This is a genomic window from Streptomyces sp. NPDC029169, from assembly GCF_055563935.1.
The window spans coordinates 168,292-283,634 of the sequence record NZ_JBVHXA010000010.1; the positions used below are offsets into that span (position 1 = coordinate 168,292).

General features: G+C 71.4%; 93 protein-coding genes, 2 pseudogenes and 1 riboswitch (2 of these 96 only partly in view). Of the genes and pseudogenes, 38 read left to right on the plus strand and 57 right to left on the minus strand.

What is annotated here, in order from left to right:
• Window positions 1–801 carry the 5' portion of an ArsR/SmtB family transcription factor gene (locus ACZ4VI_RS20510; RefSeq protein ID WP_468000999.1) on the minus strand. Its footprint begins 198 nt before the window's first position, so the window shows 801 of its 999 coding nt (coding positions 1–801); the start codon lies at window positions 799–801; its stop codon lies beyond the left edge, outside the window.
• Window positions 802–931: 130 nt separating this feature from the next.
• Here ACZ4VI_RS20510 and ACZ4VI_RS20515 point away from each other — a divergent pair, with 130 nt between their 5' ends.
• The 3 genes from ACZ4VI_RS20515 (at window position 932) to ACZ4VI_RS20525 (ending at window position 5,259) form a co-directional block, all read left to right on the plus strand.
• Window positions 932–1,837 (plus strand): hypothetical protein, encoded by a 906-nt coding sequence (locus ACZ4VI_RS20515; RefSeq protein ID WP_468001001.1) that lies wholly within the window; start codon window positions 932–934, stop codon window positions 1,835–1,837.
• 86 nt (window positions 1,838–1,923) lie between these two features.
• On the plus strand, window positions 1,924–2,388 hold the full coding sequence (locus ACZ4VI_RS20520) for a peptidase inhibitor family I36 protein (RefSeq protein WP_468001003.1): 465 nt from the start codon (window positions 1,924–1,926) through the stop codon (window positions 2,386–2,388).
• Between the two features lie 132 nt (window positions 2,389–2,520).
• Window positions 2,521–5,259, plus strand: coding sequence for a tetratricopeptide repeat protein (locus tag ACZ4VI_RS20525; protein WP_468001005.1), 2,739 nt, complete (start codon window positions 2,521–2,523; stop codon window positions 5,257–5,259).
• 195 nt (window positions 5,260–5,454) lie between these two features.
• Here ACZ4VI_RS20525 and gatB read toward each other — a convergent pair whose 3' ends face one another.
• The 10 genes and pseudogenes from gatB to mnmA form a co-directional block, all read right to left on the minus strand.
• The gene (gatB, locus tag ACZ4VI_RS20530) at window positions 5,455–6,963 is read right to left on the minus strand and encodes an Asp-tRNA(Asn)/Glu-tRNA(Gln) amidotransferase subunit GatB (protein WP_468001006.1); all 1,509 of its coding nucleotides are present in this window, start codon (window positions 6,961–6,963) and stop codon (window positions 5,455–5,457) included.
• Between the two features lie 16 nt (window positions 6,964–6,979).
• Window positions 6,980–7,213, minus strand: a complete 234-nt coding sequence (locus tag ACZ4VI_RS20535; protein ID WP_468001164.1) for a hypothetical protein — start codon at window positions 7,211–7,213, stop codon at window positions 6,980–6,982.
• Window positions 7,214–7,218: 5 nt separating this feature from the next.
• Window positions 7,219–8,718, minus strand: a complete 1,500-nt coding sequence (gatA, locus tag ACZ4VI_RS20540; protein ID WP_468001007.1) for an Asp-tRNA(Asn)/Glu-tRNA(Gln) amidotransferase subunit GatA — start codon at window positions 8,716–8,718, stop codon at window positions 7,219–7,221.
• Between the two features lie 4 nt (window positions 8,719–8,722).
• Window positions 8,723–9,019 carry an Asp-tRNA(Asn)/Glu-tRNA(Gln) amidotransferase subunit GatC gene (gene gatC, locus ACZ4VI_RS20545; RefSeq protein ID WP_015036350.1) on the minus strand — a complete coding sequence of 99 codons (297 nt, stop codon included), beginning with the start codon at window positions 9,017–9,019 and terminating at the stop codon, window positions 8,723–8,725.
• 107 nt (window positions 9,020–9,126) lie between these two features.
• Window positions 9,127–11,278 (minus strand): annotated as a pseudogene (locus ACZ4VI_RS20550) (putative bifunctional diguanylate cyclase/phosphodiesterase).
• 219 nt (window positions 11,279–11,497) lie between these two features.
• Complete coding sequence (ligA, locus tag ACZ4VI_RS20555; RefSeq protein ID WP_468001009.1) at window positions 11,498–13,678, minus strand: NAD-dependent DNA ligase LigA; 2,181 nt, start codon at window positions 13,676–13,678, stop codon at window positions 11,498–11,500.
• Window positions 13,679–13,710: 32 nt separating this feature from the next.
• Entirely contained in the window at window positions 13,711–14,730 is a 1,020-nt protein-coding gene (locus ACZ4VI_RS20560) for a methionine synthase (protein ID WP_468001011.1), read from the minus strand.
• Window positions 14,731–14,734: 4 nt separating this feature from the next.
• Window positions 14,735–15,433 carry an SDR family oxidoreductase gene (locus tag ACZ4VI_RS20565; RefSeq protein ID WP_468001013.1) on the minus strand — a complete coding sequence of 233 codons (699 nt, stop codon included), beginning with the start codon at window positions 15,431–15,433 and terminating at the stop codon, window positions 14,735–14,737.
• Window positions 15,434–15,440: 7 nt separating this feature from the next.
• Window positions 15,441–15,980, minus strand: coding sequence for an LOG family protein (locus ACZ4VI_RS20570; RefSeq protein WP_468001015.1), 540 nt, complete (start codon window positions 15,978–15,980; stop codon window positions 15,441–15,443).
• 126 nt (window positions 15,981–16,106) lie between these two features.
• On the minus strand, window positions 16,107–17,240 hold the full coding sequence (gene mnmA, locus ACZ4VI_RS20575; protein ID WP_468001016.1) for a tRNA 2-thiouridine(34) synthase MnmA: 1,134 nt from the start codon (window positions 17,238–17,240) through the stop codon (window positions 16,107–16,109).
• Between the two features lie 61 nt (window positions 17,241–17,301).
• Between mnmA and ACZ4VI_RS20580 the strand changes: the two genes are divergently transcribed.
• On the plus strand, window positions 17,302–17,952 hold the full coding sequence (locus ACZ4VI_RS20580; RefSeq protein WP_468001017.1) for an N-acetylmuramoyl-L-alanine amidase: 651 nt from the start codon (window positions 17,302–17,304) through the stop codon (window positions 17,950–17,952).
• Between the two features lie 38 nt (window positions 17,953–17,990).
• Here the strand turns inward: ACZ4VI_RS20580 and ACZ4VI_RS20585 are convergent, their stop codons facing one another.
• The 11 genes from ACZ4VI_RS20585 to ACZ4VI_RS20635 form a co-directional block, all read right to left on the minus strand.
• The gene (locus ACZ4VI_RS20585) at window positions 17,991–19,160 is read right to left on the minus strand and encodes a cysteine desulfurase family protein (protein ID WP_468001018.1); all 1,170 of its coding nucleotides are present in this window, start codon (window positions 19,158–19,160) and stop codon (window positions 17,991–17,993) included.
• 285 nt (window positions 19,161–19,445) lie between these two features.
• The gene (locus tag ACZ4VI_RS20590) at window positions 19,446–20,303 is read right to left on the minus strand and encodes a thioesterase family protein (protein WP_468001019.1); all 858 of its coding nucleotides are present in this window, start codon (window positions 20,301–20,303) and stop codon (window positions 19,446–19,448) included.
• A gap of 23 nt (window positions 20,304–20,326) precedes the next feature.
• Complete coding sequence (locus ACZ4VI_RS20595) at window positions 20,327–21,004, minus strand: trimeric intracellular cation channel family protein (protein WP_468001020.1); 678 nt, start codon at window positions 21,002–21,004, stop codon at window positions 20,327–20,329.
• 533 nt (window positions 21,005–21,537) lie between these two features.
• On the minus strand, window positions 21,538–22,791 hold the full coding sequence (locus ACZ4VI_RS20600; protein ID WP_468001021.1) for an ABC transporter ATP-binding protein: 1,254 nt from the start codon (window positions 22,789–22,791) through the stop codon (window positions 21,538–21,540).
• Window positions 22,788–23,891 (minus strand): ABC transporter ATP-binding protein, encoded by a 1,104-nt coding sequence (locus tag ACZ4VI_RS20605; protein WP_468001022.1) that lies wholly within the window; start codon window positions 23,889–23,891, stop codon window positions 22,788–22,790. Before ACZ4VI_RS20605 ends, ACZ4VI_RS20600 begins: the two co-directional genes overlap by 4 nt.
• Window positions 23,888–24,886 (minus strand): ABC transporter permease, encoded by a 999-nt coding sequence (locus tag ACZ4VI_RS20610; protein WP_468001023.1) that lies wholly within the window; start codon window positions 24,884–24,886, stop codon window positions 23,888–23,890. Before ACZ4VI_RS20610 ends, ACZ4VI_RS20605 begins: the two co-directional genes overlap by 4 nt.
• A gap of 125 nt (window positions 24,887–25,011) precedes the next feature.
• On the minus strand, window positions 25,012–26,778 hold the full coding sequence (locus ACZ4VI_RS20615) for an ABC transporter substrate-binding protein (RefSeq protein ID WP_468001025.1): 1,767 nt from the start codon (window positions 26,776–26,778) through the stop codon (window positions 25,012–25,014).
• A 119-nt stretch (window positions 26,779–26,897) separates the two neighbouring features.
• Window positions 26,898–27,902, minus strand: coding sequence for an ABC transporter permease (locus ACZ4VI_RS20620; protein WP_468001027.1), 1,005 nt, complete (start codon window positions 27,900–27,902; stop codon window positions 26,898–26,900).
• Between the two features lie 310 nt (window positions 27,903–28,212).
• Window positions 28,213–29,019, minus strand: coding sequence for an enhanced serine sensitivity protein SseB C-terminal domain-containing protein (locus ACZ4VI_RS20625; RefSeq protein WP_468001029.1), 807 nt, complete (start codon window positions 29,017–29,019; stop codon window positions 28,213–28,215).
• Between the two features lie 40 nt (window positions 29,020–29,059).
• A complete protein-coding gene (locus ACZ4VI_RS20630; protein WP_468001031.1) occupies window positions 29,060–29,800 on the minus strand; it encodes an enhanced serine sensitivity protein SseB in 741 nt (246 codons plus the stop codon).
• 415 nt (window positions 29,801–30,215) lie between these two features.
• On the minus strand, window positions 30,216–30,887 hold the full coding sequence (locus ACZ4VI_RS20635) for an AAA family ATPase (RefSeq protein WP_468001033.1): 672 nt from the start codon (window positions 30,885–30,887) through the stop codon (window positions 30,216–30,218).
• Window positions 30,888–31,028: 141 nt separating this feature from the next.
• A riboswitch (glycine riboswitch) is annotated at window positions 31,029–31,131 on the plus strand.
• A 161-nt stretch (window positions 31,132–31,292) separates the two neighbouring features.
• Between ACZ4VI_RS20635 and gcvT the strand changes: the two genes are divergently transcribed.
• The 5 genes from gcvT (at window position 31,293) to ACZ4VI_RS20660 (ending at window position 35,928) form a co-directional block, all read left to right on the plus strand.
• The gene (gcvT, locus tag ACZ4VI_RS20640; RefSeq protein WP_468001034.1) at window positions 31,293–32,432 is read left to right on the plus strand and encodes a glycine cleavage system aminomethyltransferase GcvT; all 1,140 of its coding nucleotides are present in this window, start codon (window positions 31,293–31,295) and stop codon (window positions 32,430–32,432) included.
• A gap of 83 nt (window positions 32,433–32,515) precedes the next feature.
• Window positions 32,516–32,893, plus strand: a complete 378-nt coding sequence (gene gcvH / locus ACZ4VI_RS20645) for a glycine cleavage system protein GcvH (protein ID WP_468001036.1) — start codon at window positions 32,516–32,518, stop codon at window positions 32,891–32,893.
• A gap of 24 nt (window positions 32,894–32,917) precedes the next feature.
• Window positions 32,918–34,177, plus strand: coding sequence for a serine hydroxymethyltransferase (locus tag ACZ4VI_RS20650; RefSeq protein WP_468001038.1), 1,260 nt, complete (start codon window positions 32,918–32,920; stop codon window positions 34,175–34,177).
• 147 nt (window positions 34,178–34,324) lie between these two features.
• A complete protein-coding gene (locus ACZ4VI_RS20655) occupies window positions 34,325–35,695 on the plus strand; it encodes an L-serine ammonia-lyase (RefSeq protein ID WP_468001040.1) in 1,371 nt (456 codons plus the stop codon).
• 77 nt (window positions 35,696–35,772) lie between these two features.
• Complete coding sequence (locus ACZ4VI_RS20660) at window positions 35,773–35,928, plus strand: hydrophobic protein (RefSeq protein WP_468001166.1); 156 nt, start codon at window positions 35,773–35,775, stop codon at window positions 35,926–35,928.
• A gap of 10 nt (window positions 35,929–35,938) precedes the next feature.
• Here the strand turns inward: ACZ4VI_RS20660 and ACZ4VI_RS20665 are convergent, their stop codons facing one another.
• Both ACZ4VI_RS20665 and ACZ4VI_RS20670 read right to left on the minus strand, forming a co-directional pair.
• Window positions 35,939–36,865, minus strand: coding sequence for a CopD family protein (locus ACZ4VI_RS20665; protein WP_468001042.1), 927 nt, complete (start codon window positions 36,863–36,865; stop codon window positions 35,939–35,941).
• 85 nt (window positions 36,866–36,950) lie between these two features.
• Window positions 36,951–37,166 (minus strand): EF-hand domain-containing protein, encoded by a 216-nt coding sequence (locus ACZ4VI_RS20670; protein ID WP_468001044.1) that lies wholly within the window; start codon window positions 37,164–37,166, stop codon window positions 36,951–36,953.
• 73 nt (window positions 37,167–37,239) lie between these two features.
• On the opposite strand from ACZ4VI_RS20670, the gene ACZ4VI_RS20675 reads away from it, so the two are divergent.
• Window positions 37,240–37,878, plus strand: a complete 639-nt coding sequence (locus ACZ4VI_RS20675) for a GNAT family N-acetyltransferase (protein WP_468001045.1) — start codon at window positions 37,240–37,242, stop codon at window positions 37,876–37,878.
• Window position 37,879: 1 nt separating this feature from the next.
• On the opposite strand, the gene ACZ4VI_RS20680 is transcribed toward ACZ4VI_RS20675, so the two are convergent.
• The 6 genes from ACZ4VI_RS20680 to ACZ4VI_RS20705 all read right to left on the minus strand — a co-directional run bounded on the left by ACZ4VI_RS20680 (window position 37,880) and on the right by ACZ4VI_RS20705 (window position 44,381).
• On the minus strand, window positions 37,880–39,079 hold the full coding sequence (locus ACZ4VI_RS20680; RefSeq protein ID WP_468001046.1) for a YncE family protein: 1,200 nt from the start codon (window positions 39,077–39,079) through the stop codon (window positions 37,880–37,882).
• Complete coding sequence (locus tag ACZ4VI_RS20685) at window positions 39,079–39,861, minus strand: polysaccharide deacetylase family protein (protein WP_468001048.1); 783 nt, start codon at window positions 39,859–39,861, stop codon at window positions 39,079–39,081. Before ACZ4VI_RS20685 ends, ACZ4VI_RS20680 begins: the two co-directional genes overlap by 1 nt.
• 390 nt (window positions 39,862–40,251) lie before the next feature.
• Entirely contained in the window at window positions 40,252–40,755 is a 504-nt protein-coding gene (locus ACZ4VI_RS20690; protein ID WP_468001050.1) for an ATP-binding protein, read from the minus strand.
• Between the two features lie 133 nt (window positions 40,756–40,888).
• On the minus strand, window positions 40,889–41,656 hold the full coding sequence (locus ACZ4VI_RS20695) for an enoyl-CoA hydratase/isomerase family protein (protein WP_468001051.1): 768 nt from the start codon (window positions 41,654–41,656) through the stop codon (window positions 40,889–40,891).
• Window positions 41,657–41,734: 78 nt separating this feature from the next.
• A complete protein-coding gene (locus ACZ4VI_RS20700) occupies window positions 41,735–42,985 on the minus strand; it encodes a L,D-transpeptidase (RefSeq protein WP_468001053.1) in 1,251 nt (416 codons plus the stop codon).
• 175 nt (window positions 42,986–43,160) lie between these two features.
• Window positions 43,161–44,381: a L,D-transpeptidase gene (locus tag ACZ4VI_RS20705; protein ID WP_468001055.1), complete on the minus strand. Its 1,221-nt coding sequence runs from the start codon at window positions 44,379–44,381 to the stop codon at window positions 43,161–43,163.
• A gap of 157 nt (window positions 44,382–44,538) precedes the next feature.
• Between ACZ4VI_RS20705 and glgX the strand changes: the two genes are divergently transcribed.
• The 3 genes from glgX to ACZ4VI_RS20720 all read left to right on the plus strand — a co-directional run bounded on the left by glgX (window position 44,539) and on the right by ACZ4VI_RS20720 (window position 50,495).
• On the plus strand, window positions 44,539–46,800 hold the full coding sequence (gene glgX, locus ACZ4VI_RS20710; RefSeq protein ID WP_468001057.1) for a glycogen debranching protein GlgX: 2,262 nt from the start codon (window positions 44,539–44,541) through the stop codon (window positions 46,798–46,800).
• Between the two features lie 87 nt (window positions 46,801–46,887).
• Window positions 46,888–48,666, plus strand: coding sequence for an ABC transporter ATP-binding protein (locus ACZ4VI_RS20715; protein WP_468001059.1), 1,779 nt, complete (start codon window positions 46,888–46,890; stop codon window positions 48,664–48,666).
• Complete coding sequence (locus ACZ4VI_RS20720; RefSeq protein WP_468001061.1) at window positions 48,663–50,495, plus strand: ABC transporter ATP-binding protein; 1,833 nt, start codon at window positions 48,663–48,665, stop codon at window positions 50,493–50,495. The genes ACZ4VI_RS20715 and ACZ4VI_RS20720 overlap by 4 nt, the downstream gene beginning before the upstream one ends.
• A 75-nt stretch (window positions 50,496–50,570) precedes the next feature.
• Here the strand turns inward: ACZ4VI_RS20720 and ACZ4VI_RS20725 are convergent, their stop codons facing one another.
• Complete coding sequence (locus ACZ4VI_RS20725) at window positions 50,571–51,812, minus strand: MFS transporter (RefSeq protein WP_468001063.1); 1,242 nt, start codon at window positions 51,810–51,812, stop codon at window positions 50,571–50,573.
• On the opposite strand from ACZ4VI_RS20725, the gene ACZ4VI_RS20730 reads away from it, so the two are divergent.
• Window positions 51,749–52,216 (plus strand): TetR/AcrR family transcriptional regulator C-terminal domain-containing protein, encoded by a 468-nt coding sequence (locus tag ACZ4VI_RS20730; RefSeq protein WP_468001065.1) that lies wholly within the window; start codon window positions 51,749–51,751, stop codon window positions 52,214–52,216. The two genes, ACZ4VI_RS20725 and ACZ4VI_RS20730, sit on opposite strands and share 64 nt — an antisense overlap.
• Before the next feature lie 183 nt (window positions 52,217–52,399).
• Window positions 52,400–54,436 (plus strand): M4 family metallopeptidase, encoded by a 2,037-nt coding sequence (locus ACZ4VI_RS20735; protein WP_468001067.1) that lies wholly within the window; start codon window positions 52,400–52,402, stop codon window positions 54,434–54,436.
• An 83-nt stretch (window positions 54,437–54,519) separates the two neighbouring features.
• On the opposite strand, the gene ACZ4VI_RS20740 is transcribed toward ACZ4VI_RS20735, so the two are convergent.
• The 7 genes from ACZ4VI_RS20740 to ACZ4VI_RS20770 all read right to left on the minus strand — a co-directional run bounded on the left by ACZ4VI_RS20740 (window position 54,520) and on the right by ACZ4VI_RS20770 (window position 65,522).
• Window positions 54,520–55,725 (minus strand): alginate lyase family protein, encoded by a 1,206-nt coding sequence (locus ACZ4VI_RS20740; protein WP_468001069.1) that lies wholly within the window; start codon window positions 55,723–55,725, stop codon window positions 54,520–54,522.
• Between the two features lie 115 nt (window positions 55,726–55,840).
• Entirely contained in the window at window positions 55,841–58,426 is a 2,586-nt protein-coding gene (gene glgP / locus ACZ4VI_RS20745; RefSeq protein WP_468001071.1) for an alpha-glucan family phosphorylase, read from the minus strand.
• A gap of 178 nt (window positions 58,427–58,604) precedes the next feature.
• Window positions 58,605–59,990 (minus strand): FAD-dependent monooxygenase, encoded by a 1,386-nt coding sequence (locus ACZ4VI_RS20750; protein ID WP_468001073.1) that lies wholly within the window; start codon window positions 59,988–59,990, stop codon window positions 58,605–58,607.
• Window positions 59,987–61,186 (minus strand): monodechloroaminopyrrolnitrin synthase PrnB family protein, encoded by a 1,200-nt coding sequence (locus ACZ4VI_RS20755; protein WP_468001075.1) that lies wholly within the window; start codon window positions 61,184–61,186, stop codon window positions 59,987–59,989. Before ACZ4VI_RS20755 ends, ACZ4VI_RS20750 begins: the two co-directional genes overlap by 4 nt.
• A gap of 176 nt (window positions 61,187–61,362) precedes the next feature.
• The gene (locus ACZ4VI_RS20760) at window positions 61,363–62,775 is read right to left on the minus strand and encodes an MFS transporter (protein WP_468001077.1); all 1,413 of its coding nucleotides are present in this window, start codon (window positions 62,773–62,775) and stop codon (window positions 61,363–61,365) included.
• Window positions 62,772–64,184, minus strand: coding sequence for a 4-hydroxyphenylacetate 3-hydroxylase family protein (locus ACZ4VI_RS20765; protein ID WP_468001079.1), 1,413 nt, complete (start codon window positions 64,182–64,184; stop codon window positions 62,772–62,774). Before ACZ4VI_RS20765 ends, ACZ4VI_RS20760 begins: the two co-directional genes overlap by 4 nt.
• 357 nt (window positions 64,185–64,541) lie before the next feature.
• On the minus strand, window positions 64,542–65,522 hold the full coding sequence (locus ACZ4VI_RS20770) for an AraC family transcriptional regulator (RefSeq protein WP_468001080.1): 981 nt from the start codon (window positions 65,520–65,522) through the stop codon (window positions 64,542–64,544).
• A gap of 115 nt (window positions 65,523–65,637) precedes the next feature.
• On the opposite strand from ACZ4VI_RS20770, the gene ACZ4VI_RS20775 reads away from it, so the two are divergent.
• The 5 genes from ACZ4VI_RS20775 (at window position 65,638) to glgB (ending at window position 74,786) form a co-directional block, all read left to right on the plus strand.
• Complete coding sequence (locus tag ACZ4VI_RS20775) at window positions 65,638–66,579, plus strand: SDR family oxidoreductase (RefSeq protein ID WP_468001082.1); 942 nt, start codon at window positions 65,638–65,640, stop codon at window positions 66,577–66,579.
• Between the two features lie 424 nt (window positions 66,580–67,003).
• A complete protein-coding gene (locus ACZ4VI_RS20780; RefSeq protein ID WP_468001084.1) occupies window positions 67,004–68,989 on the plus strand; it encodes an alpha-1,4-glucan--maltose-1-phosphate maltosyltransferase in 1,986 nt (661 codons plus the stop codon).
• Entirely contained in the window at window positions 68,986–70,695 is a 1,710-nt protein-coding gene (gene treS, locus ACZ4VI_RS20785) for a maltose alpha-D-glucosyltransferase (RefSeq protein ID WP_468001086.1), read from the plus strand. Before ACZ4VI_RS20780 ends, treS begins: the two co-directional genes overlap by 4 nt.
• Window positions 70,696–70,969: 274 nt before the next feature.
• Window positions 70,970–72,319, plus strand: a complete 1,350-nt coding sequence (locus tag ACZ4VI_RS20790) for a maltokinase N-terminal cap-like domain-containing protein (protein ID WP_468001088.1) — start codon at window positions 70,970–70,972, stop codon at window positions 72,317–72,319.
• Between the two features lie 190 nt (window positions 72,320–72,509).
• Window positions 72,510–74,786, plus strand: coding sequence for a 1,4-alpha-glucan branching enzyme (gene glgB, locus ACZ4VI_RS20795; RefSeq protein ID WP_468001090.1), 2,277 nt, complete (start codon window positions 72,510–72,512; stop codon window positions 74,784–74,786).
• Between the two features lie 63 nt (window positions 74,787–74,849).
• Here glgB and ACZ4VI_RS20800 read toward each other — a convergent pair whose 3' ends face one another.
• From ACZ4VI_RS20800 to ACZ4VI_RS20815, 4 genes are all read right to left on the minus strand, one after another.
• A complete protein-coding gene (locus ACZ4VI_RS20800; protein WP_468001092.1) occupies window positions 74,850–77,081 on the minus strand; it encodes a HelD family protein in 2,232 nt (743 codons plus the stop codon).
• Window positions 77,082–77,242: 161 nt separating this feature from the next.
• Window positions 77,243–77,569, minus strand: a complete 327-nt coding sequence (gene trxA, locus ACZ4VI_RS20805) for a thioredoxin (RefSeq protein ID WP_468001094.1) — start codon at window positions 77,567–77,569, stop codon at window positions 77,243–77,245.
• A gap of 4 nt (window positions 77,570–77,573) precedes the next feature.
• Complete coding sequence (locus ACZ4VI_RS20810) at window positions 77,574–77,966, minus strand: MerR family transcriptional regulator (protein ID WP_215066265.1); 393 nt, start codon at window positions 77,964–77,966, stop codon at window positions 77,574–77,576.
• Window positions 77,967–78,008: 42 nt separating this feature from the next.
• On the minus strand, window positions 78,009–78,560 hold the full coding sequence (locus ACZ4VI_RS20815) for a GNAT family N-acetyltransferase (RefSeq protein ID WP_468001096.1): 552 nt from the start codon (window positions 78,558–78,560) through the stop codon (window positions 78,009–78,011).
• A 52-nt stretch (window positions 78,561–78,612) separates the two neighbouring features.
• On the opposite strand from ACZ4VI_RS20815, the gene ACZ4VI_RS20820 reads away from it, so the two are divergent.
• Window positions 78,613–79,197: a TetR/AcrR family transcriptional regulator gene (locus tag ACZ4VI_RS20820; protein ID WP_468001097.1), complete on the plus strand. Its 585-nt coding sequence runs from the start codon at window positions 78,613–78,615 to the stop codon at window positions 79,195–79,197.
• Between the two features lie 46 nt (window positions 79,198–79,243).
• On the opposite strand, the gene ACZ4VI_RS20825 is transcribed toward ACZ4VI_RS20820, so the two are convergent.
• Window positions 79,244–79,777: an Lrp/AsnC family transcriptional regulator gene (locus tag ACZ4VI_RS20825; RefSeq protein WP_468001099.1), complete on the minus strand. Its 534-nt coding sequence runs from the start codon at window positions 79,775–79,777 to the stop codon at window positions 79,244–79,246.
• Between the two features lie 44 nt (window positions 79,778–79,821).
• On the opposite strand from ACZ4VI_RS20825, the pseudogene ACZ4VI_RS20830 reads away from it, so the two are divergent.
• The 3 genes and pseudogenes from ACZ4VI_RS20830 to ACZ4VI_RS20840 form a co-directional block, all read left to right on the plus strand.
• Window positions 79,822–80,703 (plus strand): annotated as a pseudogene (locus ACZ4VI_RS20830) (NAD-dependent epimerase/dehydratase family protein); the annotation flags it as partial.
• 33 nt (window positions 80,704–80,736) lie between these two features.
• Window positions 80,737–81,624, plus strand: a complete 888-nt coding sequence (locus ACZ4VI_RS20835) for an aldo/keto reductase (protein WP_468001168.1) — start codon at window positions 80,737–80,739, stop codon at window positions 81,622–81,624.
• 109 nt (window positions 81,625–81,733) lie between these two features.
• A complete protein-coding gene (locus ACZ4VI_RS20840; protein WP_468001100.1) occupies window positions 81,734–83,191 on the plus strand; it encodes a glycoside hydrolase family 16 protein in 1,458 nt (485 codons plus the stop codon).
• Between the two features lie 269 nt (window positions 83,192–83,460).
• On the opposite strand, the gene ACZ4VI_RS20845 is transcribed toward ACZ4VI_RS20840, so the two are convergent.
• Entirely contained in the window at window positions 83,461–84,837 is a 1,377-nt protein-coding gene (locus tag ACZ4VI_RS20845) for a cation:dicarboxylate symporter family transporter (protein WP_468001102.1), read from the minus strand.
• A gap of 93 nt (window positions 84,838–84,930) precedes the next feature.
• Here ACZ4VI_RS20845 and ACZ4VI_RS20850 point away from each other — a divergent pair, with 93 nt between their 5' ends.
• The 4 genes from ACZ4VI_RS20850 (at window position 84,931) to ACZ4VI_RS20865 (ending at window position 89,054) form a co-directional block, all read left to right on the plus strand.
• Window positions 84,931–86,664, plus strand: a complete 1,734-nt coding sequence (locus tag ACZ4VI_RS20850; protein WP_468001104.1) for a sensor histidine kinase — start codon at window positions 84,931–84,933, stop codon at window positions 86,662–86,664.
• Entirely contained in the window at window positions 86,661–87,347 is a 687-nt protein-coding gene (locus ACZ4VI_RS20855; RefSeq protein ID WP_468001106.1) for a response regulator, read from the plus strand. Before ACZ4VI_RS20850 ends, ACZ4VI_RS20855 begins: the two co-directional genes overlap by 4 nt.
• 217 nt (window positions 87,348–87,564) lie before the next feature.
• A complete protein-coding gene (locus tag ACZ4VI_RS20860; RefSeq protein WP_468001170.1) occupies window positions 87,565–88,173 on the plus strand; it encodes a helix-turn-helix domain-containing protein in 609 nt (202 codons plus the stop codon).
• A gap of 83 nt (window positions 88,174–88,256) precedes the next feature.
• Complete coding sequence (locus ACZ4VI_RS20865; RefSeq protein ID WP_468001171.1) at window positions 88,257–89,054, plus strand: inositol monophosphatase family protein; 798 nt, start codon at window positions 88,257–88,259, stop codon at window positions 89,052–89,054.
• Window positions 89,055–89,070: 16 nt separating this feature from the next.
• Here ACZ4VI_RS20865 and ACZ4VI_RS20870 read toward each other — a convergent pair whose 3' ends face one another.
• Complete coding sequence (locus ACZ4VI_RS20870; protein WP_468001108.1) at window positions 89,071–90,132, minus strand: helix-turn-helix domain-containing protein; 1,062 nt, start codon at window positions 90,130–90,132, stop codon at window positions 89,071–89,073.
• Between the two features lie 178 nt (window positions 90,133–90,310).
• Entirely contained in the window at window positions 90,311–91,336 is a 1,026-nt protein-coding gene (locus ACZ4VI_RS20875) for an ATP-dependent 6-phosphofructokinase (protein WP_468001110.1), read from the minus strand.
• Window positions 91,337–91,606: 270 nt separating this feature from the next.
• Between ACZ4VI_RS20875 and pta the strand changes: the two genes are divergently transcribed.
• The 3 genes from pta to pyk all read left to right on the plus strand — a co-directional run bounded on the left by pta (window position 91,607) and on the right by pyk (window position 96,424).
• A complete protein-coding gene (gene pta, locus ACZ4VI_RS20880) occupies window positions 91,607–93,691 on the plus strand; it encodes a phosphate acetyltransferase (RefSeq protein WP_468001112.1) in 2,085 nt (694 codons plus the stop codon).
• The gene (locus tag ACZ4VI_RS20885; RefSeq protein WP_468001114.1) at window positions 93,688–94,920 is read left to right on the plus strand and encodes an acetate kinase; all 1,233 of its coding nucleotides are present in this window, start codon (window positions 93,688–93,690) and stop codon (window positions 94,918–94,920) included. Before pta ends, ACZ4VI_RS20885 begins: the two co-directional genes overlap by 4 nt.
• A 73-nt stretch (window positions 94,921–94,993) precedes the next feature.
• Window positions 94,994–96,424: a pyruvate kinase gene (gene pyk, locus ACZ4VI_RS20890; RefSeq protein WP_468001116.1), complete on the plus strand. Its 1,431-nt coding sequence runs from the start codon at window positions 94,994–94,996 to the stop codon at window positions 96,422–96,424.
• An 89-nt stretch (window positions 96,425–96,513) separates the two neighbouring features.
• On the opposite strand, the gene ACZ4VI_RS20895 is transcribed toward pyk, so the two are convergent.
• The 4 genes from ACZ4VI_RS20895 to ACZ4VI_RS20910 form a co-directional block, all read right to left on the minus strand.
• Window positions 96,514–97,803: a hypothetical protein gene (locus tag ACZ4VI_RS20895; RefSeq protein ID WP_468001118.1), complete on the minus strand. Its 1,290-nt coding sequence runs from the start codon at window positions 97,801–97,803 to the stop codon at window positions 96,514–96,516.
• Entirely contained in the window at window positions 97,793–98,398 is a 606-nt protein-coding gene (locus tag ACZ4VI_RS20900) for a DUF6114 domain-containing protein (RefSeq protein WP_468001119.1), read from the minus strand. Before ACZ4VI_RS20900 ends, ACZ4VI_RS20895 begins: the two co-directional genes overlap by 11 nt.
• A 106-nt stretch (window positions 98,399–98,504) precedes the next feature.
• Window positions 98,505–99,158, minus strand: coding sequence for a DUF6230 family protein (locus ACZ4VI_RS20905; protein WP_468001121.1), 654 nt, complete (start codon window positions 99,156–99,158; stop codon window positions 98,505–98,507).
• 579 nt (window positions 99,159–99,737) lie between these two features.
• Window positions 99,738–100,712, minus strand: a complete 975-nt coding sequence (locus ACZ4VI_RS20910; RefSeq protein WP_468001123.1) for a tetratricopeptide repeat protein — start codon at window positions 100,710–100,712, stop codon at window positions 99,738–99,740.
• A gap of 252 nt (window positions 100,713–100,964) precedes the next feature.
• On the opposite strand from ACZ4VI_RS20910, the gene ACZ4VI_RS20915 reads away from it, so the two are divergent.
• The gene (locus tag ACZ4VI_RS20915; RefSeq protein WP_468001125.1) at window positions 100,965–101,606 is read left to right on the plus strand and encodes a TetR/AcrR family transcriptional regulator; all 642 of its coding nucleotides are present in this window, start codon (window positions 100,965–100,967) and stop codon (window positions 101,604–101,606) included.
• Window positions 101,607–101,679: 73 nt separating this feature from the next.
• Here ACZ4VI_RS20915 and ACZ4VI_RS20920 read toward each other — a convergent pair whose 3' ends face one another.
• The 4 genes from ACZ4VI_RS20920 to ACZ4VI_RS20935 form a co-directional block, all read right to left on the minus strand.
• The gene (locus ACZ4VI_RS20920) at window positions 101,680–103,380 is read right to left on the minus strand and encodes an acyl-CoA mutase large subunit family protein (protein ID WP_468001127.1); all 1,701 of its coding nucleotides are present in this window, start codon (window positions 103,378–103,380) and stop codon (window positions 101,680–101,682) included.
• Window positions 103,381–103,464: 84 nt separating this feature from the next.
• Entirely contained in the window at window positions 103,465–103,797 is a 333-nt protein-coding gene (locus ACZ4VI_RS20925) for a DUF3817 domain-containing protein (protein WP_468001129.1), read from the minus strand.
• A 43-nt stretch (window positions 103,798–103,840) separates the two neighbouring features.
• The gene (locus tag ACZ4VI_RS20930; protein ID WP_468001130.1) at window positions 103,841–104,350 is read right to left on the minus strand and encodes a MarR family winged helix-turn-helix transcriptional regulator; all 510 of its coding nucleotides are present in this window, start codon (window positions 104,348–104,350) and stop codon (window positions 103,841–103,843) included.
• A gap of 9 nt (window positions 104,351–104,359) precedes the next feature.
• The gene (locus tag ACZ4VI_RS20935; protein WP_468001173.1) at window positions 104,360–105,547 is read right to left on the minus strand and encodes an MFS transporter; all 1,188 of its coding nucleotides are present in this window, start codon (window positions 105,545–105,547) and stop codon (window positions 104,360–104,362) included.
• Between the two features lie 796 nt (window positions 105,548–106,343).
• On the opposite strand from ACZ4VI_RS20935, the gene ACZ4VI_RS20940 reads away from it, so the two are divergent.
• Window positions 106,344–107,351 (plus strand): ArsR/SmtB family transcription factor, encoded by a 1,008-nt coding sequence (locus ACZ4VI_RS20940; RefSeq protein ID WP_468001132.1) that lies wholly within the window; start codon window positions 106,344–106,346, stop codon window positions 107,349–107,351.
• 21 nt (window positions 107,352–107,372) lie between these two features.
• Complete coding sequence (locus tag ACZ4VI_RS20945; RefSeq protein WP_468001134.1) at window positions 107,373–108,401, plus strand: glycoside hydrolase family 6 protein; 1,029 nt, start codon at window positions 107,373–107,375, stop codon at window positions 108,399–108,401.
• Window positions 108,402–108,404: 3 nt separating this feature from the next.
• Here ACZ4VI_RS20945 and glxA read toward each other — a convergent pair whose 3' ends face one another.
• The 3 genes from glxA to ACZ4VI_RS20960 form a co-directional block, all read right to left on the minus strand.
• Window positions 108,405–110,360 (minus strand): radical copper oxidase GlxA, encoded by a 1,956-nt coding sequence (glxA, locus tag ACZ4VI_RS20950; protein ID WP_468001136.1) that lies wholly within the window; start codon window positions 110,358–110,360, stop codon window positions 108,405–108,407.
• 3 nt (window positions 110,361–110,363) lie between these two features.
• Entirely contained in the window at window positions 110,364–112,199 is a 1,836-nt protein-coding gene (locus tag ACZ4VI_RS20955) for a glycosyltransferase family 2 protein (protein ID WP_468001138.1), read from the minus strand.
• 290 nt (window positions 112,200–112,489) lie between these two features.
• On the minus strand, window positions 112,490–112,840 hold the full coding sequence (locus tag ACZ4VI_RS20960) for a DUF3817 domain-containing protein (RefSeq protein WP_468001139.1): 351 nt from the start codon (window positions 112,838–112,840) through the stop codon (window positions 112,490–112,492).
• A 112-nt stretch (window positions 112,841–112,952) separates the two neighbouring features.
• Here ACZ4VI_RS20960 and ACZ4VI_RS20965 point away from each other — a divergent pair, with 112 nt between their 5' ends.
• The 4 genes from ACZ4VI_RS20965 to ACZ4VI_RS20980 form a co-directional block, all read left to right on the plus strand.
• Window positions 112,953–113,591, plus strand: a complete 639-nt coding sequence (locus ACZ4VI_RS20965; protein WP_468001141.1) for an AIM24 family protein — start codon at window positions 112,953–112,955, stop codon at window positions 113,589–113,591.
• On the plus strand, window positions 113,591–114,241 hold the full coding sequence (locus ACZ4VI_RS20970; protein ID WP_468001143.1) for an AIM24 family protein: 651 nt from the start codon (window positions 113,591–113,593) through the stop codon (window positions 114,239–114,241). The genes ACZ4VI_RS20965 and ACZ4VI_RS20970 overlap by 1 nt, the downstream gene beginning before the upstream one ends.
• Window positions 114,238–115,026 carry an AIM24 family protein gene (locus tag ACZ4VI_RS20975; protein ID WP_468001145.1) on the plus strand — a complete coding sequence of 263 codons (789 nt, stop codon included), beginning with the start codon at window positions 114,238–114,240 and terminating at the stop codon, window positions 115,024–115,026. Before ACZ4VI_RS20970 ends, ACZ4VI_RS20975 begins: the two co-directional genes overlap by 4 nt.
• Window positions 115,027–115,146: 120 nt before the next feature.
• Window positions 115,147–115,343 carry the beginning of a MarR family winged helix-turn-helix transcriptional regulator gene (locus ACZ4VI_RS20980; protein WP_468001147.1) on the plus strand. Its footprint extends 280 nt past the window's final position, so only the first 197 of its 477 coding nucleotides appear in the window; the start codon lies at window positions 115,147–115,149; its stop codon lies beyond the right edge, outside the window.

Sequence of the window (115,343 nt, forward strand, 5' to 3'; positions counted from 1 at the left end):
CGCGGACAGCAGGTTGGCCCTGGTCGGGCCGATGAGGGCCGCGAGCGCCCGCCCCTCCGCCGGATTCACCGCTGGGTTGGCCCAGTTGACGTCGTGTTCGATGGGGCAGACGAGGATCGGCGGCAGTGTCGGGTCCCCGAGCGGTGTCGGGGCGTAGCGGCGGAAGAACGACGGCTGGAGCAGCAGACCACGCCCGGCGAGGTGGAGGTCGAGGTCGACACCGCAGCAATCGATCCTGAGCACCGGATACTCCCAGCGCACCGACGGATGGAGCGTGCTCAAGACCGCGTCCCAGCCGCCCTCCGCGAGCACGATGGAGCGGCGCGACCGGTCGCGGTTCACCTGCGCCCGTATGCGTTCCCAGAACGGACCGAGCACGGCGTCGACGTACTCGTGCGCCGCGTCGGCCAGCCGGCCGATCCCCGCGGACCCTCCCTCCACGAGGTCACGGGACCAGGGCGGCAGCCGCCGCGTGGTGTTCTGCCGTGCGAACTCCCGTAAATCCGCAAGGACTCGATGCGTGGGCGTGGAGCGCAGCGCGTCCACCTGAGCGGCGAGGCCGCCACCGACCGCAGGCGTCAGGAAATCCACCGCGTACCCGACGGGCGGCACGAGCGCCGTCAACATCGCTGTGGCCGCGGGTACTCGGGGCAGCGATTCCCGCAGCCACGGGCCGAGGAGCACGCCCGCGTCCCGTCCGCGCAGCCGCCGCAGGCTGAGCAGCATCTCCCACATCGGGTCGGGCTCGGTCGCGATCCGGATCCGCGCGAGGTCTTCCCCCGTGAAGTGGATACGCAGCACCTCAACCCCTCCCACCAGGACAATTACGCTCCAGCGCACACATGTTCACGGAACTCCCCCCGTACTCGCAGAATCTGACCCGTCCGGTGCTCGAACAGCACACCTCACCAACAGGACGGTGGACCGTAAAATGCCCGAGCCCCTGCCGAGCGCATGGGTCGCCGCGGTGACCTGCCTGGCCCTCGCCGCCGGTACAGGTTGCTCCGGTACGACCGAGGCACCGCCCGCCGCCACCGCCCCGGCGCAGGCCGCGGAGCCGGCTCAGCTGACCGCACTGCACCTGCTGCCGCCTGTCACCGGCCTCCTCTTCACCCCACACCTGCGCGGCACCGAGGCGCAGCAGAAGCTCGCCATCGCGTGCATGGCTGGGCGGGGATTCCGGTACGCCCCCGTCCCCCCGCCCCAGAGCCCGGACGGCACCGACGAGCGCCCGCAGCCGTTCGGCCTCGAGTCCACGGATCCGCGCCGCACGGCCACCCCCACGGTCTCCCCCGAGGCACCGCCCAAGCCCGGCAGCCCGGAGAGCACCGACGCCTACGCGCGGGCGCTCTTCGGTGACGAGGCCAAGCGGGTCACCGCCAAGGGTCTGCGGCTGAGCGTCTCCCGGCCGGGCGACGGGTGTCTCGCCGAGGCGGAGACACGCATGTTCGCCGACGGGCGGATGCGCTGGCTCCAGGTACGGATCAGGCTCTTCGAGGCGCAGGAGGACGCCCGCCGGGACGTGGAGAAGGACCCGGCCTTCCGTGCGGCGACGACACGCTGGCAGCAGTGCATGGACCGGGCCAAGGTCAAGGCCCAGGACCCCGTACAGGTGCAGCGTTCGCTGCGCTCGGAGGAGGAGCGGCGGACCGGTCCCGTCGCCGCGGCGGATCTGCGCTGCAAGGCGGAGACGGGGTATCTGGACACCGCGTACCGCCGGCTCGCCGCCGCGCAGCAGCGCCGGCTGGACGAGCACCCGGACATCGGCCGGGACTGGAAGAAGCTGTCGGCCCGCCAGGACAAGGCGGCCGGCGAGGTGCTGGGCACCCAGGGCTGAGCCCCCTCCGATCCACTCCACACCACAGGTTTCCGCTGCTGACCCCAGGAGCGGATGTTTCCCCACAGACGAAAGGGAGATCGACCATGTCCACGACCCATCCGAAGTCCGGCCTCCGCCTCCGCAGCAAGCTCGCGGCCGTCGCCGGCGCCACCGCGCTCCTCGTGGGCGGCGGCATCGCGACCGCGAGCTCCGCGGCGGCCGGCCCCAACTGCGCGTCGGGCTACCACTGCCTCTTCGAGGGCAGCATCGGCTCCCAGGTGCACGCGTACTACAACAGCGACACCGACTTCCGCAACGACGTGTTCACCAGCGGGCACACCGTGAACGACAACTCGTGGTCGGCCAGCAACTCCAGCAACAGCGGCTACGAGAGCCACTACTACTACGACCCCGGCTACGGTGGCGGCCTCGTCTTCTGCGTCAACCCGGGCAGCTACGTGACGCACGACCGGCTGTCCGACGACTTCTATGACGGCAACCACGTCGGCCAGCGGGACGAGGCCAGCTCCCTGTTGCTGCGGCCCACGACGACCGTCTCCTGCTTCTGACCGGCGAGCCACCCTTCCTACGGGCCCCCGCGCTCCACGAGCGCGGGGGCCCTCCCTCAGCTGAAGTATGGAATGCTGCACACATGTTGGGAACATCGTGATCCGCCAGAGCCCCGAGCCCCGTCCGGGCGCGTGAGCGTCGAGCAGCACGTCACCGCGCTCTCCGGATTCGCGTACGGGGTCATCGGGGCGGACATCCACGTGTTCGGCGACGGGTCGCCGGTCTACCTCCTCCAGAACTGGCGTCCCGCGCCCGAGCCCGACCCGGAGTGGCTGCGGGAGTTACCGAGCCGGATGCTCAACTCCCGCTTCGAGGTGGTGCCGTTCACCGGGCGGGAGGCCGAGCTGGCCGACCTGCGCGCGTGGCGTGACCAGGGGCCCCGGCTCGCCGTCCGCTGGATGCACGCGCCCGGTGGGCAGGGCAAGACCCGCCTGGCTGCTCAATTCGCGGACGAGACCCGGCAGGAGGGCTGGCGCGTCGTCGCCGCCACGAACGGTCCCGGGCCCGTCCAGCCACCGCCCGGCAGCCAGGACCTGACCGTCGACGGGCGCCCGGGCGTCCTCTTGGTCGTCGACTACGCGGACCGCTGGCCCCTCACCCACCTCACCTGGCTCTTCCGCAACGCCCTGCTCCACCATGACGGTCTGCCGACGAGGATCCTGCTGCTCGCCCGTACCGCCGACGCCTGGCCCGCCGTCCGCGCCTCGCTCGCCGACATCCAGGCCGCCACCTCCAGCCATCTCCTCAGCGAACCGCCCGACGGCTCCGCCATGTACCGGGCCGCCCGGGACGCCTTCGCCGTACGGTACGGAGTCACGGCCGCGCCCGGTCCCCCTCCCCCGTACGGGCTGACCCTCGCCCTGCACATGGCCGCCCTCGTCGCCGTCGACGCCCACGCGCACGGGCGCCGCCCGCCCACCGATCTCGCCGGGCTCACCGTCTACCTCCTCGACCGCGAGCACCTGCACTGGGCGACGCTGCACGCCCGGGGCGGGCGATATGCCACCCCTCCCCCGGTCATGAACCGGGTCGTCTTCGCCGCCGCGCTCACCGGGACCCTCGACCGGCCCAAGGGGTCGGCCATCGTGGCGGAACTCGAGACCGGCCACGCGCCCGGCCGGGTCCTCGACGACCACGCGTACTGCTACCCGGCCGCCGAGCCGGAGCTCGGCACCGTCCTGGAGCCGCTCTACCCCGACCAGCTCGCCGAGGACTTCCTCGCCCTCACCCTCCCCGGGCACAACGCCGACTACCCGGCCATGGACTGGGCCGTGCCCGTCACCGCGCGCCTGGCCGGTCGGCACGCCGAGCGCACGGTCACCTTTCTGGCCGCCGCCGCGCAGCGCTGGCCGCACGTCGGGCCCGAGCACCTCTACCCCCTCCTCGCCTGCGATCCCGGCCTGGCGCTCGCCGCCGGAAGCGCCGCCCTGAGCGCGCTCGCCGCCCTGGACGACGTGCCGATCCGGCTGCTCGGCGCCATCGAGGAGCGGTTCCCCGTCGGCCGCAACGTCGAGCTGGACGCCGGGATGGCGGCCCTGACCCGACGGCTCGTCACCGAACTGCTCGCCCTGGACGACGGCCCGGTCGCCCGGGCGACGGGCTACTACCACCTCGGGCCCCGGCTCTCGAACGCCGGCCGTTTCGACGAGGCGCTGGAGGCCGCGCGGCGGGGCGTCGCCGCGTGCGAGGAGCTCGGCGGGGACATACCGGCGCTCGCCACCGCCCTGGCCCAGCTCGGCCAGTGCCTGGCAAAGACCGGACGTCCCGCGGAGGCCGTGCCGGTCACCGAGGAGGCCGTCGCGCTGTTCCGGCGTATGGCCGAGGCCGAGCCCGAAGCGTTCGAGGCCTTTCACGCCGGCAGCCTCGTCGACCTGGCCATCTTCGTCGCGATGACGGGGCGGCTCACGGAGGCCCTGGCCGTGAGCGAGCGGGCGGTGGCGGCCTGGCGCAGGGTCGCCACCGGCAATCCCGCCCATGAGGAGCACCTGGCCGGCGCCCTGTACGGACTCGGCAACCTCCTCTACGACCAGGGCCGCCTGCCCGAAGCCGTCGCGGCGTCGCGGGAGTCGCTGGCCCGCCGGCTGCCGCTTGCCGAACGGGCCCCCGCCGCCCATGAGCCCGAGCTCGCCAAGTCGCTCGTCAGCCTCTCCAACCAGCTGTCTGCGCAGGGGCTGCGAGCGGACGCGCTCCCGTTCTCGCAGGAGGCCGTGACCATGCTGCGCCGACTGGCCGGGATCAACGCCGCGGCGCACGAGGCGGATCTGGCGCAGGCGCTGAACACGCTGGGCGGCGATCTGGCGGGGGTGGGACGGTTCACCGAGGCGGTGGACGCGATGGCCGAAGCCGTCGCTGTCCGCCGCCGCCTCACCCGCGGCAACCCGGCGGCCCACTCGCGCGGCCTGGGGCAGTCGCTGTCGAACCTGTCCAACTGCCTGCTGGGCGCGGGCCGCCCGGCCGACGCCCTCACCGCCGCGCAGGAGGCCGTCGCCCTCCGCGAGCGGCTGTACGCCGAGCAGCCGGACGTCCACCGGGCCGACCTCGCCCAGGCGCTGTCCAATCTCGGAAGGTGCCTGGAGGCTTCCGGACACCGCCCCGAGGGGCTGGCCGCCATGCGGCGGAGCGTCGAGCTGTACCGGGCGGCGGCGGACGGCAACCCCGACGCGTACACCTTCGACCTGGCCCGGACGCTGACCAACCTGGGTCAGTTCCTCGCCCTCGACGCCCGGTGGGAGAAGGCTCTGCGCCCCCTCGGCGAGGCGATCGTCCTGGCCGGGCGTTCCTACCCCGCCAACCCGCACGCTTACGGCGAGCTGCTCGCCCGCCTGCGGCAGACGTCTGCCGACTGTCTCGCGAGGCTGGGACGCGTTTGAGGCGGGGACGCGTTGCCCCGGGGACGCGGCCCCCGCGCCAGCGGGGCGAGGGCGGCGCGGCCTCCGCGCCGGCGGTGCCCGAACGGGGCGAGGGCGGCGTGGCCCCCGCGCCGGCGGTGCCCGAACGGGACGAGGCGGCCCGCACCGGAACACTCCGGTGCGGGCCGCCCTCGTACTCGTAAGCGATCCAGAGGATCAGCCCTCGGAGACGCCCAGGCGCTCCAGGATGAGCTCCTTCACGCGCGCCGCGTCGGCCTGGCCGCGGGTGGCCTTCATGACCGAGCCGACCAAGGCGCCGACCGCCGCGACCTTGCCGCCGCGGATCTTGTCGGCGATGGCCGCGTTGGCCGCGATGGCCTCGTCGACCGCCGTGCCGAGCGCGCCCTCGTCGGAGACGACCGTCAGGCCGCGCTTCTCGACGACCACGTCCGGGCCGCCCTCGCCGGCGAGTACGCCCTCGATGACCTGGCGGGCCAGCTTGTCGGTGAGGTCGCCGGAGGCCACCAGCTCGGTCACCCGGGCGACCTGCGCCGGGGTGATCGGCAGCTCGTCCAGGGTCTTGCCCGACTCGTTGGCGGCACGGGACAGCTCGCCCATCCACCACTTGCGGGCCTGGTCCGCCGGAGCACCGGCCTCCGTGGTCGCGACGATCAGGTCGACCGCGCCCGCGTTGAGGATCGACTGCATGTCGTGCTCCGACACACCCCACTCCTCACGGAGCCGGTTGCGGCGCACGCGCGGCAGCTCGGGCAGTCCGGCGCGCAGTTGCTCGACCCACTCGCGCGAGGGGGCGACGGGGACGAGGTCGGGCTCCGGGAAGTACCGGTAGTCCTCGGCGTTGTCCTTGATCCGGCCGGAGGTGGTGGAGCCGTCGTCCTCGTGGAAGTGACGGGTCTCCTGCACGACCGTGCCGCCGGCCTCCAGGATCGCGGCGTGCCGCTGGATCTCGTAACGGCAGGCTCGCTCCACGGAACGGAGCGAGTTGACGTTCTTCGTCTCGGAGCGCGTGCCGAACTCGGCGCCGTGCCTGCGCAGCGACAGGTTCACGTCGCAGCGCATCTGGCCCTTGTCCATCCGCGCCTCGGAGACCCCGAGGGCACGGATCAGCTCGCGCAGCTCGGTGACGTACGCCTTGGCGACCTCGGGGGCCCGCTCGCCCGCGCCCTCGATCGGCTTGGTGACGATCTCGATGAGCGGGATACCGGCCCGGTTGTAGTCGAGCAGCGAGTGCGAGGCACCCTGGATACGGCCCGTCGCGCCGCCGATGTGCGTCGACTTGCCGGTGTCCTCCTCCATGTGGGCGCGCTCGATCTCCACGCGGAAGATCTCCCCGTCCTCCAGCTGGACGTCCAGATAGCCGTTGTAGGCGATCGGCTCGTCGTACTGCGAGGTCTGGAAGTTCTTCGGCATGTCCGGATAGAAGTAGTTCTTCCGGGCGAAGCGGCACCACTCGGCGATCTCGCAGTTCAGCGCGAGACCGATCTTGATCGCCGACTCGACGCCGATCGCGTTGACGACCGGGAGCGAGCCGGGCAGGCCGAGACAGGTCGGGCAGGTCTGCGAGTTGGCGTCCGCGCCCAGCTCCGTGGAGCAGCCGCAGAACATCTTCGTCTTCGTACCCAGTTCGACATGGACCTCGAGGCCCATGACGGGGTCGTACTCGGCGATCGCCGCCTCGTACGACAGCAGTTCAGTGACGGTCACGGTGAGACTTTCCCTCTCAGCCCAGCAGGACGTCGTCGTCGCCCAGGCGCTTCAGCTCCCGGTAGAGGATCGCCAGGCCGGTAACGATGGCGGCGGCGGACACGGCGGCGTCGATCAGCCGCAGGGTGTCGTTCTCGTTGCGGGCCAGCTTGGCCTGCTTCGCGACACTGATCGCGCCGAATGCGGTGCTGGCCAGCGACATGTAGACGCCGGTCTTCGACTTCTTGAAGTTCTTGGCCTTCTTTGCCATGGCACTCACAGCGACGGAGCCTCCTCAAGGAGCGGGTGACCCCACCTTTCCACGAAGGCGGCCTCGACGGCGGCGCCGACCTTGTACAGCCGGTCGTCCTTCATGGCGGGGGCGATGATCTGCAGCCCGACCGGCAGGCCGTCCTCCGGCGCGAGGCCGCAGGGCAGCGACATGGCGGCGTTGCCGGCCAGGTTGGTCGGAATGGTGCACAGGTCCGCGAGGTACATCGCCATCGGGTCGTCGGCGCGCTCGCCGATCGGGAAGGCGGTGGTCGGGGTCGTCGGGGAGACGATCACGTCCACCTGCTCGAAGGCCTGCTCGAACTCGCGCGTGATGAGGGTCCGGACCTTCTGCGCCGAGCCGTAGTACGCGTCGTAGTAGCCGGAGCTCAGCGCGTACGTACCGAGGATGATGCGGCGCTTGACCTCGTCGCCGAAGCCGGCCTCACGGGTGAGGGCGGTGACGTCCTCGGCCGACCGGGTGCCGTCGTCGCCGACGCGCAGGCCGTAGCGCATGGCGTCGAAGCGCGCGAGGTTGGAGGAGCACTCGGACGGCGCGATCAGGTAGTACGCCGAAAGGGCGAGGTCGAAGGTCGGGCAGTCCAGCTCGACGATCTCGGCGCCCAGCTCCTTGAGGAGCTCGACGGACTCGTCGAAGCGCTGCACGACACCGGCCTGGTAGCCCTCGCCGCGGAACTGCTTGACGACACCGACGCGCATGCCGGCGACGGAGCCGTTGCGGGCCGCCTCGACGACCGGCGGGACCGGGGCGTCGATGGAGGTCGAGTCCAGCGGGTCGTGCCCGGCGATGGCCTCGTGGAGCAGGGCCGCGTCCAGGACCGTACGGGCGCAGGGGCCGCCCTGGTCGAGGGAGGAGGAGAAGGCCACCATGCCGAAGCGGGAGACACCGCCGTAGGTCGGCTTGACGCCGACGGTGCCGGTGACGGCGGCGGGCTGGCGGATCGAACCGCCGGTGTCCGTGCCGATGGCGAGCGGGGCCTCGTACGCGGCGAGTGCGGCGGAGGAGCCACCGCCGGAGCCGCCGGGGATCCGGGTCAGGTCCCAGGGGTTGCCGGTGGGGCCGTACGCGCTGTTCTCGGTGGAGGACCCCATGGCGAACTCGTCCATGTTGGTCTTGCCGAGGATGACGACGTCGGCGGCCTTGAGGTTCTTCACCAGGGTCGCGTCGTACGGCGGGATCCAGCCTTCGAGGATCTTCGAACCGACGGTCGTCGGCACGCCGACGGTGGTGAAGATGTCCTTGAGCGCGAGCGGGACGCCGGCCAGCGGGCCGAGCTTCTCGCCCTTGGCGCGCTTCTCGTCCACGGCGCGGGCCTGGGCGAGGGCGCCCTCGCGGTCGACGTGCAGGAAGGCGTGGACCTTCTCGTCGACCGCCTCGATCCGGGCGAGGTGGGCCTCGGTCACCTCGACGGCGGTGAGCTCGCCGGAGGCGATCTTCGCGGCGATCTCGGCGGCCGTGAGCTTGATGATGTTGCTCTCCGTCATGTGATTAGTCCTCCCCCAGGATCTGCGGCACCTTGAAACGCTGCTGCTCCTGGGCCGGGGCGCCGGAGAGCGCCTGCTCGGGGGTGAGCGACGGACGGACCTCGTCCGCGCGCATGACGTTCGTCAGCGGCAGCGGGTGGGAGGTCGGCGGTACGTCTTGGTCGGCGACCTCGGAGACGCGGGCGACCGCGCCGATGATGTCGTCGAGCTGACCGGCGAAGTGATCGAGCTCTTCGCCCTTCAGCTCCAGACGCGCCAGCCGTGCGAGGTGGGCGACCTCCTCGCGCGTGATGCCAGGCATGCGATCCTCACGGGGTGAGTTTGATGGTGTTGGCCCAATCCTATGGGGCCCGCACCGCTGCCCGTGAAACGGTTTGCCCCGCGCTGGCCGCCGGGCCTGCCCCTGGGCTACTGCACCACGTGCCCTGAGGGCTGGTCGAGGTCCACTGCCGCGGCCGCCTCGGCGGCCTGGAGCGCGGCCTCCTCGGAGGGGCGGCGCCAGCCGTGTTCGCCGCGGGCGCGCAGCCAGGCCGTGGTCTCGCCGGGCGGCATCGCGGCGGCGACCAGCCAGCCCTGGACGGCGTCGCAGCCCAGGTCCCGCAGGCGCTCCCAGGTCTCGTCGTCCTCGACGCCCTCGGCGACCACGAGCAGGCCGAGCGAGTGGGCGAGGTCCAGGGTGCAGCGGACGATCTCGGCGTCCTCGGCGTCGACGGCGAGCCGGGCGACGAAGGAGCGGTCGATCTTCAGCTCGCTCACCGGGAGGCGCCGCAGGTGCACGAGGGAGGAGTAGCCGGTGCCGAAGTCATCCAGGGACATCTTGACGCCGTGGCCGGTCAGGCCGGCCATGGTGTCGGCGGCACGCTGCGGGTCCTCCAGGAGCACGTGCTCGGTTATCTCCAGCTGGAGCGCTCCGGCCGGGACGCCGTGCCGGGCCAGGCGGGCGGCGACCGCTCCGGCGAAGCCGGGGGTGTGGACGTCCCGGGGCGAGACGTTGACGGCCACAGGAACGTTCAACCCTTGCGCGCGCCACCGGGCGACCTGCGCGAGCGCGGTCTCCAGGACGTACTCGGTGAGGTGGGGCATCAGGCCCGACGACTCGGCGATGGCGATGAACTCGTCGGGAGGGACCCGGCCGCGCTCCGGGTGCACCCAGCGCACCAGGGCCTCCAGGCCGGCGACCTGTCCGTCGAAGCGGACCTTGGGCTGGTAGTGGAGCTCGACCTCGCCGGCGTCCAGGGCGCGGCGCAGGTCGCCGAGGAGACCGAGCCGGTCGGGGGTGTTGGAGTCGCGCTTGGATTCGTACACCTCGACGCCCGTACGGTCCCGCTTGGCCTGGTACATCGCGACGTCGGCCCGGCGCAGCAGGCCCTCGGCGTCGAGCGCGTGGTCGGGGAAGACGGCGACGCCGGCGCTGGCCTCCAGGACGAGGGTGAGCCCGTCGAGGTCCAGCGGCGAGGAGAGCTCGGCGACCAGGTGGCGGGCGACCCGCTGGGCGCTGGTCGTGGAGTCGGCGGTGGGGAGCAGGACGGCGAACTCGTCGCCGCCGAGACGCGCGGCCTCCGCCCCGCGCGGCAGGGCGAGCTTGAGCCGCTCGGCGATCTGGAGGAGCAGCCGGTCTCCGGCGAGATGCCCCAGGGTGTCGTTGACCGATCGGAAACGGTCGAGGTCGATCAGGACGAGGGCGGAGCGGGCGCCCTCCCCCTCGGCCTCCTCCAGGGCGCTCCAGGGCGCTCCAGGCCCGCTCCAGGAGCCACTGGCGGTTCGGCAGCCCGGTGAGCGGGTCCTTCAGCTGCTCCTCGGCGCGGGCGCGGGCGATCCAGAGCGTGGAGTCGAGGGCGATGAGCGGGACGGCGAAGAGCGGCAGCAGCAGCGGCTGGGAGACGGCGACGACGCAGATCAGCGGGGCGATGCCGAGGAGTGCGACGGCGACGAGGCCCTGCCGGAGGAGGGCGGTGCGGGCGACGGTGGGCAGCCCGCCGCCCCGGGGCGAGAGGGCATACCACAGGAGGAGCCGGGTCACCACAAGGTAGGTGCCGGCGGCGAGCGCCACTTCCGGTACGTCGGCGATCCCCCAGTCGGGGGGCCGCCAGGGGTTCTCGACGGTCGGTACGTCTCCGAAGGCGGCGAGGAGCAGGGCGGCGGCGCCGACGCCGAGGACGTCCACGGCGCCGTGCAGCAGGCCCTGGCGCCAGCGGTGCCGGCGGGCCGCGCCGACGAGGACGACGACGGCCATGGAGACGAGTCCGGCGGGCACCCAGCCGTAGAGGAGCAGGACGGCGAGGGTGAGGGCGGCGCCGGAGCCGGTGCCGCCCCACCAGCGGTCGCGGCCGAGGGCGACCAGGTGTCCGACGATGAGCCCGGTGAGGACGGCGAGGGACCAGCCCTCGGCGCCGCCGGGGAAGAGTCCGTGGCCGGTGCTCACGGCCTGGTAGAGCCCGGCGACGAGCACGACGGCGGCGACGCCAAGGACGGCTCCGGGCAGCCCGGAGGTGAGGGCCACGCAGGCCGTGCGGCCACGCGGCCGTGAGACCGGGGCGGCGGCACTCTCGGTCGGTTTCATTCCGTCCCTCTCACAGCCGGCGGTGCCGTTGTAACGCGGTGGGCCGTTGTCATGCCGCCACGGCCGGCAGAGCCCTCACGCAGCCGTGCGCGACAGACGCACGGTCTCAACACTAGGCCGCGGAGGGCTCCGACGGGCAGCGCTCTCCATCTCTTGCCCGAATGCGACCAGGCCACCCGTAACGATCTGGTATGCGCCGAACGGGTGACGTTCTGTGGGCTACCCGTCGGTCGGCACAGCCGCCTCGCGAGCGGCGTCGGGACCCTCCGCGAGCAGCACCGCGAAGCCCTCCTCGTTCAGAACCGGAACCTTCAGCTGCATCGCCTTGTCGTACTTGGAACCGGGGTTGTCGCCGACGACCACAAAGTCGGTCTTCTTCGAAACGGAACCGGTCACCTTCGCCCCGAGGTTCTGGAGCGACTCTTTTGCGCCATCCCTCGTGAAGTGCTCCAGAGTGCCCGTGACCACGACCGTCAGCCCCTCCAGCGGACGCGGCCCCTGCTCCTCGCCGGCCCCCTCGTCCTCGAAACGGACTCCGGCCGCACGCCATTTGCGCACGATCTCCCGGTGCCACTCCTCGGAGAACCAGTCCTTCACCGCGGCCGCGATGATCCCGCCGACCCCGTCGACGGCCGCCAGCTCCTCCTCGCTCGCCTGCTCGATCCGCTCCAGGGAACGGAACTCGCGCGCCAGCGCCTGGGCCGCCACCGGCCCCACGTGACGGATCGACAGACCGTTGATGAACCGGGCCAGCGGGCGCGTCTTGGCCGCCTCGATGTTCGCCAGCATCGCAAGCGCGTTCTTCTTCGGCTCGCCCTTCTGGTTGGCGAAGACCGTGACGACCTTCTCCTCGCCCGTCTTCGGGTCCCGCTTGGGCAGCCCGCTGTCCGGGTCGAGGACGTACGCCTTGATGGGCAGCAGTTGCTCGATGGTGAGGTCGAAGAGATCGCCCTCGTCCACGAGCGGCGGCTCGGCAGGCTCCAGCGGGCGGGTCAGGGCCGCGGCGGCCACCGAGCCGAAGTTCTCGATGTCCAGGCACTCGCGGCCGGCCAGATAGAAGAGACGTTCACGCAGCTGGGCGGGGCACGTCCGCGCGTTGGGGCAGCGCAGATCGATGTCGCCCACCTTCATCGCCTTGAGCGGCGTCCCGCACTCAGGGCACTCGGCGGGCATCACGAACTCCCGCTCGGTGCCGTCCCGCAGGTCGGCGACCGGGCCGAGGATCTCCGGGATGACGTCACCGGCCTTGCGCAGCACGACCGTGTCACCGATCAGCACGCCCTTGGCCTTCACCACCTCCTGGTTGTGGAGCGTGGCGAACTCGACCTCGGAACCGGCGACCGTGACCGGCTCCACCTGCGCGTACGGAGTGACCCGGCCCGTCCGGCCGACGCCGACCTTGATGTCGACCAGCTTGGTGTTGACCTCCTCCGGCGCGTACTTCCAGGCGATCGCCCAGCGCGGGGCGCGCGCGGTGGAGCCCAGCCGGCCCTGGAGCGGGATCTCGTCCAGCTTGACGACGACCCCGTCGATCTCGTGCTCCACGGAGTGCCGGTGCTCGCCGAAGTACGCGATGAACTCCCGTACCTCGTCCAGCGAGCCCACCACCCTGTTGTGCTGGGCGGTCGGCAGGCCCCACTCGCGCAGCAGCCCGTAGGCCTGGCTGAGGCGGTCGATGTCGAAGCCCTCACGGGCTCCGATGCCGTGGACCACCATGCGCAGCGGGCGGGTCGCGGTGACCTTGGGATCCTTCTGGCGCAGCGAACCGGCCGCCGCGTTGCGCGGGTTGGCGAAGGGCTTGTCACCCGCCTCGACCAGCCGGGCGTTCAGGCCCTCGAACGCCTCCATCGGGAAGTAGACCTCGCCGCGGATCTCGACGAAGCCCGGGATGCGGTCGCCGCGCAGCCGGTCCGGGATCTCCGCGATCGTCCGCACGTTGGGCGTGATGTCCTCGCCCGCGCGGCCGTCGCCGCGGGTGGCGGCCCGGGTCAGCCTGCCGTGCTCGTACGTGAGGTTCACGGCGAGGCCGTCGACCTTGAGCTCGCAGAGGAAGTGGTAGTCGGAGGAGCCCACGTCACGGGCGACCCGATCGCCCCATGCGGCCAGTTCCAGGTCGTCGAAGGCGTTGTCGAGGGAGAGCATCCGCTCGCGGTGCTCGACGGAGGTGAACTCGGTCTCGTACTGCCCCGCGACCTTCTGCGTCGGCGAGTCCGGCGTGCGCAGCTCGGGGTACTCCTCCTCCAGCGCCTCCAGGGCGCGCAGGAGCCGGTCGAACTCGGCGTCGCTGATGACCGGCTGGTCCTTCACGTAGTACCGGAACCGGTGCTCCTCGACCTGCTCGGCCAGGTCGGCGTGCTTCTCCCGTGCCTCGGCGGGCAGGGCCCCCTGTTCGACTGCCACCGTTACTCGTCCTCCCGTTGCCTCTGACCCCGTCACTCAGGGTTGTCCGCGAGCGATCTCGCCGCCCGGACGCAGTGGGCGAGCGCCGCGCGGGCGTACGCGGGCGAAGCGCCCGCGAGACCGCACGTCGGGGTGACCACGACGGACTCGGCGAGAGTCCCCGGATTCAGCCCCAGCCTGCGCCACAGCGTCCTGACACCCATGACGCTACCGCCCGGGTCTGACAATGCCGTGTCGGTGGACGGCACCACGCCCGCGAACAGCTTTGTGCCCGCCTCCACGGCCTCGCCGATCGGCTCCTCGTCACGTTCGGTGAGGAGACCGAAGTCGAACGAGACCCCGTCGACACCGGCCCGCCGCAGCAGCCCGAACGGCACGTCCGGGGCGCAGGAGTGGACGACGACCGGGCCGTCGTGGACCGCGAACACCTCGCGCAGGGCGCTCTCGACGACCTGCCGGTCGACGGCCCGGTACGTGCGGTAGCCGCTGGCGGTACGGACGTGCCCGCGCAGGACGGCCGTCAGCGAGGGCTCGTCGAGCTGGAGGACGGGCCGGGCGCCGGGGATCCGCTTGCGGAGCTCGTCCAGGTGGGCGCGGAGGCCCTCGGCGAGGGAGCCGACGAGGTCCCGGCAGGCGCCGGGGTCGCCGAGGGCGGCCTCACCGCCGCGCAGCTCCAGGGCGGCGGCGAGCGTCCAGGGGCCGACGGCCTGGACCTTGAGCGGTCCTTCGTACCCCTGGGTGAACTCCTCCAGGGCGTCGAGGTCCTCGCCGAGCCAGGAGCGGGCGCGCCGGGTGTCACGGCCGGGCCGGTCGCTGACCCGCCATCCGCTCGGCTCCACGTGCGCGTACATCTCGACGAGCAGCCCGATGGTCCGGCCGATCATGTCGGCGCCGGGCCCGCGGGCGGGCAGTTCGGCGAGGAAGGGGAAGTCCTCGAAGGATCCGCTGACGGTCCTGGCCGCCTCCCGTGCGTCACCGCCGGGCAGGGAGCCGACGCCGGTGGCGGGCCCCCAGACGAACGTCTGGCTCTCTGTCTTCTGGCTCTCTGTCACGGTCCTACCGCCCCGGCCGGACGGTCACGTCGTTGATCTCCGCGTCGCGCGGCAGATCGATGGCCGTCAGGATCGTCGTCGCGACGGACTCGGGGTCGATCCACTTGGAGGGGTCGTACTCCTTGCCCTCCTGCGCGTGGACCTTCTCCTGCATCGGGCTGGCGGTACGGCCCGGGTAGACCGAGGTCACCCGCACCCCGTTGCCGTGCTCCTCGTGACGCAGGGAGTCGGCGAGCGCCTTCAGCCCGTGCTTGGAGGCGGCGTACGCGCTCCACTCGGCGTGGGCGTTCAGCCCGGCGCCGGAGTTGACGAAGACCACGTGGCCCTGGGAGACCCGCAGCTGGGGCAGGAAGTGCCGGGTCAGCTCGGCAGGGGCGATCAGGTTGACGTTGAGCTGCTGACGCCAGGTCTTGGGGGTGAGCTCACCGACGGGCCCGAGCTCGACCACGCCCGCGATGTGCAGGAGCGTGTCGACCCGCTCGGGCATGCTCTGGTGCGAGAACGCCCAGGAGAGACGGTCGGGGTCGGCGAGATCGCCGACGAGGGTCCTGGCCCCCGGAAACGCCCCGGCAAGCTCCTTGGCACGCCCGGCATCGCGCACATGCAGCACGAGCTCGTCCCCGCGCGCGTGCAGCCGCCGCGCGACCGCCGCGCCGATGCCGGAACCTGCCCCGGTGATCACATGAGTAGCCATGGGCACCATGCTCGCATCACCGCGCGCCGGCGGACGCCTCCAGGTAGGCGAGAGCGGACACACCGTCCTCCGCGAAGAAGACCAGGTCGGTGAGGGGGAGCGGCAGGAAGCCCTCGTCCTCCATGCGGTGGAACTGGGCCTTCAGGCCGTCGTAGAACCCGGCCGTGTTCAGCAGGACCACCGGCTTCGTGTGCTTGCCGTGCTTCCTCAGCTCCAGGACCTCGGTGGCCTCGTCGAGGGTGCCCGTGCCGCCGACCATGACCACGATCGCGTCGGACTTGGCCAGGAGCAGCGCCTTCCGCTCGGCGAGGTCCTTGGCGATGACCATCTCGTCCGCGCCGGGCCGGGCCCTGGCGGCGAGGAAGTCGACGGAGACACCGACGAGCCGGCCGCCCGCCTCCTCCACGCCGTCCGCGACGACCTTCATCAGACCGACGTCGGAGCCTCCCCACACGAGCGTGTGGCCCGCCTTGCCGAGGCGTTCGGCGAAGTCGCGGGCGGGGGCGGTGTAGCGCTCGTCGAGGTCGGCGGCGGAGAGGAAGACGCAGATGTTCATGGGCCACACCGTATCTGTGGCCTCTCCCTGACCTCGGATTTCACGGTTCTTTCGACAAGTTCCGTGTCACGCCGATGAGTTACGGGAGTGGGCCCGGGCCAGACACAAAGCCGCCCCGCCTCCGCGTCAGAGCGCGGGCGCCTCCGCCGTACGTCGTACCGTCGTCGCGATCGTCGCCGAGCCCACCACGCGCGTGCCGTCGTACAGCACGATCGCCTGGCCCGGGGCCACGCCGCGGACCGGCTCGTCGAAGGTGACCGTGAGCTCGCCGTCCTCCAGTGCGGCCGTCACCGCCGTCTCGCCGCCGTGGGCGCGCAGCTGGGCGGTGTAGCGGCCGGAGCCCTCCGGGGCCGTGCCGCACCAGCGGGGCTTGATCGCCGTCAGGCCGGTGACGTCGAGCGCCTCGGCCGGGCCGACCGTGACCGTGTTGTTCACGGGCGAGATGTCCAGGACGTAGCGCGGCTTCCCGTCCGGCGCCGGGTGGCCGATCCGCAGGCCCTTGCGCTGGCCGATGGTGAAGCCGTACGCACCCTCGTGGGTGCCCACCTTCGTACCCGACTCGTCGACGATGTCGCCCTCCGCCCGGCCGAGCCGGGAGGCCAGGAAGCCCTGGGTGTCGCCGTCGGCGATGAAGCAGATGTCGTGCGAGTCGGGCTTCTTGGCGACGGCCAGACCCCGGCGCTCCGCCTCCGCCCGGATCTCGTCCTTGGTGGTGAGCGTGTCGCCCAGCGGGAACATCGCGTGGGCGAGCTGCTTCTCGTCCAGGACACCGAGGACGTACGACTGGTCCTTGGCCATGTCGGAGGCCCGGTGCAGCTCGCGCGAACCGTCCTCGTTCAGCACGACCGTGGCGTAGTGGCCGGTGCAGACCGCGTCGAAGCCGAGCGCGAGCGCCTTGTCGAGCAGCGCCGCGAACTTGATCTTCTCGTTGCAGCGCAGGCACGGGTTGGGGGTGCGGCCCGCCTCGTACTCCGCGACGAAGTCGTCGACGACGTCCTCGCGGAAGCGCTCGGCGAGGTCCCAGACGTAGAAGGGGATGCCGATGACGTCGGCCGCCCGGCGGGCGTCACGCGAGTCCTCGATGGTGCAGCAGCCGCGCGCACCGGTACGGAAGGACTGCGGGTTCGCGGAGAGCGCGAGGTGGACGCCGGTCACGTCGTGCCCGGCTTCGGCGGCGCGGGCGGCGGCGACGGCGGAGTCCACGCCGCCGGACATGGCGGCGAGGACGCGGAGGGGGCGCTGCGGCGGAGTCTGAGTCATAGCCCTACCAGGGTACGGGGCTGCGGGAACCACGGTCGCTCGAGTAAGCGTTGTCTCCGACATGGGGAGCGAGAAGAAGCGGGGGGTGGGGCGGCGAGCCGTCCTGCTCGGCGGCGGCGCGGCCGTCCTGGGTACGGCGGCGCTGGCCCGCGACGAGCTGGCGCGTGCCTGGTGGCGGCTGCCGGGGACCGAGAAGGACCGGGTCGAGGGCGAGCTCGATCACAAGGGTGCCGACTGGACGGCGGCCTCGCGGGCGAACTGGCGGCGGGCCGACCGCCCGGCCGACTTCACGATCGACCGGGTCGTGATCCACGTCGTCCAGGGCAGCTACGCGACCGCCCTGAAGGTCTTCAAGAACCCGGGACACGGCGCCGCCACGCACTACGTCGTCCGGAAGGACGGCCATGTGGCGCAGATGATCCGCGAGCTCGACGTGGCCTTCCACGCCGGGACCCGGGACATGAACGAGCGGAGCGTCGGCATCGAGCACGAGGGCTTCGTCGACCGGCCGCAGGGCTTCACGGCGGCGATGTACGCGTCCTCGGCCCGGCTGACGGCCGGGATCTGTGCCCGGTACGGGATACCCGTCGACCGGGAGCACATCATCGGGCACGTCGAGGTGCCCGGGTCCGACCACACGGACCCGGGTCCGCACTGGGACTGGGACCGGTACATGAAGCTGGTACGGGAGGCATCGAAGAAGCCCGCGTAGGACCTCAGTAGGCCCTCAGTAGGACCTCACCAGGACCCTCACGTGAGGCCTGCGGTCCGCGCCCGTTCCACCGCCGGGCCGATGGCCTCGGCCACCGCGGCCACGTCCTCCTTGGTGGAGGTGTGGCCGAGGGTGAAGCGCAGGGTGCCCCGGGCGAGGTCCGGGTCGGTGCCGGTGGCGAGCAGGACGTGGCTGGGCTGCGCGACGCCCGCGGTGCACGCGGAGCCGGTGGAGCACTGGATGCCCTGGGCGTCGAGGAGCAGGAGCAGGGAGTCGCCCTCGCAGCCGGGGAAGGTGAAGTGGGCGTTTGCGGGGAGCCGGCCGACCGGGTCGCCGCCGAGGATCGCGTCGGGGACGGCCGCGCGGACGGCCGAGACCAGCTCGTCGCGCAGCGCCCCGATCTCGCGGGCGAACCCCTCGCGCCGCTCGTCGGCGAGCCGGCCGGCGACGGCGAACGCGGCGATGGCGGGCACGTCCAGGGTGCCGGAGCGGACATGGCGCTCCTGGCCGCCGCCGTGCAGGACGGGTACCGGGCTGTACTCACGGCCCAGGAGCAGCGCGCCGATGCCGTAGGGGCCGCCGATCTTGTGGCCGGAGACGGTCAGGGCGGCGAGGCCGGAGGCGTCGAAGTCGACCGGGACCTGGCCGAAGGCCTGGACCGCGTCGGCGTGCAGAGGGACGTCGAACTCACGGGCGACGTCGGCGAGTTCGCGTACCGGCATGACGGTGCCGATCTCGTTGTTCGCCCACATGACGGTGGCGAGCGCGACGGACTCCGGCTCGCGGGCGATGGCCTCGCGCAGCGCGTCCGGGTGGACGCGGCCGTACCGGTCGACGGGCAGGTACTCGACGGTGGCGCCTTCGTGCGTGGCCAGCCAGTCGACGGCGTCGAGGACCGCGTGATGCTCGACGGGGCTGGTGAGGACGCGGGTGCGGGTGCCTGTCGGGTCGGCGTCGCGGCGGGCCCAGTACAGGCCCTTGACGGCGAGGTTGTCGGCCTCGGTGCCGCCGGAGGTGAAGACGACCTCGCTGGGCCGCGCGCCCAGGGCGGCGGCCAGGGTCTCGCGCGCCTCCTCGACGGTCCGCCGAGCGCGCCGCCCGGCCGCGTGCAGGGAGGAGGCGTTGCCCGTGGCGGCGAGCTGGGCGGTCATCGCCTCGATCGCCTCGGGGAGCATGGGCGTGGTCGCGGCGTGGTCGAGGTAAGCCATGGTGCCTTGATTCTACGAGCCTCCAGGGGCGTGACCGGTTCGCGCCCCCGGGGCGTGGACGGAGCGGCGAGGGCGCCGGGGCCGTGGGGTGTGCCCGCCCTGCCCCTAGGACTTCGTCCTGGGGGCCTGACCGGGATCTCGGCGGGGCGGGTCTCGACGGGTCGTCGAGCAGTTCGGCCCGGTCGGCCCGGTCGACCCGGTCGACCCGGTCGACCCGGTCGGCGAAACGGCCCGGTCGAGGACGTCCAGGTCCACGGCCGGCCGGGGTGCGGGACTCGTCGGCCGTCAGCTGCGCGGGGCGCGGGCGAGTTGGCGGGACTGGGCCACGAGGCGGTCCGCGCTGTCCCAGACCTCGGCGTCCTCCTCCAGGAAGCCGCCGGCGAGGTTACGGGTGGTGATGGAGACCCGCAGCGGGCCGGGGGCCGGGCGGCAGCGGACGTGGGTCGTCAGCTCGACGGTCGGGGTCCAGCCCTTGAGGCCCAGCTCGAAGGAGGTCGGCGGCAGGGCGTCGACGGTGAGGAGCAGGGAGAGCGCGTCGGGCTCGCGGCCGTCGGCGAGGCCGAACCAGCCGCGCATCTCGCCCTTGCCCGAGGGCGCGCCGATCGCCCAGCCGATGGTGGCCGGGTCGAGCTTGATGTCGAGGCGCTCGGTGATGGCACTGGAGCCGGGGATCGGGGGCCGCGGGCCGTCGGAGGGGCCGAAGCACTGCTCGATCGGCGCGATGGCGGGCGGTGTGGCGGAGGTGCGGACGTCGTCGGGCAGCGCGTCGAGGTCGCCGTAGGAGGCGAGGACGCGGATGCGCTCGACCTCGGTGCCGTCCTCGGCGTACTGGAAGAGGGACGCCTGACCGGTGGAGAGCGTGCGGCCGGTGCGGACGGTCTCCGTACGGATCACGGCGGGGCCGGGCACGGAGGGCGTGAGGTAGTGCGCCGAGATCGTGAACGGGTCCGGGTGCGGGAGGTGGTCGCCGAGGGCGCGGCCGAGCAGGGCGAGGAGGTAGCCGCCGTTGACGGCGCTGATGATCGTCCAGCCGGCGGAGAGGTCGGCGTCGTACACGCCGGGGGCGCGGAGGGTGACGGCGGTGTCGCGGTCGAACTCGCTGGCGTCCGCGCTGACCGTCGTCGTCTCGATGCTCGTGCTCATGGCTCCGACCGTACAACAGGATGCTACTGAGCGGTAGCTTTTTCGGGCTCTTCGCGGGCGGAGGAACGGCGGTTCCAGGCGCGGGGGGCGCGCCAGTGGTAGCGCATCGCGAGGAGACGCAGAACGAAGGCCGTGGTGACGGCCACGCCGCTGGTGTACGCGTTGAGGACGTCGAAGCGGATGCAGAGGACGACCATCGTGGCGCCGACGATGGCGGGCACGGCGTAGAGGTCGCGGTCCCAGCGGAGGAGGGAGGGGACCTCGTTGGCGAGGACGTCGCGCAGGACGCCGCCACCGACGGCGGTCGCGAGACCGAGGGCGGCGGAGGAGGTGAGGCCGAGGCCGTACTCGTACGCCTTGATGGTGCCGGTGACGGCGAAGAGGCCGAGGCCGGCGGCGTCGAAGACGTTGACGGCGGTCTGGGTGCGCTCCACTTCGGGGTGGAGGAAGAAGACGAGGACCGTGGCGACGAGCGGCATGAGGAAGTAGCCGAGGTCGGTGAAGGCGGCGGGGGGTACGGCGCCGATGATCAGGTCGCGGAGGAGGCCGCCGCCGAGGGCGGTGACCTCGGCGAGGACGGCGATGCCGAAGACGTCGAAGTTCTTGCGGACGGCGAGGAGGGCGCCGGAGATGGCGAAGACGAAGATGCCGACGAGGTCGAGGGCGTGTTGTACGGAGGGGGTGAACAGATCGTGGAACACGGCGCCCATTGTGACGGGTCCCTGCGGGGCGGCGGCGAGGGCGGGGCGCCCCCGTTGGCGTGGGGCTCCCACACGTCGGCCCCTGCGCCTCGCGTCGCGGGGGGGGCGGGGGCCTGGGGCTTCGCCCCGAGTACGGGTGCGGCCACGTCGCGCTGTTAGGCGGCGGGGGGATTCCCCCACCCCACCCCTTCCCGAAACCCTGACGGGACCGGGGGCTCCGCCCCGAACCCCCTGCGTTGCGGCAGCTTCGCGCCGCGGGGCAGACGAGGCCTCACCTGCGGACGCGGCGGCGCGGGAAGGGGTGGGGTGGGACTCCCCCACCCCACCCCTTCCCGAAACCTGACGGGACCCGGGGCTCCGCCCCGAACCCCCCGCCGTGCGGCAGCTTCGCGCCGCTGGCCGCCGCGAACCGTTGTGGGCAATCGTTCCGCGGGGCGGAACGGGTGGGCACAACCCACGAGGGCGGTGCCCGTTGGCCGCGCCCCCAGCACGAGGCCCCCATGCCTTACGGCAGCGGGGGCCTCGCGTAGGTGCTACGCCTTGGGCGCGTCGCCCTCGGAGGGGGCGTCCGTCGCCGGGGCCTCCGGCTCGTCGGGCTCGGCGGCGGCCTCCGCCTTCGCGACGGCGTCCTTCGCCGTGGGCTCCGGCTGCTCGGCCGGCGCCTCGGCGCCCTTCGCCGGCGCCTCGGCCGCCTCGGCCGGCGCCCCCGGCTCGTCGGTGGCGTCCCGCTTCGTGATCGACACCTCCACCGACTCCCGCGCCGACGGCACCGTCACGCCCTCCGCGTTCTCCGGGTGGTGGCAGGCCACCCGCTGGCCCGGGCGGAGTTCCAGCAGAGGAGGTTCCTGCGTCTTGCAGACCTCCGTCGCCTTCCAGCAGCGGGTGTGGAAGCGGCAGCCCGGGGGTGGGGCGATCGGGGAGGGGACGTCGCCCTTGAGGAGGATGCGCTCGCTCTTCGCGCCCTTGCGGCGGGGGTCCGGGATCGGGACCGCCGACATCAGGGCGCGGGTGTACGGGTGCATCGGGGACTCGTACAGGGACTTGCGGTCCGCGAGCTCCACGATCTTGCCGAGGTACATCACCGCGATCCGGTCCGAGACGTGCCGGATCACCGACAGGTCGTGGGCGATGATCACGTACGTGAGGCCCAGCTCCTCCTGGAGGTCGTCCAGGAGGTTCACCACCTGCGCCTGGATCGAGACGTCGAGCGCCGAGACCGGCTCGTCGGCCACGACCAGCTTCGGCTTCAGGGCGAGCGCCCGCGCGATGCCGATGCGCTGGCGCTGACCGCCCGAGAACTCGTGCGGGTAGCGGTTGTAGTGCTCCGGGTTCAGGCCGACCAGGCCCAGGAGGCGCTGGACTTCCTTCTTGACGCCGCCTTCCGGCTCCACGCCCTGGAGGCGGAACGGGGCCGAGATGATCGAGCCCACCGTGTGGCGCGGGTTCAGCGAGCCGTACGGGTCCTGGAAGATCATCTGGATGTCGCGGCGCAGCGGACGCATCTTGGCCACACCGAGGTGCGAGACGTCCACCCCCTCGAACTCGACCGTGCCGCCCGTCGGTTCGAGCAGCCGCGTGATCAGCCGGCCCATCGTCGACTTGCCGCAGCCCGACTCGCCGACCACGCCCAGCGTCTCGCCCGGAAGCACCTCGAAGTCGATGCCGTCGACCGCCTTGACCGCCCCGACCTGGCGCTGCAGCAGCCCCTTCTTGATCGGGAAGTGCTTCACCAGGCCGTTGACCTTGAGAAGAGGTTCAGTGCTCTTGAGGCTCTTGTTGTCGCTCACAGCTTCGGCGCAATCTCTTCGGTCCAGATCCGGGTCCGCTCCTCCTGCGACATGTGGCACGCGGAGTGGTGGCGGCTCCCCGCCTCACGCAGCTCGGGGCGCTCCGTGCGCGTGATGCCGCCCTTGGGCACGTCCGCGTACGGGCATCGCGGGTTGAACGCACAACCGCTGGGCACGTTGATCAGGCTGGGCGGGTTGCCCTTCACCGGGATGAGCCGCTCGGTCTGCTCCCGGTCGATCCGCGGCATCGAGCCGAGCAGGCCCCAGGTGTAGGGGTGCTGGGGCTCGTAGAAGACCGCCTCGGCCGGTCCGCGCTCCACGCACCGCCCGCCGTACATCACGAGGATGTCGTCGGCGACCTCGGCGACGACGCCGAGGTCGTGCGTGATGATGACGACCGCGGAGCCGAACTCCTTCTGCAGGTCCCGGATCAGGTCGAGGATCTGCGCCTGCACGGTCACGTCGAGCGCAGTGGTCGGCTCGTCCGCGATGAGCAGTTCGGGGTTGTTGACCAGCGCCATCGCGATCATCGCGCGCTGGCGCATACCGCCGGAGAACTCGTGCGGGTAGTTGTCGAAGCGCTTGGCCGGCTCGGGGATGCCGACCCGGTCGAGGAGTTCGACGGCCCGCTTCTTGGCGGTCTTCTTGTCGACCGGGTGATGGACCCGGTACGCCTCCACGATCTGCGCGCCGACCGTGTAGTACGGGTGCATCGCGGACAGCGGGTCCTGGAAGATCATCGCCATGTCGCGGCCGCGCAGCCGGCGCACCTCTTCGGGGTCGGCCGAGAGCAGCTCACGGCCGTTCAGCCAGATCTCGCCGGAGATCCGCGCCTTCTGCCGGCCGTACTGGCCGACCGTGTGCAGGCCCATGATGCCGAGCGAGGTCACCGACTTGCCCGAGCCGGACTCGCCCACGATGCCGAGGGTCTTGCCCTTCTCCAGCTGGAAGCTGAGCCCGTCGACGGACTTGACCAGGCCGTCGTCGGTCGGGAAGTGGATCTTCAGGTCGCGGACGTCGAGGAAGGCGTCGGACGGGGCGTTCCCGGACGCGACCGGTTCTCCCAGGGCCGCGCCGGTCTTGGTCAGCTTGTCCGTCATGCGAGCCTCACTCGGGGGTCGATCACCGCGTACAGAAGGTCCACCACGAGGTTGGCGATGACGACACAGGTCGCTGTGATGAGCGTGACCGCCAGGATCAGCGGCAGGTCGCGCTCGGTCACTCCCTTGATGGCCATCCAGCCGAGGCCCTGGAGGTTGAACGTGCTCTCGGTCAGGATCGCGCCGCCGACGAGGGCGCCGAGGTCCATGCCGAAGATGGTCAGGATGGGGGTCATCGTGGAGCGCATGGCGTGCTTGCCGAGCACGACCCGCTCCGGCAGGCCCTTGGCCCGTGCCGTACGGATGTAGTCCTCGCCGAGGACCTCCAGCATGGTGGCGCGGGTGAGCCGCGCGTACATCGCCGCGTACAGGAAGGCGAGGGTGACCCAGGGCAGCAGCAGTCCGCCGAACCAGCTGCCGAAGGACTCGCTGATCGGCACGTACGAGGCGTTGAGCCAGCCCAGTTGGGTGCGGAAGACGAACATCGACAGCATGCCGGTGAAGAAGATGGGGAGCGAGACACCGGCGAGCGCGGTGAACATCGCGGCCCGGTCCACGGCCGTGCCCCGCTTGAGCGCGGAGACCACACCGGTGGTGACGCCCATGAGCAGCCACAGCGCGGCGGCGCCGATGACCATGGAGAGGGTGATGGGGAAGGCGTCCACCAGCATCGTGGAGACGTCCTGCTCGGTACGGAACGAGTAGCCGAAGCAGGGTGCCGCGCAGTGGATGGTGCTGCCTCCGCCGACGTAGTCGCGGCCGACGAAGATTCCGGAGACGAAGTGCCAGAACTGCACCAGGATCGGCTCGTCCAGGCCCAGCTTCTGCCGGACAGCTTCGATGGAAGCCGGATCCGCCTGCTTGCCGACGAACATCGCGGCAGGGTCGCTGCCGGTCATCTTGGGGATGAGGAAGAAGATGCTGAGCGTCACCAGGGTGACGACCATCAGCATCACTACGACGGCGAAAAGCCGTCGGACGATATATGCAAGCATGCGGTCGGCCGACCGGCGGCCGGGGATCCCGATCAGGTTCCCCGGCCGCCGTGCGCGGCCATCACCTGCCCTTCGGACCTAGCGGCGGGTGGTGCGCCGTTGGAGCGGGTGGATGGAGACGGGACTTACTTCATGACGCCGAGCGACGCGTAGTCGTAGCGGCCGTTGTAGGCGTCGGCCGTGTAGACGTTGGTCAGTCGCGAGGAGCGCCAGATGATGTTCTTCTCGTGGGTGAAGGGCAGGTAGACCGCGGCGTCGGAGACCTTGGTGTTGATCTGCTTGTAGAGCTCGCCGGCCTTGACCGGGTCCGTCTCCTTCAGCGCCTGGTCGAACAGGCCGTTGATGGCCGGGTCGTTCAGCTCAGAGAAGTTGTTGTTACCGCTCTGCAGGATGAAGCGGCCGTCGACGAGCGGCTGCAGGAAGCCCTGGCCGGTCGGGAAGTCGGCGCCCCAGCCCATGATGATGATGCCGTAGCCCTTGTCCTTGACCACCTTCGGCGAACCGATGATGCCGGAGGTCTGGGCGCCGTCGAACAGGTCGATCTGGGCGTCGATGCCGACGGCCTTCAGCGACTGCTGGAGGGACTCGGCGGTCGCGATCTCGATCTTCTTGTTGTTGCGGACCGCGATCGTGGTCTTGAAGCCGTTCGGCTTACCGCACTTGGCCAGGGCCTCCTTGGCCTTGGCGATGTCCGGCTTGCCGGCCAGCTTGCCGTACGGGTCGGCCTTCGGGTCGGCACCCTTGATCGCCGGCGGCAGCATGTTGGTGGCGATGTCGCCACCGGCCTGCGGGCCGCCACGCGCGGTCTGGAGGGACTTGGAGTCGGCCGCGTAGATGATCGCCTTGCGGCACTCGACGTTGTCGATGACCGTCTGCGGGAAGACCGCGTAGCGGATGAAGCCGGTCTGCGGGTTGTCCGCGTTCCCCTTGTGCTGCTGGAGCACCTTGGCGCGGGCCGCCGCGCCGACGCCGGTGGCGTTGAGGTCGAGGTCGTACTCGCCCTCGACCAGACGGTTGTCCATGTCGTCGGCGTTGGTGGTGAACTTGACGCTGATCTTGTCCGGCAGCGCCTTGCGGACGGTGTCCGTCTTGGCGTCCCACTTGTCGTTGCGGACGAGCAGCATCGACTTGTTGGGGGTGTACGACTGCCACTTGTACGGGCCGGAGGAGAAGGGCTTCAGGCCGTACTGGGCCTTGGTGTCCTTGTCCTGGCGGACCGGGGAGGCGGCGGGCATGGCCAGCATCTGCAGGAAGTCACCGTTGGCGACCGGCAGCTTGAAGATGATGGTCTTGTCGTCCGGGGTCTCGATCGCCTTCAGGCCGAGCTTGTCCGGGGTGGTGTCCTTGTAGGGACCCTTGTACTCGCCCTTGGGGTCGAGGACCTGCTGGAGGTAGATCGGGCCGCCGGAGATGACGTCCTGGGCCCAGATGCGCTCGATGCCGTACTTGATGTCCTTGGAGGTGATCGGCTTGCCGTCCTCCCAGGTGACCCCGTCCTTCAGCGTGAAGGTGTAGGTCAGGCCGTCGGCCGAGATCTTGCCGGCGTCGGTGGCGAGGTCGGGGACCAGCTCGGTGGAGGCGGCGCCCGGCTCGGCCTTGTAGGTGACCAGCTGGCGCGTGTAGTAGCGGGCGAAGTCCCACACGAAGCCGTAGTAGCCGCGCTGCGGGTCCCACGAGTCGGCCTCCTGCGAGCCGATGAACTTCAGCTCGCCGCCCTTCTTGTCGGAGGCGTTGGCGACCTTGTTCACGGCGGCGTTGAAGCCAGGCGCGCCGGTCGTGCCCTTGTCACCGTCGCCGCTGCCGCCGCCACAGGCGGTGGTGACGACCATCGTGGCCGCGGCGAGCAGCGCGCCCGCGGCGATTCTGCGCCGCGATGAGCTGTTCAGAGTCATGGTCTCGCAACCTCCGGATAGTGGCGGCCGTCAGGGACGGTCCGCCGGTGTTGATTGCCTCCTGTCACCTGCGGCAGGGGCGGGTCTGTGCGGGCGTGCGGGCTGGCGGGTGCGGGTGCTCAGCGAGCGGCCTTCGGGTCGAGCGCGTCTCGCACGCCGTCGCCGAAGAGGTTGAACGCCAGAACGGTGATGAAGATCGCGAGGCCGGGGATCACCATGAACAGGGGGTCCGACTCGTAGGTGGAGATGGCCGTCGACAGCATCTGGCCCCAGGAAGCGGTGGGCGGCTTCACACCCGCGCCGAGGAAGCTGAGGGCCGCTTCGGTGAGGATGTTGGTGGGGATCATGAGGGTCGCGTAGACCATGATCGGGGCGATCAGGTTGGGCAGCAGCTCCCGGCGCAGGATGTAGAGGCGGCCGGCGCCCAGGCTGCGGGCGGCCTCCACGTACTCGCGCTCACGCAGCGACAGGGTCTGGCCGCGGACGATCCGGCCGACGTACGGCCAGCCGAAGAAGCCGATCACGATCACCAGCGCACCGATGCGGACCCCCGAACCGGAGAAGCCCAGCAGCTCGTTGGGGAGCACGGAGACCAGGGCGATGGTGAAGAGCAGCTGCGGGAAGGCGAGCATGACGTCCATGACCCGGCTGAGCGCCGCGTCGATCCAGCCGCCGAAGTAGCCGGCGACGATGCCGAGGATCGTGCCGAGGACGACCGCGAACATCGCCGCGAGGAACGCGACGAGCAGCGAGATGCGGGCCCCGTAGACGATGCGGCTGAAGACGTCGCGGCCGTTGACCGGCTCGACGCCGAGGAGGAAGTCGCCGTTGATGCCGCCGTAGGCGCCGATCGGGGTGCCGAACAGCGGGTCGATCTGGTCCTCGTGGAACTCGTCCGGCGGGTGGCCGAGCAGGCCCACGATGACGGGCGCGAAGATCGCGACGATGACCAGGAAGATCACGATCGCGCCGCCGGCCAGCGCGAGCTTGTCGCGCTTCAGTCGCAGCCAGGCGATCTGCCAGGGGGAACGTCCCTCGATCGCCTTGCCGGGCGGCGCGTCGGGCACGGCGTCGACGGCGGCGGTCGACTCGGCCGCACTCGTCTCGTGCAGTGGTGCCGTCATCGTGGTGAGGACCCCTCTCGGCCGCCGGTAGCCGGCCCTTGCCCGCCGCGGGTAGCGGCTTGGTGGAACAACTGCGGGGCACCGGCCAGGAGGCCGAACGCCCGGTGTTCCGGGGAGTCTTCAATGGGTTCGCGATCACCCGCCAGACCTCACGGTGAATGTTTGCTCAACCGTGATGCGGTTCGTTGCCTTCCGTTATCCGGACGCTGTGATCGCGTCAGCGGACCATCTCACCCGCTAATCGGCCAGAACGGACATGTACCCCAACTCCTCTGGTATGGGAGTGAATTGGGGTGACAGAACGGATGTATCAGTACGTCCGGGGTGCGACCGGGGGATAGCCGTAACTCGGGGCGTTCGGGGCAGCGGGCGCGGCGTGCGCGTCGCGGTCGTAGAACGGCCGCGTGTTGGCGCGCAGCCACATCGCGACGGGGTCGTACGCGTCGGACATCGCGACCGTCGAGACGGGCAGGCCGTCGGGGACGGCGGAGATCGACTGGCGCATCATCGCCCGCACCGCCTCGACCGAGGCGGCGGAGGTGTCGTACAGGTCGAGACCGATGGCGAGGTACGGGGAGCCGAGTGCGGGCTGCACCCAGGCCCGGCGCAGCGCCCGTACGGACGGGGTGCGATGGGCGTTCTGGGTCAGCAGGGCGTAGAACTGGGGGATCTCCAGGGCGGGTTCGGAGAGCCGCAGCGGTCCGGCCGGCATCCGGTCCAGACCGGTGGCGATCCGGCGGAGGTCGGCCCAGGGGATGCCGACGCCGCCGTTCGCGTCGTGCGGGTTGAGCCAGATGCCCCAGCGGTCGGGGTACAGCGCGCGGGCGATCTCGATGCCGGTGGCCACCTCGTGGGCGCGGTTCCAGCCGGAGGCGGCGAGCTCCTGGGCGGAGGTGACGCAGGGGGCGTACCCGAAGCCGTCGACCTCCATGTTCCCGTACTGGGCCTCGGGCGAGCCGGGCGCGCCCTGCCAGAGCAGCATCCACACGCTGCCGTCGGCGAGGGCGTGCAGCAGCTGCTCGTACGCGTCGTAGCGTCCGGGTGCCACCTGGCGCAGCATGTGCTCGACCTGTCCGCCGGCGGCCTGTCCGGCCGCAGCGGTGCCTGACGCGCTCACCCTGGTTCCCGCCCCTCTTCCGTCCACCGAACCAGCTTAGTTACCGGGAGGCCCGCTGATAGAAGGGGCGCACCCGCTCCAGCATCCAGTCGCCGACCGGGTCCTGCGCGACGTCGAGCAGGATGAGGTTGACCGGCCAGGCGACCTCGACCCGGCCGAGCGCGCGGCCGAGGGCGTCGAGGGGCGCGTTCCGGTCGACGCCGTCCCAGGAGACGAGCTCGACGCCGACGAAGAGGGCCGGTTCGGTGCCCTCGACGCTGGCCAGGGCGCGGCGGGCGGAGACGACGACGCCGGTGGCCTCGAACTCGGCGGCCGCGGCGGAGAGGAAGTCGACGGGGTCGTCCTGCCAGTCGGGCTCGAAGAGCCGGACCCGGCCGCCGCTCGCGGGGCCGTCCAGCGGGGTGCGGCCGACGCGGCAGAGCTCGGCGACGGCGGGCGGGGGCAGCGGGGCGCCGACGGTGCCGCCGGGGTTCACGGCGATGCCGAGCTGCGGGGGCAGGCCGCGGGCGAAGTCACGGGCGGGCGCGACGGTGAAGGACATGTGGCTGCCGACGCAGGCGAGGAACTGCTGCTCGGAGCTGAAGACGGGGACGTACGGGAGTCCGTCGATCTCCATCGTGGGCAGATCGAGGTCCCGGCTCTCCGGGCCGCCGCCGTTGGGCAGCGGCACCCAGACGGGGCTCCGCCCGAGCACCTCGACGAGCCGGCCCCCGGCGGAGGGGTTGCCGAGCGAGGCCGCGAGGACCTCTTCGAGCTCGTTGCCCGGCCACGTAACGTCCACGGTTCCCGATTCCCCTTCTCACGCGCGCTGGTCGCGACACTCTCCCGCGCCCTGGGTCACGTCTCACGCCCTGGGTCACGGCGCCCTCGCGCCCTGGTCACGACGCCCTCGGGGCAGAACCCTAACGCCGCCCTGACACCGCCGCGTCCAAAAGCCCCCGGAGCCGGCGGGTCCGGTTCGACCGGGCGGCCGTCCGACGGGCGGGATCGGCAGGCGCCGATCCGTCTGGGCGGCGGCCGACGCGGCAGGAGACCCGCCGCCGGCCCGCGTCAGCGATCACCGGCGCGCACGAGGCCCGCCGTCAGCGCGCGCCGGCGATCGCCCCGCGCGGCGGAGGTCAGTCCGTGGTGCCGGCGATCGCCCTGCGCGGCGGGCGTCAGTCCGCGGTGCCGGCGATCGCCCAGCGCGGCGGGCGTCAGTCCGCGGTGCGGAAGCCGATCGCCTGGAGGGCTCCCGCGGCGTCGCGGTCGAGGAGGGTTGCCGAGGCGCAGCCGCGCGGCAGGCGGCCGGACTCGACGGAGCTCAGCAGGCGGCCGACGGCCCGGCGGTGGCGGGCGAAGGCGTACCCCGAGACGCCGCGGCCCCGCTCGCGCTGTCCCGCGCGGGCCGCGTCGGGGGTGACGTCGAGCAGGACCAGATGCAGCGAGCGGCCCCGGCGGCGGGCCTCGCGCGCCAGCCAGTTCCGTACCCAGGACTGCGTGCCGCAGTCGTGGACGACGACGCTCCGCCCGGAGCGCAGCGCCCGCCGCAGCCCGGCGTAGTGGGCGAGCCGGGCCAGCGGGCGGTAGACGGCGTACGGCAGGAAGCCCGGCAGCCGGGCCTCCCAGCGCTCGCGGGCGTCCTGCGAGTCGATGCCCAGGCCCTCCGCCGCGCGGCGCATCAGCGTCGACTTGCCGCTTCCGGGCAGCCCGGAGACCACCACGAGGTCACCGGCGGCGAAGGCGAGCGTCCGGGGACCCCGGCCGCCCCGCTCGCGCAGGTCGCGCAGCAGGGGCGTGGCGGCGCGGCGCCTCCGCGTCCTGGCGCGGGCGCGCGGAGCCGCTATGCCCGTGCCCGTGGCGTAGGCACCGGTGTGCTGGATCGTCATCGCTCTCTCCCCCTGTCGGGTCCCGGGGACCCCCTGCCCACGAAGTGTAAAGAAGCGGTAATAAGGCACAAGCGATTTGCCGATCGGACACCGCGTGCAATGATGTGCGCGCCAAGCGCACACAACCGCATACCGGCCGCTCGAATCCGCGCGGGAGAGTCCCGGAACCACCACGGTGGGCCCCGGGCGCCGAAGGAGCAAGACCCTCCCTTGAATCTCTCAGGCCCCGTACCGCGTGGATGAGGCAGATCTGAAAAGCGGGACGCCCCATGGCGTTCCCACCCAAGGTGCAAGCCGATCTCTCGGTGACGAGATGCTCTCGGTGAACCTCTCAGGTTCCATGACAGATGGGGAGGACGTCCTCGCCCGTCATGTTTTCCGCCCTTGGGACCCGGGAGCCACCCCATGAGCACTGCCCCCCGCCATACCGCCCTCGATGCCCTGCATCGCTCCCTGGGCGCGACCATGACCGACTTCGCCGGCTGGGACATGCCGCTGCGCTACGGCAGCGAGCGCGACGAGCACAACGCCGTCCGCACCAAGGCGGGCCTCTTCGACCTCTCCCACATGGGCGAGATCACCGTCACCGGTCCGCAGGCCGTCGAGCTCCTCGACTACGCCCTGGTCGGCAACATCTCCACGGTGGGCGTGGGCCGCGCCCGTTACACCATGATCTGCCAGGAGGACGGCGGCATCCTCGACGACCTGATCGTGTACCGGCTCCAGGAGCGCGAGGCTGGGTCTCTTCACTACATGGTCGTCGCCAACGCCTCCAACGCCCAGGTCGTCCTCGACGCGCTGACCGCGCGCGCGGCCGGCTTCGACGCCGAGGTCCGCGACGACCGTGACGCGTACGCCCTGATCGCCGTCCAGGGCCCGGAGTCCCCCGGCATCCTGAAGTCGCTCACCGACGCCGACCTGGACGGGCTGAAGTACTACGCCGGCCTCCCGGGCACGGTCGCCGGGGTCCCCGCGCTGATCGCCCGTACCGGCTACACCGGCGAGGACGGCTTCGAGCTGTTCCTGAAGCCCGAGCACGCCGAGGGCGTCTGGCGGGCGCTGACCGAGGCCGGCGCCCCGGTCGGTCTCATCCCGTGCGGCCTGTCCTGCCGTGACACGCTCCGCCTGGAGGCGGGCATGCCGCTGTACGGACACGAGCTGACGACCTCCCTCACCCCGTTCGACGCGGGCCTCGGCCGGGTCGTGAAGTTCGAGAAGACGACCAACGAGGGCCGCTTCGTCGGCCGCGAGGCGCTCGAGAAGGCCGCCGAGCGCGCCGAAACCGCCCCGCCGCGCAAGCTCGTCGGCCTGATCGCCGAGGGCCGCCGCGTCCCGCGCGCCGGCATGGCGGTCGTCGCCGACGGCCAGGTCATCGGCGAGGTCACCTCCGGCGCCCCCTCCCCCACCCTCGGAAAGCCGATCGCGATGGCGTACGTGGACGCGGCGCACGCCGAGCCCGGCACGCAGGGTGTAGGTGTGGACATCCGCGGCACCCACGAGCCGTACGAGGTCGTGGCGCTGCCCTTCTACAAGCGCCAGAAGTGACACGCCTCACTCCGTCCCACTTCTCGTCTCACCCCGTAAGACCCGCGTACATCAGCACTCCCCCGATCCAGGAGAATCACGACATGAGCAACCCCCAGCAGCTTCGCTACAGCAAGGAGCACGAGTGGCTGTCGGTCGCCGAGGACGGCGTCGCGACGGTCGGCATCACGGAGCACGCGGCGAACGCCCTGGGCGACGTCGTCTTCGTGCAGCTCCCGGAGGTCGGTGACACGGTGACCGCGGGCGAGTCCTGTGGCGAGCTGGAGTCCACCAAGTCCGTCAGCGACCTGTACGCGCCGGTGACCGGCGAGGTCGTCGAGGCCAACCAGGACGTCGTGGACGACCCCTCCCTGGTGAACTCCGCCCCGTTCGAGGGTGGCTGGCTGTTCAAGGTACGCATCGAGGGCGAGCCGGAGGACCTGCTCACCGCCGACGAGTACACCGCATTCACCGCCGGCTAACCGAGACCCCCTAGGGATCGATTCATGTCGCTTCTCAACACCCCTCTCCACGAGCTGGACCCGGACGTCGCCGCCGCCGTCGACGCCGAGCTCCACCGCCAGCAGTCCACCCTCGAGATGATCGCCTCGGAGAACTTCGCTCCGGTCGCCGTCATGGAGGCCCAGGGCTCGGTCCTCACCAACAAGTACGCCGAGGGCTACCCGGGCCGCCGCTACTACGGCGGCTGCGAGCACGTCGACGTGGCCGAGCAGATCGCCATCGACCGGATCAAGGACCTGTTCGGCGCCGAGTACGCCAACGTCCAGCCGCACTCCGGCGCCTCCGCGAACCAGGCCGCGCTGTTCGCGATCGCCCAGCCCGGCGACACGATCCTGGGCCTGGACCTGGCCCACGGCGGTCACCTCACGCACGGCATGCGCCTGAACTTCTCGGGCAAGCAGTTCGACGTGGTCGCGTACCACGTGGACGACTCCGGCCTGGTCGACATGGCCGAGGTCGAGCGCCTGGCCAAGGAGCACCGCCCCAAGGTGATCATCGCGGGCTGGTCCGCCTACCCGCGTCAGCTGGACTTCGCCGAGTTCCGCCGGATCGCCGACGAGGTCGAGGCGTACCTGTGGGTCGACATGGCCCACTTCGCGGGTCTGGTCGCGGCCGGTCTGCACCCGAACCCGGTCGAGTACGCGGACGTGGTGACCTCCACCACGCACAAGACGCTCGGCGGCCCGCGCGGCGGCATCATCCTCGCGAAGAAGGAGTTCGCGAAGAAGCTGAACTCCTCGGTCTTCCCCGGTTTCCAGGGCGGCCCGCTGGAGCACGTGATCGCGGCCAAGGCCGTATCCTTCAAGATCGCGGCCTCGGAGGAGTTCAAGGAGCGCCAGCAGCGCACGCTGGACGGCGCCCGGATCCTCGCCGAGCGTCTGACCCGCGGCGATGTGGCGGAGCACGGCGTCTCGGTCCTGTCCGGCGGCACGGACGTGCACCTGGTCCTGGTCGACCTGCGCAACTCCGAGCTCGACGGCCAGCAGGCCGAGGACCGGCTCCACGAGGTCGGCATCACGGTCAACCGGAACGCGATCCCGAACGACCCGCGTCCGCCGATGGTCACCTCGGGTCTGCGCATCGGTACGCCGGCGCTCGCGACGCGCGGTTTCGGCGCCGAGGACTTCGCCGAGGTCGCCGACGTCATCGCGGAGACCCTGAAGCCCGGTTTCGACGCGGAGGCCCTGAAGGCCCGGGTCGTCGCGCTGGCGGAGAAGCACCCGCTGTACCCCGGCCTGAAGTAGTTTCGTACCCTTTTGTTCGTACGAACGTCCGGGGCACCGCGCACACTGGAGTGAGCGCGGTGCCCCACCCCCTTTTGCCCGCTCTTCCTGCTCCGTTCTGCACCACCCCGGCAGACAACGGCGTCTAGCCCCCACAAGGAGTTCCCCGTGGCCATCTCGGTCTTCGACCTGTTCTCGATCGGCATCGGCCCGTCCAGCTCCCACACGGTGGGCCCGATGCGCGCGGCCCGGATGTTCGCCCGCCGGCTGAAGAACGAGGGGCTGCTCGCCCACACCGCGTCGATACGGGCCGAGCTGTACGGCTCGCTGGGCGCGACGGGCCACGGCCACGGCACGCCGAAGGCGGTCCTCCTCGGCCTGGAGGGGAACTCCCCGCGCACGGTGAACGTGGAGACGGCGGACGACGAGTTCGAGCGGATCAAGTCGAGCGGCCGGATCAACCTGCTGGGCGCGCACGAGATCCCGTTCGACTTCGACGAGGATCTGATCCTGCACCGCCGGAAGGCGCTGCCGTACCACGCCAACGGCATGACGGTCTTCGCGTACGACTCCGAGGGCGCGCTCGTCCTGGAGAAGACGTACTACTCGGTCGGCGGCGGCTTCGTCGTGGACGAGGACGCGGTCGCGGGCTCGGACCCGATCATCCCGGACGACACGGTCCTGAAGTACCCCTTCCGCACGGGCGACGAGCTGCTCCGCCTGGCGAAGGACACGGGCCTCTCCATCTCCGCGCTGATGCTGGAGAACGAGAAGGCCTGGCGCACGGAGGACGAGATCCGGGAGGGCCTCCTCGAGATCTGGCGCGTCATGCAGTCCTGCGTCTCGCGCGGCATGTCCCGCGAGGGCATCCTCCCCGGCGGCCTGAAGGTCCGCCGCCGCGCCGCGAACACGGCGCGCAAGCTGCGCTCCGAGGGCGACCCGGCGGCGCTGGCGATGGAGTGGATCACGCTCTACGCGATGGCCGTGAACGAGGAGAACGCGGCGGGCGGCCGCGTGGTCACCGCCCCGACGAACGGCGCGGCCGGCATCATCCCGGCGGTCCTGCACTACTACATGAACTTCGTGCCGGGCGCCGACGACGACGGCGTGGTCCGCTTCCTGCTCGCGGCGGGCGCGGTCGGCATGCTCTTCAAGGAGAACGCCTCGATCTCCGGCGCCGAGGTCGGCTGCCAGGGCGAGGTCGGCTCCGCCTGCTCGATGGCGGCGGGCGCCCTCGCGGAGGTCATGGGCGGCACGCCGGAGCAGGTCGAGAACGCGGCCGAGATCGGCATGGAACACAACCTGGGCCTGACCTGCGACCCGGTCGGCGGCCTGGTCCAGATCCCGTGCATCGAGCGCAACGGCATGGCAGCGGTCAAGGCGGTCACGGCAGCAAAGATGGCGATGCGCGGCGACGGCAGCCACCTGGTCTCCCTGGACAAGGTCATCAAGACGATGAAGGAGACCGGCGCCGACATGTCGGTCAAGTACAAGGAGACGGCGCGGGGCGGGCTCGCGGTGAACATCATCGAGTGCTGAGGGCCCAATAGCAGGGCCGCATGGTACGCGGGATCGGGGGCACCCGCTCGGGGACGACCGTCGAGGAGGTGGACGTCGTGGTGCCGCTTCTTCTCGTACTGATTCTGATCCTGATCCTCTTCGGAGCCGGGTTCGCGGCCGACGTGCTCTGGTTCATCGCCATCGCCGTTCTGGTCCTGTGGCTGCTCGGGTTCCTCATGCGCAGCGGGGGCGGGCGCTGGTACCGGTGGTGAGGTTGTGAGGTCAGGGCGCGGTGAGCCAGTGGGGGTCCGGGACCGCTGTCAGGACCGCTGAGATCACCACGACCGCCGCGAGTGCCCCCAGCTCGATCCGGGCCGGTGCTTCCGCGCCGGGGCCGCGGAGGAGGCGGTGGCGGGCCGCCAGGGCGAGGAGGCTCGCCACCGCCACCAGGGCGAGCTTGGCCAGGAGGACCCTGCCGTAGGCCGTGGTGAGGACCAGGTCCAGGGGGAGGCGGCGGAGGGTCGAGCAGGTGCCCGTGACGATCAGCGCCGTGAAGATCCAGGCCGCCACCCGCGCGTAGCGGAGGAGCACCTCGCGCCCGTGCACGGTCCCGCGCAGCCGTACGGTCCGCAGGACGTACAGGAGACCCCCGCACCAGAGCGAGGCCGCCGTCAGATGGACGACCGTGAGGGTGACTCCGACCGCCGGGGAGGTCGGTTCGGGGTGCGCGCGGAGGGCCTCCGCGCCGACCACGACGGCCAGCGGGGCGAGAGCGAGCCCGGGGCGGCGGCTCACGGCGCACATGGCCGCGAGGGCGAAGGCGTTCGTCGTGACGAGGAGCAGGCGCCCCTCGCGGGTGGCGTACACCGAGGTGAGGCTGAGGCCGCTGACGGCGGCGAAGAGCAGGATGAGCCCGGCGGAGGCGGCCGCACCGGCCACCGCGGCCGGCACGGACCAGCGGCGTGGCAGCGGGCCGTCGCGCGCGAGACGGACGCCGACGAGTTCCCCCAGATGGACGGCGAGCGCGACGAGGACGAGCAGCCTCAGCAGACTGGTGATACCCGCCGCGGGGATACGGAGCTCCCCGGTGCCCGTCTGGGCGAGGCCCACGCCGAGGAGGGTGAGCAGGACGGCTGCCAGGACGGCCACGACGGCCATCGCGGCGGCCGTCGGACGTATCGGGGTACGTGCGGATCCGGGGGGCGTCACGGCTCGATCGTCACCGGCGCCCGGACGGGCGGCAACTCACGTACGTACGCACGGAGTACACGCCGCCCGCCCCGCTCCGGCGAGGTCAGGCCTGGCTGAGGTGCGCCCAGAACTCGTCCCAGGACAGCTTGCCGTCGCCGTTGTCGTCACGCTGCTTGATGAGCGCCTCGGCGACCGTCTCGGTGACGTGGAAGTCACCCAGCTGGGCCATCACGCTCTTGTACTCGGCGGCGGTGATGAGGCCGTCCCCGTCCACGTCGAACCGCTCGAACGCCTTGCGTGCCGACTCGATGTCCGCCACTTTTTCCGCCCCTTCGTGGTGCTTCTCTGACGGGGCCAGATTAGCGGGCGCGCCCATGCCCGATCATGGGGGTATGAGTGATGACGTGGCACGGATCCTGGCAGCGGCGGCACACGGGCAGTTCCCGCCGCCGGACGGCTCGACGACGGTCGTCCCGCAGCCGAGCCCCCGGGACGCCGGCGTCCTCGCCTTCACCGCGCACTCCGTCGTCTTCACGGACGAGGATCCGGCATGGGTACGGGAAGAGCTCGCGGCCGCCTCGGCCGACCCGCTCGCCGCCTCGATGAACCCGGGGTTCCTCGTGGCCCTGATGCGGCGCACGGGCATGCACATGAACACGATCGACCTGCTGACCGTCGCCCGTGCGCTGCCCGGGGAGCCCGAGCTGCCGCTGCGGGAGATCGAGGACCCGGAACACCCGCGGGTGGCGCGGGCGATGAAGTTCCGCGACGACGTACGGGTGTGGGCGGCCGACGGCGGGGTGGTGATCCTGGGCCGTGGTGTGGCGGGCCGCTGGGAGGCCGCGATCGAGGTCGAGGAGGGGGTCAGGCATCGCGGGATCGGCCGGGCGCTGGCCCTCGCCGCCCGGCATCTGACGCCGGGCGACGTGGTCTGGGCGCAGCAGTCCCCCGGCAACGCGCGCAGCGTCCGCGTCTTCCAGGCCGCGGGCTACCGCCCGGTGGCCTCCGAGGCCCTGCTCATCGCCGGCTGACTCAGCGGAAGATGCCCGTGTGGCCCAGTGAGTACCTGCCCGGCTGGGGGTAGACCGCGAGGCCGTGGGGGCCGCCGCCGACCGGGATGCGGGCCAGCTGGCTGCCGGTCTTCGTGTCGATCGCGTACACCTCGGAGTCGTAACGGCCGGACAGCCACAGCACCTTGCCGTCGGGCGAGACGCCGCCCATGTCCGGGGAGCCGCCGTCCGGCAGCCACCACTTCTTCGTCAGCTTGTTCTGGGCGAAGTCGAAGACCGAGATGGAGCCCTCGCCTCGGTTGGGCACGTACATCTCGCGCGAGTCCCGGCTGATGTACAGGCCGTGGCAGCCCTTGCCGGTCGGCAGGAGCTGCGGGGTGGTGAACTTCTCGCCGTCGAGGACCCACATGCCGTGGGCCATCATGTCGGCGATGTAGAAGGTCTTGCCGTCCGGGGAGATCTTCACGTCCTGCGGCATGGCGCCCTCGAAGGGCAGCCTCTGCTGGCCGATGACCTCCATCTTCTCGGTGTCGACCTTCAGGAGCTCGCCGGAGAACTCGCAGGAGACGACGAAGTACCGGCCGTCGGCGGAGAAGTCCGCGTGGTTCACGCCGTAGCAGGAGACCGGGACGGTCTTCTTCCGCTCCATGGTGTGCGGGTCGCGGAAGACCAGTTCGCGGTCGAGGGAGGCCATGACGACGGCGTACTTCCCGTTGGGCGTGAAGTACAGGTTGTACGGGTCGTGGACCTCGACGGGCTTGCCCGCGACGCCGGTGGCCGGGTCGATCGGGGTGAGCGTGTGGCCGCGGTTGTTGTTGACCCAGAGGGTCTTCATGTCCCAGGACGGCACGACGTGCTGCGGCTGGATGCCGACCGGGATGGTCTCGATGACCTGGTACGTCGCCGGGTCGATGACCGAGATGGTGTTGGAGTTGGTGTTGGGGACGTACACCCGGCTGGGGAAGTCCTTGACCACGGGTGAGAGCTTGTTCGGGCGGTCGGCGGCGTAGACGTCGTTGGGGTCGAGGACCGGCGGCATGCCCGGCAGTCCGGCGGGGACGGCCTTCTTCGGTACGGCGGGGACCGCGCCGGCCTCCTTCTTGGCGCCGCTCCGGGGCTCGGGGGCCTGGCCGGCGATGCCGCACCCGGTCGCGGCAGACGCGAGCGCGGCGAGCAGCGCGGCGGCGAGGAGGCTCTTCGTACGCGTGGTGAGAGGCAGCATCAGGTCAGCAGCTCCGTGGTCGTCACCGCGCGCAGGCCGCGGCGGTCGAGGTCGGCGAGGAGGGGCGTCAGTGCGGCGAGGGTGTCCGCGTAGCCGAAGTGCAGGCTCACCACGGAGCCGCCCCGGACCGCCTCGGTGACGTTGCGGACGACGGCGGGGGCGCCGGGCGAGGTGAAGTCGAGGGAGTCGACGTCGTACGAGAGGCAGTGCAGGTAGCCGGCCCGGCGGGCGGCCCGCTGGACGGTGTCGGTGGCGTGCCGGGTCCTGGAGGGCCGGAACCAGGTGCCGATGGAGCCGGTGAGCCGGCGCAGCCGGGCGGCGCAGGCGGTGATCTCGGCGTACGCCTCGTCCTCGGTCATCGCGTTGATGTCGAGGTGGCGCTGGGTGTGGTTGCCGAGGTCGTGGCCGCCGTCGAGGATCCGGCGGGCGAGTTCGGGGTACCGGTCGAGCCACTCCCCGACGGCGAGGACGGTGACGCGGGCGCCGCCCTTCTCGGCCTCGGCAAGCACGGCGCGGGCGAGGGCGGGGTCGCCCTGGCCGTGGAAGGTGAGGGCGACCCGGGGGCGGTCGCGGGGGCCGCTCTCGATCTCGGCGGGGTGGCCGGGGAAGCGGCGGGGGCCCGGGGCGGCGGCGGGCTTCCGGACGGGGGCGGGCTTCCGGACGGCGGCGGGGCCATGGGGCGCGGGGCGGGGCTCCGCCCCACAGGCGCTGGTGAGGGCTCCCGCGGCGACGGCGGCCGCACCGGCCCGCATCAGTACGGTGCGGCGGTCGGTCTGGGTCACGCGACCATTGAAGAGGCCATATGACCGAAAATTAACGATTGAGCCAATTCAGGACGTTTGCCGGGCCGCATCCAGGCGTCCACCATGCGGACAGGTCGAGGAAACAATCGATGAACCCGATATTTATTCATCGTTTGCAAGGTTGGTGCTCTATGTCACCAACGATTCACTGTCGAACTGTCCGGATATGGACTTGATTGCCACGGTAGGGACTTTTGGCGACAAGGCCACCTGTCTGTCATAGTCGGGGACACGACCCCCATTGACCCGGGCCAGGTCGTCCGAGCTCCGTGGATACACCCCCCCGATCCACGGCGCTCCACCCACGGAAGCCCCCGCATGGGGGCTTTTGTGCGTCCGGGGCCGTCTGGGGGACGGCGTCCGGAACGCTCAGCGGTCCGCGACGCGCATCTCGAACCACGTGGTCTTGCCGCGCGGCTGGAGATCCACGCCCCAGCGGTCGGAGAGCTTGTCGACGAGGAAGAGCCCCCGGCCGCTGATGTCCAGCTCATGGACGGGCATCAGACAGGGCAGGCCTCGGGAGGGGTCGCGGACCTCGATCCGGATCCAGCCGCGGCGGCGCAGCAGCCGCAGGGCGAAGACGCGGGCCCCCGTGTGCCGGACGGCGTTGCCGACGAGTTCCGAGACGAGTAAAACGGCGTGCTCCGCGATCTGCGGCGTCAGCGCCCACTGGCGCAGCACGACGCACTGGGTGAGCCGGCGGGCGATGGCGGCGGACTCGGGACGGGACGGCAGCCGGACGTCGTCCTCGGCGGGATTTCCGTACAACTCGAGCGTTTTGAGGGCCTGTTCGTCCTCGACGGTCGGTACCCACCGTGCGGCGGTCGCACCGCCGTGCTGCCGCGGTTGTTCCACACCCTCCAGGCCCGCCATGCCCCCCATCATGGCCGCACAGGCGCGGCGGCGTGGCCGTTCCGGAGGAATCCGTACCCCCGGAATCGACAATTCCGCGAATTTCCTCCGGCATATGCCAGAGGCGGCGGCGGTACCGGAGAGTACGGAACCGTCAGACGAACTTCGCCTTGCCCGGGCCCTCCTCCACGAAGCTCTTCATCCCGCGCTCCCGGTCCTCGGTCGCGAACAGGCCCGCGAACCAGGTGCGTTCGATCGCGAGACCGGTGTCGATGTCGGCCTCCAGGCCCTGGTCGACCGACTCCTTCGCGGCGCGCAGCGCGAGAGCGGGGCCCTGGGCGAGCTTCGCGGCCCAGGCGTGCGCCTGCTCGTACACCTCCGCCGCCGGGACGACCCGGTCGACCAGACCGAGCGTCAGGGCCTCGTCGGCCTTGACCATCCGGCCGGTGAAGATGAGGTCCTTCGCCTTGGAGGGGCCGACCAGGCGGGACAGCCGCTGGGTGCCGCCGGCGCCCGGGATCAGGCCGAGCAGGATCTCCGGCTGGCCGAGCTTGGCGTTGTCGGCGGCGATCCGGTAGTCCGCGCACAGCGCCAGTTCGCAGCCGCCGCCAAGGGCGTAGCCGGTGATCGCGGCGACGACGGGCTTGGGGATCCGGGCGACCGCGGTGAAGGAGTCCTGGAGCGCGCGCGACCGCTTGACCATGGCCGCGTGGTCCATGACCTGCATCTCCTTGATGTCCGCACCGGCCGCGAACACCTTCTCGCCGCCGTACAGGATCACGGCCCGCACGTCGTCGCGGTCGGTCGCCTCCTGGGCCAGCTCGCGCAGCCGGTCCTGGGTGGCGATGTCGAGGGCGTTCATCGGGGGGCGGTCGAGGCGGATCGTGCCGACGCCTTCGGCGACTTCGAGGTTCACAGTCATGGGAGGCAGGTTAGTCGGCGTTAACGACAGCGGACCCGGTGCCGTTGGTCACAGCACCGGGTCCGCTCGGGAAGCGATCTACTTGATCCACTCCGACCAGGACATGTTCCAGCCGTTGAGGCCGTTGTCCGGAGCGATCTGCTTGTCCTTCGAGTTCTTCACGACCACCACGTCACCGATCAGCGAGCGGTCGTAGAACCAGGCCGCCGGGGTGGTGCTGTCGCCCGCGCCGCGGGTGTCCCGCAGGCCGACACAGCCGTGGCTGACGTTGGCGGAGCCGAACGTGCCGGACGACGCCCAGTAGTTGCCGTGGACGAAGGTGCCCGAGGTGGACAGCCGCATGGCGTGCGGCACGTCCTTGATGTCGTACTCGCCGCCGAAGCCGACGGTGGCGCCGTTCATCCGGGTCACCTTGTACTTCTCGCTGATGACCATCTGACCGTTGTACGTGGTCGTGGACGGGGCGCCCGCGGTGATCGGGATCGTCTTGATGATCTTGCCGTCGCGCTCGACCTTCATGGTCTTGGCGCTCGCGTCGACCGTGGAGACCTGGCGGCGGCCGATGGTGAACGTGACCTTCTTCTTCTGCTTGCCGTAGACGCCCGGGCGGCCCTCGACGCCGTCCAGGTTGAGCTCGACGGTCACCTTGGTGCCGGCGGCCCAGTACTCCTCCGGGCGGAAGTCGAGGCGGTCGTTGCCGAACCAGTGGCCCTCGATCTCCACCGCGGGCTGCGCCGTCACCTTGATGGCGTTCTCCACCGCCGCCGGGTCGGTGATGCCCCGGGTGAAGCGGATCGAGACCGGCATGCCGACACCGACGGTCGAGCCGTCCTCCGGCGTGTAGTGGCCGATGAAGGTGTTCTTCGGGACCAGGGTGGTGAAGGTGGTGTCCTTCGCCGACTCACGTCCCTCGGAGTCCTGCGCCACCGCGTGGACCTTGTACTGCGTGCCCGCGGCCAGGTGGCCGACGGGCTGCCAGCTCGCGCCGTCCGCCGCTATCTTGCCCTCGACCTCGGTGCCCTTGGTGTCGGCGACCGTGACCGTCGTCAGCTTGCCCTGCTCGGCCGTCACCTTCAGCGCACCGTTGGTGGGAACCGAGTCGGCGCCGTCCTTCGGAGCGATCGTGACGACCGCCTGCGAGGCCGCGATCTCCTGCTTGCCGCCGCCGTCGCCGGCGCCCGCCGGGTTCTGGCCCCCCTTGTCGCCGGTGGCGTCGCCGCCGCCGCACGCGGTCAGCACGAGGAGCAGCGCTCCCGTCGCCAGCGCCCCCAGGCGGTTGCCGCGACGCCGTCGTCCGGCGGTCCCTCCGGATATCGGCTGCCCGTTCACTATGGTGTTCTCCCCTCGCACGACCCGGCACTGCCTGGGCCCCACCCCCGTGCGCATCCTCTCGCGCACACGGCGTTAGACAATCACACCGGAAGACACGAAAGTTCCACGCGAATGTCACCGTTCAGTCCCAGTTCGCGCGGGGTGCGGGGCATGCCCACGTGCCTGTCTCACGTCACCGCAGGGCGGAACCCGCCTTCCACTCCTCCCACTCCATGTTCCAGCCTCCGAGGCCGTTGTCGGGAGCGACCTTTCGGTCACGGGAGTTGACGACCTCGACGACGTCGCCGATGAGCGTACGGTCGAAGAACCAGCCCGCCGGGGAGTCGGCGCTGCCGCCCTTCTCGTCCCGCAGGCCGACACAGCCGTGGCTGACGTTGGCCGTTCCGAACGTGGAGGGCGCGGCCCAGTAGTTGCCGTGCAGGAACGTCCCGGAGTCGGTCAGACGCATCGCGTGCGGCACGTCCTTGATGTCGTACTCGCCGCCGAAGCCGACCGTCCGGCCGTCCATCCGCGTCACGTCGTAGAGCTCCGTGACCACCATCCTGCCGTTGTACGTCGTGGTCTTGGGCGCCCCGGCCGTGATGGGCACGGTCGCGAGCAGCTCGCCGTCCCTGCGGACCTCCATGGTGTGCTCGGCCGCGTCGACCAGGGACACCTGGGAGCGCCCGACCGTGAACCCGACCGTCTTGCGCTGGATGCCGTACACGCCGGGCGCGCCCTCGACGTCGCGCAGCGCGAGGTCGACGGTCACCTTGGTGCCGGGCCGCCAGTACTCGGCGGGGCGGAAGTCGAGCCGCTCCTCGCCGAACCAGTGGCCGACCACCTCGACCGGCGGGTCGGAGGTGATCCTGATGGCCCGTTCGACGGCCGCGCGGTTCTCGATGGCCCGGTTGAAGCCGAAGGACACGATCATGCCGGTGCCGACCGTGGATCGGTTCTCCGGCTTGAAGTAGCCGATGAAACGGTGCTCGGGCACGACGGTGGTGAAGGTGGTGTGCCGCGCGGAGCGCCGGCCGTGGCCGTCGAGCGCCACGGCGTCCACGCTGTACTTGGCAGCCAGCGCGAGCCGGGAGTCCGGCCTCGGCCGCCAGCGCAGCCCGTCCTCGCTGATCTCGCCGGGCACCTCGGCCCGCTGGGCGTCCTCCACCTGGACGACGGTGACCCGCTCCAGGCGGCCGCTGTCGACGCTCACCTCGATCGGCCCCTCGGCCGGCACGCCCTTGCCGCCGTCCTCCGGGCTGATCCGGATGACGTCGCCCGGCGCCCGCGCCTTCCCGGGCAGCGACAGGCCGACACCGCCGCCACCGCCGCCCTTTTCGGTGCAGCCCGCAAGGCCCGCCATGAGTGCCGCCACCGCGAGGGCGGAGCCCGCCCGCTTCCATACAAGTCTCACGCTCGACCCAACGACGGCCACCCTCCAGGGGAAACGTGCGTGCGGGTCATGTTGGGACGACGGCCGTACGGGCAGAACAGGTGGGAGGCCACGTTCGGCCGCGGCCGGGACGCCGCGGGGTCCGTGCGGGGCCCGACGAGCCGCGGGAGGCCGACAGGTGTCGAGCGCAGCCGAGCAGGAGGCGGAGGCGGTACGGGACGGAGGGGCGTTCTCCCCTGCCCCGGACGGAGGGGCGTTCTCGCCTGCCCCCGAACGGGCCCGGACGGTGGTGTGGCCGGGCGCGCCGATGCCGTTGGGGGCGCGCTGCCGGGTCGGTCCCGACGGGGTCGCCGGCACGAACTTCGCGCTGTGGGCCGGCGGGGCGGAGGCCGTCGAGCTCTGCCTGTTCGACGCCGACGGGACGGGGAAGGAGACGGAGCGGCGGCTTCCGCTGACCGAGCTGACCCATGAGATCTGGCACGGCTTCGTGCCCGGGGTGGGCGCCGGGCAGCGGTACGGCTACCGGGTGCACGGCCGCTGGGACCCGTGGACGGGCGCCCGCTGGAACCCGGCGAAGCTGCTCCTGGACCCGTACGCGCGGGCGGTGGACGGCGACTTCGCGCTGCCGTCGGAGGTGTACGGGCACGTACGGGACTGGCCGCAGCAGCATGTCGCGGACACCGTACGGGACGACCGGGACTCGGCTCCGTACGTACCGAAGGGTGTCGTCGTCCTGGACGACGACGACTGGTCGGACGACCGCAGGCCGAAGACCCCCTGGCCGGACTCGGTCATCTACGAGCTGCACGTGAAGGGCTTCACCAAGCTCCACCCGGGCATCCCCGAGGAGCTGCGCGGCACGTACGCGGGCCTCGCGCACCCGGCGGCCGTGGAGCATCTCGTACGGCTCGGGGTGACGGCGGTCGAGCTGCTGCCGGTGCACCAGTTCGCGCACGAGGACCATCTGCTGCGGCGGGGGCTGCGGAACTACTGGGGGTACAACTCCGTCGGCTACTTCGCCCCGCACGCCGGCTACTCCTCCTCGGGGACGACCGGGCAGCAGGTCGGCGAGTTCAAACGGATGGTGCGGGCGCTGCACGCGGCCGGGATCGAGGTCATCCTCGACGTGGTCTACAACCACACGGCCGAGGCGGGCGAGCTCGGGCCGACGCTTTCGCTGAAGGGCATCGACAACCGGGGCTACTACCGGCTCCAGTCCGACGCCCGCCGGTACGCCGACTACACCGGCTGCGGCAACACCCTGCACGTGGTGCAGCCGCAGGTGCTGCGGCTGATCACCGACAGCCTGCGGTACTGGGTGACGGAGATGGGCGTCGACGGCTTCCGCTTCGACCTGGCGGCGGCGCTCGCCCGGTCCTTCCACGACGTCGACATGCTCTCCCCCTTTCTGGCGGTCATCGCCCAGGATCCGGTGCTGCGGCGGGTCAAGCTGATCGCCGAGCCGTGGGACGTCGGCAACGGCGGCTACCAGGTGGGCGCGTTCCCGCCGCTGTGGACGGAGTGGAACGACCGCTACCGGGACGCGGTACGGGACTTCTGGCGCGGCGCGCTGCCCGACGTACGGGACCTCGGCTACCGGCTCTCGGGTTCGAGCGACCTGTACGCGTGGGGCGGGCGGCGGCCGTACGCCTCGGTGAACTTCGTGACCGCGCACGACGGCTTCACGCTGCGGGACCTGGTGACCTACGAGCGGAAGCACAACGAGGCCAACGGGGAGGGCAACCGGGACGGGACGAACGACAACCGGGCCTGGAACTGCGGGGCGGAGGGCGAGACCGAGGATCCGGAGGTCGGGGCGCTGCGGTTGCGCCAGCTGCGGAACATGCTCACCACCCTGCTCCTGTCGACCGGGGTGCCGATGCTGGTCGCAGGCGATGAGATGGGGCGTACGCAGGGGGGCAACAACAACGCGTACTGCCAGGACAACGAGACGAGCTGGCTGGACTGGTCGCTGCCCGAGGACCCCGGCCGGCGGGAGCTGCTCGCCCTGACGCGGCGACTGCTCGCGCTGCGCCACCGCCACCCGGTGCTGCGCCGCCGTGCGTTCTTCTCGGGCCGCCCGCAGGGCGCGGACGGGCTGCGGGACCTGGCGTGGTTCACGGCGGACGGCACGGAGATGACGGAGGGCGACTGGTACGCGCCGGCGGCCACGCTGGGCCTCTATCTCTCGGGCCGTGACATCCCGGGCCGGGACGCGCGGGGCGCCCAGGTCACCGACGACAGCTTCCTGGCGATCCTGCACGCGGGGCCCCGCCCGGTGGAGTACCGGCTGCCGGGGCCGCCGTGGGCGGAGTCGTACGAACTGGTCCTGGACACGGCCCTGGAGGACCAGGCGGAGGCCCCGGGGACGGTCCACCGGGGCGGGGCGGTGGTCACGGTGGGGGCGCGGTCGGTGTTGCTGCTGCGGGTCGGGGGGTGAGGTCGGTCGGTTGCGGCCCAGGGTGCCCCTCGTAGCCCCGGAAAACCACGTGAGCGTTGTCAGTGGTGAACCGTAGGCTCGCTCGTGATGCCCGGAGAAGATGCTGTCGCCAAGAAGTCCGTCGTACGAACCCTGCTGCGCCTGTGGCCCTATGTGCGTCCGGTGCGGGGGCGGTTGGCCTCGGCCGCCGTGGTCGCGATCGTCGCGTCGTGTCTGTCGCTCGTCATCCCGCTCGTCCTGAAGTGGATGGTGGACGGGCCCGTCGCGGCGGGTGATCCCGGCGGGGTGTGGCTCGGGGCCCTGTATCTGCTGCTGCTCGGGATCGCGGAGGCCGTGCTCTTCGGGTTCCGGCGGTGGCTGGTCGCCCGGCCGCTCGCCGGGGTCGAGGCGGCGATGCGGGCGGATCTGTACCGGCGGCTGCAGCGGCTGCCGATCGCCTTCCACGACCGGTGGGCCTCGGGGCAGCTGCTCTCGCGCGGCACGACGGATCTGATGCTGTTGCGGATGTTCCTCGCCTTCCCGCTGACCTTCCTGCTGGTCAACGGCGTGACCATCCTCGCCGGTTACGTCCTGCTGCTCAGCCAGGACTGGACGCTCGGGCTCGTGCTGCTCACGCCGGTCGTCCCTCTGGTGATCCTCTGCTCGCGGTTCGAGACGGCGTACTCGGGCGTCGCGCGCCGCGCCCAGGACCAGGTCGGCGATCTGACGACCGTGGTCGAGGAGAGCGTCCTCGGCATCCGGATCGTGAAGGGCTTCGGGCGCCACCGCAGCCAGGCCCTCGCCTTCCGCGCGCTGGCCGAGCGACTGCGCGGCACGGAGCTGGTCAAGGCGCGGCTGCTCGCCGGGATCTGGGCGCTCATCACGGTCATTCCCGAGCTGGCGATCGGCGCGGCGCTCGTCCTCGGCACCGTCCAGGTCGCCGACGGGGAGCTGTCGGCCGGCACGCTCGTCGCGTTCCTGTCGACGGCGCTCGCACTGCGCTGGCCGGTGGAGTCGATCGGCTTCCTGCTCGCGATGAGCCAGGAGGCGGCGACGGCGACGGAACGGTACTTCGAGGTGATGGACGAGCCGGAGGAGGCACCCGGCCCGAAGTCCGGGGCGGCCGAAGGCGGCGGGCCGGACGGGGTGCGGTTCGAGAATGTCTCGTTCCGGTACCCGGACGCCTCGCCCGACGCCCCTCCCGTGCTCGACCGCGTCGACCTGCACATCCGGCCCGGCGAGACCCTCGCCCTGGTCGGCGGGACCGGTTCCGGCAAGACGACGCTCACCGCCCTCGTACCGCGGCTGCACGAGGCGACCGGCGGGCGAATCCTGCTGGACGGCGAGGACATCACGCTCATGGAGCGCGAACGGCTGCGCGCGCTCGTGTCGGTGGCCTTCGAGGAGCCCACGCTCTTCTCGGCGAGCGTCGGCGAGAACGTCCTCATGGGCGGTACGGAGGGTGCCGGCGAACCCGAGCTGTCGCGCGCGCTCGGCGTGGCCCAGGCCGACGGCTTCGTGGCCGCGCTGCCCGAGGGCGCGGCCACGCAGGTCGGCGAGCAGGGCCTGAGCCTCTCCGGCGGTCAGCGCCAGCGCCTCGCCCTGGCCCGCGCGGTCGTCGGCCGCCCCCGCTTCCTGGTCCTGGACGACCCGCTGTCCGCGCTCGACGTCCACACCGAGGCCCTCGTCGAGGCGGCACTCCGCGAGGTCCTGCGCGACACGACCGCCCTGGTGGTGGCCCACCGCCCCTCGACCGTGCTGCTCGCGGACCGGGTGGCGCTCCTGTCGGAGGGCCGCATCGCGGCCGTGGGCACCCACCACGAACTGCTGCGCGAGAAGGCCGAGTACGCCTGGCTGATGTCGGGCGAGGGGGCCGAGGAACGATGACGGGAACGACGACGGGAACGAAGACGGGAACGACGACGGATCCCTTCGACCGGGACGATCTGCCCACCGCTCCCGGGGCCACCGGCGCCCTGCTGCGGTCGCTGCTCGCCCCGCACCGCGCGCGCGTGTCCGTCGCCGCGCTCGTCCTGGTGCTCCAGCAGGGCGCCGTGCAGGCCGGTCCGCTGCTCGTCGCGTACGCCATCGACCGTGGCGTACCGGCCTTCCGGGACGGGGACTACGGGCCCGTCGTGGCCGTCGCCGTCGGGTACCTGCTCTGCTCCGCGGCCGGCGGACTCCTCCAGTACGCCTTCGTGCGCGGCGCCGCCCGCGTCAACCAGGACGTGCTGCTCGATCTGCGCGGGCGGATCTTCCGCCACGCCCAGGCGCTCAGCATCGACTTCCACGAGCGGTACACCTCCGGCCGCCTCATATCCCGGTCCACCACCGACGTGGAGTCCCTGCGGGAACTGCTCTCCGAAGGGCTCCAGGAGCTGATCGGCGTCGTCCTCGCGTTCGTCTACATCTCGGCGATGCTGCTCTGGCTCGACCTGAGCATCGGCGCCGTCGCCGTCGCCTCCTTCGTACCGCTGTATCTGCTGGTACGGCTCTACCAGCGGCGCGCGGCCGTGGTCTTCGCCGAGCGGTCCACCGCCATCGCGGGCGTGATCGTGAAGTTCGCGGAGACGATGAACGGGATCCGGCCGGTGCGGGCGTTCCGCCGGGAGCGGGCCAACGACGCCGAGTTCGCCGCGCTCAACCGGCGCCACGAGCGGTCCAACGGCGACGCGCTCCTGGAGATGGCCCGCTATGTCGTCGGCTCCCGGCTGGTCGCGAACACGGCCGTGGCCGGTATGTGTCTGTGGGGCGCGTACCGGGTGGCCGGCGGGACGCTGGCGCTGGGCGTCCTCGCGGCGGCGGTGCTGTACATGCGGCGGCTCTACGACCCGATCGACCGGCTCGGCATGTTCCTCAACTCGTACCAGTCCGCGGCCGCGTCGCTCGGCAAGATCGCGGGCCTGTTGGCGCAGGAGTCCGGGGTTCCGGAGGCCGTCGCGCCGAGGGAGTTGCCGGTGCGCGGGGGCGGGCAGCCCGGCCGGGAGGTCGTCTTCGACGGCGTGCGGTTCGCGTACCGGACGGGTGGCGAGGTGCTGCCCCGCTTCGATCTGACGATCCCGGCGGGGCAGACGGTCGCCGTGGTCGGCTCCACGGGCGCGGGCAAGTCGACGCTGGCCAAGCTGCTCGCCCGGTTCTACGACCCGACCGAGGGCCGGGTACTGCTCGACGGCGTCGACGTCCGCGAGCTGGCGACGCCGGAACTGCGGCGGGGCGTGGTGATGGTGACGCAGGAGGCGTTCCTCTTCTCCGGGACGGTCGCCGAGAACATCGCGATCGGGCGGCCGGACGCGACCCGGGAGGAGATCGAGCACGCGGCGAAGGCGATCGGCGCGCACGACTTCATCGCGGCGCTGCCGGACGGGTACGACACGGACGTACGGAAGCGGGGCGGCCGGATCTCGGCGGGCCAGCGGCAGTTGGTGGCCTTCGCCCGCGCCCTGCTCGCGGACCCGGCGGTGCTGATCCTGGACGAGGCGACCAGCTCGCTGGACGTACCGGGGGAACGGGCGGTGCAGCGGGCGATGGACACGGTGCTCGCCGGGCGGACGGCGGTGGTGATCGCCCACCGGCTCTCGACGGTGGAGATCGCGGACCGGGTTCTTGTGATGGAGCACGGCCGGATCGTGGAGGACGGGCCGCCCGCGTCGCTCGTGGGCGGCGAGGGCCGCTTCGCGAGCCTCCACCGCGCGTGGCGGGACAGCCTGGTGGGTTGAGACCGTTGTGGGCAATCGTCCCGCTGTGGGGGTCCCCAAGGACGGGTGGGCACAACCCACGGGGGCGGCGCCTCGTCAGGTGCGCTGCGCCCGGGCACGGAGGAGGGCGTACGACAGGAGCGCCGCCGGCGTCATGACCGCCGCCGCCCCGAACGCCGCCCCGTTCAGCGCATCCGTGAAGGCGGCGCGCGCCGCGTCCAGGACCGGGCCCGGGAACCCCATCGCGCCGCCCAACGTCTCGCGGGCCGCCGCCGGGGCCGACGGCGGCATCGCGGCGGTGTAGACGGCCGCGCCGATCGAGCCGAGGACCGCCATGCCGAGCGCGCCACCGAGTTCGCTGCCCGATTCGAGGACCGCCGCCGCCGCGCCCGCGCGCTCGGGCGGGGCCGCGCCCAGGGCGCTCTCGTTGGCCAGGGTCATGGCGGAGACGAGCCCCGAGGCATAGACGGTGGCGCCGGCGAGGAGCGCCCAGAGCGGGGTGGCGGGGCCGACGAGGGTCAGGGACGCGAAACCGCCCGCGGAGACCAGGAACCCGCCCGCCATCACGTACGCCCGGTCGATCCGACGGGCGAGCGCCGCGCCGACGGGGGCGGCGACCATGACGCCCGCCGACGGGACGAGGCTCCACAGCGCCGCCTCGAACGGGCTCTGGCCGAGGACGGACTGGAGGTACTGGGTGAGGAAGACGGCGAAGCCGACGGTCGCGAGCATGGCGAGCAGGTTGACCAGGACCGAGCCGCCGTACGCCCGCCGGCGGAGCAGCGCGAGGTCGACCATCGGCTCCGGGAGCCGGGTCTGACGGCGCAGGAAGAGCAGGGCGAGGAGCAGGCCCGCCGTCACCATGAGCAGCGGCAGCGGCTGCCGGCCGTCCTTGGCGAGTTCCTTGATGCCGTGGATCAGCGGGAGCAGCGCGGCCAGGGAGAGCAGGGCGCTGGTCCGGTCGAACCGGCCGCGGGCGACCGTCCCCTTGGACTCCGGCAGGAGGACCGGACCGAGGATCAGGAGCAGGGCCATCGCGGGCAGGTTGACGAGGAACACCGAGCCCCACCAGAAGTGTTCGACGAGCGCGCCGCTGACGACCGGGCCGAGCGAGATCCCGCCTGCCATGACGGCGGTCCACGCGGTGACGACCTTGGCGCGTTGGGCCTCGTCGCGGAAGAGCGTACGGATCAGGGCCAGCGTGGACGGCATCAGGCACGCGCCCGCGACGCCGAGCAGCGCGCGGGCGGCGATCAGCGCGCCCGTTGGGGCCCGTGCCCGCCGACTGGCGTGCGGGGATGGAGCATGCGGCCCGCTGGCTGCGCGCGGTCCACGCACGGCACCGCTGGATGGCGCAGGCGATGGCCTCGTTCACCCGGCCGGTCGCCTCGCCGAACGCGATGGCTTACACGGAGTGGGTGCTCGGGGCGCTGCGGGGCACGCCCCTGACGCCGTTCGAGAAGATCCACACCCATCTCGTGATCTTCGCCTATGTCCAAGGAGTGGCCATGGCCGACGACTTGGAGGAGCAGGCCCGGCAGGACTCGGGGATCTCGGACGGCGAGTGGATGGAACGGAACGAGCCCCGCTATGACGCGATCTCGAGTGGGGGCGCGTATCCGCTGCTCAGCAGCCTGAGCGAGGGCGAGGAGTTCGAGCTCGACCTGGAGACGCTCTTCGAGTTCGGGCTCCGGAGAACGCTGGACGGCGTCGCGGTCATGATCGACGAAACGTCCGGTTAACGGACACGACCTTTCGGGCACCGGACGATTTCCGGCCAACTTATTGACGCGCTCCTGACAGATACCGGTCAGTGCTGCCACTCTCTCCCCTACTCGCATGAGAGTTCGCGCTCCACAGCTCTGTTTGCTCTGCCCGGAAGGCCCACCCAGTCGTCCGGTACCCCCCTCGCAAAAGGAGTCTGCGTGAGATCCACGCCCAGCCGTCGCGCCACCGCGACCGGCGCTCTGATCGCTGCCGCCGCGATGCTCGCGGTCGGTGTCCAGTCCGGAGTCGCCAGCGCCGACCGAGGCCCCATGGGCGCCCCGACGGCCCAGGCCGGCATCGCCGCCAACCCCGGCAAGCTCCCCGCCGACCTCTCCCCCGCCCAGCGCACCGCGCTGATACGCGCGGCCGACGCCGACAAGGCGGCGACCGCCAAGGCCCTCGGCCTCGGCGCGCAGGAGAAGCTCGTCGTCCGTGACGTGGTCCAGGACCGCGACGGCACGACCCACACGCGCTACGAGCGCACCTACGCCGGACTCCCCGTCCTCGGCGGTGACCTGATCGTCGCCGAGTCCAAGGCCGGGAAGACGGAGTCGGTCACCAAGGCCTCCCGTGCGGAGCTGCGGAACGTCGACACCACCGCCGGTGTCGCCCCGGCCGCCGCCGAGCGGCAGGCGCTGGGCGCGGCCGCGGCGGAGGGCGCCGAGAAGACCAAGGCCGACCGCGCCCCGCGCAAGGTCGTCTGGATGGCGCAGGGTTCGCCCGTCCTCGCGTACGAGACCGTCGTCGGCGGCATCCAGCACGACGGCACCCCGAACGAGCTGCACGTCGTCACCGACGCGAAGACCGGCGAGAAGCTGTACGAGTGGCAGGCCGTCGAGACCGGCACCGGCAACACGCAGTACGCCGGCCAGGTCACCCTCGGCACCAGCGGCACCGGCCCGTTCACGCTGACCGACGCCGGCCGCGGCAACCACAAGACGTACAACCTCAACCGCGGTACGTCCGGCACCGGGACGCTCTTCTCGGGCGCCGACGACGTCTGGGGCGACGGCACCCCGCAGAACCTGGAGACCGCGGGCGCCGACGCGCACTACGGCGCCGCGCTCACCTGGGACTACTACAAGAACGTGCACGGCCGTAACGGCATCCGCGGCGACGGTGTCGCGCCGTACTCCCGGGTCCACTACGGCAACGCGTACGTCAACGCCTTCTGGTCCGACTCCTGCTTCTGCATGACGTACGGCGACGGTGCGAACAACACCAAGCCGCTCACCTCGATCGACGTGGCCGCGCACGAGATGACGCACGGCCTCACCTCCAACACCGCGGGCCTGGTCTACAGCGGCGAGTCGGGCGGTCTGAACGAGGCCACCTCCGACATCTTCGCGGCGGCCGTCGAGTTCTACGCCAACAACCCGCAGGACGTGGGCGACTACCTCGTCGGCGAGAAGATCGACATCCGCGGCAACGGCACCCCGCTGCGCTACATGGACAAGCCGAGCAAGGACGGCAACTCCAAGGACGCGTGGTACTCGGGCATCGGCTCGATCGACGTCCACTACTCCTCGGGCCCGGCGAACCACTGGTACTACCTGCTCTCCGAGGGCAGCGGCGTCAAGACCGTCAACGGCGTCACGTACGACTCGCCGACCTCGGACGGCCTGCCCGTCACCGGCATCGGCCGCGACAAGGCCTCGCTGATCTGGTTCAAGGCGCTCACCACCAAGTTCAGCTCCAACACCAACTACGCCGGTGCCCGCACCGGTACGGTCGCGGTCGCCACCGAGCTGTACGGCGCCGGCAGCCCCGAGGTCCTGGCCGTCCAGCACGCCTGGGCCGGCGTCAACGTCGGCTCACGTCCCGGCGGCACCGAGCCGCCCACCGGCAAGGTCTTCGAGAACACCGCCGACGTGTCCATCCCGGACAACGGCGTTGCGGTGACCTCCACGGTCAACGTCACGGGCATCACCGGCAACGCGCCGTCCACCCTCAAGGTGGACGTGGACATCATCCACACCTGGCGCGGTGACCTGGTCGTCGACCTGGTCGCGCCGGACGGCTCGGTCTACAACCTGAAGCCGTTCTCGTCCTCCGACTCGGCGGACAACGTCCAGGCCACGTACACGGTCAACGCCTCCACCGAGGTCGCCAACGGCGCGTGGAAGCTGCGGGTCCAGGACAAGGCCGCGTACGACACCGGGTACATCAACAGCTTCAAGCTGACGTTCCCGTAAGCACGACCTCACGTACGACCGGACGCCCGGAGGGACTCGCTCCCTCCGGGCGTCCGGGTGTCCGGGCGTCCAGGTGTCCGTGGTCAGTTCGGGTTCTGCGCGTGGGTCAGGGTCTCCCAGGAGACGAAGTAGTTGTCCGTGCCGGAGGGGCGGTGACCCTCGGTGTAGATCCCGGTGTTGGTCATGGAGATGCCCAGGCGGTGGTGCAGGGCGTTGTAGCCGACCTCGGTGACCCGGCCCAGGCCCGGCTTCACCACGCCCCCGCACAGCCAGGACGGGACCGCCGTGCCGTTCTCGTACTTCGTGTGGAAGCCCAGCGCGTGCCGCAGCCGCTCGGAGACCTGCGGGTAGAGGTCCGCGCCCTGGATGCGGCTGGTCTCGGCGGTGTGGACGGCTGCGGCGAGGCCCCAGCCGGTGTGGCCGAAGTCGCGGCAGGTCTCCTGGGAGAGGCCGTCGGCGAAGGTCGACTGGCCCTGCCAGTACTTCACGATCTCGTCGCGCGTGTCGATGCTGCTGTTCGGCGGCGGCTTGGGCGTGGAGCCGTCGGTGGTCAGATAGATGTACGCGGGGACGCGGCCGAGGTACGTCGTGACGGCCTTGTCGTAGGCCGCGCGGTCCTCCAGGTGGACGGCTATGCCGATCGCGGCCTCGGTCATGATGAGTTCCCAGTTGCCGTTCTTGGTGGCCGCGCCGTTGATGACCTCGGGCAGGTAGACGTTCCGCAGCATCGTGGCGAAGCGGCCGGAGTTGGGCCATCCCCCGGTGTAGGTGTGCTTGATGAGCTCGGCGGCCCGGGGCCAGGAGGAGCCCGCCCAGCCGGTCTGGAGCGGGGCGTTGGAGTTGGTGTGGTCCTGGATCACGGCCGACCAGGCGTCCATGATCTCGATAGCCTTCTGGGCGTGGCGGGTGTCCCGGGTGAGGTACCAGGCCAGCGCCTGTGTGTACGCGGCGACCGCGTCCTGCCGCTCGTCCGTGCAGCCGTAGTTGGGGTTGGAGGACGAGCCGCACTCGACGATCGCGCGCGGCTTGGGCACGCGGGTCAGGGAGGCGTAGGGGCTCGCCATCATCTGGTCGTACGCGGCCTTCCACGGCTGCGCGCCCGCCTGCACCTTCGACCGTACGAAGTCGAGCTGGGGCCGGGACACGACGACGCCGGGGTGGGTGAAGGTCGCGGGGGCCGCCACCTGAAGGGGTGCCGTCTGTTCTGGAACGGGGGCGGCGGCCGTCGAGACCGGGACGGAGACGGCGACGGCCGCCGTGAGGGCGAGGACCAAGGCTTTGAGGCGCATGTGGGGGGTGCCTTTCGTTCCTGGATGTGAACGCCGGGCGGAGGATTGAACTCCGCGTCGAGCGTGGAACTTAAGCGCGCCCCATGGACACGTCAAGACCCTGGTCCAGACCAGCTCACCTCAGGAGCACCCCCGCCCCCTCCCCCGTCGCCTCCGCCGGCAGGGTCACCAGGCCGAGCTCCGCCGCCGAGGCGAGGAGCCGGTGGCTGGGCAGCACCCGGACCGTGCAGCCGAAGGAGCCCGTACGGTCCAGGACGAGGGAGCCCTCGTAGGGCAGCCTGCCCTCCAGGTCGGGGCGGCCCGCGGGCTTCAGCACGCACACCCGCGTGTCCACGAGCGCGTCGTCGGGGGTGACCCGGCCGGCCACCGCCTGCACCTCCACGTCCTCAGGACCGAGTTCGCCGAGCGCCACCCGGACCCGTACCGCCGTCGTCGCGCCGAGCTCCGCGTCGGCCAGGTCCTCGCCGAGCTCGCCGACCTCGACGTGGTCGATGGCGACCTTCGGCCAGGCGCCCCGCACCCGGGACTTCCACTCCGCCAGGTCCCGCGCGGCCGCCGGGATCAGTGCGCGGTGGGCCTGGGCCGCCGGGACGTACAGCCGCTCGGCGTACTCGCGCACCATGCGGTCGGCGAGCACCTTCGGACCGAGGTCCCGAAGCGTCCTGCGGACCATCTCCGTCCAGCGGACCGGGACGCCGTCCGCGCCGCGGTCGTAGAAGCGGGGCGCGACCCGGCGCTCGATCAGCTCGTAGAGCGCGGCCGCCTCCAGGTCGTCGCGGCGCTCCTCGTCCGTCGCCGCCGCCCCGTCGGCCGTGGGGATGGCCCAGCCGAAGTCGGGCTCGCACCACTCGTCCCACCAGCCGTCCAGGACGGAGAGGTTGAGGCAGCCGTTCAGCGCGGCCTTCATCCCGCTCGTGCCGCAGGCCTCCAGCGGGCGCAGCGGGTTGTTCAGCCAGACGTCGCAGCCAGGGTAGAGCTTGCGCGCCATGGCCATGCCGTAGTCGGGCAGGAAGACGATCCGGTGCCGCACCCGCGGGTCGTCGGCGAACCGCACCAGCTCCTGCACCAGGCGCTTCCCGCCGTGGTCGGCCGGGTGCGCCTTGCCCGCCACGACGAGCTGCACGGGTCGTTCGGGGTGCAGCAGCAGCGCCCGCAGCCGGTCGGGATCGCGCAGCATCAGCGTGAGCCGTTTGTACGAGGGGACCCGGCGGGCGAACCCGATGGTGAGCACGTCCGGGTCCAGGACCGTGTCCGTCCAGCCGAGTTCGGCGGCTCCGGCGCCCCGCTGCCGCCAGGAGTGCCGCAGCCGTTCCCGTACCTCGGTCACGAGCTGTTCGCGCAGGGTGCGGCGCAGCTCCCACAGCTCCCGGTCGTCGGCCTCCTCGGCGCGGCGGCCGACCTCGGGAGCGGTCCAGGTCGGCGCGTGCACGCCGTTGGTGATCGAGGCGATGGGCACCTCGTCCGCGTCGAAGCCCGGCCACAGACCGGCGAACATCGCGCGGCTGACGGAGCCGTGGAGGGTGGAGACGCCGTTGGCCCGCTGGGCGAGGCGCAGGCCCATGGCGGCCATGTTGAAGAGCCCGGGCTCGCCGCCGAGCGGGGTCTCGTCGCCGAGGGCGAGGATCCGGCCGACGTCGACGCCGGGGAGCTCGCCGTCCTCGCCGAGGTGGCGGGCGACGAGGCTCCGCTCGAAGCGGTCGATGCCGGCGGGTACGGGCGTGTGGGTGGTGAAGACCGTCCCGGCGCGGACGGTCTCCAGGGCGGCGTCGAAGTCGAGGCCGTGTTCGCCCAGTTCGCGGATGCGTTCGAGACCGAGGAAACCGGCGTGGCCCTCGTTGGTGTGGAAGACCTCGGGCGCGGGGGTGCCGGTGAGCCGGCAGAAGGTGCGGACGGCGCGGACGCCGCCGATGCCCAGGAGCATCTCCTGGAGCAGTCGGTGCTCGCTGCCGCCGCCGTACAGCCGGTCGGTGACCTCGCGTTCGGCGGGCGCGTTCCCCTCGACGTCGGAGTCGAGCATCAGCAGCGGTACGCGGCCGACCTGCGCGGTCCAGATGTGGGCGTGCAGCCGGCGGCCGCCGGGCAGGGCGAGGGTGACCCGGGCGGGGGCGCCGTCGCTCTCCCGGAGGAGGGTGACGGGCAGCTCGCCGGGGTCGAGGACGGGGTAGTGCTCCTGCTGCCAGCCCTCACGGGAGAGCGACTGGCGGAAGTAGCCGTGCCGGTAGAGCAGACCGACTCCGACGAGCGGGACGCCGAGGTCGCTGGCGGACTTCAGATGGTCGCCGGCCAGGATCCCGAGACCTCCGGAGTACTGGGGCAGGGCCGCGGCGACCCCGAACTCGGGCGAGAAGTAGGCGATGCAGGCGGGCAGGTGCCCGTTCTGCTCGCGCTGCTCCTGGTACCAGCGGGGGGCGTGCAGATAGTGGTCGAGGTCCTCGGCCGCGGCGCGCAGCCGGGCCAGGAAGTCCTCGTCGGCGGCGAGGGCGGTGAGACGGGCGGCGGAGACGGAGCCGAGCAGCCGGACCGGATCGAGGTCGTCGGTGCGGCGGGCCCCCGGCCGGCCCGCGTGGTCGGGGTCGACGGAACCGAAGAGCTCACGGGTCGGCTCGTGCCAGGACCAGCGCAGGTTCCGCGCCAGGTCGGTGAGGGGTCGAAGGGTGTCGGGGAGGACGGGACGCACGGTGAATCGACGGATTGCCTTCACGCGTTCCACCTTCGCAGGGGAGTACGGAGCGGAGCCGGTGCACCACGCTGTGCGGTCGGCTGTGCATCCACCGAAGGTAAGCCACCCCCGCGCTCCCGGGCCACGGCGCGCGGGGGTCGTGCCGTGGCCCGGGAGGGGCGTCAGCGCATCGGGGTCGTGCCGTGGCCCGGGATTGGCGTCAGCTCGGCGCGCCGACGGAAAGGTCGCCGGGCCGCACCTCGTAGGGCGAGCCGAGGTTGACGGTGGTCGGTTCGGCCGCTCCGGTGGCGGTGTAGCGGGTGGCGATGTCGGCCAGTTCGGCGGCGGGGATCACCTGGTGGATGTCGGTGAAGCCGTGCGGGGCCCGCTGGTGCGCCAGATTGATGACGACCTCGGGGCCGAGGCGCCGGTTGGCGCGCTGGAGTTCGGTGGTGACGGGCCGGCGGTCCGCCTCGTAGGCGGCGAGGGCCTCGGCCGGGTCGTGGTGGCGCGCGAGGGCGTGGGCGAGGGCGCGCGCGTCGAGGATGGACTGCGACGCGCCGTTGGAGCCGATCGGGTACATCGCGTGGGCCGCGTCGCCGATGAGGGTGGTACGGCCGTGGCTCCACCGCGCCAGGGGCTCGCGGTCGACCATCGGGTACTCGTGGGCGGTGGTGGCGGCCCGGAGCACCTCGGGGACGCTGACGCCGTCGAACTCCCAGCCCTCGTAGTGGTGCAGGAACGACTCCACGGGGACGGGCCGGTTCCAGTCCCCCAGGTACCGCTCGTCCGCCTCGTCCGCCGGGTGGGCGAGGGCCCAGTTCACCAGGACCTCGCGGAAGGGTCCTGAGGGCCTGCTCATCGGGTAGACCACGGCCTTCTGCCGGTCGTCGCCCGCGATGAGCATGAACGTGCCGACGGACCGGGCGGGCATCCGGGAGACCCCCCGCCACACCAGGGTCCCGTTCCACGGCGGGGCGCCCTCGCCGGGGTTGAGCGCCGCCCGGACGGCCGAGCGGATGCCGTCCGCGCCGACGAGCACGTCCGGTTCGAGGGAGGCCCGGCCCCGGACGGCGCCGTCGCGGTGGACCAACTGGATACGGGGGCGGCCGTCGGGCAGCGGCTCGACCCCGGTCACCCGGACGCCGGTCACCAGGGCGGCGGCGCCGAGCCGTTCCCGTACCGCCTCGGCGAGCACCTCCTGGAGGTGGGCGCGATGGATCGAGAGCTGGGGCCACCGGTAGCCGGCGCCCAGGCCGCGGGGCTCGCGGGAGATCAGGCCGCCGGAGCGGTGGTAGTAGCGCAGTTCGCGGGTGCGCAGGGCCCCGGCTTCGAGGGCGGGAAGCAGGCCGAGCGCGTCCAGTTCGCGGACGGCGGGGGGCATCAGGTTGAGGCCGGCGCCGACCGGGCGGCTCTCGCGGACGGACTCGACGACGGTGACGCGCTCGAACCCGGCGGCGTGCAGGGCGAGGGCGGCGGTGAGCCCCGCGATGCCGCCGCCGGCGACGACGACGTGGAGGGCGGGGGACGCCGAGTCGTACGGAGCGGGGGACGCCAAGTCGTACGGACCGGGGGAGGCCGAGTCGTACGGACCGGGGAACGTCATCGGTCTCCCCCTTGGTAGGCCGGGGCGCTCTCGGCCGCCGCCCTGGCGCTCTCGACCCCCGCCCGACAGGCGCCCGAACGGGCCGCCCCCGAGGCGCCGCGGGCCGCCTGGCGCACCAGCGTGTCGTTGTCCCTGGTCAGGTCGAGTATCGAGCGCAGCAGGGCGACGGGGGCGCCGCCGCTTCCCTCGTCGTAGAGCCGCACGTCGTCCGCGTAGGCCTTGCGGGCGATGCCGATGTGGCGGGCGCGGAAGGTCTTGAGGATCTTCAGGACCCGGCCGAGCGCGTGCGCGGAGGCGGCCAGTTGCGGGGGCAGCCGGTGGCCGCTCTCCCAGCTGACGGCGGCGGAGAGCTTGCTGACGGCGGAGATCCCACCCGCGTACTGGGCATGGAAGTCCCGCCAGGACGGCAGGCTGTACTGGACGGAGTCGGCGAGGAACGCGTCGTACGCCGGGTCGGAGCGGTCGCACTGCCAGAGCGTCAGGTCGACCAGCCAGAGGGGGACCTGGGCGGCGGCGGGGCCGAGGTAGTCGCGGCCTGCGACGTCGATCTCCTCGAAGTACGGGCGCAGGGTCAGCGCGAAGTACTCCGGGCTGACATGGGCGACGGTGAAGTCGATGGCGTCGACCATCGACTGGACGTGGTGGGCGGTGCGGTCGAGGGCGACCGCGAAGCCGGGGTCGTACGGTTCGAGCGCCGCGAGCCGGGCACAGGTGTCCAGGGCGGCGACGAGGCCGGGGAACGCCATCCGGACGGCGTCCTGGAGGTGGGCCTCCATGGCGTCGCCGGTGTACATCCGTCGGCGCGGGCCGAGCGGGTTCCAGGTCGTGTAGTGATGGACGGTGTCGCGGGGCACCATGTCGGTGCGCCGGCCGAGGAGTTCGAGGACCGGGAGGACCTCGGGGACGGCGGCCGTGGGCTGCGTGCCGTGACGTTTCAGCGAGCCGAGCAGGATGCCGAGGTCGCGCATCGCGGCGAGCGCGTCGACCACGCTCCACTCGGCGGCGAGCTCGCGGTCCGGGAGGAGGGCCCGCAGGGCGACGGTGAGCGCGGGCACATCGCCACGGGCGTTCATCGCGGGCACCGCGGCGAGCAGGGCGTCGGCGCCGAGCGGGTCGGCGTCGCGTATGTCGGCTATGCGGTAGCGCGGGTCGCCGCGTTCCTCGAGTCGGGGCGCGACAAGGTCGTACAGGGCCAACGGAATTGCCCCCTCTGATTGGGGCTCGCTCACCTCCGGGCGCCGTGGGCATGCGTCGGCGGTCGATGGCGCCTCCGTCCCGCGTTCCTCGGGACCTGCGCGCCATCTCCCCTCCGACACCCGCGGCGTCCTTCGGCTCACTCGCCGGGTCTACGTGGTCACCGTGGTCACGGGGGTCACCTCGGTTCGGCCACACGTCCCTGGCGTGGCGGCGCCGGGGTGGGCATGGGCACGCGCAAGCGTAGGGAGATCACCGCGGCGATGGCGGCGAAGGCCCCGCCGACGAGCAGGGCAGCCCGGAAGCCGCCGGTCTGAGCGGCCGCGGTGGCCGAATCGGTACGGGTGGTGGCGACGGCCACCAGGACGGCGAGGCCGAGCACCGAGCCGAACTGCTGGGCGGTGTTGACGAGTCCGGAGGCGAGGCCGGTCTCCTCGGGAGCGGCGTCGGCGGTGGCGGCCACGTTCGTGGTGACCATGACCAGCGGCAGGGCGACGCCGAGGAGCAGGCTGGGCGCGAGGACGGTCGTGAAGAACGTGCCGTCGGGCCGGAGCGCAAGGGCGAGCCACACCGTACCCGCGCACAGCAGCACGAAAGCGAGGGTCATGGCCCGGGTCAGGCCGAACCGGTAGATGAGCCGGCCGGTCTGCGGGGCGACCGCGACGACGACCAGCGAGAGCGGCAGGAGACCGAGGCCGCCGCCGAGGGGGGCGTACCCGAGGACGCTCTGCAGATAGAGGCTGACCAGGAAGAACATCGGGAACAGCGCCATCTGGGCGAGGGCGCTGAGGATGTTGGCGAGCCGGAGCGCGGGCCGGGCGAGGACGGCGGGCGGCACGAGGGGCCGGGCGGCGCGGGTCTCGACGAAGGCGAACAGGGCGAGCAGAACGACTCCGATACCGCCCGCGCCGAGGCTCGGCCAGGACACCCAACCGTGGTCGGCGGCACCGACGAGCGCGTACGCGACGAGCGCAAGCCCGGCGGTGACGGTGAAGGCACCGACGAGGTCGAAGCCGGGCGAAGTGACGCGGAGGTTCTTGACTCGCAGAACGACGGAACCCCAGAACATCAGTACGGCGGCGGCGAGGACATTGAGCCAGAGCGTGGAGCGCCAGCCGAGGAGGTCGGTGAGGACTCCGCCGAGTACGGTACCGAGGACGCCGCCCAGACCGCCCATCGCGGCGAACGCGCCGAGCGCCCTGTGCCGGTCGGGCCCGTCGGGGAAGAGGACGAGCAGCAGGGCGAAGGCCGCGGCCGCGGCGAGCGCGGCGCCGACACCCTGCGCGGCCCGGGCGGCGACCAGGACACCCGCGCCCGGCGCGAGCGCGCCGAGCGCGGAGGCGGCGGCGAGCAGCACGAGCCCGGCGAGGAAGACCCGCCGGTGCCCGAGCAGGTCGGCGGCGCGCCCGCCGAGGAGCAACAGCCCACCGAAGGCGATGAGATAAGCGTTGGCGACCCAGGAAAGACCAGCCGAGTCCGCCCCGAGGTCATCCCCGATGGAGGGCAGAGCGACGTTGACGATCGCGGTGTCGAGGATCAGCAGCAGCTGGGTGGCGGCGAGCAGGACGAGGGCGGCGCGGGGAGCCGTCACTTCGTCGTCCCCAGGTCGTACCCGTCCAGGCAGGCCTGCGCCAGGCTCTCGCAGTCATCGGCCGCGCCGGCCCAGGTCTGCATGGTGAGGTAGACGTGCGGGGCGCCCTGGTAGAAGCGCTCGTACTGCTCGTGGCGGCCGGCGAACTCCGAACCGAGGGCGTCCCAGGCGAGCTTGAGAAGCTTGAGCCGGTCCTCGGCGGGATCACCGACTGTACGGACGTATGCACTGATCATCGGCCCCAGCTCAGGATGGAGCAGATCACGCCCACTGGCGGGAGTCTGGATGATCGCCCCGCCGGCGAGCAGCTTGATGTCCTGGACGGCCCGCGGGTACAGCTCGCCGGCCATGATCCGCTGGGCGAAGGAGATCTCCCGCCCGGGCCGCACCCCGCCCCGCCCACCCCCGACCGGCTCCCACGAGGCCTCCGCCCCCAGGACGAACGCCTTGGCCTGGGCGACCATCCCGAGGAGCCGCCCGATGGCCTGAGTGACCTGGGGAATCTTCTCTGTACCGTTCGACCGGGCGACAAGAATCGCAAGCCCGGTGAGGAACTCCAGCTTGGTCCAGAACCGGGTGGACGACTGGTGCGTGAAGTTCAGATAGGCGGGCGTCTCCCACCACATGGCGCCCGTCGCGGCCACGTCCCGGTAGGTCAGCACACGTTCCCAGGGCACGAACACGTCGTCGCAGACGAGCAGGGCGTCGTTCTCGTCGTAGCGGGAGGAGAGCGGGTGATCGAAGACGGACCGGGCGTTGCCTTCGTAAGAGGTACGGGAGACAAGCTTGAGCCCGGGGGTATCGACTCGTACGGAGAAGCAGACGGCCCGCTCGACGTCCTCGGCCGGGAGCGGCTCAATGGTCCCGACAAGGATCTCGTCGGCGAAGACGGCCCCGGTGCCGATGGTCTTGGCCCCGCGCACGACGATCCCCCCGTCACGCTCCTCGACGACGCGGACGCCGTCGCAGGCGGGATCGGTGATGGTGAAGGCACAGTAGAGCCCGCTCTCGGCGAGCCGCCGATGGAAGGCAAGGGCGTTCTCGCCCCCTTTGAAATCACCTCTGTCGAACACCTCGGGCGCGGCGGCGAACCCGGCGGCGCCGGAGGCCATGTAGTCGGGCGTCCGGCCGAGAAACCCGTAACTAGCCTCGGCCCACACCTTGTACGCCCGTCGCCGCGCGACCAGGTCCTCGTACGACCGCGGCACGGCGAACGCCCGGTGCACCCCGCCCGCCACGAGATCCGGGGAGTGCGGCGAGTCGTGCGCGAGGTCGAAGAGCCCGGCGAAGGAGGCCGCGGTGGCCCGGAAGGCGGGGTGCGCGGTGACGTCCTTGATCCGCTCCCCGTCGAGCCAGATCTCGCGCCCGTCACGCAGCGCCTCCAGATACTCCTGCCCGGACCTCGTCACGGTGATATCGCCTCTCCTCGCGTGTCACGGCGGACTGCCGGTCCCGAGCCTTCACGGCCCAGGACGCACGAGGCAATGAACGACCGTCCAGCGGTCCTTAAGAACCGGCCAGTCGCCCGCCGTTCACGCGGCTTTTGCGCAGATCGCGCACGGTGAGCGACCGATTACCGAACTACTTGGCCACGAACCAGGTACGTCGGTGAACAACAGCAGTCGCCGCCACGGAGGGCGCCGAGAGCGCCTCCCCCCTCGCGCGCCTCGTGAGCCAGGCTGCCGGGATCCTCGATCCCGGACCCGTCCAGGGAACGTGTGGTCGTCGCATGCCTCCGGTCGGTTGGGAGTCGGCGACATTCGCTGTCACGCCGCCCTGTCGACCCCCGACCGGTACTCCCCCGGCGTCATCCCGAACCACTTCCGGAACGCCAGGTGAAAGCCGACCGCGCTCTGGTAGCCGACCCGGGACGGGACGGCCGACTGGGGGAGGGAGGTTTCGGACAGGAGGCGGGCGGCTTCCTGCATGCGGCGGGAGGTGAGGTGGCGGGCCGGGGATTCGCCGACCAGGTCGCGGAAGGCGGCGGTGAACGCCGAGCGGGACATGCCGACCTCGCGGGCGAGGGAGTCGATGGTCCAGGGCTGGGCGAAGCGGGTGGCGATCACCACCAGGGCCTGGCTGATGCCGGGGTGGCGGAGCAGGGGCAGTGAGGCCGGGTTGTCCGCGAGGTCGCGGAGCAGCGGGCGGAGTGCGAGGACGAAGGCCATCTCGAAGGCGCGCAGGGTGATCAGGCGGTCGCCGGGGCCGGTCGGGCGGTCGGGGGCGGCGAGCAGCCGCAGGGTGTCGCGGAGCAGTGGTTCGCGGTCGACCTGGGCGCCGTCGAGGACGAGCGCCCAGGGCAGCGCAGTGTAGAGCCCGCTGGCGGCCCCGGCGTCGTAGTGGAGTCCGGCGCACAGCAGGCGGCCTTCGGGGCCGTTGCCGCCGAGGCGGATCTCACCGGACGTGCCGGGCTTGCGCTCAGGCAGCACGGACCTGAGCGGCACGGCCTGGCGGTCGGGCCGGTCGGCGAGCCGGTGGGCGGTGCCCGTCGGGAACACGATCAGGTCGCCGGCGAGCAGCTCCAGCGGGGCGTGGCCCTCGCCGGTGATCCAGCAGCTTCCCTCGACGATGTAGTGGAGCACCGCGCAGCTCTCCTCATGGTCCCCTTCGATGCCCCAGGGCGCGCGGACGTGCCAGCGGCTGTCGAAGACGCCGGTGAGGCGAAGCGGTTTGAGCAGTTCGCTCAGGAGGTCGTGGGTCTCGTCTTCCTCACGCCGGTCGTCACGGTCGGTTGCCACGGTGTCCATGGACGATCCTTCAACTTCCGCCCCGGTTTGTTAATTGAACGGTGTGAGCCGCCGCCGCCAGCCTGAGGAGACGTCACGGCAGCAGCCACACCCTATCGAAGGGCCTCAACGACACATGTCCAGTCAGATTCCGATGCGGGTCGCGGTCGTGGGAGCGACCGGCTTCCAGGGTGGCGCGATGGCGCGTCTGCTCATCGAGCGGCACCACCGGGTGCGGACGCTCACCCGTCGCCCCCAGGGCGACCGTCCGCCGCTGCCCGGCGCCTTCTTCGTCGCGGGCGACCTGACGCGACCGGCGGACGTACGGCGGCTCTTCGAGGGGACGACGCACGCCGTGGTGACGATGCCGCTGGTGTACGACGCGGACCGGATACGCCGCTACGCCCGGAACATCGCGCTCTCCGCCCTGGCAGCCGGAACCGTGCGGCTGGTCTTCAACGCCAACACCCGTGTCCCGCACGGCCCGACCTCGGTGGACGCGTTCGAGACGCGGCGGATCGCCGAGGAGGAGCTGCGGAGCAGTGGCGTCCCGCTGGTCGTCGTACGGCCGCCGGTCTATCTGGACAACCTCTTCTCGCCATGGAACGGCCCCGCGCTGGTGAACGAGGGGATCCTGGCCTATCCGCTGCCCGCGTCCACGCCGACGGCCTGGCTGTCGCACCGGGACCTGGCGGAGGCGGTGCACGCGGCGCTGACCGTGGAGGGTCTGGAGGGCCGCACCTTCGACATCGGCGGGACGCGGTCGCTGACCGGGGAGGAGCTGGCGGCCGCGTTCAGCCGGGGGCTCGGCCGTTCGGTGCGGTATCTGCAGCTTGCGCCGGAGGTGTTCGAGCGCGGGCTCGGCCAGCTGCTCGGGCCGGAGACGGCGGCCGGCGTCGCGGGGATCTACCACTACATGGCGACGGGCGCCGACCCGCTGCTCCTGGCGGCCGACGACGGGGTGTCGGCGGAGGCGCTCGGGGTGGGGTCGGCTCCGGTGGAGGAGTGGGTGACGCGCCAGCCGTGGCAGATGTGGTCCGGCGACACGGAGGAGCAGTCGCCCTCGCCCCAGGGCTGACCGCCCGCCAGAAGAAGAAGACCTCAACGACGGGCCGGTCCCCTCGGCTCAGGGCTGACGGTCCGCCAGCCCCTGGGCCGGTTGCCTCGGCCCAGAGCTGACAGTCCGCCACAACCTCACAACCGGCCTCGTCCTCCCCGGACGGGGCCGGTTTGTCGTGCGGATGTCCTTGCCCGCGCCTCTACGCCCGAGTAGGTAACAAAGCGCCGGATTGCCCACCCGAAGTCGGTGGAAGGCTCCCCCGGTACACCGCGTAACACCCCGTAGCACACACCCTCGTACGTACACCCCCGTAGACCCGCCATCCGAGTGAACGCGGACAGGAGCGGCCATGCCCGCAACCCGCCAGCCGTCGACGGAGCTACAAAGAGCGCACCACCACCCGCACCCCCGTACCCCCTCAGGTGATGCTGTGAATCCGCTCATGGGACGCATTCCCGTTCTGGACGTCCGCCCGCTGGTCGACTGCGGCCGCCGCCCCGCGAAGGCGGTGGCCGGTGAGACCTTCGAGGTCTCGGCGACCGTCTTCCGCGAGGGCCACGACGCCGTCGCCGCCAATGTCGTGCTGCGCGGCCCGTCCGGCCGTCCCGGCCCCTGGATCCCGATGCGTGAACTCGCCCCCGGTACCGACCGGTGGGGCGCCGAGGTCACGCCGGACGCCGAGGGGCTGTGGACGTACGCGGTCGAGGCGTGGAGCGACCCCCTCGCCACCTGGCGGCACACCGCGAAGATCAAGATCCCGGCGGGGATCGACTCCGAGCTCGTCCTCGCCGAGGGCGCCGAGCTGCACGAGCGCGCCGCGAAGGGCGTCCCGAAGAAGGGCGGCGGGCGGGAGGCCGTCCTGGCCGCCGCCGACGCGCTGCGCGACGAGTCCCGGCCGGCCGCCGCCCGCCTCGCGGCGGCGCTCGCCCCGCGCGTGACCGAGGCCCTCGATCGGCACCCGCTGCGTGAACTGGTCAGCTCCTCCCCCGCGTTGCCGCTCCAGGTGGAGCGCGAGCGGGCGCTGTTCGGCTCCTGGTACGAGTTCTTCCCGCGCTCGGAGGGCGTGAAGAAGGTACGGGGCCGGACCAGGCCCGGAACGTTCCGTACCGCCGCCGAGCGGCTGCCGGCCATCGCCGCGATGGGCTTCGACGTCGTCTACCTGCCACCCATCCACCCCATCGGCACCACCCACCGCAAGGGCCCCAACAACGCGCTCTCGGCCGGCCCGAACGACGTCGGCGTGCCGTGGGCGATCGGCTCGCCGGAGGGCGGCCACGACGCGGTCCACCCGGACCTGGGCACGATCGAGGACTTCGACGCCTTCGTGGCGCGCGCCCGCGAACTGCGCCTGGAGATCGCGCTGGACTTCGCGCTCCAGTGCTCGCCCGACCACCCGTGGGTGGAGAAGCACCCGGAGTGGTTCCACCACCGCCCGGACGGCTCGATCGCGTACGCCGAGAACCCGCCGAAGAAGTACCAGGACATCTATCCGATCGCGTTCGACAAGGACATGGACGGCATCGTCGCCGAGACCGTGCGCGTCCTGCGGCACTGGATGGACCACGGCGTACGGATCTTCCGCGTCGACAACCCGCACACCAAGCCCGTGGTGTTCTGGGAGCGGGTCATCGGCGAGATCAACCGGGCCGACCCGGACGTGATCTTCCTGGCGGAGGCCTTCACGCGGCCCGCGATGATGCGCACCCTCGGCGCGATCGGCTTCCAGCAGTCGTACACGTACTTCACCTGGCGCAACACCAAGGCGGAGCTCACGGAGTACCTGACGGAGCTGTCCGGGGACGCGGCGGCCTCCATGCGGCCGAACTTCTTCGTGAACACCCCCGACATCCTGCACGCCTACCTCCAGCAGGGCGGCCGGCCGGCCTTCGAGGTGCGGGCGGTGCTCGCCGCCACCCTCTCGCCGGCCTGGGGCATGTATGCCGGCTACGAGCTGTGCGAGAACACGCCGCTGCGGGACGGCAGCGAGGAGTACCTGGACTCGGAGAAGTACCAACTGCGGCCCCGCGACTGGGAGTCGGCGGAGCGCACGGGTGCCTCGATCGCTCCCCTGATCACCACGCTCAACCGGGTCAGGCGCCGCCACCCGGCCCTGCGCCGACTGCGGAACCTGCACTTCCACACCACCGACAACGACGCCGTGATCGCGTACAGCAAGCGCTCGGGCTCGAACACCGTTCTGGTGGTCGCCAACCTCGATCCTCACCACACCCAGGAGGCCACGGTCTCGTTGGACATGCCGGAACTCGGCCTCGACTGGCACGAGACCGTACCGGTGCGCGACGAGCTCACCGGCGAGACCTATCACTGGGGCAGGGCCAACTATGTGCGCCTCGAGCCGGGCGTCACGCCCGCGCACATCCTCACCCTGCGACCGTCCCCGTCGACCGGAGGGTCACCCACACCATGACAGTCAACGAACCCGTCCCTGACACCTTCGAGGACACGCCCGCCAAGGACCGTGACCCGGACTGGTTCAAGCGGGCCGTCTTCTACGAAGTGCTCGTGCGGTCCTTCCAGGACAGCAACGGGGACGGCGTAGGCGACCTCAAGGGCATCACGTCCAGGCTGGACTACCTGCAGTGGCTGGGCGTCGACTGCCTCTGGCTGCCGCCGTTCTTCAAGTCCCCGCTGCGGGACGGCGGCTACGACGTCGCCGACTACACCTCCGTGCTGCCCGAGTTCGGTGATCTCGCCGACTTCGTGGAGTTCGTCGACGCGGCGCACCAGCGCGGCATGCGCGTGATCATCGACTTCGTCATGAACCACACGAGCGACGCGCACCCGTGGTTCCTGGAGTCGCGCGAGCACCCCGACGGGCCGTACGGGGACTACTACGTCTGGGCCGACGACGACAAGCAGTTCCAGGACGCCCGGATCATCTTCGTCGACACGGAGACGTCGAACTGGACCTTCGACCCGGTGCGCAAGCAGTACTACTGGCACCGGTTCTTCTCGCACCAGCCGGATCTCAACTACGAGAACCCTGCGGTGCAGGAGGAGATCCTCTCGGCGCTGAAGTTCTGGCTGGACCTCGGCATCGACGGCTTCCGGCTCGACGCGGTGCCGTACCTGTACCAGCAGGAGGGGACCAACTGCGAGAACCTCCCGGCCACCCACACCTTCCTCAAGCGGCTCCGCAAGGAGATCGACGACCACTACCCGGACACGGTGCTGCTCGCCGAGGCCAACCAGTGGCCGGAGGACGTGGTCGACTACTTCGGGGACTTCGCCTCGGGCGGCGACGAGTGCCACATGGCGTTCCACTTCCCGGTGATGCCGCGGATCTTCATGGCGGTACGGCGGGAGTCGCGCCACCCGGTCTCGGAGATCCTGGCCAAGACCCCGGCGATCCCGGCCCGCTGCCAGTGGGGCATCTTCCTGCGCAACCACGACGAGCTGACGCTCGAGATGGTCACGGACGAAGAGCGCGACTACATGTACGCGGAGTACGCCAAGGATCCCCGGATGCGGGCGAACATCGGCATCCGGCGGCGGCTCGCGCCGCTGCTCGACAACGACCGCAAGCAGATGGAGCTGTTCACGGCGCTGCTGTTCTCGCTGCCGGGTTCGCCGGTGCTGTACTACGGCGACGAGATCGGGATGGGCGACAACATCTGGCTCGGCGACCGGGACGGGGTGCGGACCCCGATGCAGTGGACGCCGGACCGGAACGCGGGCTTCTCGTCCTGCGATCCGGGCCGGCTCACGCTGCCGGCCATCATGGACCCGGTCCACGGCTACCAGGTGACCAATGTCGAGTCCGGGATGGCCTCGCCGTCGTCGCTGCTCCACTGGACGAAGCGGATGATCGAGATCCGTAAGCAGAACCGGGCCTTCGGGCTCGGCTCGTACACGGAACTGCCGTCGTCGAATCCGGCGGTGCTCGCCTTCCTCCGGGAGGACGGCGACGACCTGGTGCTCTGCGTGAACAACTTCTCGCGGTTCGCGCAGCCGACGGAGCTGGACCTGCGGCAGTTCGACGGGATGAGTCCGGTGGAGCTGATCGGTCAGGTCCGGTTCCCGGCGATCGGGCAGTGGCCGTATCTGCTGACGCTGGCGGGTCACGGCTTCTACTGGTTCCGCCTGAAGAAGGCCCGGTCGGCGAAGAGCTGACGCAGGGCTGACGTAGGGCTGACGAAGGGCTGACGAAAAAAGGCCCAACTGCCCGGGGTGGGGCGGGTTTCCTCCGCGCCACCCTGGGCACTGTGTCCCACACACGGTCGATTCAGGTCCATACGGGCCTTCTTGTCGGGCCCATACGGATCTTCCCCTCCCGACACGTCCCGCACATCCGGACAGCCGAAGCCGCCATCCGGGACACTCTGCGCATTTGAACTCGATTCACGCGAACTCGAATCTGCGCCCCCCGGGGAAAGGACGCGATGCCATGCCGGAGACCGCTTCCACCACCCGGGCCCCGGCCGCCCTCCTCCCGTCACTCGCTCCCCTGCTCCATGAATGGCTGCCCCGGCAGCGCTGGTTCGCGGGCAAGGGCCGCCGGGTCACCGGATTCACGCTGGAAGCTGCCACCGAGCTGCTGCCGCTGGACGGCACGGGCCCCGGGCTGCTGCATCTGCTCGTACGGGTGGAACAGCCGGCCCGTCCGGCGGGCACTCCCGCGGACTGCTACCAACTCCTGCTCGGTGTACGCACGCAACTGCCGCCCCGCCTGGCCCCCGCCCTGATCGGGCGGATCCGGCAGGGGCCGCTGGCCGGCCGGGCGGTCTACGAAGGGCTGCGGGACCCGCGGCTCGCCGGACTGCTCTACGAGCGGCTGCGCACCCCGGGCCGGATCGGCCCGCTGGAGTTCCACGGCTCGGCCCCGCTGCCGCCGTCGCTGGCGCCCCGGATGCTGGACGCCGAGCAGTCCAACTCCTCGCTCGTGTACGGCGATGCGTACATCCTGAAGATCTTCCGGCGGGTCAGCCCCGGGGTCAATCCGGACCTGGAGCTGCCGCTCGCGCTCGCCCGGGCCGGGTGCGCGCGGGTGCCGGCGCCGGTGGCCTGGTTCGAGTCGGGCGCGAGCACGCTCGGGGTCCTCCAGCCGTATCTGCGGGACTCGCGCGACGGGTGGCGGCTGGCTCTCGACGCGCTTGCGGAGGACCGGGAGTTCACCAGTGAGGCGCACGCCCTGGGCCGGGCGACGGCCGAGGTGCACCTCGCGCTCGCGACGGCGCTGCCGACGGAGCGGCTGCGGCGGACGCAGGCGGTGCACCTGGCCGGCGAGATGGACCAGCGGCTGCACGCGGCGGCGCAGGCGGTGCCGGCGCTGCTGCCGCACGTGCCGGGGCTGCGGGCGGTCTTCGCGGCGGCCGGCGACACGGTGGGCGCGGGGCGGCTCCAGCGGGTGCACGGTGATCTGCACCTGGGGCAGACGCTGCGGGCGACGGACGGCGGCTGGGCGGTGATCGACTTCGAGGGCGAGCCCGCGAAGCCGCTCGCCGAGCGCTGCCGCCCTCAGCCGGCGGTCCGCGACGTCGCGGGCATGCTCCGCTCCTTCGACTACGCGGCGCGCACGCACCGCCCGTGGAGGCCCGAGTGGGCGTCCCGCTGCCGGGCGGCGTACTGCGCGGGCTACGCGGAGGCCTCGGGCACGGACCCCCGCACGGACCCGGCGCTGCTGCGCGCCTACGAAACGGACAAGGCGGTCTACGAGGTCCTCTACGAGGCCCGCCACCGCCCGGACTGGCTCCCGGTCCCCATGTCAGCGATCGAACGCCTGGCGGGAGCGGAGTGACGCCCCGACGCCGTTGCCCACACGGGGGTGGGCGGGGCCCCTGCCCCGACGCGCGCGCAGTGCACGCGCACGTGTGCCCGAGGCCCGTTCGGCCGAGTGTCCTGTGCGGGGGGCGCCGCGTTGCGGTTGCGTGGGAACCGGCGCATTTTCCTCAGCTCATCCTTCCGACACCCTTGCAGGAGGCATCCCCGTGACCGCCCGATCCGCTCGCAAGACGGCAGCGCCCCCGGCCAAGACGCCCGCCCCCCGGTCCGCGGTCGCCCAGCAGTCCGTACGGAAGGCGCCGCCGCTCGACCCCGGGGACCGGGCGCGACTGCTCGCCGGGGAGCACCACGACCCGCACGCGGTGCTCGGCGCGCACCCCGTCCGCGGCGGCGTCGCGATCCGGGTCCTGCGCCCGTACGCCCGTGAGGTCGCCGTCCTCGCCAAGGGCAAGCGCGTCGTGCTGCACGACGACGGCGACGGCTTCTTCTCGGCGCTCCTGCCGCTGCTGCGCAAGATCCCCCCGTACGAGCTCCGCGTCCGCTACGACGGAGACGAGCTGCCCGTCGAGGATCCGTACCGCTTCCTGCCAGCCCTCGGCGAGCTCGACCTCCACCTGATCGGCGAGGGCCGGCACGAGGAGCTGTGGAAGGCGCTCGGCGCCCGGCCGATGGTCCACCAGGGCGTCACCGGCACCCGGTTCACGGTCTGGGCCCCCAACGCCCGCGGCGTCCGCGTCACCGGCGACTTCAACCACTGGAACGGCACCGGGCTGCCGATGCGCTCCCTCGGCGCGACGGGCGTCTGGGAGCTGTTCGTGCCCGGGCTCGGCGAGGGCGCGGTCTACAAGTTCGACATCACCCGCCCCGACGGCTCCCACACGCTGCGCGCCGACCCGATGGCCCGCCGCACCGAGTGCCCGCCGAACACCGCCTCCATCGTCACCGACTCGTACCACGAGTGGAGCGACGGGGCATGGATGGCGGGCCGCGGCGGCCGCCCGCACCACGAGGCACCCCTCTCCGTCTACGAGGTTCATCTTCCGTCCTGGCGGCCCGGCCTGACGTACCCCCAGCTCGCCGAGCAGCTTCCCGCGTACGTCCGCGATCTCGGCTTCACGCACGTGGAGTTCATGGCCGTCGCCGAGCACCCCTTCAGCGGCTCCTGGGGCTACCAGGTCACCGGCTTCTACGCGCCGACCGCCCGCCTGGGCACCCCCGACGACTTCAAGTTCCTCGTCGACTCCCTGCACCGGGCCGGGGTCGGGGTCCTGATGGACTGGGTGCCCGCGCACTTCCCGCGCGACGACTGGGCGCTCGCGGAGTTCGACGGCCGGCCGCTGTACGAGCACGAGGACCCGCGCCGCTCCGCCCACCCCGACTGGGGCACGCTGGAGTTCGACTACGGCCGCAAGGAGGTGCGGAACTTCCTCGTCGCCAACGCGGTGTACTGGTGCGAGGAGTTCCACCTCGACGGCCTGCGCGTGGACGCGGTCGCCTCGATGCTCTACCTCGACTACTCGCGCGAGCACGGCGAGTGGCTGCCGAACGAGTTCGGCGGCCGGGAGAACCTGGACGCGGTCGCCTTCCTCCAGGAGATGAACGCTACGGTCTACCGGCGCTGCCCGGGGATCATCACCTTCGCCGAGGAGTCGACGGCCTGGGACGGGGTGACGAGGGCGACCGACCAGGTCGGCCCCGGCGGCTTCGGCGGTCTGGGCTTCGGCATGAAGTGGAACATGGGCTGGATGCACGACTCCCTCGGCTACGTCTCGAAGGAGCCGGTGCACCGCAAGTACCACCACAACGAGATGACGTTCTCGATGGTGTACGCGTACAGCGAGAACTACATCCTGCCGATCTCCCACGACGAGGTCGTGCACGGCAAGCAGGCGCTGGTCTCGAAGATGCCCGGCGACTGGTGGCAGCGGCGCGCCAACCACCGGGCGTACCTCGGCTTCATGTGGGCCCACCCGGGCAAGCAACTCCTCTTCATGGGGCAGGAGTTCGCCCAGGGCGCGGAGTGGTCCGCCGAGCACGGTCCCGAGTGGTGGCTGATGGACGAGACGTACCACTCGGCCGGTGACCACCGGGGCGTACGGGACCTGGTGCGCGACCTGAACACGGTGTACGGGGCGACCCCGGCGCTGTGGGAGCGGGACACCGCGCCCGAGGGCTTCCAGTGGGTGGTGGGCGACGCGGCCGAGGACAACGTCTTCGCCTTCCTCCGCTACGACGCCGAGGGCTCGCCGCTGCTCGCGGTCTGCAACTTCTCCCCGGTCGTCCGGCACGACTTCCGGCTCGGCGTCCCGGACACGTTCGCCGCCTGGGCGGAGGTCCTGAACACGGACGCGGTGCGGTACGGCGGCAGCGGCGTGGTCGGCACGGACCCGGTGAAGACCGAGTCGGTGCCGTCCCACGGCCGTTCGGCGAGCGTACGGATGACGCTGCCGCCCCTGGCGACGGTCTGGCTCAGGCCTGCCTGACGCTCAGGCGCGCCTGGCATGCCTGCCTTTCGGGCGCGCTTGGCACTCAGGCATGCCTGACACTCATGCGCGCTTGATGACGCCCAGGCGCTGAGTGGCCCGGGTCAGCGCCACGTACAGGTCGTTGACGCCGTGCGTGGCGCCGGCCCGGATGCCGTCCGGGTCGACGACGAGGACCGTGTCGAACTCCAGGCCCTTGGCCTGACGGGGGTCGAGCAGGACGACCGGCCGGGTCAGGTCGGGCGCCCTGCCGTACGAGGCGTCCGGCAGGGCCTCGATCAGCTCCTGGTGCAGGGCCGGCGGGGCGATCACGGCGAGCCGGCCCTCGTCGCGCGCCTCGGCGGCGACCGCGTCGGCGGTCTCCTTCACCGGGTCCTCGACCGTCCGCTCCCAGGGCTCGACGCCCGTGGAGCGGACGGAGCGGGGCGGCTCGAAGCCCGGGTCGGCCTCGCGCCGGACGTCCGCGGCGACCGCCATGATCTCAGCGGGGGTGCGGTAGTTGACGCCGAGCCGTACGAGGTCCCAGCGGTCCTCCACGTACGGCGCGAGGATCTTGTCCCACGCCCCGACGCCCGCCGCGTCGCCGGTCTGCGCCGGGTCTCCGACGAGGGTCATCGAACGGTTCGGGCTGCGGCGCATCAGCAGCCGCCAGGTCATCGCCGAGAGCTCCTGCGCCTCGTCGACGATGATGTGGCCGAACGCCCAGGTGCGGTCGGCGGCGGCGCGTTCGGCGGCGCTGCGGTGGTCGGCCTCCTCGTGCCGCTCGGCGAAGCGCTCGGCGTCGATGATGTCGTGCGCGGCGAGGACCTCGGCGGCGTCCTTGTCCTGCTCCTCCTTGTCCTCGAACTCGTAGGTCCGCGAGGCGTAACTGACGTCGAGGACGCCCTGCGCGTACTGGATCTGCTTCTCCCGCTCGGCCTCGGCGGCGGCGCGGGCGGCCGAGTCGTCCACGCCGAGGAGTTCGGCGGCCTCGTCGAGCAGGGGTACGTCGGCGGGCGTCCACTCGCCTCCGTCGCGCCGGATGGCGGCGGCGTCCTCATCGCTCAGGTGCGTGGGCTCGGCGAGGTAGTCGGCGAGGAACTCCTGCGGCGTGAGGGGCGGCCAGAGGGTGTCGATGGCGGCGTGGACCTCGGGGCTGGCGGCGACGCCCTTGGCGAGCAGGGCGAGGTCGTCGGGGCCGAGGAAGTTGGGCCCACCGTACGGGTCGGCGCCGATGCGGTCGGCGAGCTGCTCGGCCAGCGCGTCGAGGAGGTTGAAGACGAAGTAGGGGCGGGCGAGGTTGTGCGGGAGGGCCGTCTCGCGGGCCTTGTGGCGGGCTTCGAGGGCCATGTCCCAGTCGATGATCAGGTCGCCGTCGTCGTGCGGGACGATCAGCGGCGCGCCGCGCTCGGGGACCTGCTGGCGGTCGCGTACGGCCTGGGCGAGCGCCTCGGCCATGGCGGCGGCGCCCTTGACGGCGGCGGCGCGCGGGGTGTCCGTACCGGTGGCGCGGACGCCGGGGAAGAGCTCGGCCGGGGTGGCGAGCAGGACGCCGGTCTCGCCGAGGGAGGGCAGGACGTTGCCGATGTAGCCGAGGAAGGCGGGGTTGGGGCCGACGATGAGGACGGCGCGCTTGGCGAGCTGCTCGCGGTGGGCGTAGAGGAGGTACGCGGCGCGGTGCAGGGCCACGGCGGTCTTGCCGGTGCCGGGGCCGCCCTCGACGACGAGGACGCCGCGGTGCGGGGAGCGGATGATGCGGTCCTGCTCGGCCTGGATGGTCTGCACGATGTCGTGCATGCGGCCGGTGCGGGCGGCGTCGAGCGCGGCGAGCAGCACCTCGTCGGCGTCCCGGTTCTCGTACCCGGTGCGGGTCGCGTCGGCGAGGTCGAGGACCTCGTCGTGGAGGGCGGTCACCTCGCGGCCGTGGGTGGAGATGTGCCGGCGGCGGCGGAGGCCCATCGGCTCGTATCCGGTGGCGAGATAGAAGGGCCGGGCGACCTCGGCGCGCCAGTCGACGACGAGGGGGGTGCGGTTGGCGTCGTCCTCACGGATGCCGATCCGCCCGATGTGGTGGTCGCGCCCGTCCCGGAAGACTAGCCGGCCGAAGCACAGCCCGGTCTCCCCCGCGTTGAGGGCGGCGAGCAGCCCGGACTGCTCGGCCACGAGCACGTCCCGTTCGAGGCGCCCTTGATTGCCGACCCAGGACGCCTTGAGGGCATCGCCGACGGCGCCCTCGGCCTGGTCCCTCAGTTCGTCGAGTCGTGCGTAGAGCTCGGTGATGAATTTCTGCTCTTCCCGGAATTGCTCGGTTGACAATTCGACTCCTGGCGCGATACAGTGCGTTTATTAAATCTTTCCGCGTCTTTTGTTGTGTACAGACACGGAATCCATGAATATACGCGATGCATTACCCCGACTGTCAATTCTAGTCGGGGTATTTTTGTGCGCCATGGGGAGAGCGACGGCACACGAAGCGTCTAGAGGAGTACGTCCTCCAGTTCCTGGAGGAGGCGGCGCTTCGGGCGGGCGCCCACGATCGACTTCACGGGTTCGCCCGCTCGGAACACCATCAGCGTGGGCGTCGCCAGGACCCCGTACCGGACCGTCGTCTCCGGATTGCGGTCGACATCGATCTGGACGATCTTCAGCCGTCCCCGCTCCTCCTCCGCCATCGCGCTCAGCACCGGCGCGAGCTGGCGGCACGGGCCGCACCAGTCCGCCGTGAACTTCACCAGGACCGGGAGGTCCGCCTCCAGTACGTCGGCGGCGAAGCCCGCGTCCGTCACGTCCGTCACATCGGCCATTCCGTCATCCTCCGAGTTCGCATGTGGGTTCCGGGCCGCCCGGCAGCTCCGCCTCGGCCCGCAGCAACTGCGCGGCGACCTGGGCGCGTACCGCCTGGAGCTGCTCGACGAGTCCGTCCAGCTCCGCGAGCTTGCGGCGGTACACGTCGAGCGAGGCGGGACACGCGTCTCCCGCCGGGTGGCCTGCGCGCAGGCACTCCACGAACGGCCGGGTCTCCTCCAGTTCGAACCCGAAGTCCTGCAGGGTCCTGATCTGCTGGAGGAGGCGCAGGTCGTCCTCGTCGTACGTGCGGTAGCCGTTCTCCGTGCGCCGGGCGGCCAGAAGGCCACGGGACTCGTAATAGCGCAGAGTCCGCGTGGTCGTTCCGGCCCGCTCGGCCAGCTCGCCGATTCGCATGTCCTCGAACGTACGCCTTGACGTCGGCGTCAAGGCAACGACTTACGGCCTACGGGCCCGCCACTCGGGTGCGAGGACCGCCCAGGTCTGCCTGTCGTGACGGATGCCGCCGTAGGGCCAGGCCTCGCGCTCGACGCCCTCCAGGACCATGCCGAGGCGCTGGGCCACCGCGGCGCTGCGGTCGTTGTCGGCCCGGCAGTGCCAGGAGGCGCGGTGCAGGCCCCGGGTGAGGAACGCCCAGTCCAGCAGGGCGTGACAGGCCGGGGTCACCAGTCCGTGCCCTTCGCCGGCCGGTTCGAGCCAGCAGCCGAGCTCGCAACTGCCCGAGGCCGCGTCGAAGTGGGTGAACATCACGCCGCCGACGAGCGTGCCGTCGAGCCGGATGCCGTAGAGGCGGGCGCCGTCCGCGGCCTGCGCCTCGGCGTAGCGGCGGAGTGTGGTCCGGGCCCCGTCGAGGGTGTCGGTGACGAAGGACTGTCCGACCCACGGCCGGATGTGCTCGCGTGCCCGGTCCACATGGGCGGCGAACTCCTCGGCATGCCACAACTCGAGCGGTCCCAGACGGGCGTTGTCCCGCAGGGCGAGGGAGAACATGACGGGCGGCCCCATTCACATAACAAGCGTTACGGCTATGTACAGTAGCAGGATGCCACGCGCCAAGGGGGACCACGAGGCCCGCCGACTCGAAGTCTCGGAAGCGGTCTGGCACGTGCTGGCCACCCGCGGTTTCGGGGGCCTGACGCTGCGGGCCGTCGCCGCCGAACTCGGCGCGACCACCGGTCTGCTCACCCACTACTTCCCGGCCAAGAACGACCTGGTCGCGTACGCCCTCGACCTGCTCGAACAGCGCACTGCCGCCCGCTCCAGGCGTGCCGCCGGGGCGGGCAGGGACGCGGTGCGGGCCGCTCTGCTCGACATCCTGCCGCTGACCGCCGAGGCCACCGACAGCAACCGCATCTGGGTGTCCTCCTGGGACACCGCGCTCGCCGACCCGGCGCTGCGCGCGGAGTACGCCGGCAAGTACGCCCGCGGCCGCGACCGGCTCCGCGACGCGGTCGCGGCGGCCCAGCGGCTCGGCGAGCTGTCCCCGGGCGACCCGGCGCGCATCGCGGAGGGTGCCCAGTCCTTCGTGCTCGGCCTGGTCGTCCAGGCCCTGCTCGACCCGGCGGCGTTCCCGGCCCACCGCCAGATCGAGCTCCTGGACGACTACTTGGCCTCGCTCGCCCCCTGAGCGGCCGCGACGTTCCGAAGGAGCGGGATCAGCTCGTCGGCGAAGGTCAGGGCCGGTTTACGGCGGCCGGCGGGAGGAGGGGTTTCCGCTCCACCGGGGACGACAGGACGATCGAGGTGGTCGTCCGGCCGAGCGCCGAGGTCTGCTCCAGGATCTCTTCGAGATGGATCGTGTCCGTGACGGCGACCTTGAGGATCCAGCAGTCCTCGCCGACGACGTGGTGCACCTCCAGGATCTCTGGGCGCGCGGTCAGCTCAAGGGTCCTGGGGTGTCTGAGGGTGTAGCCGCCGTGCGGGTTGACGCGGATGAAGGCCTGGATGCCGTAGCCGAGCCGGGCCGGGGAGACATGGGCGCCGTAGCCGGTGATCGCCCCGCAGGCCTCCAGCCTGCGCACCCGCTCGGTGACGGCGGCGGGGCTCAGCCGGACGCGTCGGCCGAGCTCGCTGAGCTTGATCCGGCCGTCCTCCTGGACGAGTTCCAGGATCTGCCGGTCGATGGGGTCGAAGGCGCCCGCCGAGGTTTCGTCGGTGGCAGGCCGCAGATGCCGTGGTTCCTTCGGTGCGGCGGCCGGGACTCCCATGTTTCCCCCTTCAGTTGGCGAGCGCCCAACGTAACACTTGTCGTATGGACATTCTGATCACCGGCGGGAACCGCTATTTCGGAAAGCGGCTGACGGCCCGTCTGCTGGAATCCGGGCATGCCGTGACGATTCTCAACCGGGGTTCTTCCGGTGTTCCGGAGGGGGTGACCCATGTGGTCGCCGACCGGAACGACGAGGCCGCCCTGGAAAGCGCTCTGGGCGGCCGGACTTTCGATGTCGTCGTCGACCAGGTCTGCTACACGCCGCGCCAGGCGGATATTGCCCGGAGGGTGTTCGGGCCTCGCACGGGGCGTTATGTGATGACGTCGACGGTGGAGGTGTACGAGTACGAGCACTCGGCCGCGCCCGTACGGGAGGAGGCGGTCGATCCGCGTACCGTCGCCGTCGATCTCGACCTTCCCTGGGAGGACCCTGAGTTCCTCGACGCACACTACGGCGAGGGAAAGCGGCAGGCGGAGGCGGTCTTCGCGGCCGAGCCCGCGTTCCCGTACACGGCGGTGCGGGTCGCCCATGTGCTGGGCGGAGCGGACGACTTCACCGGCCGCGTCGAGCACTACGCGGACCGCGTCCGGGCGGGCGATCCGATCACCGTACCGGCGGTGAACCACCCGGCCACCTATGTGTATGTCGAGGAGATCGCGGAATTCCTGGCGTGGGCGGTGGAATCGGATTTCACCGGGCCGGTCAATGCGCATTCCCACGGCCCGCTCACGACCGCCGATATCTGTGCGGAGATCGAGAGGCAGGTGGGCGGAAAGGCCGTTTTCACGGAGGTGGAGGTGGGTGAGGTGTCGCCGTTCTCCTTCACCCGCTCGTACGGAATGGACAACGCGCGGGCGAAGGCGCTCGGGTTCAGTTTCCGGAATTCGGGGGAGTGGCTGGCGAAGGCCCTTTCCGAGACGCTGGCAACGCGGACGCCGACACGGGGGGGCGCGCTGATGCGGTACCGCATGCTCGGAGACGTACGGGTCGGGGCGATCGGACTCGGCGCCATGCCGCTCTCCATCGAGGGGCACCCGGACGAGGCGCGCGCCCTGGCCACCGTCCACGCGGCGCTGGACGCGGGCGTGACGCTGCTCGACACGGCGGACTCCTACCACCTGCCGGGCGGTGAGCCGGGCGCCGGCGAGCTGCTGGTCGCGCGGGCTCTGGCCACGTACGGGGGTCGCGGCCGGACCGACGACGTGCTGGTGGCGACGAAGGGCGGGCGTGGGCGGACCGCCGACGGCGGCTGGACGGTGGACGGCCGCCCGGAGCATCTGCGGCGGGCGGCCGAGGCGTCGGCGCGGCGGCTCGGCGTCGAGGCGATCGGGTTGTACCAGCTCCACAAACCGGACCCGGCCGTGCCGTACGCCGAATCGCTGGGCGCGATACGGGAGTTGCTGGACGCGGGCACGGTCCGGCTGGCCGGGATCTCCAATGTGGACGTCGGCCAGATCCAGCTTGCGCGGGAGATCCTGGGCGAGCGGCTCGTCTCCGTGCAGAACCGGTACTCCCCCGCGGTGCGGACCGCCGAGCCGGAGCTGCGGCTCTGCGCGGAACTCGGTCTGGCGTTCATGCCGTGGAGCCCGCTGGGCGGGATCTCGCGCAGCTCGCTCGACGGGGCGTCGGCCCTGGAGGCGGATCCGGAGTTCGGCGCGTTCCACCGGGTGGCGCGGGCGCGCGGGGTGAGCCCGCAGCGGGTGGCGCTCGCCTGGCTGCTGTCGCGGTCGGAGACGGTCCTGCCGATCCCGGGGGCGAGCCGGCCCGAGACGGCGCGGGATTCGGCGGGGGCGGCCGAACTCGTGCTGAATACACCGGAGTTGGCGGAGCTGGACGTTCGGTAGACGTTCGGTAGTCGAAGGCACCGGACCCATTGACGGGTCCGGTGTCTCCATCTACAAAAGCTTGCTGAGAGCGCTCTCACGCTCTTGTCCCCCACCGGAGGTGTTCTCCTTGAGCCGCGTCCGACGCACCCCGCTCCTCGCCTCGCTCCTCGCCGCCGCCCTCGCCGCGGGCGCCCTGCTCGGTCTGGGCGGTGCCGGCACCGCTAGCGGCGCCGTACCGCCGGCGCCCGGCTGGTCGCTCCAGTGGAGCGACGACTTCAACGGCCCCGACCGCGCCCTCCCGAACGCCGCCGACTGGCAGATCGACACCGGCCACGGCTATCCGGGCGGCCCCGCCAACTGGGGCACCGGAGAGATACAGAACTACACGTCGAGCCCCGACAACCTGCGCCTCGACGGCACCGGAAACCTCCGGATCACCCCGCTCAAGGACGGCGCGGGCAACTGGACCTCGGCCCGGATCGAGACCAAGCGGTCCGACTTCAAGCCCCCCGCGGGCGGAACGCTGCGCATCGAGGGCCGGATTCAGATGCCGAACGTGACGGGCGACGCCGCCCTCGGCTACTGGCCCGCCTTCTGGGCGCTCGGCTCGCCCTACCGCGGCAACTACTGGAACTGGCCCGCCATCGGCGAGTTCGACATCATGGAGAACGTCAACGGTCTCAACTCCGTCTGGGGCGTGCTGCACTGCGGCGTGAACCCCGGCGGACCGTGCGGCGAGACGACCGGCATCGGCGCCAGCCGGGCCTGCCCGGGCGCGAGCTGCCAGTCCGCGTTCCATACGTACCGCTTCGAGTGGGACCGCTCGGTCTCCCCCAACGAGCTGCGCTGGTACGTGGACGACCAGCTCTTCCACAGCGTGAACGAGACCCGGGTGGGCGCCCAGGCCTGGGCCGACATGACCAGCCACGCGGGCTACTTCATCCTGCTCAACGTGGCGATGGGCGGCGCCTTCCCGGACGCGCTGGCCGGGCCGACGCCGACGGCCGCGACCGTCTCCGGCCGGCCGATGCTGGTCGACTACGTGGCGGTGTGGACGAGGGGCGGTGGCTCGACGACCCCGACGACGCCTCCGCCGACCACTCCGCCGCCGTCGGGCTCCTCCCAGCTGTATCTGCGGACGGGCGCGGGCGCCGGAGACGCCCAGGCGGCCGCCTCGGCCGTGACCCTGGCCTCGGCGGGCGGCGCCAACCACGACGGCACCCCGGCCAACCCGCAGGTCTTCACCTCGGGCCCGATCACCCGGACGTACAACGGCGGCTCGACGCAGTTCGACCTGTTCGTGGACGCGGGCACGGTCGTCGCCAACGGGCAGCAGGTACGGGTGAGTTACGACCGTACGGGCGACGGGAGTTGGGAGCGCGTCGAGACGTACCAGTACTTCGCGACCGATCCGGTGCCGGGGTACGAGCACTACACGCAGGCGAGCGGCCTGAAGTCGGCGACCGGCACCCACGGGAACCTGTCGAACGGCCGGATCCGCATCGAGGTGTGGAACGCGATCGGGAACGGTCCGAGCACGGTCGGCGTGGGGAACCAGTCGGTGGTCCGGATCCCGTTCTCCTGAGCGCGGCGCGGAATGTAAGGACGCCCCCGGCTGCAGAAGCGGCCGGGGGCGTCCCGTACCCCGGAGCCCGGATCCGGCTCAAGGCCCGGGAGCCGGGGCGGTCTTCGGATCCAATATCCATGATCCTGGATCCAATACATCGGATCCAAGACCGCGGAGGAGATTGGATCCCGAGCATTCGATCCAGAGATTGGATCCAAGAGATTGGATCCATGACGTTGGATCATGGACATCGGATCCAAGGTCATGGATCCGATATCCGATGCGGCTCAGACGCCCGCGCGGGCCTTCTCCTCGGCGGGCACGGACGACTCCTCGGGCAACGGCGCGTGGTCGTCGACCAGGGTCTTCTCGTCGAAGGGGACCCGGCCGGCCAGGACCTCCGCGACCCGCCCCTTGTCGATCTCCTTGGTCCACGTGCCGACGAGGACGGTGGCGACCGCGTTGCCCGCGAAGTTCGTCAGGGCGCGGGCCTCGCTCATGAAGCGGTCGATGCCGACGATCAGGCCGACGCCGTCGACCAGCTCGGGCCGGTGCGACTGGAGGCCGCCGGCGAGGGTCGCCAGGCCGGCGCCGGTGACACCGGCCGCACCCTTCGACGCGATGATCATGAAGACGAGGAGCGAGATCTGCTCGGCGACCGAGAGCGGGTTGCCCATGGCCTCGGCGACGAAGAGCGAGGCCATCGTCAGGTAGATCGCCGTGCCGTCCAGGTTGAAGGAGTAGCCGGTCGGGACGGTGATGCCGACGACGGGCTTGCTGACACCCAGGTGCTCCATCTTCGCGATCAGCCGCGGCAGCGCGGACTCGGAGGACGAGGTGGAGAGGATCAGCAGGAACTCGCGGCCCAGGTACTTCAGGAGCGTCAGGATGTTGACTCCGGCGACCAGCCGGAGCAGCGTGCCGAGCACCACGAAGACGAACAGGGCGCAGGTCACGTAGAAGCCGATCATGATGACGGCGAGCGACTTCAGCGCGTCGATGCCGGTCGCGCCGACGACCGCCGCCATGGCGCCGAACGCGCCGACCGGCGCGGCCCACATGATCATGGCGAGGATACGGAAGACCAGCCGCTGGATGTGCCCGATCCCGCGCAGCACGGGCTCTCCGGCCCGGCCCATGGCCTGGAGCGCGAAGCCCGCGAGGAGCGCGACGAGCAGGGTCTGCAGGACCTCGCCCTCGGTGAAGGCGGAGATCATCGTCTTGGGGATGATCCCGAGCAGGAACTCCACGGTGGTCTCGGCCGGCCCGTCGGCCTGCTTGGCGCCGGCCTCCGCGACCTCCTTCGTCAGGTGGAGGCTGGAGCCGGGCTCCAGGATGTTGCCGACGACCAGGCCGATCGCGAGGGCGACGGTCGACATCACGAGGAAGTACCCGAGCGCGAGCCCGCCGACGGCGCCGACCTTCGCGGCCTTACGGACCGAGCCGACACCGAGGACGATCGTGCAGAAGATGATCGGCGAGATCATCATCTTGATCAGGTTGACGAAGCCGGTGCCCAGCGGCTTGAGCTCGACGGCGAAGTCCGGCGCGACGAAGCCGACCGTGACGCCGAGGAGCACGGCTCCGATGACTGCGAGATACAGGTAATGGGTACGGTCCCGCTGTGCGGCCACGGGGTCCTCCTCGTGCTGATGGGTGTCCACGTCCCGGTGGATCCCAGCGAATATCCATCAGCCTGTGACCCGGGTCACCCTTACGTTCGTTTCGTTCACGGCCGAACTGTCACACTTGCCTGCATGCGCATACCGTTCCCGCGCCCCCGCAGCCTCGCCGGCCAGCTCTTCGCGATGCAGGTCGTGCTCGTGGCCGCGATCGTGGCCGGGTGCGCCGCCTTCGTCTACATCACCGACCGCGCCCAGGCTGAGGAGACGGCGCGCCGCCAGTCCACGGCGACCGCGTCGGCCGTCGCCGGCTCCCCGTCGGTGTCGCGGGCCATCCACTCCCCGGACCCGACGGCACAGCTCCAGCCGTACGCCGAGTCGGTACGGCACCGCTCCGGCGTCGCCTTCGTGGTGATCATGGCCCCGGACGGCACGCGCTGGACGCATCCGGAGCCGACGGAGATCGGGCACACGTACCGCGGCCACATCGAACAGGCCCTCCAGGGCAGGACCTTCTCGGAGACGTACACGGGCGTGCTCGGGCGCTCGGTCCGTACGGTCGCGCCGGTGTACGAGAACGGCCGGGTCGTCGCCCTCGTCAGCGCCGGCATCACCATCGAGAAGATCAGCGAACAGGTACGGGAGCAGGTCACGGCCCTGCTGGGCATGGCGGGGGCGGCGCTCGCGCTCGGTGGCGTCGGTACGTACGTCATCAACGCCCGGCTGCGGCGGCACACGCACGGGATGAACGCGTCCGAGCTGAGCCGGATGCACGACTACCACGAGGCCGCGCTGCACGCGGTGAGCGAGGGGCTCGTGATGCTGGACGGGCAGCGGCGGATCGCGCTCATCAACGACGGGGCGCGGGAGCTGCTCGGTCTGGACGCGGAGGTCGTGGGCCGGTCGGCGGCGGATCTGGGACTTCCGGTCTCGCTCACCAGTGCGCTGCTCGCCTCCGAGCCCCGGGTGGACGAGCTGCATCTGACGGCGGAGCGGGTGCTCGTCGTCAACACCCGTCCGGTGGTCGGCGGGGAGCGGCGGGGGACGGTCGTGACACTCCGGGACCGCACCGAACTCCTGGCGCTGTCGGGCGAGTTGACCTCGGAGCGGGGGTTCACGCAGGCGCTCCGCTCGCAGGCCCACGAGGCGGCGAACCGGCTGCACACGGTCGTCTCGCTGATCGAGCTCGGCCGGGTGGACGAGGCGGTGGGCTTCGCGACGGCCGAGCTGGAGCTGGCCCAGGCGCTCACGGACCGGGTCGTCGACGCGGTCGGCGAGCCGGTGCTCGCGGCGCTGCTGCTCGGCAAGGCGGCGCAGGCCAACGAGCGGGGTGTGGAGCTGGTCCTGACCGAGGACAGCCGGATCGACGACGGGCTCCTGCCGCCCGAGATACCGCCGCGGGACCTGGTGACGATCCTCGGCAACCTGATCGACAACGCGGTGGAGGCGGCGAGCGGCACCCCGCACGCGCGGGTCGCGGTCACCGCCCGCACGTGCGACGGCGAGCTCCTCCTGCGGGTCAGCGACACGGGGTCCGGGATCGAGGCGGGCGACCGGGAGGCGGTCTTCGACCGCGGCTGGTCCACCCACGGCCCGGGCCGCGGGCTCGGTCTCGCCCTGGTCCGCCAGGCGACCACCCGTGCCTCGGGCACGGTGACCCTGACGGACACCCCGGAGGGCGGCGCCGAGTTCACCGTACGCCTGCCCCTGACGGCACGGACGCAAGCCCCGCCCGCCGAGCCGGCCACCACCCCGGTCCCCCCGGCGCCCCCCGCCGCCGAACCGGAGCCGGGACCCGGGCAACCCGGTCCCGCGACCGTCCCGCCGGGCGCCCGGCCCGGCTCGGCCGATGCGGAGGTGCCCGCATGAGTCAGGACATCCGTGTGCTCGTCGTCGAGGACGACCCGGTCGCCGCCGACGCGCACGCGCTCTATGCCGGGCGCGTGGCAGGGTTCTCCGTGGTCGGGGTCGCGCATTCGCGGGCCGCCGCCGTGCGGGTACTCGACCGGACCCCCGTCGACCTCATCCTGCTCGACCTCTACCTCCCCGACGGGCACGGTCTCCAGCTGCTCCGCTCGCTGCGCGCCGGCGGCCACTCGGCGGACGTCATCGCGGTGACCTCCGCCCGTGATCTCGCCATCGTGCGGGAGGGCGTCTCCCTCGGCGTCGTGCAGTACGTCCTGAAGCCGTTCACCTTCGCGACCCTGCGGGACCGGCTCAGCCGATACGCCGAGTTCCGGGCGACCGCAGGCGAGGCGTCCGGCCAGGACGAGGTGGACCGCGCCCTCGCGACCCTGCGCACCCCGCAGCCGGCCTCGCTCCCCAAGGGCCTGAGCGCTCCCACCCTGGAGGCCGTCACCCGTACCCTCCGGGACGCGCCGGACGGACTGACCGCCACCGAGGCCGCCGCGGCAGTCGGCATCTCCCGGATCACCGCCCGCCGCTACCTTGAGCAACTGGTCACGGACGGCCGGGCGGCACGAGCCCCGCAGTACGGACAGATCGGCCGGCCGGAGCTCCAGTACCGCTGGATCACGACGATCGTCCGCTGACCGGACTCCACCCCCCGGTCACCGAACGCCTACGTGATCATTACGGATGGTTACCGCCGGGTTCCCACGTTTCTACGACATCTGGCCTTGGGTGAACGCACCGTAGCCAACGGTCACGTTCCGCATCTAGCGTGTCAGCGTGCACCACACCCCTCCCTCCCCTCCCCCACCTCCGTTCAACGCGCTCGCCGCACGCCATCTGCGTGAAGGCCTCGGCATGGCCCCGGGCCACGTCGCCTACGGGCTGCGCGCACAGTACGGACTGCCCATCACCCCCGAAACCGTCGTCGCCTGGGAACGCGGGCGCCTCGCCCCCTCGGCACAGGAGCTCAGCGCACTCGCGGGCGTCCTGTGGTGCGCCCCCGGTGAGCTGATCGCCGACGCCACCACCCTGCGCGAGCACCGGATCTCCCGCGGGCTCGCCGCCGACGACCTGGCCCGACGGGTGGGCCTCGACACGGCCGGCTATCTACGGATGGAGGAGGCGGGCCGCTGGCGCGGCAACGAACGCCAGACCGCGGCCCTCGCCGAGGTCCTCGGGCTCGGGCCGCGCGCCCTGCTCAAGGTGACGGGCCGCGACGAGGACCTGGCGGCGCTGCTGCGGGACGCGGCCACGACGCGCTGGCAGGCGTACGTCCGTCCCGTCGTGAAGCTCCTGCCGCTGCCCAAGCGGCTTGTGGAGTCGGCGCTCCAGCAGCTCTACACGGAGTACCACGCCAAGATGGTGGCCACGAGCAGCTGGGGCGCCTCGGGCGACAGCGGCGAGGCCGGCCGGGAGTACCTGGACGGGATCGTGCAGCACTTCTGGGAGGCGGTCGGCTCGTAAGGCCGGCTCTAAGGTCGGCTCGTAAGGCCAGCTCATAAGGCGGCGGAGATCGGCTCCGCGTCGCTATCCTCCGCGCCATGGACATGATCAACACATCCGCGGTCCTCGACGACACGGGCGTGGCCGTGGCCGCGGTGACCGCCGGCGCGGACGTCGTACGCGCCCTCTACGGTCAGCGGCTCGCCCGTATCGACAAGGGCGCCGGGGACTTCGCCACCGCCGCCGACGTGGCGGCCGAGAAGGCGATCCTCGACGTCATCCGTGCCGCGCGGCCCGATGACGCGGTACTCGGCGAGGAGGGCGGCCGGCAGGGTGCAGCCGATGCCGCGCGCCAGTGGCTGGTGGATCCCCTCTGCGGCACGCTGAACTACGCCGTCGGCAACATGCTGGTGGCCGTCAACGTGGCTCTGCGCACGGGGGCGGCCGCGGTGGCCGACCCGTTCAGCGGCGAGGTCTTCTGCACCGACGGCGACGCGGCCTGGGTGCGGCACGACGGCGCCGTGGCCCGGCTCGCTCCCACGCCGGCCACCCGGCTGGTGGACGTCAACCTGGATCCGCCGTTCCCGGGCGCTCCCGGATTCCGCGCGGTGGACCTCCTGGCCCACCCCGGATTCGTCGAGCGGTTCCGGCCTCGGGTGGTGTCCACGACGCTGGCGCTGGCCTGGGTCGCGGCGGGCAAGCGCGCCGCCTACGTCACCGATGGCGGCGACCTGTCCGGGAGCGTGCACTTCGCCGCCGGTATCACGCTGTGCCGGGCTGCCGGCTGCGTCGTCACCGGGATCGACGGGGCCCCGATCGGGCCGGCCGGCGGCGGCCGCGGGCTCGTCGCGGCCGCCGATGCCGAGACCCACGAGCAGCTGATGGCGATGATCCGGGGCTGACGTCTCCGGACACGGTCTAGCGGCGGTCGAAGCTGAAGAGCTGGCCCCGGGCGTCCGTCCGGCAGGGCGCCTGGGCCAGCTTCGCCCATGCGGCGGTGCGGTCGCCGACGACGGTCACGCAGGAGTTCGCGGTCGCCGAGCCCGCGGGAACGATGCGGTAGCCGGCGACCGGGCTGCCGAAGGGCTCCAGGCGGAACCTTTCGACACGGGTCGGGTCGCCGCACTCGGAGTCCTCGAACGCGGCGTCCGGGACACGGCCGCCGGACGGGATGCCGGAGCAGCCGGGGCCGTAGTCCGGGTGCTCGGAGACGATCCGCCACTCGCCGGACCCGAGCTCCTTGAGCGAGTAGCGGGGGACGTCGGCGCCCGCGCACTCCCGCTGGTGGATCTGGCCGCTGCGGCCGCCGCGCCGTTCGTTCAGGCAGAGGTCCGAGCCGATCACCCGTATCTGTACGTCCCCGGCGGCGGGCGCGGTGACGGTCTGGGACACGGGCTTCTCCGGCCGGTCGCCCCCGCCGCCGTGCCCGTCCCCGCTCCCGTCCCCGATGAGGGCGAAGACGACGCTGACCCCGGCGAGGACGAGCCCGGCGACGGCGACGAGCGCGACGACCGTCCGGCGTATGCGGAAGGAGCGGGGGGCGGGGGATTCAGGCTCGGACTCGGAGCCGGGCGCGGGCTCCGTCGCCGCCGGCCACGCGGTGTCCGGGGTCCGGGCCGGGGTCGCGTCCCCGACCTCGTCCCCGTCGGCGTCCCCGTCCCCGACCCCGTCCTCGTACACCCCTCGTACCGCCAGTTCCTTCCGCACCGCCTGCCAGTTCTCCAGCTCCCCGGGCGCCACCCCGCAGGCGCGGACGAACGAGGTCAGCAGCTCCTCGCGGGGGACGGTCGAGCGGGCGAGCATGTTCGCCACCGTCGAGCGGGGGAGGACGTCGCCGAGGGCCTCGGCGCGGGCCGACAGCTCGCGGTACGTCAGTCCGGACCAGTCCTTGAGCGCCTGGAGCCGCGCGAGGAACGAGGCGGCGTCGGTCGCCTCGCGCGGGTCGGGCGCGCCGCCCCCGCCGGCGTATCCCTCGGTCATGCCTGCTCCCCACCCCTCCCCCGGACAGGGTTGGGACATGTCCGGGACAGGCCCAAGCCTTGTTGATCCGGCTCTTCGGCTCAAGAGTGGAAACGGGCCCCGATCGTCCACGGGGGGATGATCGGGACCCGCACACCCTGATGACGCGTATGACGTGCTGGTCAGAAAGACACGCTGGTCAGAAGACCGACTCGGCCTCGGACATCCGGCTCTCCGGGACGGTCTTCAGTCGCGTCACGGCCTCGGCCAGCGGCACCATCATGATGTCCGTGCCGCGCAGCGCCGTCATCTTCCCGAACTCGCCGCTGTGCGCGGCCTCCACCGCGTGCCAGCCGAAGCGGGTCGCGAGCACCCGGTCGTACGCCGTCGGCGTGCCGCCGCGCTGGACGTGCCCGAGAATGACCGGCCGCGCCTCCTTGCCGAGGCGCCGCTCCAGTTCGACCGCGAGCCGGTTGCCGATGCCCTGGAAGCGCTCGTGGCCGTACGGGTCGATCTCGCCCTTCTTGTACTCCATCGAGCCCTCGGCGGGGTGCGCGCCCTCGGCGACGCAGATGACGGCGAACTTCTTGCCGCGCGCGAAGCGCTCCTCGACCATCTTGACCAGATCGTCGACCTGGAAGGGCCGTTCGGGCAGGCAGATGCCGTGGGCACCGCCGGCCATGCCGGACTCCAGGGCGATCCAGCCGGCGTGCCGGCCCATCACCTCGACGACCATCACGCGCTGGTGGGACTCGGCGGTGGTCTTGAGACGGTCTATGGCCTCCGTCGCCACCCCCACGGCGGTGTCGAAGCCGAAGGTACGGTCGGTGGAGGAGATGTCGTTGTCGATCGTCTTCGGGACGCCGACGACGGGCATGCCGGCGTCGGAGAGCATCCGGGCGGCGGTCAGCGTGCCCTCGCCGCCGATCGGGATGAGTACGTCGATGCCGTACTCCTTGGCCAACTCCGGGGCGGACTCGGCCGCTTCGGACAGCCGGTTGCGCTCCAGGCGGGCGGAGCCGAGGATGGTGCCGCCGCGGGCGAGGATGCCGCTGACCGCGTCGAGGTCGAGGGGCCGGTAGTGGCCGTCGAGGAGACCCTTGAACCCGTCCTCGAAGCCGATGACTTCGTCGTCGTGGCCGGTCAGAGCCCGGTGCACGACCGACCGGATCACTGCGTTCAGGCCGGGACAGTCGCCGCCTGCGGTGAGAACTCCGATGCGCATCGTGCCGTGTCTCCTGCTCGTAGTGGTACATGTGAGCTCTGTCGATTCTCCCACGCCCGGCACGGCCGCCGCGCTCCCGACTACTCCGCGTGCCCGGCCCCGGAGGCCCGTCGTCCCCTGTTCCCAAGCCGTTGGTCCGGCCTGCGCCCTATCCACCCCCAGAGGTATTGTCAAGAGGGCATTGCCACCCTATCGGGGTTTTTTGAACACACTCGGTTGACGTGACGAGCGCGCGGCCGGGGCGGACAGGACTGGACAGGAGACCACGGCGTGACGCGCAGCGTGTACGTGACCGGGATCGACCGCGGGGACGGCCGGCAGGTCGTCGAGCTGGGAGTCATGGAGCTCCTGACCCGCCAGGTGGACCGGGTGGGGGTGTTCCGGCCCCTGGTGCACCACCGCCCCGACCGCCTCTTCGATCTGCTCCGCGCCCGCTACCGGCTCTCCCAGGACCCGGCGAGCGTCTACGGCATGGACTACCACGAGGCCTCCGCGCTCCAGGCCGAGCGGGGCACCGACGAGCTGGTCTCGCGGCTCGTCGACCGCTTCCACGCGGTGGCCCGCGACTACGAGGTCGTGCTCGTCCTCGGTACGGACTTCGCCGCCACCCAGCTCCCCGACGAACTGGCGCTCAACGCGCGCCTCGCCAACGAGTTCGGCGCCTCGGTGATACCGGTCGTCGGAGGCAAGGGCCAGGCCGCCGAGTCCGTACGGGCCGAGGCCCGCAACGCCTTCCGGGCGTACGACGGGCTCGGCTGCGACGTCCTCGCGATGGTCGTCAACCGGGTGGCCGGCGACGACCGGGCTGCCATCGCCGAGCGGCTGTCGGCCCGGCTGCCTGTGCCCTGTTACGTCCTGCCCGACGAGCCCGCCCTGTCCGCGCCCACGGTCTCCCAGATCACCCACCACCTCGGGGCCTCGGTCGTGCTCGGCGACGACGCGGGCCTGGCCCGGGACGCGCTGGGCTTCGTCTTCGGCGGCGCGATGCTGCCGAACTTCCTCAACGCGCTCACCCCCGGTTGCCTGGTGGTCACCCCCGGGGACCGCGCCGACCTCGTCGTGGGCGCGCTCGCGGCCCATTCGGCCGGAACCCCGCCCATCGCCGGCGTGCTGCTCACCCTGAACGAGCTGCCCAGCGCGGAGATCCTGACCCTGGCCGCCCGCCTGGCCCCCGGCACCCCGGTCATCTCCGTCCCCGGCACCAGCTTCCCCACGGCCGCCGAACTCTTCTCCCTCGAAGGGAAGTTGAGTGCGGCCACACCCCGCAAGGCGGAGACCGCCATCGGCCTCTTCGAGCGCCACGTGGACACCGCCGACCTGCTGAAGCGGATGTCGGTGGCCCGCACCGGCCGGGTCACCCCGATGATGTTCGAGAACGACCTCCTGGAGCAGGCGCGCGCCGACCGCCGCCGGGTGGTGCTGCCGGAGGGCACCGAGGAGCGGGTGCTGCGCGCCGCCGACGTGCTGCAGCGCCGGGACGTCTGCGACCTGACCCTGCTCGGCGACGTCGAGATCATCCGCAAGAAGGCCGCCGACCTCGGCATCGACCTCGGGGACACCCACCTGATCGATCCGCAGACCTCGGAGCTGCGCCAGGAGTTCGCCGAGCTCTACGCGGGGCTGCGCGCCCACAAGGGCGTGACGGTGGAGCTGGCGCTCGACGTCGTGGCGGACGTCAACTACTTCGGCACCCTGATGGTCGAGCAGGGCATGGCCGACGGCATGGTCTCCGGCTCGGTGCACTCCACGGCCGCCACCATCCGGCCGGCCTTCGAGATCATCAAGACGAAGCCGGACGCCTCGATCGTCTCCTCCGTCTTCTTCATGTGCCTGGCCGACAGTGTGCTGGTGTACGGCGACTGCGCGGTCAACCCGGACCCGAACGCCGAGCAGCTCGCGGACATCGCAGTCCAGTCGGCGGCCACCGCGGCCCGCTTCGGTGTCGAGCCGCGGATCGCGATGCTCTCGTACTCCACCGGCACCTCGGGCTCCGGCGCGGACGTCGAGAAGGTCCGCGAGGCGACCGAGCTGGTACGGGAGTCCCACCCGGAGCTGCGGATCGAGGGGCCGATCCAGTACGACGCGGCCGTCGAGCCGTCCGTCGCCGCGACCAAGCTGCCGGGGTCGGAGGTGGCCGGGCAGGCGACCGTGCTGATCTTCCCGGACCTCAACACCGGCAACAACACCTACAAGGCCGTGCAGCGCTCGGCCGGCGCCGTGGCCGTCGGGCCCGTCCTGCAGGGCCTGCGCAAGCCGGTGAACGACCTCTCGCGCGGCGCGCTCGTCAGCGACATCGTCAACACGGTCGCCATCACGGCGATCCAGTCCCAGGTCCCCCAGGAGCTCAACGCATGACGACCCCCACCCGTGTCCTCGTCCTCAACTCCGGCTCGTCGTCGGTGAAGTACCAGCTGCTCGACATGCGTGACCAGAGTCGGCTCGCGGTCGGTCTGGTGGAGCGGATCGGCGAGGAGACCTCGCGTCTGGTCCACACCCCGCTCCAGGGCGGCGCGGGAGAGAAGCGCGAGAAGAACGGGCCGATCTCCGACCACGCGGCCGCTCTGAAGGCGGTGGCCGAGGAGCTGGCGGCGGACGGCCTGGGCCTGGACTCCCCCGAGCTGGCCGCGATCGGCCACCGGGTGGTGCACGGCGGTCTGCGCTTCAGCGCGCCGACCGTGATCGACGACGAGGTGCTCGCCGAGATCGAGCGGCTCGTCCCGGTCGCGCCGCTGCACAACCCGGCGAACCTCACCGGCATCCGTACGGCGATGTCGCTCCGCCCCGACCTGCCGCAGGTCGCGGTCTTCGACACCGCCTTCCACACGACGATGCCGGAGTCCGCCGCCCGCTACGCGATCGACGTGGAGACCGCGGACGCCCACCGCATCCGGCGGTACGGCTTCCACGGCACCTCGCACGCCTATGTGTCGCGCGAGACGGCGCGGCTGCTAGGCAGGGAGCCGGAGGAGGTGAACGTGATCGTGCTGCACCTGGGCAACGGCGCCTCCGCCTCGGCCGTCCGGGGCGGGCGGTGCGTGGACACCTCGATGGGCCTCACCCCGCTGGAGGGCCTGGTCATGGGCACCCGCTCGGGCGACATCGACCCGGCGGTCACCTTCCACCTGGAGCGGGTGGGCGGGATGACGACGGACGAGATCGACGTACTGCTCAACAAGAAGTCGGGGCTCGTCGGACTCTGCGGCGACAACGACATGCGGGAGATCCGCCGGCGGATCGACGAGGGCGACGAGCGTGCGGCGCTCGCCTTCGACATCTACATCCACCGGCTGAAGAAGTACATCGGGGCGTACTACGCGGTACTCGGGCGGGTGGACGCGGTGGCGTTCACGGCGGGTGTCGGGGAGAACGCGGCCCCGGTGCGGGAAGCTGCGATCGCGGGCCTGGAGGAGCTGGGCCTGGCGGTGGACGCCGGCCTCAACGCCGCACGGTCCGACGAGGCACGGATCATCTCGCCGGAGTACGCGCGGGTGGCGGTCGCCGTGGTGCCGACGGACGAGGAGCTGGAGATCGCGCGCCAGAGCTACGAACTGGTGGCCTCGGCCGCTCCGGAAGTGAACGCCTGAGCGACCCTGCGCCCATTTGTACTTTCCACCAGACGGAATATTCCGCAGTGAAACAAACCGATAGGATCCGCTCATGCGCCGTTCCAAAATCGTCTGCACGCTGGGCCCCGCCGTCGACTCGTACGAGCAGCTGAAAGCGCTCATCGAGGCCGGTATGAACGTGGCCCGATTCAACATGAGCCACGGGACCCAGGCAGAGCACCAGGAGCGGTACGACCGTCTCCGCAGGGCGGTGGCGGACACCGGCCGCGCCGTGGGCGTGCTCGCCGACCTCCAGGGCCCCAAGATCCGTCTGGAGACCTTCGCGGAGGGTCCCGTCGAGCTGGTGCGCGGTGACGAGTTCACCATCACCACCGAGGACGTCCCCGGTGACAAGTCCATCTGCGGCACCACGTACAAGGGTCTGCCGGGTGACGTCTCCAAGGGCGACCAGGTCCTGATCAACGACGGCAACGTCGAGCTGCGGGTCGTCGAGGTCGAGGGCACGCGGGTCAAGACCGTGGTCATCGAGGGCGGTGTCATCTCCGACCACAAGGGCATCAACCTTCCCGGCGCGGCGGTCAACGTGCCGGCCCTGTCCGAGAAGGACGTCGAGGACCTCCGCTTCGCGCTCCGGATGGGCTGCGACATGGTCGCCCTCTCCTTCGTCCGCAACGCCGACGACGTCAAGGACGTCCACAAGGTGATGGACGAGGAGGGCCGCCGGGTCCCGGTCATCGCCAAGGTGGAGAAGCCGCAGGCGGTGGAGAACATGGCCGACGTGGTCGCCGCCTTCGACGCCGTCATGGTGGCCCGTGGCGACCTCGCGGTGGAGTACCCGCTGGAGAAGGTCCCGATGGTGCAGAAGCGCCTCGTGGAGATGTGCCGCCGCAACGCCAAGCCGGTCATCGTCGCCACCCAGATGATGGAGTCGATGATCACCAACTCCCGCCCCACGCGCGCCGAGGCCTCCGACGTGGCCAACGCGATCCTGGACGGCGCGGACGCGGTCATGCTCTCGGCGGAGTCGAGCGTGGGCGCCTACCCCATCGAGACGGTCAAGACCATGTCGAAGATCGTCGCCGCGGCCGAGGAGGAGCTGCTCTCCAAGGGCCTGCAGCCGCTCGTACCGGGCAAGAAGCCGCGTACGCAGGGCGGTTCGGTGGCCCGCGCGGCCTGCGAGATCGCGGACTTCCTGGACGGCAAGGCGCTGATCGCCTTCACCAAGTCCGGCGACACCGCCCGCCGCCTGTCGCGCTACCGCGCGCAGCAGCCGATCCTGGCCTTCACCACGGACGAGTCGACCCGCAACCAGCTCACCCTGAGCTGGGGTGTGGAGTCCTTCCTCGCCCCGTTCGTGGAGACCACCGACGCGATGGTCGACATCGTCGACGCCGAGCTGCTCAAGCTCCAGCGCTACAACGAGGGCGACACCATGGTCATCACGGCCGGCTCGCCCCCCGGCGTCCCGGGCACCACGAACATGGTCCGGGTCCACCACCTGGGCGGCGGCCAGCCCGCCTGACGCTCCCGCCCCTGGCATGACGAGGGCCCCCGTCCGGATCGGACGGGGGCCCTCGTCATATGCGGCTCCCGAAATAGCTGCGGGGTCGGTCAGTTGGGCTCGATCGTGTTGCGCAGGCCCGGGACCGTGAGCGTGCCGCCGAACTGGCCCGCCTGGATGACCTCCACGTCCGTGAAGATCGCGAACGGTACGTCGAGCGGCGGCGGGGTCTGCGGGTTGAAGGTGACCGGGATGATGCCGAAGAGGTTGCCCTTCAGCTGCTCCGTGTACATGGTCACCGTGCCGTTGGTCATGGTCGACGTCGAGCCCTTGTCGGACCGGACGTGGCCGGTGAGACCGTCCGAGTGGACCGTGCGCTGGTGCAGGTCCTTGATGTCCACGCCGTCCTTCGCGGTGAACTTCAGGACCTTCTTGATCTTTCCGCTGCCCGTCTTGACCTCGACGATGCCGTGGTACTTCAGGCCCTTGAGCGTGAGCCTCGTGCTGTTGAGGATCCACGGCTCGTCCGGGAGCAGCGGGATGCCCTGCTCCAGCTCCGCCGCCGCGAGCGCCTCGGGGTCGGGCTCGGGGCAGGGGAAGCGCGGCTTGGCGCCGTCGGGTATGTCCTCGTCCTTCTTGGCGTCGAGGCCCTTGGCGTCCTCCGGCAGCTCCTGGACCTTGGCACCGACCTTGTCCGCGGCGTCCTCGATCGCGGCCTTGGTCTTGTCGAACAGCTCGTCGGCCTTGGGGGCCGTCGGTGCCGTGGTCGTCGGCTTGGCGTCGGGCGCGGGGGCAGAGGGCTTCTCCGTCGCCGAGGCGGTCGGCGCCGGCGCGGTCGTCGGCGCCGTCGTCGGGGTGGCCGTCGAGGTGGCGTCCGGCCCGTCGAAGAGGTCCTTGATCTTGTCGCCGACACCCAGCGGGTCGAGCGGGTTGACACTCTTCGTCGGGGTGGGCGCCGGTGCCGGGGCCTGCTGCGTCGTGGCCGTCTCGGTCGCCGAGGGGCTGGCCGTCGGCTTGGGCGACTCCTGACCCTGGGTGGGCTCCGGCTCCGGCTTCGGCGACGCGGTCGCACTCGCACTCGCGCTCGCCGTGGGCTTCGGGGTCGCGGTCGCCGCAGGCTTCGTCGACTCCTCGGCCACCGGCTCGTCCGAGCGGGTCACGCACGGACCGGGCGCGAAGGGGATGTCCTTCTCGTCGGCGACGGCGAGCCTGGGCGCCATGCCCATGCCCATGAGGACCGCGGTCGGCATGGCGGCCAGGGCCATCGCCTTGCCCGCGGGCCCCTGGATCTTGTTCAGCAGCGACTTGCGCGGAGCCGCGTGCCGCGGACCTTTGCTAGCCAGAGTGGCGCCGTCCGCAGCCGTCGCCGACTGCGCCGACTGTGTTTCGTCACCCCGCACTGTTCCTCCCGCCGTTGGCGTCGATCGTCGTTTCGGTCGCCTGCGCGCCGGGGCCCGCCTGCGCGTCCTCCGCGGCACGCTGCTCCGGGACCGGGGCCTTCGCGAAGTCGACCCCCTGGGCCTCCTCCTGGGCCTCCGCGCCCTGCGGCTGACCGTCGTTCTCGTGCTCGCCCCGCGGGGCCTCCGCCTCGGCCGTCTCCTCCACCGGGACGCCGGGCGCCCAGGCGATGGACATCCCGCCGCCGATCAGGGAGAGCAGGAATCCGATGACGAGGCCGCCGAAGTTCGACACCGGGATGGAGACGAGCCCCAGCACGATGGCCGCGACGCCCGCGAACACCCGGACGATGGGCTGGAACCACATCGTCAGTCCGAGCGTGATGAGCAGGACGCCGATGATCAGCGCTCCGGCTCCGGCCGTCGTCGCGATGGCGATCGTCATGTTGCCGAGTCGCATGTCGCCGTATGGGAGATACGCGATCGGTACGCCGCCGAGGATCGTGAGCAAGCCCGCCCAGAAGGGACGCTCGCCCCGCCAGGTACGGAAACGGTTCTCGCTCGGGACTCCGCGGGAAGCAGTGGACTCGGCGCTCATGGAAAACAGCTCCCTGGAAGCGGTGTTGCGTAAGAAAGGTGGTGAACAGCGTTACGGACCGGAGCGGGCAGGGCCGTAGGGAACGACCCCACCCGCCGGGTGCGTACTACTCGGTGAAGCACTCCTTGGGAGCGCCCGTGTGCAGCTTCAGCTTCAGGTCGGGAAGCTTGAAGGTGGCGGCGGTCGTCGCCCACGCCTTCTGCCTCACGTCCATGAGCTTCGCCGTCTCGGCGCGCTGCGAGAAGCCGTACGGGTTGGCCTTGGTACCCGGCTGGATGCCCGGCTTGCCCTCGGACTTCGGGAGCGAACCCGCGGCCACGCCGATGTCGATGTTGCCGAACTCGGCGTCCGCCTCGAGCGACGAGACATCGAGGTAGATGTCCTTCGCGTACACCGGGTTCTTCGCGTCCGTACCGGCCCGCAGCTCCAGCGAGACGTTGCCGAGGAACGGCACGTTCGGCGTCACGACGGACTGGCACATGTTGGTGATCCAGGCCTCGGAGAAGCCCGAGACACCCACCGGCTGAGCGAAGGGCTTGCCCTCGAGGTCCTTGCCCGAGACGACATTGCCGTACTGGACGAAGTCCTTACCGACAAGGCTGTCGGCCTTAACCTTGAACTCCTGGCCGGAGATGCTGAAGGACGCGGCAAGCGCGCCCTGGGCCAGGCCGACACCGATCGCGGCCGTCGCGGCCACACTCGGCACCATGACGACGGCGAACCGCTTCCATCTGGTCCCGCCACGAACCTGGGACTTCATGAGAATCCTCCTTCTCGGACGTACATCTCCGGATGGGCCCAGGGCCCGTCCTGGGATGGGAGAAGTGCTACGTCCTCGGGAAGGAGAGCGCCGAGCATCGGGCGGCGCGATGCGCGTCCGAATCACCGGCGATCACCCCCGAGCGACAACCACTGGCCACGCCTTGCGCGCAACCCTGCTTGGACAGGCCCTGCCGGTCAGAGCAGGAACCCCCCTGTCCACGGCCGGCGCCACTGTCGCCGACCCGCTCGGTGGGGACCCTCGCCGCGAACCCGGTTGGTTGCCGGGCTGGTGCGGTGGAGGACCGAGCGTGGCCGATCGTGGTCCATTCCGCGCCGGGGCACAAGGGGGTTCGTTACCCGCTAGTAACGGGTGGATAACCACGCCACGACAGGGCGATGTCACCCGGGCACACAGGGTGCAGCTCACCGTGTCTGTACATCTGGAGGTTGAGGGAGAAAGCCGGACAGAACGCCGGGTTCGATTTACTGCAAGTAACAGCGGCCGCGATTACCAAGTTTTGGTAAAGCGCGGCCGCGTTATGTCACTGTGTCGCCAAATCGGCGCGATTCGGGGCGCCTAGAACAGCACCCGGGCGAGGGCCTGACGGGCCGCCGTGACCCGGGGGTCCTCCGGGCCGATGACCTCGAAGAGCTCCAGGAGCCGCAGCCGTGCCGCGTCCCGCTCCTCACCGGCCGTACGCCGCACGGCGTCCACCAGTCGGCCGAAGGCGTCCTCGACGTGACCGCCCACCAGATCGAGGTCGGCGGCGGCGATCTGCGCGGTGACGTCGGCCGGGTTGTCGGCCGCGTTCTTGCGCACCTGCTGCGGGTCCATGTCCTGCACCCGGGCGAGCAGTTCCGCCTGGGCCAGACCCAGCTTGGCCTCCGGGTGACCGGGGTCGTCCGCGAGCACGTTCTTGTACGCCTGGACGGCACCGGCCAGGTCACCGGCGTCCAGCGCCGACATGGCCGCTTCGAGCAGCGCGTCGTACGGACCGGCCGGCGCCGCGGCCGGGGCGGCGGCGCCCTCGGGCTCGGCGTTCGGGTCGACGGTGATGCCCGTGAGGCCGAAGCGCTCCTCGCCGACCTGGATCAGCTGGTCCAGGGTCTGCCGGATCTGGGCCTCGGGCACGACGCCCTGGAAGAGCGGCAGCGCCTGGCCGGCGACCACCGCGAAGACTGCCGGAATCCCCTGGATACCGAACTGCTGCATCAGCATCTGGTTGGCATCGACGTCGATCTTGGCCAGCAGGAAGCGGCCGTTGTACTCGGTGGCGAGCCGCTCCAGGAGGGGGCTGAGCTGCTTGCACGGCTCGCACCACTCGGCCCAGAAGTCGATGACGACCGGAACCTCGTTGGAGCGCAGCAGGACATCACGCTCGAAGCCGGCCTCGTCGACATCGATCACCAGGGCAGAGGGGGCGACGGCCGCCGCGCCACCCTGCCGGGCGGCCTCGGCACGCGCCTGCTCCGCCTTCGCCTTGGCCTCTCCGGCCGCCTTCACCGCGGCGAGGTCGACGACGCCGCTCATGGACATGTTTCTGGGCTGCATGAGTACATCCTCCCCCTTCCGCGCGCGTAACCGGTAAGTCATGGCAGAACCGTGCACCGGAGTGCACGGTTCGCGTTCTGTTGCACCGGGTCCCCACCTGGTGCGTGTGGTTGTCGCTGGGGCCGCTCAAAGCCTTTCGCTACGAGTCGTAGCGTAACTCCCACACCCGGCTCACGGATAGATCCACCCGGTGAACTGGCTCACACCACCGGCCTCTGGCGCAATACCTACCGGCGGGTATGGTCGATGCCCATGTGTAACCGCACCAGTTCCCGCAGCCGTACCGGACGCCCCCGCAGTGTCGAGGCCGATGCCGCGATCCTCGAGGCGACCCGTGCCGCGCTGGTCGAACTGGGCTGGTCCAAGCTGACGATGGGCGATGTGGCGGGCCGGGCCGGGGTCGCCAAGACGACCCTCTACCGGCGCTGGGCGAGCAAGAACGAACTCGTCGTGGACGCCGTCGCCGTCCTCTTCGACGAACTCGAACTCCCCGACCTGGGTTCCCTCCGAGCCGACATCGGAAACGTGGTCCTGCAGTTCGCCGAACTCCTCCAGCGGCCCGAGACCAAGACCGCGCTGATGGCGGTGGTGGCGGAGTCCACCCGCGACGAGCCGCTGCGCGAACGGATCCGCGCCTCCATCGTCGACCGCCAGAAGCGACTGGTCCTCGAAGGCCGCCAGCGGGCGCAGGAGCGCGGCGAACTCCCCGCGGGCCGGGACCCGGAGTCGGTCGACAGCACCGACGACCTCATCTTCGACGTGATTGCCGGCGCGGTGGTCCACCGCGCCCTGGTGAGCGCGGAACCGGTCGACGAGGCATGGGTCCAGCGCTTCACGGCCCTCCTCATCGGCGGCCTGGGCGCGGCGGCGGGGCTGAGCTCCCCTGTCACGTGAGAGGGCGGTGCCGGAGTTCCGGCACCGCCCTCTCGCGTAACAGCTCGTACGGTTCGTACGGTTACTCGTACGGTCAGAAGCCCGGGGGCTCCGTGTAGACGCCCCACTCCTCGCGGAGCACGCCGCAGATCTCGCCGAGCGTGGCCTCCGCCCGTACCGCGTCGAGCATCGGGCCGATCATGTTAGAGCCGTCCCGGGCCGCCGCCAGCATCGAGTCGAGCGCGGCGCGCACCCGGGCGTCGTCGCGGCGGGCCTTGCGCTCGCCGAGGACCCGGACCTGCTCCCACTCGACCTCGTGGCTGACCCGGAGGATCTCCAGGTCGCCGGTGACCGAGCCGTGGTGGCAGTTGACGCCGACGACCCGCTTGTCGCCCTTCTCCAGGGACTGCTGGTACTGGAAGGCGGACTCGGCGATCTCGCCGGTGAACCAGCCGTCCTCGATGCCGCGCAGGATGCCGGAGGTGATCGGTCCGATCGGGTGCTGCCCGTCCGGGTGGGCGCGGCGGCCACGCTCCTTGATCTGGTCGAAGATCTTCTCGGCGTCGGCCTCGATGCGGTCGGTGAGCTGCTCCACGTACCAGGAGCCGCCGAGCGGGTCGGCCACGTTGGCCACGCCCGTCTCCTCCATCAGCACCTGCTGGGTGCGCAGCGCGATCTCGGCGGCCTGCTCGCTGGGGAGCGCGAGGGTCTCGTCGAGGGCGTTGGTGTGCAGCGAGTTGGTGCCGCCGAGGACGGCGGAGAGGGCCTCCACCGCGGTCCGTACGACGTTGTTGTACGGCTGCTGGGCGGTGAGGGAGACACCGGCGGTCTGGGTGTGGAAGCGGAGCCACTGCGCCTTGTCCGTCTTGGCGCCGTACACCTCCTTCATCCAGCGCGCCCAGATCCGGCGGGCGGCGCGGAACTTGGCGATCTCCTCGAAGAAGTCGAGGTGCGCGTCGAAGAAGAACGACAGACCCGGCGCGAAGACGTCGACGTCCAGGCCGCGGCTGAGACCGAGCTCGACGTAGCCGAAGCCGTCGGCGAGGGTGTACGCGAGCTCCTGCGCGGCCGTCGCCCCGGCCTCGCGGATGTGGTAGCCGGAGACGGAGAGCGGCTTGTACGCCGGGATGCCCTGGGCGCAGTGCTCCATCAGGTCGCCGATGAGGCGCAGGTGCGGCTCGGGCTGGAAGAGCCACTCCTTCTGCGCGATGTACTCCTTGAAGATGTCGGTCTGGAGCGTGCCGTTGAGCACGCCCGGGTCGACGCCCTGGCGCTCGGCGGCGACCAGGTACATGCAGAAGACGGGCACGGCGGGCCCGGAGATGGTCATCGAGGTGGTGACGTCGCCGAGCGGGATGTCCTTGAAGAGGACCTCCATGTCGGCGGCGGAGTCGATGGCGACACCGCAGTGGCCGACCTCGCCGAGCGAGCGCGCGTCGTCGGAGTCGCGGCCCATGAGGGTGGGCATGTCGAAGGCGACGCTCAGGCCACCACCGCCGTTGGCCAGGATCATCTTGTACCGCTCGTTGGTCTGCTCGGCGTTGCCGAAGCCGGCGAACTGGCGGATGGTCCAGGTCCGGCCGCGGTAGCCGGTGGCGTGCAGCCCACGGGTGAAGGGGTACTCGCCGGGCCAGCCGATGCGCTCGAAGCCCTCGTAGGTGTCCCCGGGCCGGGGCCCGTAGACCGGCTCGACGGGGTCCCCGGAGAGCGTGGTGAAGTCGGCGTCGCGCTTGCGGGCCTTGTCGTAACGGGCCTGCCAGCGGCGGCGGCCTTCCTCGATCGCGTCAGCGTCCATACCTTCGAATTTACTAGGACGTCCTAGTAAATGTCGATGGGAAACCTCCGTGCGAATCCGCACGGAGGTTCGGATCCCGCGTGGTTACGCCTCGGCGGGCGCCGGCTGCGCGCCGCTGACCAGCGGAAGCGTCTCGCGGACGACCTTGCGCTCGACGAAGAAGGCGGCGAAGGGAATCGTCCCGGACAGCAGCACCCACAGGAGCTTGCCGAACGGCCACTTCGCCTTGGAGCCCAGGTCGAAGGCGAAGATCAGGTAGATGATGTAGAGGACGCCGTGGGCCTGGGAGACCGCGAAGGTCACGTCCTCGCCCATGTCGAACCCGTACTTGAAGACCATGCAGGTGCACAGCACGAGCAGCATGACGGCGGTCACGTACGCCATGACGCGGTAACGGGTCAGCACGCTGGATTTCATGCCGTCGAGCGTAACGGCACGTTACGGGCGATCTTCGCGCGGGTCAGGACTCGTCGAAGTCGTGCGCCGCCACCCGCAGGGGCCGCAGCATCGCGAAGATCTCGGCGCACTCCTCGGCGTCGTAGACCCCAAGCCCGAAGTCCATCGCCATCAGGTCGCGGGTGGCGGCCTCGACCACCTCGCGGCCCTTCTCGGTGATGGAGGCGAGGGTGCCGCGGCCGTCGTTGGGGTTCGGCCGCTTGTCGACGAGACCGGACCTCACGAGCCGGTCGACGGTGTTGGTGACGGAGGTCGGGTGGACCATCAGGCGCTCGCCGATCTTGGACATCGGCAGCTCACCGGCCTTGGAGAAGGTGAGCAGCACCAGCGCCTCGTAGCGCGCGAAGGTCAGTCCGTACGGCTTGACGACGGCGTCGACCTCCGCAAGGAGGATCTGGTGGGCGCGCATGATCGAGGTGATCGCGGCCATCGAGGGGACCGGGCCCCAGCGCTTCTGCCAGAGTTCGTCGGCGCGGGCGATGGGGTCGAAGGGGAGACTGAGCGGCTTCGGCACGCCTCGACCTTACCCACTGGTCACATGGTGGTCAGCCCCGTCTCGCACTTCGGTCGCCCGTACATCGCGGACCACGACGCCGAGACAGAGGGTGCCGAGGACTCCCGTGGCGGCGACGACGAGGTGGACGGGGAGGAACTCGGCGGCGAGACCGGCGCCCGCCATGCCGACACCCTGCGCGGTCATCATGCCCGCGGTCATCAGGGTCATGGCCCGGCCCCGCTGCTCCTCGGGGACGGCGGCGACGAACCAGGCGTCGAGGCCGAGGGTGTACGCGCCGGTGGCACCGGCCAGGAGGAGGGCGAGGCCCGCGAGGGCGGCGCCGGGCTCCAGGGCGTAGAGGAGGTAGGGCAGGACGCCGGTCAGGACGAGCGGGTACACGATCCGGGAGCGGGTCGTGGCGGTCAGGGCGGACCCGGCGAACAGCTCGCCCGCGATGGTGCCGACGGGCAGGGCGCACATCAGCAACCCGAGCGCGGCGGTGGAGACGCCCGCCTGGTCGGCGTAGGGGGCGGCGAGGGCCTCGGGGACGACGGCGAACAGGGGCGGCACCCAGAACATGAGCATGAGGGCGCGGATGCGGCGGTCGCGGAGGAGGCGCAGGTTGCCGCTCTGCCGCTCGGATGCCGTCCGCCGGGCGGGCCGCTTCCGGGTCCCGAAGCGCAGGAGGAGCGCGGAGGCGAGGAAGGTGGCGGCGGTGATCGCGATGGCGCCGCGCGGCTCGACGACGGTGAGGAGGACGCCGCCGACGGCGAAGCCGGTGAGCAGGGCGCTCTGCGAGACGATTCGGAGGAGGGAGCGCCCGAGGACGAAGAGGTCGCCCTCGCCGAGGATGTCGGCGAGGGTCGCCATCCGGGTCCCGTTGAAGACGGGCGAGACGGCGGCGACGACACACCGCAGCACGAGGAGCCCGGCGACGGGGGTGGCGGGCACGACCATGAGCGCGACGCAGGCGGCGCACACGAGATCGCAGCCGACGAGCACCCGCCGGGGCGGGTGGCGGTCGGCGACCCCGGCGAGGAGGGTGCCGCCGAGGAGGTAGGGCAGGAATCCGAGCGCGAAGGTGAGCGCGGAGAGGAGGGGGGAGCGGGTGAGGTCGTACACGAGCACGGTGAGCGCGATCTCACTCACGACGACCCCGAGCAGAGACAGCAGATGCGCGCCGAACACGACCCGAAACTCCGGCACGCCGAACACGGCGCGGTACCCGGGGGTGGCCCCGGGACCCCCGTCCGGGGCGTCGGCCCCCGACGCCCCGCGCGGGGCAGCGGCCCGCGGCTCCGCCACGGCCGAGTCCGGCTCGCCACCGGCGTGGGATGCCGTCGGTTCGGCGGCGGGCTCGGGCCGCGAGCCCGGCTCGGTGGGGGCGAGGGCGCGGACAGCCGGCGCCCCGGGTGCGGCGGCCTGCGGCTTCGCCGCGGCCGAGCCTGGCTCGGCACCGATCCGGCGGGGCGTGGGCCCGCCGGACCGCCCGAACCGCCGGGCCGGGGCCTCGGGTAGGGCTTGCGGCGAACCCGGGGCGCCGGTAGGGCCCCAGGCCCCCAGCGGGGCAGCAGCCCGCGGCTCCGCCACGGCCGAGTCCGGCTCGCCACCGGCGTGGGATCCCGTCGGTTCGGCGGCCGCTTCGGGCCCCGGGCCCGGGTCGTCTCCCGCGCGGGCGCACGTCAGGTGGGCAACCGCCTCGAGCCCCGGGCCCGGCTCGTCGGCCGCGCGGGCGGAGGCCGGATCGGTGACCGCCTCGGGCCACGAGCCCCGGGCGTCTCCCGCGCGGGCGGAGGCCGGATCGGCTGCGCCCTCGGGCCCCGGGCCCGGCTCGCCGCCCGCGCGGGCGGACGTCGGATCGGCGGTGCCCTCGGGCCGTAGGGCCGGGGTGGCGGGGCCGACGGGAAGGCGGCTGCTGGCGTGCTTCGGCATGGCGGCAGCCTGCCGTTCACGCCCTCCCCGCCCAAGACTTTCGGCTCCAGCCGAATCTTCCCGCGAGGCCCCAGCCCCCATGCCCTACCACCTGCACTTCGGCGAGGCCGACCCCCTCCGGATCCGGTTCGCGCTCTCGCCGCTCTGGGAGACGCACTCCGCCGTGCGCGTGCTCGCCCGGCCGCGGCAGCAGGGGTACCACCTGCCCTGGCTGCGGCGGATCCGGGGCGCGGCCCAGGGGCTCGAACTCGGGCCGCTGCATCTGCTGATGCCCCTGCACGGGCACAGCCCCGACTTCCTCTATCCGCCGCCCCTGGGGCCTGCCGCGTCGTTCGAGGACGAGATCGCGGCCGTACGGGAGACCGACCCGGCCCTCGCCCGGGACGACTTCGTGCGGGCGCTCGCGGACACCCCCGGCGCCGCCGCGACCGACGAGGGGCGGCGGATGCTGGCCGATCCGGCGGGCGCCGTGCGGCGGCTCGCGGATCTGCTCCAGGCGGCCTGGGAGGCGCTGATCGCGCCCGACTGGCCCCGGCTGCGGGCCCTTCTGGAGGCCGACGTCGCGTACCACTCCCGCCGACTCGCCGAGGGCGGTCTGGAGCGCCTGCTCCAGGAGCTGCACCCGGGCTTCGGCTGGGCGGCCGACAGCGCCACCCTCACCGTCGCCTACCGCGGCGAACACGTCCGCGCCCTCGACGGCCAGGGCCTCGTCCTGATGCCCTCCGTCTTCACCTGGCCCGACGTGGTGAGCGGCTTCGACCCGCCCTGGCAGCCGACCGTCGTCTACCCCGCGCGCGGGATCGGCGGCCTGTGGGCCGAGGCCCGCGACCGGACGCCCGACGCGCTTGCCCGGCTGCTCGGCCGGGCCCGCGCGGACGTGCTGTGCGCGCTCGACGAGCCCGCCGGCACGACCGCGCTCGCGCACCGCCTGGGCCTCGCCCCCTCCTCCGTATCGGCGCACCTGTCCGTCCTGAAGGAGGCCGGTCTGCTGACCTCCCGCCGGTACGGCCACCAGGTGCTCTACGAGCGCACCCCCATCGGCATGGCCCTGACCGGGTCCCCGGTGTCGCACCCGTCCCCCGAGTGACCGTCATGTCACGATGACGCCGTGTCCCGCCGCACCGGCATCGCCGCCGCCCTGACCCTGGCCTCGACCGTGGCCTCCGCGCTGCTCCTGACCGGTTGCGGCGACACGGAAGGCCCCGCCCGTACCCCCGTCGGACCGCCCTCCGCCCGCAGTGAGGCGGCACCGACCGGCGGCTCCCCCTTCTGGGTCGACCCGGACAGCGAGGCGGCCCGCCAGGTACGACGGTACGAGGCCGAGGGGCGCACGGAGGACGCCAAGCTCCTCAAGCGGATCGCGGAGCAGCCGGTCGCCGACTGGCCGGCCGGCGACGATCCCGTACCGGACATCAGCAAGGCCGTCCGCGGGGCCGCCGCCGACAAGCGGACCGTGGTCTTCGTCGCGTACAACATTCCGCACCGGGACTGCGGGATGTACTCGGCGGGCGGCGCGCACGACGCGCAGGCGTACCGGACCTGGATCGACTCCTTCGCCTCCGCCATCGGGGACGCGCCCGCGATCGTCGTCCTGGAGCCGGACGCCGTGCCGCACGTCGCGGACGGCTGCACGCCCGCCCAGTACCACGACGAGCGCTACCAGTTGCTCTCCGAGGCGGTCGACCGGCTGAAGCGCCAGCCGAACACCCGGGTGTATCTGGACGCGGGAAATCCGCGGTGGATCGACGATCCGGGCAAGCTGGTGGAGCCCTTGCGGCGGGCGGGCATCGCCAAGGCCGACGGCTTCTCGCTCAACGTCTCCAACTTCGAGACCAACGACCGGGTGAAGGGCTTCGGTGCCCAGCTCTCCGGGATGCTCGGCGGCGCCCACTTCACCATCGACACCAGCCGCAACGGCGACGGCCCCGCCCCGGGGCAGGGCGAGGACGCCTGGTGCAATCCGCCGGGCCGCGCGCTGGGCGTGCCGCCGACCGACCGCACCGGCGACGAACTGGTCGACGCGTACCTGTGGATCAAGCGCCCCGGCGAATCGGACGGCACCTGCCGCGGCGGCCCCTCCGCCGGCACCTGGTGGCCCGACTACGCCCTGGGCCTGGCCAGAAGAGCCAAGGCGTAGCGCTCACCCCACCTGCACCCACTTCGCCTCGGACGACACCCCCTCCCCGTCCGTGACGAAGAGCATGTACCAGCCGGGCGGCACCAGGGTCCGGTCCAGGGGGGCCTTCACCGTCACCGAGTCCTTCGCCTTTGTCAGGGCCAGTGCCACCGATCGCTGTTCGACGTCCGTCGTGTGGGTGACCGCGCTCGGGCGCATCAGGCGGGCCTTGGTGATGCGGGGCGCGTGCTTGGTGCGGAAGGTGGCGCGGCCGTTCTGGTCGAGTTCCTGTGGGCCTTCGCCCAGGACTGGGCGGTCGCTGCCCGCGCGGTGCAACGACGGCGGGGTGAAGACCTCGATCCGCTGCTCGAAGGAGCCGAGCTTGGTGTTGGCCTTGTTGGCGTAGAGCGGGTCCGAGCCGAAGGTGGCGACCCGGCCGTCGGGCAGCAGCAGTGCCTCGGAGTGGTAGTTGCGGCCGACCGTCGGATCGGCGGCGGGCGTGAAGGCGTTGGACCTCGGGTCGTAGAACTGTGCCTTGAGGATGTCGCTGCCGCCGCTGCCCCGGTACTGCTCCGAGCCGCCGGTGGTGAAGACGGTGTCGTCGGGCATGAGCACGCTGCTGAGGTAGCGCGTGCCCTGCGGGAGCGTGGGGCCGTCCCGGAAGGCCGGGGTCTGCTTCGAGAGGTCGATGATCGACGTCCGGGCGGTGGACTTCGGGGACTCGCCGACCCCGCCGCCGCCGAGCACCATGACCTTCTGGTCCTGGACGGGCGGCAGCATCAGGGAGGCGGAGGTCTCCAGCTGGTCGGGGTCGGTGAGCCCGCCCAGTTTGGTGAAGGAGTTCTTCTTCAGGTCCCACAGGCCCGGCTCGCGGCCCTTCTCGGCGGGGCCGTAGCCCGCGTTGGAGCCGGTGTAGAGCAGCTTGCCGCCCTTGGTGAGGAAGAGCGCCGGGTAGGTGGGGAAGTAGCGGAAGGGGCCCTTGGACCACGTCTTGGTCGTGGGGTCGTAGATCTCGTTGTCGCCGGGGACGACGTCGCCGACGTCGTTCAGGCCGGAGACCGCCAGGACTTTGCCGTCCTCCAGGGTGACGAGCGTGGGGTACCAGCGGGCGTCCTTCATCGGCGCGACGGGGATGTATTTCTCCGCCTTCGGGTCGAACTCGTAGGCCCCCCTGATGCCCTGGAAGTCCTGCTTCTCGGTGGTGAGCCGCTGCGCGAAGCCGTAGACGTTCTCGGCGTCGGCGCCCTTGAGCCCGACGACCTCGTACTGCGCGGCCTGCGTGGTGAGCGCCTGCGCGCCTTCCTTCCTCGCCTCGACGAAGACCCGCGCCTCGGCGGCGGTGACCTTGGTCTGCCAGGGCTTCATCTGGCCGCTCTTGAAGTACGAGATCTCGAACTCGCGCTTGGCCTTGGGGACCGTGACGTCGAACTTCGACACGTACTCGACCCCGGACGGCGACCGGAAGACGGTGCCCTTCTTGAGGGTGATGGCCCGGTCGGGGCTCTCGTTCCTGACCCGCATCCCGCCGCCGGCCTTCTTGACCTCACCGTCGAGGATCTCGTAGCGGGCGGTGCCGCCGGCCACCAGGAGGCGGCCGTCGGCGAGTTGGGTGTGGCCGGAGCAGAAGAAGTCCTCGGGGGTGGGGATCTTCTTGAAGGTGTTCTTCTTCGGGTCCCAGAGAATGCTGTCGAAGGTGCCGGAGTCGAACTTCTTCTGGTCGTTGCCGGAGCCGGCGATGAGCAGCACCTTGCCCGTGTGCAGCAGCGCCGCGTGAATCGCGTTGACGTGGTACCCGGCGGGGACGTCGACGTGTGCCCAGGAGCCGAACCTCTTCTTGTAGCCGGGCTGGGCGATCTTGTACGCGTGGTACTTCTCCCCGACGAAGGAGACCGCGGCGGGCGCGTTCAGCGCCGCGAGGACCACCACGGCGCCGCTGCCGAACAGCGTCTTCTTGAGCTTCTTCGACGGCCGGTAGGCCATGTCTCAATTCCCTCCGGTCGTCGTGGGGGCGGGGGCGGCGGTGGGAGCGGGCGGGGCGGCGGCCGCGCGGATCCCGACCGCCTCGCGGGCGTCGGCGAGGCCCCGGGCGCGGGTACGGGCCCGGGCGCGTGCCCGTACCTGCCGGCTGCGCTGCTCGCGCAGGACGGTCCAGCTCCAGACGGTCACCGGCGCGAGGGCGATGCCGAGGGCGAGCACCGCCCAGGTGCGCATGGCCGCGTGGGTGTGCTGGAGGGGGACGGAGGCGAGCAGCGAGACGGCCAGGACCGCCGCCCAGGAGAGATGGATACGGAAGGTGAGGATCCGGTCGGGGCTGGTCTCGCCGCCCTTGGGGGTGACGACGAAGCGGCCCCGGGTGCGCAGCACCGCCGAGGCGAGGGACGTGAGGTAGATCGGCGCGGAGAGCGCGGACATCGCCATGCCGGCGAGGCCGCCGGAGCCCTCGGGTTCGTGGGGCGAGACGTTGTGCCGGCGGTTCCACAGGTAGAGGCCGATCTGGAGGGCGACCGCGTCGCTGTAGATCATCAGCCAGACCGAGGAGGAGACCTGGGTTCCGGACGCCCCGAGCCAGAGGAAGAGGACGCAGCTGAGGATGCCGAGGAACCAGTTGACGGCCGTCATCGGGTAGTAGACGAGCATCAGCGTGTAGTTGAGGAAGCGGCCCGGCGGGACCCGGAAGGGCGCCTTCCAGTACTGCTTGATCAGCGTCTCGTACGTGCCCCGGGACCAGCGCAGCTGCTGGGTGAAGAAGTCGGTCCAGGAGGCGGGACCCTCGCCGACGGCGAGCACGTCGGGGGTGTAGACGGAGCGCCAGAAGTGGCCGGTGCGCGGGTTCTTCGTCCGGTGCAGCTCGAAGCCGGTCGCCATGTCCTCGGTGATGGAGTCGTACAGACCGCCGACCTGCTTGACGGCGGAGATCCGTACGACGTTGTTGGTGCCGACGAACATCGGCGCGTGGTAGCGGTTGCCGGCCCGCTGGATCAGCGCGTGGAAGAGGAACTGCTGGGACTCGGCGGCCTTGGTGACGGGTGAGGTGTAGTTGCCGTAGACCTGCGGTCCGACGACGAAGGCGATGTCGGGGTCGCGGAAGAAGCCGAGCATCCGCTCCAGGAAGTTCGGGAGCGGTACGTGGTCGGTGTCGACGGAGGCGAAGAAGTCGTACGCGTCTCCGTGCATCGCGATCCAGGCGTTGTAGTTGCCGTGCTTGGTGCGGGCCTTGTGGACGCCCTTCCGTCGGTTCCACTCGGGGACGCCGGCCCGGGTGAAGTGCCTGACGCCCAGTTCGGCGCAGAGCGCCTTGGCGCGTTCGTCGTCGCCCTCGTCGAGGAGCCAGATGTCGAGGAGGCCGTCGTGCCGGAGCCGTACGGCCCCTTCGAGGGTGCCGCGGACCATGGAGAGCGGTTCTTTGCCCGGGACGTACGTGGTGAGGAAGGCGACCCGGGTGCCCTTCTCCGGGTACACGGGTATGGGGTCGCGGGCGACCATGGTGGCGTGGGCGATGGAGGTGACGTTGACCAGCATGAAGAAGCAGATGAGCCCGATCGACACGAGCATCACGGCGTCGAACCTGACGAGCCATCGGTCGCCGCCCTCGCGGACGGTCCAGTGGCTGGGCCAGACGAGGTACACGAGCAGCAGCGCGGAGAGCACCGGGGCGAGGCTCATGAGGAGGACGGCTCGTATTCGGTGCGGCTCCTTCGCGAGCAGACTCCGGTACTGCACCGTGTAGGCCGCCGTGTCCGGTTCCGTGAGGGGACCGGCGAGTCGGCTGTAGGTCTCGTAGTCGTAGCCTCGCGGCCGCACGGCGCCTCCAGCTGTCATCGGACAGGTCGATATCCCCACGAAAGGGGACAAGTATCGGCATGTCGACTGGAGTAGTCCGACCGAGTTGTTCTCGCTGCGCGTACGGGTGAGCCCCCGGCCCTGAGGGGTCGGGGGCTCAGCGGCGCGGTAGGGCGCGGCGGGCTGGCGTTCAGCCGTTCAAGTGACGTTCCGCGGTGGCGACTTTGACGGTCGGACCGTCCGTGACACCCGGTCGGATGCCGGCTCCTCGCCGACCTCCTCGCCGGCCTCCTCGCCGACGCCGAGCGGGGTGCCGGAGCACGCGACGATCAGGCGTTCACGGTGCCCTCGCGGCGGGCGCGGGAGGCGACGACGGCGTCCGACTCGTACCGCTTGAGGATCTTGTCGCCGTACAGGCCCCCGAACGGCAGCAGCGCGAGCAGGAAGAAGAAGGCGACCCGCTTGAGCGGCCACTTGGTCTTGGCCCAGACGTCGAGCAGCAGCACGGCGTAGATCACGAAGAGCACGCCGTGCAGGATGCCGAGCGGCATCATCAGGAAGTCGATGTCCGAGATGCGGCTCAGCAGCGAGCCGAAGATCAGCAGGGCGGGGAAGGACAGGGCCTCCGGCACGGAGATGAGGCGCAGCCGGTGCAGGGCGGTGGCGGTCTTGATGTCCACGGGGTCACCTTCGGGAATGGCGGGCGATCTTGTGAATCGGCGCACAAGCGTCGGTCCATTGTGCATGCCGACTTTGCTGTCCCTTTATCCGGGGGCCCCGTAACCTCGCTCCGTGGCAACCTTCCGACTCCAAGGCAGCAAAGTGCTCGCCGTCTCCATGACCGGCGACGCCGTCAAGGCGAAGAACGGCTCCATGGTCGCCTATGACGGCCAGATGGCCTTCAAGAAGATGTCCGGCGGAGGCGAGGGCCTGCGCGGCATGGTGACCCGCAGGCTCACCGGTGAGCAGATGGAGGTGATGGAGGTGAAGGGCCAGGGGACCTGCTGGTTCGCGGACCGCGCCTCCGAGATCAACCTCGTCTCGCTCCACGGCGACAAGCTCTACGTCGAGGCGAGCAATCTGCTCTGCACCGACGCGGGGCTGCGCACCGGCACGAGCTTCACCGGACTGCGCGGCGGCGCGACCGGCAACGGCCTCTTCACCACGACGGTCGAGGGGACCGGCCAGGCGGCGATCATGTCCGACGGGCCCGCCGTGGTGCTGCGCGTGTCCCCGCAGTACCCGCTCTCCGTCGACCCCGGCGCGTACATCGCCCACCAGGGCAACCTCCAGCAGTCCTTCCAGTCCGGTGTGACCTTCCGCACGTTCATCGGCGAGGGCGGCGGCGAGGCGTTCCAGATCCGCTTCGAGGGCGACGGGCTCGTGTACGTCCAGCCGAGCGAGCGGAACACGATCGGGGGTGACGTCTGATGCCGTTCCGCGAGATCAATTCCAAGATGGTCGAGGCCCAGATCATCCCCGGGCAGCGCATGTTCAGCCAACGGGGCGCGATGCTGGCGTACCGGGGCGAGGTCACTTTCACGCCGAACATGGCCGGCGGCCAGGGCGGGCTGATGTCGATGATCGGCCGCCGGGTGGCCGGCGAGGCGACGCCGCTGATGACCGTCGAGGGCAACGGCACGGTGATGTTCGGGCACGGCGGCCACCACATCCAGGTGATCCAGCTGACCGGCGACACCCTGTACGTCGAGGCCGACCGGCTCCTCGCCTTCGACGGCACCCTGGAGCAGGGCACGATGTTCATGGGCTCCCAGGGCGGCGTCATGGGCATGGTGCGCGGCCAGGTGACGGGCCAGGGGCTCTTCACCACGACGCTCAAGGGCCACGGCGCGGTCGCCGTCATGGCGCACGGCGGGGTGATCGAGCTGTCGATCACGCCGGGACGCGCGGTCCATGTGGACCCGCAGGCGTACGTCGCGCACCACGGCGACGTACGGAACAAGCTCTCCACCGCGCTGGGCTGGCGCGACATGGTGGGGCGCGGCTCGGGCGAGGCGTTCCAGCTGGAGCTGAGCGGCAGTGGTGCGGTGTACGTGCAGGCCTCGGAGGAGAAGCTGTGACCGGTCCCGTCGTCCTCGACCCGCAGTCGCTCCCGTCCGACGACAACGTCAACCCGTACACCTTCTGTGTGGAGCTCAAGGGCTCCCAGTGGTTCCTGCAGAAGGGCAAGATGATCGCCTACTACGGGCGGATCGACTTCAACGGCATCGGCCACGGGCGCCTGGACCGCCTGGTCCGTACGTCGTTCCACTCGCCGCTGCACGCGAGCGACTGGGTGGTGGCGGAGGGCAGCGGCAAGATGCTGCTCGCCGACCGGGCCTTCGACGTCAACTCGTTCGACCTGGACGAGGGCAACCTGACGATCCGTTCGGGCAACCTGCTGGCGTACCAGCCGACGCTGGCGCTGAAGCAGTCGATCGTGCCGGGCTTCGTGACGCTGATCGGCACGGGCAAGTTCGTGGCGGCGTCGAACGGCCCGGTGGTCTTCATGGAGCCCCCCATGCGGGTGGACCCGCAGGCGCTGGTGGGCTGGGCGGACTGCCCGTCCCCGTGCCACCACTACGACCACGGCTACCTGACGGGCGTGATGGGCGGCGTCCGGGCGCTGACGGGGATCGGGGGCACCTCGGGCGAGGAGCACCAGTTCGAGTTCGTGGGAGCGGGTACGGTACTGCTCCAGTCGACGGAGCTGCTGATGCCGGAGCGGGCCATCGGTGAGGTGGGCGGTCAGCCGGGTGTCCCGGGCGGTGTTCCCAGAGCACACGGTTCCGGCCAGGGGTCGGTCGGCTCGGTACCGCGCCTTCCCGGACAGCTCGGGGACCTCCAGCGGCGCTTCGGGCTGTAGCCGGTAGTCTGCGGAGTGTGACAGTCCCTCGAACGTCTGCACCCGTGCGTGGGGCCTGGGTGCCCGGCGTCACACTCCCCTACTTCGTCCAGTATTCAACTTCTTAGGTAGAATCCATATATGGAGACCGAGACGGCCACCCCCTGGCTCACCGACGCCGAGCAGTGCGCCTGGCGCACCTACCTCGACGTCAACCGGATGCTGACGTACCAGTTGGAGAAGGACCTCCAGCCCTTCGGCCTGACCATGAACGACTACGAGATCCTCGTGAACCTCTCGGAGTCGGCGGAGCGGCGGCTGCGCATGAGCGACCTCGC

Bases quoted from the DNA above. Each gene is read 5' to 3' on its own strand.
- ACZ4VI_RS20520 (WP_468001003.1), top strand. From the start codon at position 1,924: ATGTCCACGACCCATCCGAAGTCCGGCCTCCGCCTCCGCAGCAAGCTC.
- ACZ4VI_RS20955 (WP_468001138.1), bottom strand. From the start codon at position 112,199: ATGACAGCTGGAGGCGCCGTGCGGCCGCGAGGCTACGACTACGAGACC.
- ACZ4VI_RS20515 (WP_468001001.1), top strand. From the start codon at position 932: ATGCCCGAGCCCCTGCCGAGCGCATGGGTCGCCGCGGTGACCTGCCTG.
- mnmA (WP_468001016.1), bottom strand. From the start codon at position 17,240: ATGACTCAGACTCCGCCGCAGCGCCCCCTCCGCGTCCTCGCCGCCATG.
- ACZ4VI_RS20715 (WP_468001059.1), top strand. From the start codon at position 46,888: ATGCCCGGAGAAGATGCTGTCGCCAAGAAGTCCGTCGTACGAACCCTG.
- ACZ4VI_RS20835 (WP_468001168.1), top strand. From the start codon at position 80,737: ATGCGGTACCGCATGCTCGGAGACGTACGGGTCGGGGCGATCGGACTC.
- pyk (WP_468001116.1), top strand. From the start codon at position 94,994: ATGCGCCGTTCCAAAATCGTCTGCACGCTGGGCCCCGCCGTCGACTCG.
- ACZ4VI_RS20855 (WP_468001106.1), top strand. From the start codon at position 86,661: ATGAGTCAGGACATCCGTGTGCTCGTCGTCGAGGACGACCCGGTCGCC.
- ACZ4VI_RS20615 (WP_468001025.1), bottom strand. From the start codon at position 26,778: ATGACTCTGAACAGCTCATCGCGGCGCAGAATCGCCGCGGGCGCGCTG.
- ACZ4VI_RS20610 (WP_468001023.1), bottom strand. From the start codon at position 24,886: ATGCTTGCATATATCGTCCGACGGCTTTTCGCCGTCGTAGTGATGCTG.
- ACZ4VI_RS20940 (WP_468001132.1), top strand. From the start codon at position 106,344: ATGCCCTACCACCTGCACTTCGGCGAGGCCGACCCCCTCCGGATCCGG.
- ACZ4VI_RS20970 (WP_468001143.1), top strand. From the start codon at position 113,591: ATGCCGTTCCGCGAGATCAATTCCAAGATGGTCGAGGCCCAGATCATC.
- ACZ4VI_RS20695 (WP_468001051.1), bottom strand. From the start codon at position 41,656: ATGACTGTGAACCTCGAAGTCGCCGAAGGCGTCGGCACGATCCGCCTC.
- ACZ4VI_RS20570 (WP_468001015.1), bottom strand. From the start codon at position 15,980: ATGAACATCTGCGTCTTCCTCTCCGCCGCCGACCTCGACGAGCGCTAC.
- ACZ4VI_RS20810 (WP_215066265.1), bottom strand. From the start codon at position 77,966: ATGCGAATCGGCGAGCTGGCCGAGCGGGCCGGAACGACCACGCGGACT.
- ACZ4VI_RS20620 (WP_468001027.1), bottom strand. From the start codon at position 27,902: ATGACGGCACCACTGCACGAGACGAGTGCGGCCGAGTCGACCGCCGCC.
- ACZ4VI_RS20690 (WP_468001050.1), bottom strand. From the start codon at position 40,755: ATGGCGGGCCTGGAGGGTGTGGAACAACCGCGGCAGCACGGCGGTGCG.
- ACZ4VI_RS20590 (WP_468001019.1), bottom strand. From the start codon at position 20,303: ATGAGCACGAGCATCGAGACGACGACGGTCAGCGCGGACGCCAGCGAG.
- ACZ4VI_RS20865 (WP_468001171.1), top strand. From the start codon at position 88,257: ATGATCAACACATCCGCGGTCCTCGACGACACGGGCGTGGCCGTGGCC.
- ACZ4VI_RS20740 (WP_468001069.1), bottom strand. From the start codon at position 55,725: ATGCGCCTCAAAGCCTTGGTCCTCGCCCTCACGGCGGCCGTCGCCGTC.
- ACZ4VI_RS20905 (WP_468001121.1), bottom strand. From the start codon at position 99,158: ATGAAGTCCCAGGTTCGTGGCGGGACCAGATGGAAGCGGTTCGCCGTC.
- ACZ4VI_RS20860 (WP_468001170.1), top strand. From the start codon at position 87,565: ATGGCCCCGGGCCACGTCGCCTACGGGCTGCGCGCACAGTACGGACTG.
- ACZ4VI_RS20925 (WP_468001129.1), bottom strand. From the start codon at position 103,797: ATGAAATCCAGCGTGCTGACCCGTTACCGCGTCATGGCGTACGTGACC.
- ACZ4VI_RS20820 (WP_468001097.1), top strand. From the start codon at position 78,613: ATGCCACGCGCCAAGGGGGACCACGAGGCCCGCCGACTCGAAGTCTCG.
- ACZ4VI_RS20780 (WP_468001084.1), top strand. From the start codon at position 67,004: ATGGGACGCATTCCCGTTCTGGACGTCCGCCCGCTGGTCGACTGCGGC.
- ACZ4VI_RS20900 (WP_468001119.1), bottom strand. From the start codon at position 98,398: ATGAGCGCCGAGTCCACTGCTTCCCGCGGAGTCCCGAGCGAGAACCGT.
- trxA (WP_468001094.1), bottom strand. From the start codon at position 77,569: ATGGCCGATGTGACGGACGTGACGGACGCGGGCTTCGCCGCCGACGTA.
- gatC (WP_015036350.1), bottom strand. From the start codon at position 9,019: ATGCCTGGCATCACGCGCGAGGAGGTCGCCCACCTCGCACGGCTGGCG.
- ACZ4VI_RS20605 (WP_468001022.1), bottom strand. From the start codon at position 23,891: ATGACGGACAAGCTGACCAAGACCGGCGCGGCCCTGGGAGAACCGGTC.
- glxA (WP_468001136.1), bottom strand. From the start codon at position 110,360: ATGGCCTACCGGCCGTCGAAGAAGCTCAAGAAGACGCTGTTCGGCAGC.
- gcvT (WP_468001034.1), top strand. From the start codon at position 31,293: ATGAGCACTGCCCCCCGCCATACCGCCCTCGATGCCCTGCATCGCTCC.
- ACZ4VI_RS20790 (WP_468001088.1), top strand. From the start codon at position 70,970: ATGCCGGAGACCGCTTCCACCACCCGGGCCCCGGCCGCCCTCCTCCCG.
- gatA (WP_468001007.1), bottom strand. From the start codon at position 8,718: ATGACGGAGAGCAACATCATCAAGCTCACGGCCGCCGAGATCGCCGCG.
- ACZ4VI_RS20910 (WP_468001123.1), bottom strand. From the start codon at position 100,712: ATGCAGCCCAGAAACATGTCCATGAGCGGCGTCGTCGACCTCGCCGCG.
- ACZ4VI_RS20870 (WP_468001108.1), bottom strand. From the start codon at position 90,132: ATGACCGAGGGATACGCCGGCGGGGGCGGCGCGCCCGACCCGCGCGAG.
- ACZ4VI_RS20635 (WP_468001033.1), bottom strand. From the start codon at position 30,887: ATGACGATCCAGCACACCGGTGCCTACGCCACGGGCACGGGCATAGCG.
- ACZ4VI_RS20535 (WP_468001164.1), bottom strand. From the start codon at position 7,213: ATGGCAAAGAAGGCCAAGAACTTCAAGAAGTCGAAGACCGGCGTCTAC.
- ACZ4VI_RS20920 (WP_468001127.1), bottom strand. From the start codon at position 103,380: ATGGACGCTGACGCGATCGAGGAAGGCCGCCGCCGCTGGCAGGCCCGT.
- ACZ4VI_RS20825 (WP_468001099.1), bottom strand. From the start codon at position 79,777: ATGGGAGTCCCGGCCGCCGCACCGAAGGAACCACGGCATCTGCGGCCT.
- ACZ4VI_RS20815 (WP_468001096.1), bottom strand. From the start codon at position 78,560: ATGTTCTCCCTCGCCCTGCGGGACAACGCCCGTCTGGGACCGCTCGAG.
- ACZ4VI_RS20720 (WP_468001061.1), top strand. From the start codon at position 48,663: ATGACGGGAACGACGACGGGAACGAAGACGGGAACGACGACGGATCCC.
- ACZ4VI_RS20680 (WP_468001046.1), bottom strand. From the start codon at position 39,079: ATGCTGCCTCTCACCACGCGTACGAAGAGCCTCCTCGCCGCCGCGCTG.
- ACZ4VI_RS20770 (WP_468001080.1), bottom strand. From the start codon at position 65,522: ATGGACACCGTGGCAACCGACCGTGACGACCGGCGTGAGGAAGACGAG.
- treS (WP_468001086.1), top strand. From the start codon at position 68,986: ATGACAGTCAACGAACCCGTCCCTGACACCTTCGAGGACACGCCCGCC.
- gcvH (WP_468001036.1), top strand. From the start codon at position 32,516: ATGAGCAACCCCCAGCAGCTTCGCTACAGCAAGGAGCACGAGTGGCTG.
- ACZ4VI_RS20775 (WP_468001082.1), top strand. From the start codon at position 65,638: ATGTCCAGTCAGATTCCGATGCGGGTCGCGGTCGTGGGAGCGACCGGC.
- ACZ4VI_RS20875 (WP_468001110.1), bottom strand. From the start codon at position 91,336: ATGCGCATCGGAGTTCTCACCGCAGGCGGCGACTGTCCCGGCCTGAAC.
- ACZ4VI_RS20650 (WP_468001038.1), top strand. From the start codon at position 32,918: ATGTCGCTTCTCAACACCCCTCTCCACGAGCTGGACCCGGACGTCGCC.
- ACZ4VI_RS20585 (WP_468001018.1), bottom strand. From the start codon at position 19,160: ATGGCTTACCTCGACCACGCCGCGACCACGCCCATGCTCCCCGAGGCG.
- ACZ4VI_RS20750 (WP_468001073.1), bottom strand. From the start codon at position 59,990: ATGACGTTCCCCGGTCCGTACGACTCGGCCTCCCCCGGTCCGTACGAC.
- ACZ4VI_RS20565 (WP_468001013.1), bottom strand. From the start codon at position 15,433: ATGGTGCCCATGGCTACTCATGTGATCACCGGGGCAGGTTCCGGCATC.
- ACZ4VI_RS20850 (WP_468001104.1), top strand. From the start codon at position 84,931: ATGCGCATACCGTTCCCGCGCCCCCGCAGCCTCGCCGGCCAGCTCTTC.
- ACZ4VI_RS20915 (WP_468001125.1), top strand. From the start codon at position 100,965: ATGTGTAACCGCACCAGTTCCCGCAGCCGTACCGGACGCCCCCGCAGT.
- ACZ4VI_RS20580 (WP_468001017.1), top strand. From the start codon at position 17,302: ATGGGGAGCGAGAAGAAGCGGGGGGTGGGGCGGCGAGCCGTCCTGCTC.
- ACZ4VI_RS20675 (WP_468001045.1), top strand. From the start codon at position 37,240: ATGAGTGATGACGTGGCACGGATCCTGGCAGCGGCGGCACACGGGCAG.
- ACZ4VI_RS20885 (WP_468001114.1), top strand. From the start codon at position 93,688: ATGACGACCCCCACCCGTGTCCTCGTCCTCAACTCCGGCTCGTCGTCG.